This is a genomic window from Streptomyces sp. NPDC014801 (assembly GCF_043082085.1).
In the GTDB taxonomy this organism is placed as follows: domain Bacteria; phylum Actinomycetota; class Actinomycetes; order Streptomycetales; family Streptomycetaceae; genus Streptomyces.
Window position 1 is genome coordinate 338,523 of the sequence record NZ_JBIBXG010000009.1, and the last position, 97,092, is coordinate 435,614.

Annotated in this window: 86 protein-coding genes, 2 tRNA genes and 1 pseudogene (1 of these 89 cut by a window edge); 44 read left to right on the forward strand and 45 right to left on the reverse strand. The window is 72.3% G+C overall.

All coding sequences use genetic code 11. The features are described 5' to 3' along the window. Positions 1–802, forward strand: partial view of a LysR substrate-binding domain-containing protein gene (locus ACF1AL_RS23395; RefSeq protein ID WP_384201533.1) — the 3' portion only. 137 nt of this gene lie to the left of the window's left edge; 802 of the gene's 939 nt are visible here — the last part of the coding sequence; its start codon lies off the left edge, out of view; the stop codon is at positions 800–802. A 28-nt stretch (positions 803–830) separates the two neighbouring features. Here the strand turns inward: ACF1AL_RS23395 and ACF1AL_RS23400 are convergent, their stop codons facing one another. Continuing rightward, a complete protein-coding gene (locus tag ACF1AL_RS23400) occupies positions 831–2,891 on the reverse strand; it encodes a PhoX family protein (RefSeq protein ID WP_391701182.1) in 2,061 nt (686 codons plus the stop codon). Between the two features lie 232 nt (positions 2,892–3,123). Between ACF1AL_RS23400 and ACF1AL_RS23405 the strand changes: the two genes are divergently transcribed. The 4 genes from ACF1AL_RS23405 to ACF1AL_RS23420 all read left to right on the forward strand — a co-directional run bounded on the left by ACF1AL_RS23405 (position 3,124) and on the right by ACF1AL_RS23420 (position 8,237). Next, positions 3,124–4,887: a VWA domain-containing protein gene (locus ACF1AL_RS23405; RefSeq protein ID WP_391827214.1), complete on the forward strand. Its 1,764-nt coding sequence runs from the start codon at positions 3,124–3,126 to the stop codon at positions 4,885–4,887. Between the two features lie 86 nt (positions 4,888–4,973). Then, positions 4,974–6,590 carry a methionine--tRNA ligase gene (gene metG, locus ACF1AL_RS23410; protein WP_391827216.1) on the forward strand — a complete coding sequence of 539 codons (1,617 nt, stop codon included), beginning with the start codon at positions 4,974–4,976 and terminating at the stop codon, positions 6,588–6,590. A 182-nt stretch (positions 6,591–6,772) separates the two neighbouring features. Beyond that, the gene (locus tag ACF1AL_RS23415) at positions 6,773–7,489 is read left to right on the forward strand and encodes a hypothetical protein (RefSeq protein WP_391827218.1); all 717 of its coding nucleotides are present in this window, start codon (positions 6,773–6,775) and stop codon (positions 7,487–7,489) included. Positions 7,490–7,547: 58 nt separating this feature from the next. Further along, complete coding sequence (locus ACF1AL_RS23420) at positions 7,548–8,237, forward strand: hypothetical protein (protein ID WP_391827220.1); 690 nt, start codon at positions 7,548–7,550, stop codon at positions 8,235–8,237. Positions 8,238–8,243: 6 nt separating this feature from the next. On the opposite strand, the gene ACF1AL_RS23425 is transcribed toward ACF1AL_RS23420, so the two are convergent. Then, a complete protein-coding gene (locus ACF1AL_RS23425) occupies positions 8,244–8,456 on the reverse strand; it encodes a DUF397 domain-containing protein (protein WP_391827222.1) in 213 nt (70 codons plus the stop codon). Continuing rightward, on the reverse strand, positions 8,453–9,328 hold the full coding sequence (locus ACF1AL_RS23430; RefSeq protein WP_391701164.1) for a helix-turn-helix domain-containing protein: 876 nt from the start codon (positions 9,326–9,328) through the stop codon (positions 8,453–8,455). The genes ACF1AL_RS23425 and ACF1AL_RS23430 overlap by 4 nt, the downstream gene beginning before the upstream one ends. A 156-nt stretch (positions 9,329–9,484) precedes the next feature. On the opposite strand from ACF1AL_RS23430, the gene ACF1AL_RS23435 reads away from it, so the two are divergent. From ACF1AL_RS23435 to ACF1AL_RS23450, 4 genes are all read left to right on the forward strand, one after another. Beyond that, positions 9,485–10,030 carry an ATP-binding protein gene (locus ACF1AL_RS23435; RefSeq protein ID WP_391827224.1) on the forward strand — a complete coding sequence of 182 codons (546 nt, stop codon included), beginning with the start codon at positions 9,485–9,487 and terminating at the stop codon, positions 10,028–10,030. A gap of 147 nt (positions 10,031–10,177) precedes the next feature. Further along, complete coding sequence (locus tag ACF1AL_RS23440) at positions 10,178–11,041, forward strand: helix-turn-helix domain-containing protein (RefSeq protein WP_391827226.1); 864 nt, start codon at positions 10,178–10,180, stop codon at positions 11,039–11,041. A 62-nt stretch (positions 11,042–11,103) separates the two neighbouring features. Then, the gene (locus ACF1AL_RS23445; protein ID WP_384201510.1) at positions 11,104–11,451 is read left to right on the forward strand and encodes a hypothetical protein; all 348 of its coding nucleotides are present in this window, start codon (positions 11,104–11,106) and stop codon (positions 11,449–11,451) included. Beyond that, positions 11,448–11,705, forward strand: coding sequence for a hypothetical protein (locus ACF1AL_RS23450; protein ID WP_384201507.1), 258 nt, complete (start codon positions 11,448–11,450; stop codon positions 11,703–11,705). Before ACF1AL_RS23445 ends, ACF1AL_RS23450 begins: the two co-directional genes overlap by 4 nt. 94 nt (positions 11,706–11,799) lie before the next feature. Here the strand turns inward: ACF1AL_RS23450 and aspS are convergent, their stop codons facing one another. Next, on the reverse strand, positions 11,800–13,563 hold the full coding sequence (gene aspS / locus ACF1AL_RS23455) for an aspartate--tRNA ligase (protein WP_366835305.1): 1,764 nt from the start codon (positions 13,561–13,563) through the stop codon (positions 11,800–11,802). 175 nt (positions 13,564–13,738) lie between these two features. Between aspS and ACF1AL_RS23460 the strand changes: the two genes are divergently transcribed. Next, on the forward strand, positions 13,739–15,910 hold the full coding sequence (locus ACF1AL_RS23460; RefSeq protein WP_391778110.1) for a SpoIIE family protein phosphatase: 2,172 nt from the start codon (positions 13,739–13,741) through the stop codon (positions 15,908–15,910). 149 nt (positions 15,911–16,059) lie between these two features. On the opposite strand, the gene ACF1AL_RS23465 is transcribed toward ACF1AL_RS23460, so the two are convergent. The 3 genes from ACF1AL_RS23465 to ACF1AL_RS23475 all read right to left on the reverse strand — a co-directional run bounded on the left by ACF1AL_RS23465 (position 16,060) and on the right by ACF1AL_RS23475 (position 20,196). Continuing rightward, a complete protein-coding gene (locus ACF1AL_RS23465) occupies positions 16,060–17,742 on the reverse strand; it encodes an MFS transporter (RefSeq protein WP_391820813.1) in 1,683 nt (560 codons plus the stop codon). 186 nt (positions 17,743–17,928) lie between these two features. Continuing rightward, positions 17,929–18,972 carry an AI-2E family transporter gene (locus tag ACF1AL_RS23470; protein ID WP_391820685.1) on the reverse strand — a complete coding sequence of 348 codons (1,044 nt, stop codon included), beginning with the start codon at positions 18,970–18,972 and terminating at the stop codon, positions 17,929–17,931. Between the two features lie 66 nt (positions 18,973–19,038). Next, positions 19,039–20,196, reverse strand: a complete 1,158-nt coding sequence (locus ACF1AL_RS23475; protein ID WP_391827281.1) for an amidohydrolase — start codon at positions 20,194–20,196, stop codon at positions 19,039–19,041. Here ACF1AL_RS23475 and ACF1AL_RS23480 point away from each other — a divergent pair. After that, complete coding sequence (locus ACF1AL_RS23480) at positions 20,164–20,328, forward strand: hypothetical protein (RefSeq protein WP_366835442.1); 165 nt, start codon at positions 20,164–20,166, stop codon at positions 20,326–20,328. The genes ACF1AL_RS23475 and ACF1AL_RS23480 overlap by 33 nt on opposite strands. A 196-nt stretch (positions 20,329–20,524) precedes the next feature. Here ACF1AL_RS23480 and ACF1AL_RS23485 read toward each other — a convergent pair whose 3' ends face one another. The 3 genes from ACF1AL_RS23485 to ACF1AL_RS23495 form a co-directional block, all read right to left on the reverse strand. Continuing rightward, positions 20,525–21,502 carry a pirin family protein gene (locus tag ACF1AL_RS23485; protein ID WP_366835302.1) on the reverse strand — a complete coding sequence of 326 codons (978 nt, stop codon included), beginning with the start codon at positions 21,500–21,502 and terminating at the stop codon, positions 20,525–20,527. Between the two features lie 109 nt (positions 21,503–21,611). Then, a complete protein-coding gene (locus ACF1AL_RS23490; RefSeq protein ID WP_391701133.1) occupies positions 21,612–22,454 on the reverse strand; it encodes a hypothetical protein in 843 nt (280 codons plus the stop codon). A gap of 172 nt (positions 22,455–22,626) precedes the next feature. Then, the gene (locus ACF1AL_RS23495) at positions 22,627–23,088 is read right to left on the reverse strand and encodes an SseB family protein (RefSeq protein ID WP_366835300.1); all 462 of its coding nucleotides are present in this window, start codon (positions 23,086–23,088) and stop codon (positions 22,627–22,629) included. 161 nt (positions 23,089–23,249) lie between these two features. Here ACF1AL_RS23495 and ACF1AL_RS23500 point away from each other — a divergent pair, with 161 nt between their 5' ends. The 3 genes from ACF1AL_RS23500 (at position 23,250) to ACF1AL_RS23510 (ending at position 26,898) form a co-directional block, all read left to right on the forward strand. Further along, on the forward strand, positions 23,250–25,076 hold the full coding sequence (locus tag ACF1AL_RS23500) for an acyl-CoA dehydrogenase (RefSeq protein ID WP_366835433.1): 1,827 nt from the start codon (positions 23,250–23,252) through the stop codon (positions 25,074–25,076). Positions 25,077–25,186: 110 nt separating this feature from the next. Next, the gene (locus ACF1AL_RS23505; protein ID WP_391701130.1) at positions 25,187–26,509 is read left to right on the forward strand and encodes a M18 family aminopeptidase; all 1,323 of its coding nucleotides are present in this window, start codon (positions 25,187–25,189) and stop codon (positions 26,507–26,509) included. Between the two features lie 134 nt (positions 26,510–26,643). After that, positions 26,644–26,898, forward strand: coding sequence for a DUF6458 family protein (locus ACF1AL_RS23510; RefSeq protein WP_366835298.1), 255 nt, complete (start codon positions 26,644–26,646; stop codon positions 26,896–26,898). A gap of 9 nt (positions 26,899–26,907) precedes the next feature. On the opposite strand, the gene ACF1AL_RS23515 is transcribed toward ACF1AL_RS23510, so the two are convergent. Together ACF1AL_RS23515 and ACF1AL_RS23520 are read right to left on the reverse strand one after the other, a co-directional pair. Then, positions 26,908–28,734: an NHL domain-containing thioredoxin family protein gene (locus ACF1AL_RS23515; protein WP_391827228.1), complete on the reverse strand. Its 1,827-nt coding sequence runs from the start codon at positions 28,732–28,734 to the stop codon at positions 26,908–26,910. 29 nt (positions 28,735–28,763) lie between these two features. Beyond that, positions 28,764–29,156 carry a cupin domain-containing protein gene (locus ACF1AL_RS23520; protein ID WP_366835296.1) on the reverse strand — a complete coding sequence of 131 codons (393 nt, stop codon included), beginning with the start codon at positions 29,154–29,156 and terminating at the stop codon, positions 28,764–28,766. A gap of 52 nt (positions 29,157–29,208) precedes the next feature. Here ACF1AL_RS23520 and ACF1AL_RS23525 point away from each other — a divergent pair, with 52 nt between their 5' ends. Both ACF1AL_RS23525 and ACF1AL_RS23530 read left to right on the forward strand, forming a co-directional pair. Beyond that, a complete protein-coding gene (locus ACF1AL_RS23525) occupies positions 29,209–30,204 on the forward strand; it encodes a GlxA family transcriptional regulator (protein ID WP_391827230.1) in 996 nt (331 codons plus the stop codon). Next, positions 30,201–30,698: an LURP-one-related family protein gene (locus ACF1AL_RS23530; RefSeq protein ID WP_366835294.1), complete on the forward strand. Its 498-nt coding sequence runs from the start codon at positions 30,201–30,203 to the stop codon at positions 30,696–30,698. Before ACF1AL_RS23525 ends, ACF1AL_RS23530 begins: the two co-directional genes overlap by 4 nt. A gap of 477 nt (positions 30,699–31,175) precedes the next feature. On the opposite strand, the gene ACF1AL_RS23535 is transcribed toward ACF1AL_RS23530, so the two are convergent. Next, the gene (locus ACF1AL_RS23535; RefSeq protein ID WP_391658810.1) at positions 31,176–31,970 is read right to left on the reverse strand and encodes a carbon-nitrogen family hydrolase; all 795 of its coding nucleotides are present in this window, start codon (positions 31,968–31,970) and stop codon (positions 31,176–31,178) included. A gap of 194 nt (positions 31,971–32,164) precedes the next feature. Here ACF1AL_RS23535 and ACF1AL_RS23540 point away from each other — a divergent pair, with 194 nt between their 5' ends. Beyond that, the gene (locus ACF1AL_RS23540; protein ID WP_366835292.1) at positions 32,165–32,989 is read left to right on the forward strand and encodes a maleylpyruvate isomerase family mycothiol-dependent enzyme; all 825 of its coding nucleotides are present in this window, start codon (positions 32,165–32,167) and stop codon (positions 32,987–32,989) included. A 286-nt stretch (positions 32,990–33,275) separates the two neighbouring features. On the opposite strand, the gene ACF1AL_RS23545 is transcribed toward ACF1AL_RS23540, so the two are convergent. Together ACF1AL_RS23545 and ACF1AL_RS23550 are read right to left on the reverse strand one after the other, a co-directional pair. Next, positions 33,276–34,610, reverse strand: a complete 1,335-nt coding sequence (locus tag ACF1AL_RS23545) for a nitrate/nitrite transporter (RefSeq protein ID WP_391701120.1) — start codon at positions 34,608–34,610, stop codon at positions 33,276–33,278. Further along, entirely contained in the window at positions 34,607–35,269 is a 663-nt protein-coding gene (locus tag ACF1AL_RS23550) for a GntR family transcriptional regulator (RefSeq protein ID WP_366835290.1), read from the reverse strand. The genes ACF1AL_RS23545 and ACF1AL_RS23550 overlap by 4 nt, the downstream gene beginning before the upstream one ends. A gap of 308 nt (positions 35,270–35,577) precedes the next feature. On the opposite strand from ACF1AL_RS23550, the gene ACF1AL_RS23555 reads away from it, so the two are divergent. From ACF1AL_RS23555 to ACF1AL_RS23565, 3 genes are all read left to right on the forward strand, one after another. Then, a complete protein-coding gene (locus ACF1AL_RS23555; protein ID WP_384201476.1) occupies positions 35,578–36,486 on the forward strand; it encodes a D-alanyl-D-alanine carboxypeptidase family protein in 909 nt (302 codons plus the stop codon). A 140-nt stretch (positions 36,487–36,626) separates the two neighbouring features. Then, positions 36,627–36,698: transfer RNA gene (locus ACF1AL_RS23560), tRNA-Pro, on the forward strand. A gap of 2 nt (positions 36,699–36,700) precedes the next feature. After that, positions 36,701–39,031 (forward strand): hypothetical protein, encoded by a 2,331-nt coding sequence (locus ACF1AL_RS23565; protein WP_391827232.1) that lies wholly within the window; start codon positions 36,701–36,703, stop codon positions 39,029–39,031. Positions 39,032–39,192: 161 nt separating this feature from the next. Here ACF1AL_RS23565 and ACF1AL_RS23570 read toward each other — a convergent pair whose 3' ends face one another. Genes ACF1AL_RS23570 through pdhA (ACF1AL_RS23580) form a run of 3 tightly spaced genes read right to left on the reverse strand, consistent with a single transcriptional unit; the run spans position 39,193 to position 42,827 of the window. Then, the gene (locus ACF1AL_RS23570) at positions 39,193–40,620 is read right to left on the reverse strand and encodes a dihydrolipoamide acetyltransferase family protein (protein WP_391778117.1); all 1,428 of its coding nucleotides are present in this window, start codon (positions 40,618–40,620) and stop codon (positions 39,193–39,195) included. Positions 40,621–40,630: 10 nt separating this feature from the next. After that, positions 40,631–41,611 carry an alpha-ketoacid dehydrogenase subunit beta gene (locus ACF1AL_RS23575; protein WP_391827234.1) on the reverse strand — a complete coding sequence of 327 codons (981 nt, stop codon included), beginning with the start codon at positions 41,609–41,611 and terminating at the stop codon, positions 40,631–40,633. A 1-nt stretch (position 41,612) separates the two neighbouring features. Further along, entirely contained in the window at positions 41,613–42,827 is a 1,215-nt protein-coding gene (pdhA, locus tag ACF1AL_RS23580; protein ID WP_366835285.1) for a pyruvate dehydrogenase (acetyl-transferring) E1 component subunit alpha, read from the reverse strand. Positions 42,828–43,426: 599 nt separating this feature from the next. On the opposite strand from pdhA (ACF1AL_RS23580), the gene ACF1AL_RS23585 reads away from it, so the two are divergent. Beyond that, positions 43,427–44,470, forward strand: coding sequence for a phosphotransferase (locus tag ACF1AL_RS23585; protein WP_384201466.1), 1,044 nt, complete (start codon positions 43,427–43,429; stop codon positions 44,468–44,470). Positions 44,471–44,600: 130 nt separating this feature from the next. Here the strand turns inward: ACF1AL_RS23585 and ACF1AL_RS23590 are convergent, their stop codons facing one another. Beyond that, on the reverse strand, positions 44,601–46,280 hold the full coding sequence (locus ACF1AL_RS23590; RefSeq protein WP_386584567.1) for a protein kinase: 1,680 nt from the start codon (positions 46,278–46,280) through the stop codon (positions 44,601–44,603). Positions 46,281–46,619: 339 nt separating this feature from the next. On the opposite strand from ACF1AL_RS23590, the gene ACF1AL_RS23595 reads away from it, so the two are divergent. After that, a complete protein-coding gene (locus ACF1AL_RS23595; protein WP_391827236.1) occupies positions 46,620–48,299 on the forward strand; it encodes a protein kinase in 1,680 nt (559 codons plus the stop codon). Between the two features lie 93 nt (positions 48,300–48,392). Here ACF1AL_RS23595 and ACF1AL_RS23600 read toward each other — a convergent pair whose 3' ends face one another. Further along, positions 48,393–48,935 carry a bacterial proteasome activator family protein gene (locus ACF1AL_RS23600; protein WP_366835281.1) on the reverse strand — a complete coding sequence of 181 codons (543 nt, stop codon included), beginning with the start codon at positions 48,933–48,935 and terminating at the stop codon, positions 48,393–48,395. 164 nt (positions 48,936–49,099) lie between these two features. Here ACF1AL_RS23600 and ACF1AL_RS23605 point away from each other — a divergent pair, with 164 nt between their 5' ends. Together ACF1AL_RS23605 and ACF1AL_RS23610 are read left to right on the forward strand one after the other, a co-directional pair. Beyond that, positions 49,100–50,023, forward strand: a complete 924-nt coding sequence (locus ACF1AL_RS23605; RefSeq protein ID WP_391827238.1) for a hypothetical protein — start codon at positions 49,100–49,102, stop codon at positions 50,021–50,023. Positions 50,024–50,122: 99 nt separating this feature from the next. Beyond that, positions 50,123–50,680 carry a hypothetical protein gene (locus ACF1AL_RS23610; protein ID WP_386415325.1) on the forward strand — a complete coding sequence of 186 codons (558 nt, stop codon included), beginning with the start codon at positions 50,123–50,125 and terminating at the stop codon, positions 50,678–50,680. Positions 50,681–50,749: 69 nt separating this feature from the next. Here the strand turns inward: ACF1AL_RS23610 and ACF1AL_RS23615 are convergent, their stop codons facing one another. Continuing rightward, complete coding sequence (locus ACF1AL_RS23615) at positions 50,750–51,730, reverse strand: NAD(P)H-quinone oxidoreductase (RefSeq protein ID WP_391827240.1); 981 nt, start codon at positions 51,728–51,730, stop codon at positions 50,750–50,752. Positions 51,731–51,945: 215 nt separating this feature from the next. Continuing rightward, positions 51,946–52,623: pseudogene (locus ACF1AL_RS23620) on the reverse strand (potassium channel family protein); the annotation flags it as partial. 82 nt (positions 52,624–52,705) lie between these two features. Here ACF1AL_RS23620 and ACF1AL_RS23625 point away from each other — a divergent pair. Further along, positions 52,706–53,824 carry a potassium channel family protein gene (locus ACF1AL_RS23625; protein WP_391827242.1) on the forward strand — a complete coding sequence of 373 codons (1,119 nt, stop codon included), beginning with the start codon at positions 52,706–52,708 and terminating at the stop codon, positions 53,822–53,824. Positions 53,825–53,928: 104 nt separating this feature from the next. On the opposite strand, the gene ACF1AL_RS23630 is transcribed toward ACF1AL_RS23625, so the two are convergent. The 5 genes from ACF1AL_RS23630 to pdhA (ACF1AL_RS23650) form a co-directional block, all read right to left on the reverse strand. After that, positions 53,929–55,434: a molybdopterin molybdotransferase MoeA gene (locus tag ACF1AL_RS23630; RefSeq protein WP_391827244.1), complete on the reverse strand. Its 1,506-nt coding sequence runs from the start codon at positions 55,432–55,434 to the stop codon at positions 53,929–53,931. Continuing rightward, the gene (locus tag ACF1AL_RS23635; protein ID WP_391820670.1) at positions 55,431–56,357 is read right to left on the reverse strand and encodes an NTP transferase domain-containing protein; all 927 of its coding nucleotides are present in this window, start codon (positions 56,355–56,357) and stop codon (positions 55,431–55,433) included. Before ACF1AL_RS23635 ends, ACF1AL_RS23630 begins: the two co-directional genes overlap by 4 nt. Positions 56,358–56,517: 160 nt before the next feature. Next, positions 56,518–57,993 (reverse strand): dihydrolipoamide acetyltransferase family protein, encoded by a 1,476-nt coding sequence (locus tag ACF1AL_RS23640; protein ID WP_391827246.1) that lies wholly within the window; start codon positions 57,991–57,993, stop codon positions 56,518–56,520. Beyond that, the gene (locus ACF1AL_RS23645) at positions 57,993–58,997 is read right to left on the reverse strand and encodes an alpha-ketoacid dehydrogenase subunit beta (RefSeq protein WP_391827248.1); all 1,005 of its coding nucleotides are present in this window, start codon (positions 58,995–58,997) and stop codon (positions 57,993–57,995) included. Before ACF1AL_RS23645 ends, ACF1AL_RS23640 begins: the two co-directional genes overlap by 1 nt. Continuing rightward, a complete protein-coding gene (gene pdhA / locus ACF1AL_RS23650) occupies positions 58,994–60,142 on the reverse strand; it encodes a pyruvate dehydrogenase (acetyl-transferring) E1 component subunit alpha (protein ID WP_366835272.1) in 1,149 nt (382 codons plus the stop codon). Before pdhA (ACF1AL_RS23650) ends, ACF1AL_RS23645 begins: the two co-directional genes overlap by 4 nt. A gap of 172 nt (positions 60,143–60,314) precedes the next feature. Here pdhA (ACF1AL_RS23650) and ACF1AL_RS23655 point away from each other — a divergent pair, with 172 nt between their 5' ends. Then, positions 60,315–60,851: an Lrp/AsnC family transcriptional regulator gene (locus tag ACF1AL_RS23655; RefSeq protein ID WP_366835271.1), complete on the forward strand. Its 537-nt coding sequence runs from the start codon at positions 60,315–60,317 to the stop codon at positions 60,849–60,851. A gap of 24 nt (positions 60,852–60,875) precedes the next feature. On the opposite strand, the gene ACF1AL_RS23660 is transcribed toward ACF1AL_RS23655, so the two are convergent. Next, the gene (locus ACF1AL_RS23660; protein WP_366835270.1) at positions 60,876–61,463 is read right to left on the reverse strand and encodes a TetR/AcrR family transcriptional regulator; all 588 of its coding nucleotides are present in this window, start codon (positions 61,461–61,463) and stop codon (positions 60,876–60,878) included. Further along, on the reverse strand, positions 61,460–62,974 hold the full coding sequence (locus ACF1AL_RS23665; RefSeq protein ID WP_386911345.1) for a 3-hydroxyacyl-CoA dehydrogenase: 1,515 nt from the start codon (positions 62,972–62,974) through the stop codon (positions 61,460–61,462). The genes ACF1AL_RS23660 and ACF1AL_RS23665 overlap by 4 nt, the downstream gene beginning before the upstream one ends. 160 nt (positions 62,975–63,134) lie before the next feature. Between ACF1AL_RS23665 and paaN the strand changes: the two genes are divergently transcribed. Further along, positions 63,135–64,829 (forward strand): phenylacetic acid degradation protein PaaN, encoded by a 1,695-nt coding sequence (gene paaN, locus ACF1AL_RS23670; protein WP_391701073.1) that lies wholly within the window; start codon positions 63,135–63,137, stop codon positions 64,827–64,829. A 79-nt stretch (positions 64,830–64,908) separates the two neighbouring features. Here paaN and ACF1AL_RS23675 read toward each other — a convergent pair whose 3' ends face one another. The 3 genes from ACF1AL_RS23675 to ACF1AL_RS23685 are packed head-to-tail and all read right to left on the reverse strand — an operon-like array spanning position 64,909 to position 67,840. Then, positions 64,909–65,658 (reverse strand): TrmH family RNA methyltransferase, encoded by a 750-nt coding sequence (locus ACF1AL_RS23675; RefSeq protein ID WP_391701070.1) that lies wholly within the window; start codon positions 65,656–65,658, stop codon positions 64,909–64,911. Further along, positions 65,655–66,869 (reverse strand): HTTM domain-containing protein, encoded by a 1,215-nt coding sequence (locus tag ACF1AL_RS23680; RefSeq protein ID WP_391827250.1) that lies wholly within the window; start codon positions 66,867–66,869, stop codon positions 65,655–65,657. The genes ACF1AL_RS23675 and ACF1AL_RS23680 overlap by 4 nt, the downstream gene beginning before the upstream one ends. Continuing rightward, positions 66,866–67,840 carry a DUF5819 family protein gene (locus tag ACF1AL_RS23685; protein ID WP_391827252.1) on the reverse strand — a complete coding sequence of 325 codons (975 nt, stop codon included), beginning with the start codon at positions 67,838–67,840 and terminating at the stop codon, positions 66,866–66,868. Before ACF1AL_RS23685 ends, ACF1AL_RS23680 begins: the two co-directional genes overlap by 4 nt. A gap of 301 nt (positions 67,841–68,141) precedes the next feature. Here ACF1AL_RS23685 and paaA point away from each other — a divergent pair, with 301 nt between their 5' ends. The 5 genes from paaA to ACF1AL_RS23710 are packed head-to-tail and all read left to right on the forward strand — an operon-like array spanning position 68,142 to position 71,806. After that, a complete protein-coding gene (gene paaA, locus ACF1AL_RS23690; RefSeq protein ID WP_391827254.1) occupies positions 68,142–69,188 on the forward strand; it encodes a 1,2-phenylacetyl-CoA epoxidase subunit PaaA in 1,047 nt (348 codons plus the stop codon). Continuing rightward, positions 69,185–69,472: a 1,2-phenylacetyl-CoA epoxidase subunit PaaB gene (gene paaB, locus ACF1AL_RS23695; RefSeq protein ID WP_366835263.1), complete on the forward strand. Its 288-nt coding sequence runs from the start codon at positions 69,185–69,187 to the stop codon at positions 69,470–69,472. Before paaA ends, paaB begins: the two co-directional genes overlap by 4 nt. Then, positions 69,469–70,191: a 1,2-phenylacetyl-CoA epoxidase subunit PaaC gene (gene paaC / locus ACF1AL_RS23700; RefSeq protein WP_384201423.1), complete on the forward strand. Its 723-nt coding sequence runs from the start codon at positions 69,469–69,471 to the stop codon at positions 70,189–70,191. The genes paaB and paaC overlap by 4 nt, the downstream gene beginning before the upstream one ends. Then, positions 70,188–70,745, forward strand: a complete 558-nt coding sequence (gene paaD, locus ACF1AL_RS23705) for a 1,2-phenylacetyl-CoA epoxidase subunit PaaD (RefSeq protein WP_391778257.1) — start codon at positions 70,188–70,190, stop codon at positions 70,743–70,745. The genes paaC and paaD overlap by 4 nt, the downstream gene beginning before the upstream one ends. Further along, on the forward strand, positions 70,745–71,806 hold the full coding sequence (locus ACF1AL_RS23710; protein ID WP_391827256.1) for a 2Fe-2S iron-sulfur cluster-binding protein: 1,062 nt from the start codon (positions 70,745–70,747) through the stop codon (positions 71,804–71,806). The genes paaD and ACF1AL_RS23710 overlap by 1 nt, the downstream gene beginning before the upstream one ends. Positions 71,807–72,008: 202 nt before the next feature. On the opposite strand, the gene ACF1AL_RS23715 is transcribed toward ACF1AL_RS23710, so the two are convergent. From ACF1AL_RS23715 to ACF1AL_RS23725, 3 genes are all read right to left on the reverse strand, one after another. Continuing rightward, positions 72,009–72,356 (reverse strand): rhodanese-like domain-containing protein, encoded by a 348-nt coding sequence (locus tag ACF1AL_RS23715; protein WP_391827258.1) that lies wholly within the window; start codon positions 72,354–72,356, stop codon positions 72,009–72,011. A 41-nt stretch (positions 72,357–72,397) separates the two neighbouring features. Beyond that, on the reverse strand, positions 72,398–73,198 hold the full coding sequence (locus ACF1AL_RS23720; RefSeq protein ID WP_391701052.1) for a hypothetical protein: 801 nt from the start codon (positions 73,196–73,198) through the stop codon (positions 72,398–72,400). A 125-nt stretch (positions 73,199–73,323) separates the two neighbouring features. Next, entirely contained in the window at positions 73,324–74,847 is a 1,524-nt protein-coding gene (locus tag ACF1AL_RS23725) for a DUF2252 domain-containing protein (protein ID WP_391827260.1), read from the reverse strand. Between the two features lie 176 nt (positions 74,848–75,023). Between ACF1AL_RS23725 and ACF1AL_RS23730 the strand changes: the two genes are divergently transcribed. After that, on the forward strand, positions 75,024–75,575 hold the full coding sequence (locus ACF1AL_RS23730) for a YbaK/EbsC family protein (protein WP_384201409.1): 552 nt from the start codon (positions 75,024–75,026) through the stop codon (positions 75,573–75,575). A 173-nt stretch (positions 75,576–75,748) separates the two neighbouring features. Next, on the forward strand, positions 75,749–76,642 hold the full coding sequence (locus tag ACF1AL_RS23735; protein ID WP_391701045.1) for an aminoglycoside phosphotransferase family protein: 894 nt from the start codon (positions 75,749–75,751) through the stop codon (positions 76,640–76,642). A 49-nt stretch (positions 76,643–76,691) separates the two neighbouring features. On the opposite strand, the gene gltX is transcribed toward ACF1AL_RS23735, so the two are convergent. Continuing rightward, complete coding sequence (gene gltX / locus ACF1AL_RS23740) at positions 76,692–78,059, reverse strand: glutamate--tRNA ligase (RefSeq protein WP_391701488.1); 1,368 nt, start codon at positions 78,057–78,059, stop codon at positions 76,692–76,694. Between the two features lie 283 nt (positions 78,060–78,342). On the opposite strand from gltX, the gene ACF1AL_RS23745 reads away from it, so the two are divergent. Then, complete coding sequence (locus ACF1AL_RS23745) at positions 78,343–78,993, forward strand: Type 1 glutamine amidotransferase-like domain-containing protein (protein WP_391827262.1); 651 nt, start codon at positions 78,343–78,345, stop codon at positions 78,991–78,993. Positions 78,994–79,197: 204 nt separating this feature from the next. Here ACF1AL_RS23745 and ACF1AL_RS23750 read toward each other — a convergent pair. Continuing rightward, positions 79,198–79,284 (reverse strand) — tRNA-Leu (locus ACF1AL_RS23750). A 600-nt stretch (positions 79,285–79,884) separates the two neighbouring features. On the opposite strand from ACF1AL_RS23750, the gene ACF1AL_RS23755 reads away from it, so the two are divergent. From ACF1AL_RS23755 to pknB, 6 genes are all read left to right on the forward strand, one after another. Continuing rightward, complete coding sequence (locus ACF1AL_RS23755; RefSeq protein WP_366835251.1) at positions 79,885–80,745, forward strand: DUF3662 and FHA domain-containing protein; 861 nt, start codon at positions 79,885–79,887, stop codon at positions 80,743–80,745. A gap of 10 nt (positions 80,746–80,755) precedes the next feature. Next, the gene (locus ACF1AL_RS23760) at positions 80,756–81,277 is read left to right on the forward strand and encodes an FHA domain-containing protein (RefSeq protein WP_384201401.1); all 522 of its coding nucleotides are present in this window, start codon (positions 80,756–80,758) and stop codon (positions 81,275–81,277) included. A gap of 140 nt (positions 81,278–81,417) precedes the next feature. Further along, positions 81,418–82,962: a Stp1/IreP family PP2C-type Ser/Thr phosphatase gene (locus tag ACF1AL_RS23765; RefSeq protein ID WP_391827264.1), complete on the forward strand. Its 1,545-nt coding sequence runs from the start codon at positions 81,418–81,420 to the stop codon at positions 82,960–82,962. Between the two features lie 27 nt (positions 82,963–82,989). Then, positions 82,990–84,429, forward strand: a complete 1,440-nt coding sequence (locus ACF1AL_RS23770; RefSeq protein WP_366835248.1) for an FtsW/RodA/SpoVE family cell cycle protein — start codon at positions 82,990–82,992, stop codon at positions 84,427–84,429. Continuing rightward, positions 84,426–85,913 carry a penicillin-binding protein 2 gene (locus ACF1AL_RS23775; RefSeq protein ID WP_366835247.1) on the forward strand — a complete coding sequence of 496 codons (1,488 nt, stop codon included), beginning with the start codon at positions 84,426–84,428 and terminating at the stop codon, positions 85,911–85,913. The genes ACF1AL_RS23770 and ACF1AL_RS23775 overlap by 4 nt, the downstream gene beginning before the upstream one ends. A 171-nt stretch (positions 85,914–86,084) precedes the next feature. Beyond that, positions 86,085–88,079: a Stk1 family PASTA domain-containing Ser/Thr kinase gene (gene pknB / locus ACF1AL_RS23780; protein WP_391778134.1), complete on the forward strand. Its 1,995-nt coding sequence runs from the start codon at positions 86,085–86,087 to the stop codon at positions 88,077–88,079. A gap of 148 nt (positions 88,080–88,227) precedes the next feature. Here pknB and ACF1AL_RS23785 read toward each other — a convergent pair whose 3' ends face one another. The 5 genes from ACF1AL_RS23785 to ACF1AL_RS23805 form a co-directional block, all read right to left on the reverse strand. Next, positions 88,228–88,968, reverse strand: coding sequence for a class E sortase (locus ACF1AL_RS23785; RefSeq protein WP_391701036.1), 741 nt, complete (start codon positions 88,966–88,968; stop codon positions 88,228–88,230). Between the two features lie 11 nt (positions 88,969–88,979). Beyond that, positions 88,980–90,065, reverse strand: coding sequence for a class E sortase (locus tag ACF1AL_RS23790; protein ID WP_391827266.1), 1,086 nt, complete (start codon positions 90,063–90,065; stop codon positions 88,980–88,982). Then, complete coding sequence (locus ACF1AL_RS23795; protein WP_366835241.1) at positions 90,062–90,700, reverse strand: aminodeoxychorismate/anthranilate synthase component II; 639 nt, start codon at positions 90,698–90,700, stop codon at positions 90,062–90,064. The genes ACF1AL_RS23790 and ACF1AL_RS23795 overlap by 4 nt, the downstream gene beginning before the upstream one ends. After that, positions 90,697–90,858, reverse strand: a complete 162-nt coding sequence (locus ACF1AL_RS23800) for a hypothetical protein (RefSeq protein ID WP_366835240.1) — start codon at positions 90,856–90,858, stop codon at positions 90,697–90,699. The genes ACF1AL_RS23795 and ACF1AL_RS23800 overlap by 4 nt, the downstream gene beginning before the upstream one ends. Before the next feature lie 164 nt (positions 90,859–91,022). After that, positions 91,023–91,805 (reverse strand): DUF881 domain-containing protein, encoded by a 783-nt coding sequence (locus tag ACF1AL_RS23805; RefSeq protein ID WP_366835239.1) that lies wholly within the window; start codon positions 91,803–91,805, stop codon positions 91,023–91,025. 141 nt (positions 91,806–91,946) lie between these two features. Here ACF1AL_RS23805 and crgA point away from each other — a divergent pair, with 141 nt between their 5' ends. After that, positions 91,947–92,201, forward strand: a complete 255-nt coding sequence (crgA, locus tag ACF1AL_RS23810) for a cell division protein CrgA (RefSeq protein ID WP_366835238.1) — start codon at positions 91,947–91,949, stop codon at positions 92,199–92,201. A gap of 268 nt (positions 92,202–92,469) precedes the next feature. Here crgA and ACF1AL_RS23815 read toward each other — a convergent pair whose 3' ends face one another. Both ACF1AL_RS23815 and ACF1AL_RS23820 read right to left on the reverse strand, forming a co-directional pair. Further along, positions 92,470–93,369, reverse strand: a complete 900-nt coding sequence (locus tag ACF1AL_RS23815) for a rhomboid family intramembrane serine protease (RefSeq protein ID WP_386584581.1) — start codon at positions 93,367–93,369, stop codon at positions 92,470–92,472. A gap of 186 nt (positions 93,370–93,555) precedes the next feature. After that, the gene (locus tag ACF1AL_RS23820) at positions 93,556–94,089 is read right to left on the reverse strand and encodes a peptidylprolyl isomerase (RefSeq protein WP_386911339.1); all 534 of its coding nucleotides are present in this window, start codon (positions 94,087–94,089) and stop codon (positions 93,556–93,558) included. 310 nt (positions 94,090–94,399) lie between these two features. Between ACF1AL_RS23820 and ACF1AL_RS23825 the strand changes: the two genes are divergently transcribed. Continuing rightward, the gene (locus ACF1AL_RS23825; RefSeq protein WP_366835235.1) at positions 94,400–95,113 is read left to right on the forward strand and encodes a DUF5324 family protein; all 714 of its coding nucleotides are present in this window, start codon (positions 94,400–94,402) and stop codon (positions 95,111–95,113) included. A gap of 374 nt (positions 95,114–95,487) precedes the next feature. Here ACF1AL_RS23825 and ACF1AL_RS23830 read toward each other — a convergent pair whose 3' ends face one another. Then, a complete protein-coding gene (locus ACF1AL_RS23830) occupies positions 95,488–96,078 on the reverse strand; it encodes a TetR family transcriptional regulator (RefSeq protein ID WP_366835234.1) in 591 nt (196 codons plus the stop codon). A 144-nt stretch (positions 96,079–96,222) separates the two neighbouring features. On the opposite strand from ACF1AL_RS23830, the gene ACF1AL_RS23835 reads away from it, so the two are divergent. Further along, the gene (locus ACF1AL_RS23835; RefSeq protein WP_366835233.1) at positions 96,223–96,936 is read left to right on the forward strand and encodes an ATP-binding protein; all 714 of its coding nucleotides are present in this window, start codon (positions 96,223–96,225) and stop codon (positions 96,934–96,936) included. Positions 96,937–97,092 lie beyond the last annotated feature (156 nt).

A 97,092-nucleotide genomic window follows, 5' to 3' on the forward strand; every position in this document is an offset into this window, starting at 1 on the left:
CGGCGCACTGTTCCTGCGCGAGCGCACCGGCTGCCGTCCCACCCCGCTCGGCCGGCTGGTGCTCAGCCGCGCCCGCCCCCTCGTCGCCGACCTGCGCTCCCTGGTCGCCGAGGCGCGTGCCGCCGCCGCGGGCGGCCCCCATCTGCGGATCGGCTCCACCGCCAGCCGCGCCCTGCCCGGCTGGCTGCGCCGGCTCCGCCAGAGCCGGCAGGAACCCAGCCTGCACATGGACGTCTCCCCCAACGCCCTGCTGCGCATGGTCGCCGACGGCCAGCTCGACGTGGCGTTCGTGCACGAGGTCGAGGGCTGTCCCCTGCGCGTCCCCGAGGGCCTGCGCACCCGCGTCCTGGTCGAGCGGGAACCGCAGTTCGTGTCCCTGCCGGCCGACCACCCGGCCGCCGCGAAACCCGTCGTCGACCTGGCCGATCTCGCCGGGGACCGCTGGATGGTCGACCCGACCGTGGACGGCGAGTGGGACGCCGTCCACCGCATGCTGCGGCTGGCCGGGCTGAGCCCGCGCGTCCTGCACGGCGACTACCACACGGCCGCCTCCCTGGTGGCCACCGGTGAGGTCGTCACCGTCTGCCAGCCCACCTCGCTGTCCCGCCCGGAGACGGCCGTACGCCGGCTGCGGGGCGACCCGCTCGGCGTACGGCTGCTGCTCGCGGCCCGGACGGAGACGGAGCTGGACGGGGTGTGCCCCGCCCTGCGGGAGGCGTACTGGGAGGCGGCACGCCAGTCCCCGGCGTACCGGGAATGGCTGGAAGGCACCGCCTCCGCGCTCGCCCTGTCCGACGCGTGAGCCCCGCGCCGGGGGCCGACGCGAGCGGTCAGACGCCGATGTCCTCGCCGTCGGCCCGCCACACCGCGACGACCGCCGGGCGGACGATCTTCCCGGGCCCGTCGGGCCAGGTGCTGGCCGGCTTCTCCACCGACGCCCCGTCGACCTCGCCCGGGTGCTGGACGGCGACCAGCACCCGCCGGTCCTGCACCAGCGGCCCGCAGGTCTCGGCACCGGTCGGCACGGTCAGGAACTGCTTCAGCTCACCGCGCCGCTCGCCCCGGGTGGCCACGCCGAACAGGCCGTCGTGCGAGCCGAGCTGGTTGCCGTCGGTGGAGATCCACAGGTTGCCGTGCGGGTCGAAGGCCACGTTGTCCGGGCAGGAGATCGGGCTGACCCGGTCCTTGGGGAAGCCGGCGAAGTAGGTGGCCGGGTCGGCGGGGTCGCCGGCGACGAGGAAGAGCGACCAGCCGAAGGTCGTGGCATCCGCCCGGTTCCGGTGCTCGGTGAGCTCCAGGATGTGCCCGTGCTTGTTGGCGTTGCGCGGGTTGGCCTCGTCGGCGGGCGCGAGACCGGCCTTGCCGCGGTTGGTGTTGTTGGTGAGGACGACGTACACCTTGCCGGTGTGCGGGGAGGGCTGGATGTCCTCGGGCCGGTCCATCTTCGTCGCGCCCACCTTGTCGCCGGCGAGCCGCGTGAAGACGAACACCTCCTCGGCGCTCATCCCCTCCACGTGCGAGACGGCACCGTCGGCGGTGGCGGTGGCCAGCGGGATCCACTGCCCGCTCCCGTCGAACTCGCCGTCGGCGGGGAGCGCGCCGCTGCCGTCGATGTCGGCGGCCGGGGAGTCGCCGGTGAGCCGGGCGACGTAGAGGGTCCCCTCGTCGAGCAGCGACAGGTTGTGCTCGCGCACGGCCCGCGAGGTGCCGTGCCGCATCCGCTTGGCGCCGACGAACTTGTAGAAGTAGTCGAACCGCTCGTCGTCACCCGAGTACACGACGGGCCGCCCGTCCTCGGTCAGCCGCACGGTGGCCGCCTCGTGCTTGAACCGCCCGAGCGCGGTGTGCTTGCGCGGCGTGGAGGCCGGGTCGTACGGGTCGAACTCGACGACGTACCCGAAGCGGTGCACCTCGTTGGGCTCCTGCGCGAGGTCGAAGCGCCGGTCGAAGCGTTCCCACTTGCGCTCGGTGGCGCCGGTGCCGATCCCGTACCGCTTGTCGGTGGCGCGGCTGCCGTGGGCGAAGTACTGGTTGAAGTTCTCCTCGCCGTGCAGGGTCGTCCCCCACGGCGTGGTGCCGCCGGAGCAGTTGTTGAGCGTGCCGAGGACGGTACGGCCCGTGGGGTCGGCGGAGGTCTTCAGCAGGTCCGAGCCGGCGGCCGGGCCGGTGAGCCGGAAGCGGGTGGTGGCGGTGACGCGCCGGTTGAGCGGGTGCCGCGGCACGGCGGTCAGCTTCCCGCTGCGGCGGTCCTCCTCCACCACGACGGCGGACAGCCCGTGGGCCGCCCAGGCCACCTCGACCTGCTGCCGGGTCGGGTTCTCCGGGTCGTACCCGCGGAACATGAGCACCTCGTCGGTGTACTCGTGGTTGGCGACGAGGAGCTGCCGGTGCCGCTCGCCGGGCAGGGGCAGCAGGGCGAGGAAGTCGTTGTTGTACCCGAACTGACCGGCCTGGGCGGCCGCGGTCTGCCGCTCCGGGTCGAAGGCGGGCGCGCCGCGCAGGATGGGCTCGCCCCAGCGGATGACGACGTTCTGCCGGTAGCCCTCGGGGACGGTGACCTGGTCGGCGGTGTTCGGCGCGACGGGGGAGAACCGCAGGCCCCGGGCGGCGCGGCCGTGCGGTGCGGACGGGCGGGGAGCAGCGGCGGCGGGCTGGGCGGCGCCGGCGGTGACACCGCCCGCGGCAGCGGCCACGGTGACGACGGCGGCGGCCCGCAGGGCGGTACGGCGGCTGAGGGCGCCGGCGATGACGTCACCGACGTACTCGTTGGCGCTGGTGTTGGGCACCTCGTGGAAGCAGGCGTCACCGCACCGGAACCGGCAGGTCATCGCGGACCGCCCGCCCGGATGCGAAACGGACGGTGTCCCTACGAGCGGCAGCAGCTTGCGCACTTTACTCTCCCCTTGCGATCCCTTGGTACGGCCGTGACGGTAGGGGTACACACGTGCGGAAGCGCTGCGACCGGGTGAACGAGAAGTGAACCCGCGTCGTCCTTCGGGGTGTTGACACCGGGGCGTCGGCCCTGCTCACCCCTCCCCAAGATCACCCCCGGGGGCCGCTAACCTTACGTGTCCGTCCTGGCCAGGGATCGACGGGCATCAACTCACGCGAAGGGTTGCGCACATGGGCATTCTCACTCTCCTGCGGAACGCATTCGGCCGATCACGCAAGGGGCGCACGGCCGAGGCAGAGAGTGCGGAACCGGCGACGACGGAACCGACGCAGCCGGCCCCCGCGGCACCGTCGGCTTCCGGCCACCCCGAGCCGACGGACACCGCCACCGACCCCACCCCCCGCATCCCCGAACCCCGCCCGGCCCTCCGCAACACCCACGACCTGGTAGCAGCAGCCTTCGACAACGTCACGGTCCCCAAGCCGTCCACCTCGGCGGAGGACAACGCGGAGGCGGAGACGCCGGTGGCGGAGAAGCCGCAGGCGGAAACGCCGCAGGTCGAGGACCCGAAGGCCGAGACGCCGGAGCCTGAGGAGCCGCAGGTCGAGGAGCCGAAGGCCGAAGAGCCGAAGACCGAAGAGCCGAAGGCGGAGACGTCGGAGGCCGAAGAGGTGCCGGCCGAGGCGCCGGAGACCGAGAAGCCGCAGGTCGAGGAGCCGAAGGCCGAGGCACCGGAGACCGAGGAGCCGAAGGCCGAGACGCCGCAGGCCGAGACGCCGAAGGCCGAGGCCCCGGCCGAGGCGGACGAGCCGGCCACGGCACCGGAGCCTGCGGAGGCGACCGAGCCTGCGGAGGCGCCTGAGCCTGCCGGGGCTGCTGAGCCTGCCGAGGCCGCTGAGCCGACGGCTGAGGAGCAGTCCGCGCCGGCGGAGGAACCGGCGGCAGAGGCCGAGCAGCCCGCAGAGGCCACGGAGGAGCCGACGGAGCCCGCGGAAGCGGAGCAGGCCCCGGTCGAGGAGCCGGAAGAGCCCAAGGTCACGGAGGAAGAGCCGGCGGAGCCGACTGCCGCCCCGGAACCCGCAGCCGCCGACGGCGAGGACGCCCCGAAGGGGCCACCCGCACCCGACATCGAAAGCCGCACGGGTGGTGCGGGTGGGAACGAAACGGCCGAAGGCGAAGCCGAGGCCGAAACCCCCGAAGCCCCGCAGGGCCCCGCACCCGACAACGAATCCCGCACGGGTGGTGCGGGTGGGAACGAAACGGCCGAAGGCGAAGCCGAGGCCGCAACCCCCGAAGGCGAAGCCGAGCCGGAGACGCAAGAAGCCCCGCAGGGCCCCGTCACCCTCACCCGCATCAAGGCCGCCGCCCCCGCCCTCGCCACCGCGTACAAGGCCGCCACCGCCGCCCTCAAGAAGCACGACCTCACCGGCACCCGCGCCAAGGTCTACCTCGTCCTGGACCGCTCCGCGAGCATGCGCCCGTACTACAAGGACGGCTCCGCCCAGGCCCTAGCCGAGCAGACCCTCGCCCTCGCCGCGCACCTCGACCCCGAGGCCACGCTCCCGGTCGTGTTCTTCTCCACGGACGTGGACGGCACCGGCGAGCTCACCCTCACCGACCACGAGAACAAGATCGACGAGCTGCACGCCGGCCTGGGCCGCATGGGCCGCACCAGCTATCACGCCGCCGTCCAGCAGGTGATCGACCTGCACGGCACGTCGCAGGACCCCACCGCCCCCGCTCTCGTCGTCTTCCAGACGGACGGTGCCCCCGACGCGAAGACCCCCGCCACCCAGTCCCTCACGGACGCGGCGAAGAACCACCCCGCGCTGTTCTTCTCCTTCGTCGCCTTCGGTGAGCACGACAACAAGGCGTTCGACTACCTCCGCAAGCTGAAGACGGAGAACACGTCCTTCTTCCACGCCGGCCCCACCCCCCGCGAGCTCACCGACAAGGAGCTCTACGAGGGCGTACTGGCCGCCTGGCGCCCGTAACGCGACCGGGGGGTGGACGGAACCACTCCGTCCACCCCCCGAAACGCATGTGAGTCGATCTTCACGGGCCCAGTAGGATTTCGACCATGGCGGCCACTGGATCCGAGAAGCAGGCGGGGAAGGCGTACTACGTCTCCACGCCCATCTACTACGTCAACGACGCTCCTCACCTGGGCCACGCCTACACGACCGTTGCAGGGGACGTGCTCACGCGCTGGCACCGTCAGCGCGGCGAGAAGGTGTGGTACCTCACCGGCACGGACGAGCACGGTCAGAAGATCATGCGCACGGCCGAGGCGAACGGGGTGACGCCCCAGCAGTGGGCGGACAAGCTCGTCACCGAGGCCTGGAAGCCTCTCTGGGAGCACCTGGAGATCGCGAACGACGACTTCATCCGCACCACGCAGAAGCGGCACACCGACCGCGTCCAGGAGTTCGTGCAGGACCTGTACGACAAGGGCGAGATCTACAAGGGCGGCTACGAGGGCCCGTACTGCGTCGGCTGCGAGGAGTACAAGCTCCCCGGTGAGCTGCTCGACGGCGAGGGCGAGTACGCCGGTCAGAAGCTCTGCCCGATCCACAAGAAGCCGGTGGAGATCCTCAGCGAGGAGAACTACTTCTTCAAGCTGAGCGAGTACACCGACAAGCTCCTCGCCCACTACGAGGCGAACCCGGGCTTCATCCAGCCGGAGTCCGCGCGCAACGAGGTGCTGAACTTTGTCCGCCAGGGCCTGCAGGACCTGTCGATCTCCCGCTCGACGTTCGACTGGGGCATCCCGATCCCGTGGGACGCCAAGCACGTGATCTACGTGTGGGTCGACGCGCTGCTGAACTACGCCACGGCGGTCGGCTACAACGAGAACCCGGAGAAGTTCGAGGCGACCTTCCCGGCCGACGTCCACCTCGTCGGCAAGGACATCCTCCGCTTCCACGCGGTGATCTGGCCGGCGATGCTGATGGCGCAGGGCCTGCCGCTGCCGAAGAAGATCGCCGCGAACGGCTGGCTGATGGTCGGCGGCGAGAAGATGTCGAAGTCGAACCTGACCGGCATCAAGCCGCAGGACCTGACCTCGCACTTCGGCGTGGACGCCTACCGCTGGTACTTCCTGCGCGCGATCGCCTTCGGCCAGGACGGCTCGTTCTCCTGGGAGGACTTCTCCGCCCGGTACACCTCCGAGCTGGCCAACGACTACGGCAACCTCGCCTCCCGCGTGGCGGCCATGGTCGGCAAGTACTTCGGCGGCACGCTGCCCGAGGCCACCGCCGACGGCGACGCCGAGAAGGCGATCCACGACGGCCTGGCCAAGGCCGTGGCCGAGGCGGACCGCAAGATCGGCGAGGAGCTGGACTTCCAGGGCGGCATCCTGGCGGTCTTCGACTTCGTGAAGCAGGTCAACGGCTACATCACGGAGCAGGAGCCGTGGAAGGTGGCCAAGGACGACTCCGAGGAGGGCAGGGCCCGCCTCGCGACCATCCTCTACACGGCCGCCGAGGCGCTGCGCGCGGTCGCCGTCCTGCTGAACCCGGTCATGCCGGAGACCTCGCAGAAGCTGTGGGACTCCCTCGGCGCGGAGGCGTCCCTGGGCGCCCTGGCCGAGCAGCGGATCCAGGAGGCCGGCGACTGGGGCCGCCTGCCCGCCGGCACCACGGTCACCAAGGGCGCGGTCCTCTTCCCCCGCCTGGAGGAGAAGCCCGCCGTCTGACGGCTCGCACCAGCACCTGTGTCAGCCTCCGCCCCGGCAAAGGGCGGGGGCTGACGCCGTACCGGGGCCCGGACCTGCCGCGGTGAAGGCCCGCCGCTGCCGCCACGGGGCACGCATTTTGGCCGAAAGGCGCACGAGCGGGGACCTTGCTCGCGTCCCGGAGGCGCGGTCACCCTGACGGCATGGTGCGTGGGCGGGGGCAGGCCGTGCTGCGGGCGGCCGGACGGGCCGGGGGGTGGCTGGGGGCGTTCGCCGCGGGATCGCTCGTGGCGACCTTGTACACGCTGTTCCTGGCGTGGGTGCTGGTGACGCTGTGGGCGCACGGGCACCGGGACCTGATGGCGTTCCTCATGGTGTGCGGCGGTGTCGCCTTACCCGTCGCGGCCCCCTTCCTGGCGGCTGTGTATCTCCACGAACGGGACCGTGAGACGGCGTGCTTCGCCGTCGGAATCAGCACGGGGGTGCTGGTGCTGTCGGCGTTCGCAGGTGTCATGGCTTTCGGCTGCCAGGACTCCGACCAGCAGGCGCTGCACGACCGCGGGGTGGCGAGGACCGGTGTGGTGACCGGGCAGTGGAGGTCGGACGGCCCCGACGGCGCCACGTTCGGGATCGACGTACGGCTGCCGGACGGGACCACCCACAGATTGCCGGGGGAGCAGTCCCCGGTGGGCACGCCGATCGTCGTCACGGTCGACCCGCGGGGTGACGTCGACACCCGGCTGGGACCGCCGCCGGGGGCACCGGACGGGGTCGGGCTGAAGCTGTCGGCCGCCGGCGTCGCGCTCGGCTGCACGGCCGCGTCCGCGTCCTGCGCGGGGCTCGTGGCAGCGGACCTGCGGCACCGGCTGCGCCGGCGAACCGGACGGCCCGGCGGGGTCACGGCGCTGGTGAAGAACTGAGCCGCTCTGGCGCGGCTCGCCACCCCCTCGCCCCCGGGTCTGACAGCATGGGCATCCCGTGAACGTTTCCGCACCTCACCAGCGCCTTCTCGGCGATGCCGTCACCGTGGGCAGTCCGCACGGGCTGGTCCTGGCCGGCGGCTACGCCCTGGAGGCCCACGGTCTGCTGACCCGCCCGCACGCCAATGTCGACGTGGCGACGGAGAGCGCCGAGCCGATGGAACACCTCGCCGGGGACATTTGTACGGCCCTGGAGGCGCGCGGCCGCCAGGTGCGCACCGTCTCCGTCGCCCCGCTGTCGGCGCAGCTCGCCGTGACCGACCCGCCGACGGGCGAGGAGTGCACGCTGGCCCTGCACAAGGAGGCGTTCTGGCACCCTCCCGTGCTCACGGAGGCCGGTCCCACGCTGTCCCTGGAGGACGCGGTCGGCACGAAGATCCGCGCCCTGTACGACCGGGGCGCCGCCGTCGACCTGATCGACGCCCGGGCCGCCGCCGCCCGCTTCGGCTTCCCCGACCTGGAGGAGCTGGGCCGCCGCCACGCCCACGACCCCTTCGACCTGCCCACCCTCCAGTCCCGCCTGACCGGCACCGACTGGTACCCGGACACCGCGTTCACCGCGTACGGCGTCCCCCCGGAAGAGATCGCCCCACTGCGCGCCTGGGCCCAGCACTGGTCCGACGACATCGCCGAACGCCTCCTGGAGAACGGCGCCTCCCCGGACGACCCCGGTGACGCAGACGAGTAGGAGCGGTCAGCTCCCGGACGCGTACGCCACGAAGTCCGCCCACGCCTGCGGGGCGAGCGCGAGCCGGGGGCCGGCGTCGCGGTACTTGGAGTCACGGACGTGGACGGTGGCGGGGGTGGTGGCGATCTCGACGCAGGAGTCACCGTCGGGGCCACTGCTGTAGCTGCTCTTGAACCACGCGAGTTCGGGGGCGTCACCGACGGGGATCTTGCGGATCATGTCTCTCCCAGCAGTTGCTCGATGAGGGCCAGCGACTCCCCTGGCGGGAGAGCCTGCGCCCGGATGGTGCCATACCGCAGCTCAAGGACGCGGAGCTGCCTCAGATCAGTGACGGGACGACCATTGAACGCCCCGTCAGAGCGCCCCACAGCAGTGCCGTCCTCGAACTTCAACAACTCGATCCTGCCGCTCATGCCGGGGTGTGGTGCGCTGTCCATCGGCATCATCTGGAGGGAGACATTGCTCAACTGCCCCACTTCCAGCAAGCGTTCGAATTGCTGCCGCCGGACCATTGTGCCTCCAACCTTGCGCCGAAGCGTCGCCTCTTCCAGGACGAAACTCAGCGCCGGGGCAGGGCACCGCTCATAGATCACTTGCCGGGCGACACGGGCGGCTACGCGACGCTCCAAGTCCTCCGGTGTGTAGGCGGGCAGCCACGACTCAAGCAGCGCCCTCGTGTAGTCCGACGTCTGCAACAGTCCCGCGATGTTGCTGTTCTCGTAGACGCCGATCTCGACCGCCCGCGCCTCCATCTGCGCAAGATCCCGCACCTTCTTCGGGTACCGGACCTTCGCCACGTCCTCCTTCATCGCGGCGAGCAGCCCACCCGCCCCCAGCACCTCGTCCGCCCTGTCCAGATACTCGGGCCGGGGAATCCGCTTGCCGCTCTCGATCTTGTAGACGAGGTCCTCGCCGTACCCGACGGCCCTGCCGAAGTCACCGGCGCGCATCCCCACGGACTCCCGCCGGAGCTTGAGCTGCCGCCCCACGGTGGCTACGACGGCCACGCCCCACTCGTCGTCCGGATCCACCTCCCACCCCGGCTCGTCCGCCTCCGTCCTGAGGTGCCGGACCTCTCCGTCCACCGACATGCGCGCCCCTCCGCCGTACCGTCTCGTGCCAGCCACGCCCTACCCGTACGCGACGCCCCGACAAGCCCGGACACCACCGGACAACCAGCGGACAGTCACCGTACGCAACCACGGCGTCACTCCCCACGGTAGGCGCATCCGGCCACGCTGAGTGACGTGAACCCGAAACTCCTCCAACCCGGCGGCTCCATCCGCAACTTCAGCGTGCTGCTGTCGCCCACACCCCGGGGGGCGCGCCTCGCCCGCCTGCTCGCCACGGAACAACTGCGCGTCTGGGGCCTGCCGTTGGATCCGGCGCAGCTCGTCGTGGCCGAACTGGCCAACAACGCCGCCACGCACGGCCGCGTCCCCGGCCGGAACTTCCGGCTCCTGCTCTACGTGGTCGGCGAGACCCTCCGTATCGAGGTCACGGACACACGCGGTGACCGGCTGCCCCACGTCCGGTCCGCCCGCCCCGCCGAGGAATCCGGCCGCGGCCTGACCCTCGTGGCGGCCCTCGCCGACCGCTGGGGAGTGACTCCGGGTCTGCCACCCCGCAAGACGGTATGGGCCGAACTCACCGTCCCGGCCCGGGAGTCACCGCGACCTGACCGCCCGTGCTCCGGTCCGACCTGCGCTCCCTATGAACCACCCACCGGGGAGAAAGAACCCCGCCAAGCCCCACCCCTCCCTCCCGCCGGGCAAACTCACTCCGCCGAGTGAATATGCCCAACTGGGCTGGATTCGGGACGGGTTGCGTGCCCTACGCTCAGCGCCAGCAGCACACGACCACCCCCAGACATGCGACGGCCCTCGCCGGGACTGCCATCCCAGTGCGAGGGCCTGACCACCGAGGAAAGCCGCTTCCCGATGGACACCGAAAACCCTAGCGCGACCACGCCTGCCCAGTCCCGTATCCGCGGCAAAAACCACCCCGACGGGGACCGCGTCGCCGGCGTCGTCCACGACCACGTCCGCCACACCGAGAACTTCACGGTGATCGGCAACGACCTGGCCCAGCATCCCGAGCTGTCCCTGCTCGCCATCGGACTGGCCTCCTACATCCAGTCCGTGCGTCCGGGCACCGCCGTCGACATCAAGACCCTCGCCGCCCGCTTTCCCGAGGGCCCCACCCGTATCGCAGCGGCTCTGCGGGAGCTGGAGGGCCACGGCTACCTGCGCCGCACCCGCGAGCGCACCACCACCGGCCAGATCGTCACCCGCACGGTCTCCTGCAACCGGCCCGGTCACCGCGCCTCCCGGGAGCCGGCCACCCGCAGGCCCGCCCGGCGCACGGCCCCCGACGAGCCCGCGCCCCGCAAGCGCCTCCCCGCCGTCCCCCAGCCGTCGTACAGCTCGCCCGGCCTCCTCCGGACAGCTGTCGACGTCCTCGCCGGTCTGCGCCGCCACGACCCCCGCCTGCTCCTGTCCGCCACCGACGCCGAGCACCTCGCCCCGGGCGTCGCCGCCTGGCTGGAGCGCGACCTCACCCCCACCGCCGTACGCCATGCCCTGACGGCGAACCTGCCGGACGAGCCCCTGGTCCGCCCGGCCGCCCTCCTCGCGCACCGTCTGGCCGCCCAGCTCCCACCACCGCCACCGTTCAGTCCCCCGGCCGCACCGACCCCCGAGCGCCACCCGTGGCAGACCTGCGACGGCTGCGAACGCGCCTTCCGCGCCCCGACCCCGGGCCGCTGCCGCGACTGCCGAGCCGACCACCACGAGGCCCCATGAACGCGCAAAGGCCCGGCATGCATGCTGCGGCTACCCTGGCAGGGGTACTCCTGGAGGACACCATGAGCACACTGCCCGAGCAGGGCCGCGAGCTGATCCCGCGTCCCGAGCAGACGCCCGATGCGCTGCGCGCCGCACTCGCCGTGGTAGCGCCGGGCCGGTTGGCGGAGATGCAGGCCACGAAGGACGAGGCGTTCGCCAAGGCGGTCGAGTGGCAGTCCGTCAGCCCGGTGCAGGGCTGGGTTCTCCGCTGGGCCCGGGACATCGAGATCGCCCGCCGCCCCGATCTGTCCGCCCGCTTCGAGCGGGCGCAGAGCAGGCTGGAGGACGAGGACTCCGGCATCGCCGAGAAAGCTCTCCGGGAGCTGACCGCCGTACTGGACGATGCCATGAAGGCAGTGCGCGGTTGAGCTGGAAGTGGGAGTACGCGTTCGGAGCGGAGGAAGCGGCGCGCTCAGCACCCGCCGACTTCCTTGCGCAGGTGGAGAGGAAAGCGGACGAGTTGGTGAGGGCCGCCGAAGCGCTCCACGTCCACGGCCGGGCCCACCGTGGTCTCGACCCCAAGGGCGGCGACATCATCGTCCCCGGCGGCATGTTCAGGTATCAGATCGTTGTGCGAAGTGAACGCGTCTACCTTGTTCAGATCACCTACCTGGGCTTTTGAGCCGGAGCTCACCGGCGCTCGCAGGGCGGCCCGGATATGCGCGAAGGCGCCCGGGACCAGGTGGTCCCGGGCGCCTTGGCCATGCGTACGTCGCTTACTTCGGCTGCGGCTTGTTGATCGTCAGGTGGAGTTCCTTCAGGCGGGCCGCCTCCAGCTCGGTGGGGGCACCCATCATCAGGTCCTGGGCGTTGCCGTTGAGCGGGAAGGCGATGGTCTCGCGGATGTTGGGCTCGTCGGCGAGCAGCATGACGATGCGGTCGACGCCGGGGGCGATGCCGCCGTGCGGCGGGGCGCCGAAGCGGAAGGCGCGCAGCATGCCCGCGAACTCGCGCTCGGTGACCTCACGGTCGTAGCCCGCGATCTCGAAGGCCTTGAGCATGATGTCCGGCTCGTGGTTCCGGATGGCGCCGGAGGACAGCTCGACACCGTTGCAGACGATGTCGTACTGCCAGGCCAGGATGTCCAGCGGGTCCTGGTTCTCCAGCGCGTCCATGCCGCCCTGGGGCATCGAGAACGGGTTGTGCGAGAAGTCGATCTTGCCGGTCTCCTCGTCCTTCTCGAACATCGGGAAGTCGACGATCCAGCAGAAGCGGAACACGCCCTCCTCGAAGTGGCCGGCGCGCTTGGCGGCCTCGACGCGGACCGCGCCCATGATCTTGGAGACCTCGTCGAACTCGCCCGCGCCGAAGAACACGGCGTGGCCGGCCTCCAGGCCGAGGCGCTCGGTGAGGACCTTGACGTTCTCCTCGGTGAGGAACTTCGCGATCGGGCCGGACAGCTGGCCGTCCTCGCCGACGCGGACCCAGGCCAGGCCCTTGGCGCCCTGCGAGACCGCGTAGTCGCCGAGCTGGTCGAAGAACTTGCGGGGCTGGTCCTGGACGGCCGGGACGGGCAGCGCGCGCACGTGCTTGCCGGCGAAGGCCTTGAACTCCGAGCCCTCGAAGACGTCGGTGATGTCGACGAGCTCCAGCTGGGCGCGCAGGTCCGGCTTGTCGGAGCCGTACTTCAGCATCGCCTCGCGGAACGGGATCCGCGGGAACGGCGAGGTGACGTGGCGGCCGCCGCCGAACTCCTCGAAGAGCTCGGTCATCAGCTTCTCGATCGGCTGGAAGACGTCCTCCTGCTCGACGAAGCTCATCTCGACGTCGAGCTGGTAGAACTCGCCCGGCGAGCGGTCGGCGCGGGCGTCCTCGTCGCGGAAACACGGCGCGATCTGGAAGTAGCGGTCGAAGCCGGAGATCATCAGCAGCTGCTTGAACTGCTGCGGGGCCTGCGGCAGGGCGTAGAACTTGCCCGGGTGCAGCCGGGAGGGCACGACGAAGTCGCGGGCGCCCTCGGGCGAGGTGGCCGTCAGGATGGGCGTGGCCATCTCGTTGAAGCCCATCGCCGCCATCTTGTGACGGATCGCGGAGATCACCGCCGTACGCAGCATGATGTTGCGGTGCATGCGCTCGCGGCGCAGGTCGAGGAAGCGGTACTCCAGGCGCCGCTCCTCGTTGACCCCGTCCTCGGTGTTGATCGTGAAGGGGAGGGGCTGGGCCGCGCCGAGCAGCTCGACCTCGCTGACCTCCACCTCGATCTCGCCGGTGGGCAGGTCCGGGTTCACGTTCTCGGTTCCACGTGAAACAACGCGGCCGTCGACGCGGACCGTGGACTCCTTGGAGACCTTGTCCAGGGCCTCGTAGGCCTCGGTGCCGGGGCGGGCCACGAGCTGCGTGATGCCGTAGTGATCGCGCAGATCGATGAAGAGGATGCCGCCCAGGTCGCGCCGATTGTGCAGCCAGCCACTCAGCCGGACGTCGGTGCCGACGTCAGTGGCGCGGAGCTCGCCGCAGGTGTGGGACCTGTACCGATGCATCGTCGTTCATCCAGTCTTCGCGGATCGGGTATCTCCGGGGCCCGGTGCCCGGACTTTTCAAGGGTACCGGCCGCCCCGGGATCGCCTCCCCACCGTTACGGCCACGCCCGTCCCACGGCCCTGCCGCGCGGCCCTTCGGTGGCAGTATGCGAACAGATCTTCTTAAAGTGGGGCAATGCGCACTGGTGAGCCCCTGCCCGAGGTGGGGGAGGTCCTCGCCGCCCTCGCGACCGGCATGTGGCACTGGGACACCGGAACCGGGCACGTCACCCTGGACGCGGAGGCGGCCCGGCTGCTCGGGCTGCCCGCCGAGCCGACGCGGCTCACCGAGGCCCAGGTGCGCGCCCGGCTGCACCCCGTCGACTGGAACGAGATCACCGGAGTCGTCCAGCTCGCGGTCGCCGAGGGCACCCTCGCCGAGGTGCGCATCCGGATCATGGACGAGACGGGCCGCATCCTGCGCGTGGTGCGCTCCCGCTCCAAGCCGACCTTCGACCCGCAGAAGAAGGCCTACAAGCTGATCGGCACCCTGCAGGAGGTCACCGAGCCCGCGCCGGGCACCCCGGCGGGCAACAACGCGGTCACCGGCGACTGGCGGCGCTCACGCGAGGCGTTCCTGCTGGACGCGGGCCGCGCGCTGGCCGAGGCGCGCTCCACGGCCGAGGTGCTGCGGGTGGCGGCGGGGCTCTCGATGCCGGGCTTCTCGCCGGACGGGCTCGCGGTGTTCGGCGCCGAGGGCGACCGGCTCACGATCATCGGCCACCACGGGCAGCGGCCCGGCGACGAGGGCCCCTTCGCGCAGATGGCGCTCGGCACGGACTACCCGGCCGCCGAGGTGGTGCGCACCGGACGCGCGGTGTACCTGTCCTCGCCGGAGGAGTACAAGGCGCGCTACCCGCTGACCTGGCCGCTCGCCCAGCGCTTCGGCCGGCAGTCCTGGGCCTTCCTGCCGCTGACGGTCGGGGGCCGCACCATGGGCGCCTGGATGGCCGCGTTCACCTACCCGGTCGCCTTCACCCCCGACGAGCGGTCCGTGCTGACGACCGTGGCGCGCATGCTCGCCCAGGCCCTGTCCCGGGCCGGCGCCGCCGAGACCGAGCGGGAGCTGACCGACGGGCTGCAGCGCTCGATGCTGCCGGTGCTCGGCCCGGGGATCCCCGGCATGAGCCTCGCCGCCCGCTACGTGCCCACCGGCGGCGGACTCCAGGTCGGCGGCGACTGGTACGACATGATCCCGCTGCCCGCCGACCGCTTCGCGCTGGTCATCGGGGACGTCCAGGGCCACGACGTGCGCGCGGCCGGGCTCATGGGCCAGCTCCGCACGGCCCTGCGCGCCTATGCCGCCGAGGGTCACCGGCCCGACGCGGTCCTCTCCCGCGCCTCCCGCTTCTTCCACGGCATCACCCACACCGACGACCCCGGCGGGCTGCGCTTCGCGACCTGCCTCTACCTCGAGGTCGACCCCGCCACCGGGGTGGTGGAGAGCGCGCGGGCCGGGCATCTGGACCCGGCGGTCCGCATGCCCGACGGGACGGTCCTGCACCGGCCCACGGCGGGCGGCCTCCCCCTCGGCATCGACCCGGACAGCGACTACCCGACCACCCGGCTCACCCTGCTGCCCGGCGAGACCCTGCTGCTGTGCACCGACGGCCTGATCGAGACCGGCGGGCACGACCTGGACTCCGGCTGGGCGCGGGTCCGCTCCATCATGGAGTCGGCCGACGGCGACCTCGAAGCCCTCGCCGACGCCCTGGTCCGGGCCGTGCACGGGCCCTCCTCGCACCACACCACCGGCCCGCTCACCGACCGCCGCGAGGACGACATCGCCCTGGTCCTGCTCGGCCGGCACCCGGTGCGCGAGGACGGCACCGTCGCCGTGCGTGCACCCGTGCGGCGCTCGGTGCTCACCGTCGCGCAGGCCGAGCCGGAGCGCGTCGCCACGGCCCGGCAGCAGCTGCGTGAACTGCTGCACGACTGGCCCTCCCCGGACCAGGTGGACTCGGCGGTCCTGCTGGTCTCCGAGATGCTCACCAACGTCCTGGTGCACACCGACGCCGACGCCCTGCTCTTCGCCGAGGTCTCCGGCCCGCCCGGCGCGCGGCGCATCCGCGTCGAGGTCACCGACAGCAGCGACGACCTGCCCCACAAGCGCCGCCCCGGCGAGCTGGCGTCCTCCGGCCGCGGCCTGGTCCTGATGGAGCTCCTCGCCGACCACTGGGGCGTCGCGCCGCGCGGCGAGGGCAAGAGCATCTGGTTCGAGCTGAGCGAGAAGGGGCCGGAGGCCGAGGAGGGCCCGCGGACGGACCGGACCCCCGGGCGGCACCGGGAGGGGCCGGCGGCGGCCTAGCAGCGACTCGTGGCGTACGGCTGCGGGGGCGGCCCGGCAGCGGCTCATGGCGTACGGCTACGGCGGCGGCCCGCCAGCGGCTCATGACGTACGGCTGTGGGGTCGGCCCGGCGGGGGAGGTGGCCGTCCGGAATCAGGCGGGCGAGGGCTCAGCCGCGAGGCGGAGGCCGGTGGGTCGACGGCCGGTTCCCGCCGGCGTACGGCCCGCGGGCGGAGTCGGCGTCCGTGCGGCCGTCGGCGTCCGTACGCGCCTCGCCGTCCGTGCGGCCCTCGTCGTCGGCGTCGAACGAGGACGCCTCCTGGGGCGTCAGCACCGCTTCCGGGGTGGCGCCGGGGGCCGTGTCCTGGACGCGGTCGCCGGGGTGGCGCAGGGCGCAGAGGAAGGCGACGCCGAGGGCGACGGCCATGCCGTAGAAGACCCACTGGTTGGCCTCGGCGAAGTCCCTGCGGATCGCGGACATCGCCGCGCGCATGGTCGTGGCGAGGGGTCCGTCGCCGCTCGGGGTGCTCGCGTCGGGGGCGCCGACGACGGCCTCGGACACGTCGCCGGCCGCCGAGCGGGCCGTGTTCGCCGGCACCCCGCGGGCGCGCAGGGTGTCCGTGACGTTCGACGTCATCGTGTGGGTCAGCAGCGTGCCGTAGATCGCGAGGCCGACGCTCGCCGCGTAGTTGCGCACCGTCTGTGTGATGCCGGTGACCTCGCCGTACGAGGCGCCGATCGCGCGGTTGACGGCGTCCGTGGAGGCCGGCGCGAGGATGAAGCCGATGCCGGCGCCCGCGAGCGCGGCGTAGGGCCACTGGTCGTGCATCGTCAGATCGGTCAGTTTCCCGGCCCACAGAGCGAAGCCGACGGCGCCGACCACGCACCCCGTCTTCATCGCCGGGCGGGCGCCCCGCTTGTCCAGGATGCGGCCGCCCCACTGGGAGGCGAGAGCGAAGCCCGCGAAGAAGTACAGCAGGTACAGCGCGGCCTGGTTCGGGGAGGCGCTCAGCGAGATCTGGGCGTAGACGGAGGCGAAGAAGAACAGCGGGACGAACACCAGCATCGAGAAGAACAGCACCAGGACGTCGGCGGTGAAGGCCCGGTCGCGGAAGACGGTCAGGTTGACCAGCGGGTGGCGCACGCGCAGCTCGTAGCGGCCGAAGACGCCCAGCACGACCAGGCCGCCGGCGATGCAGGCCCAGGTCGCCACGGAGTCCCAGCCCCAGGTCGCCGCCTGCTGGAAGCCGAGCACGCTCAGTCCCATCCCGACGGCGATCAGCACGGCGCCGGGCACGTCCAGCGGTTCGTCCCGCCGGTGCGCCGGAATGCGGGCGAGCGCGGTGAGGGCGAGCGCCACGATCGCCACGGGCACGTTGACCCAGAAGATCGCCCGCCAGGTCCAGTCGGTCAGCCAGCCGCCGAGCAGCGGACCGACGGCGGTGAGGGCGCCGGTGAGGCCGAAGAACAGGGCGAGGGCGCGGCCCCTGCGTTCCACCGGGAACACCGCCACGACCACGGCGAGCGCCGCCGGGAACAGCAGCGCCGCGCCCAGGCCCTGGGTGGCCCGGAAGACGACGAGCCAGGTCAGCGGCGAACCGCCGGTGGGCACACAGCCGCACAGCACGGAGGAGCCGACGAAGATCAGCGTGCCCGCCACGACGACCCGTCGCGGGCCGTACAGGTCGGCGAGGCGGCCGCCGAGGGCGAAGAACGCCGCGAGGGCGAGCAGGTAGGCGTTGACCACCCACTGCATGCCGGAGCTGGTCAGATGGAGTTCCGAGACGATGTCGGGGGCGGCGATCGACACGATCGTCTGGTCGATGAACGTCATCGCCACGGCGCACATCATGGCCGCGAGCGCCAGTGGCTGGGAGGCCGCACGTCCCGTGCCGAGCGCGCTGTCCCCTCGTCTCGTGCGCGTTCCGCTCACCCGTTCAGTCTCCCCCCGCCCTGGTCGGCCCGCATCCGCGGTCACAGCGGCATCAGGACGGCGCACCCGTCCCGCCGGCACCCCCTCTCGGGTCAGTCTCTCGGGTCAGTCCGTGTCCGCCGGTTCGCCGCCCCGTTCCCTCAGTTCGTGGACGACGCCGAAGGCGGCGGCGGTCAGCGGGACGGCGAGGAGCATGCCGAGGATGCCGGCCACGGAGGCGCCCGCGGTGATCGCGAGGAGGACGACCGCCGGGTGCATCTGCACCGTCCGGCTCTGGATCACCGGCTGCAGCACATGCCCTTCCAGCACCTGCACGGCGACCACCACGCCGAGCGTCCACAGGGCGATGACGAACCCGCGGTCGGCGAGGGCGACGAGCACGGCGACGGCGCCGGAGATGAACGCGCCGAGGTAGGGGATGTATGCCCCGACGAACACCAGTGCGCCCAGTCCGACGGCGCCGGGGACGCGCAGGATCAGCAGGCCGACGCTGATGCACAGCGCGTCGATCAGGGCGATGAACGTGGTGCCGCGCATGAAGCCCTCGACGGCCCGGAAGGCCCGCCGCGCCACCGCCTCGACGGTGTCGGCGCTCCCGTCCGGCGCGAGCGACCGCAGGACGCCGGAGGCACGGTCGCCGTCGCGCAGGAAGAAGAAGACGAGGAGCAGGGCGAGGACGGCCATGGCGATGGTCTCGCCGACGACGCTGACCCCGCTGATCACGTTGTGTGCCGCCGTCCCGCCGAACTTGCCCAGCAGCTCGCGGCCGTTGGAGGCGAGGTCGTCCAGCGAGGTGCCGGCCGCGCCGAAGTGGTCGGTGATGCCCCGCGCGGCGTCCTTGAGGGAGGCGACGATCTGGTCGCCGGTGTCGATGAGCGCGGCGACGACGATGTACACCGCGCCGCCGACCACGGCGACGACGGCGACACAGGTCAGCCCGGCGGCCAGGGACCGGTTGACGTGCGCCTTGACCAGCCGCCGGTGCAGCGGCCCGAGCAGCGCCGTGCCGAGCAGCGCCAGCAGCACCGGCGTCACGGCCGTCCGCAGCTCGCCGCACAGCCGCAGGCCGACCCAGCCGACACCGGCGACGAGCAGCGCGAGCGCACACCACGCGGCGAGACGGCGGGCGGGCTCGGGAAGCAGGTGCACGCCTCCCACCCCAGCACGCACCGGACGCCCTGTCCCCCGGGAACGGGCCGCCCGGGTGACGCAGCGTCAGACGGAGCCCAGCAGCGCCGTCATCGCCAGCAGGCGGGTCGCCGTCCCGATGGCGCGTTCGTCCACGTCGAACATGCCCTGGTGCAGGTCGAGGACGCGCTCGCTGCCGGGGCTGCGCACGCCGAGGCGGGCCATCGCGCCCCGCACGCCGTCCTCCTGCAGGAACCACGCGAAGTCCTCGCCGCCCAGGCTCTGCTCGGTGGTGGTCACCGCGTCCCGGCCCAGCGCCTCCTCGGCGGCGCGCCGCAGCAGCGTCACGCTCGTCGGCTCGTTGACGACGGGCGGGATGCCGCGGGTGTACTCCAGCTCCGGCTCGACCCCGTGCAGGGCGCAGACGTTCTCGACCGCCTTGCGGAACAGGGGCTCGGCGAGGGTCCAGGCGCGTTCGTCGATGCAGCGGACGGTGCACTGCAGATAGCCCACGCCGGGTTCCTGCTTCGCGTCCGGCTCCCCGGAGTTGGCCTCCACGTGCCCCCACACGATGGACACACCGGAGCCGGCGGGCACCCGGCGGCTCACCGCGGCCGGCACCTCGGTGACGAGGGAGGAGACGGCGTCGACCACGTTGGGCGGGGTCAGCTCCCGCGCCCCCGTCGTCATGGTCCGCACGGTGAGCTTCACCAGGTCGCACGCCGAGGTCAGCGGTCCGGTCTTCAGGCCCACGCGCCCGGCGTCGATCTTCGGGTCGCAGTGCAGGGCGAGGATGCGGCCCACTCCTTGGAGCAGGCCCTGCGCGATCATGTCGCGGGCGCCGGCGATCTTCTCCTCGGCGGGCTGGAAGAGCAGCCGGACCGGGACGGGCAGGCCGTGCGCGGCGGCCAGCCGGGCCAGGACCAGTCCGGCGGCGAGCACGGTGGTGGTGTGCACGTCGTGGCCGCAGGCGTGGCAGAACCCGGGCACGGTGGAGCGGTGGGGCACGGCCTTCTCGTCCTGCACCGGCAGGGCGTCCAGGTCGGCCCGCAGGGCCAGCGCGGGCCCCGCCGGGCCGTCACCGGGGATGCCGCCGGGGATGTCACAGACCAGGCCCGTGCCCGCCGCCATCAGGACGGGCCGCAGTCCTGCCTTTTCGAGCCGCTCCGCCACTTTCCGGGTGGTGCGGAATTCCGCGTGGGACGCCTCGGGATGCTGATGCAGATCCCGACGGAAGTCGATCATTTCCTGCTCGATTTCCGTCGCGTACTGATCGAGCAGTGCTTTCGGACCGTCAAGGGGAGCGGCATTCGGGGCCTCGGCGCCGAGCGCGCCGATCATGGGCAGCTCAACGCCCTTGGCAGCAGGGTTCATTGACCCAGAGTAGAACAAGATTGCATTTCGCCGGCGCCGCCTTCGCCCTCTCGCCCTTCCCCGTGTCGCGGTGATTTTTCGCTCCCTGACACTGCATCGGCTTTTGGGCCGTCCACGTGCCCGAGGGAGTTCGAAAATCCGCGCAGTGGCCCGCCCCCATGGGGACGGGCCACTGCGGCGTTGTGCGGTGCGCGGAGTGTCAGCCCTGCGGGCCCTCCTCCGTCATGCCGTGCACGGCCGGGACGGTGCCGAGGCGGCCCTTCTGGAAGTCCTCGAAGGCCTGCATCAGCTCGTCCTTGGTGTTCATCACGAACGGGCCGTAGTGGGCCATGGGCTCACGGATCGGCTGCCCGCCGAGCAGCACGACCTCCAGGTCCGGCGTGTGCCCGTCCTGCTTGGCGTCCGCGCGGACGGTCAGCGAGGACCCGGCGCCGAACACGGCCGTCTGCCCCGACTCGATCGGCCGGCGCTCGGCGCCGACGCTGCCCCGGCCCGCCAGCACGTACGCCAGGCCGTTGAACTCCTCCCGCCAGGGCAGGGTGATCTCGGCGCCCGCCGCGAGCGTGGCGTGGACCATCGTGATCGGCGTGTGCGTGATGCCGGGGCCGGCGTGCCCGTCCAGCTCACCGGCGATGACCCGCAGCAGCGCGCCGCCGTCGGGCGAGGTGAGCAGCTGGACCGAGCCCGCGCGGATGTCCTGGTAGCGCGGCGCCATCATCTTGTCCTTGGCCGGCAGGTTCACCCACAACTGCAGGCCGTGGAAGAGACCGCCGGAGACGACCAGGTGCTCCGGCGGGGCCTCGATGTGCAGCAGGCCGGAGCCCGCCGTCATCCACTGCGTGTCGCCGTTGGTGATGGTGCCGCCGCCACCGTGGGAGTCCTGGTGGTCGAAGATGCCGTCGATGATGTAGGTGACGGTCTCGAAGCCGCGGTGCGGGTGCCAGGGGGTGCCCTTCGGCTCACCCGGCGCGTACTCCACCTCGCCCATCTGGTCCATCATGATGAACGGGTCGAGGTAGCGGTAGTTGATCCCGGCGAACGCCCGGCGCACCGGGAAGCCCTCGCCCTCGAAGCCGCTCGGGGCGGTGGTGACCGCGAGCACGGGCCGCGCCACGGCGTCGGCGGGGGCGGTCACGCGGGGCAGCGTCAGCGGGTTCTCGACGGTCACTGCAGGCATGGTCGGTACCTCCTTGGTACGCCCAGTTTAGTTGAGCGTTGAACTTCTTGCCACCCCCAACGGAAAAGGCCCGGGGCGCATTCCCCGGGCCTCTCGCCCGCCGAGCGGTTCACCCCGCCAGCGCTCTCACCGCGGGCGCGAGCACCATCGCGGCCAGGAACAGCAGCAGCCCGCCCACCCCCGCGGCGAACGCCACGCCCTGGACCATCCGGCCCACGGCACCCCGCCCGAGCCGGGCGACCTCCGGATCGTCGGGGTCGTACAGGATCTCCACCCGCTCGGCGGCGCTCCCCCGGCCGCGCCACTCGCGCGCATGGCCCCGCCCGTCGACGTAGAGATAGACGCAGCCCTCGCCGGAGTCCTCTCCGTGCAGCGCGTAGGTGCGCGCCAGCCGGGCCTGCGCCACCACGCCGCGTGCCCGCAGCGCCCGGCCCTGGCGCACCAGCTCCGCGCCGCCGAGCACGGCGACGACGGCCGGCGCGAGCAGCAGCGGGACCACGAGCCAGCCGAACAGCGCGCCTGTGCCCGCCCCGGCGGCCACCAGGGCCACGAACCCCGCCAGGTACGCCGTCGGCACCACCCACCACCAGCGGGAACGCGGTCGCCGGGTCCCTCGCTTCAGCGGCTCCTCCCGTACGGCGTCCGGGTCACCCCCGGGCGGCCGCTCGCCGCCGGCGGCACCGGCCTCCGAGACCCGCTGGGCGAACGCGGCGGCCTGCGGGGCGCGGCGCGCGGTCAGGGAGTACGCGGGCGGGGGCCGGGTGCCGTCCGTGCGCAGGACGACGGTGAGCACCCGGTCGCCGGCGCCGCCCGTCTCCACCCGCTCGATCGCCGCCAGCGGTATCCGGCGGCGCAGCCCGGCGGTGTCCAGCAGCAGCTCGGCCCCGGACAGCCGGGCGGCTCGGCCCCGCCGGCCGTGGAGGACGTGCGGCGCGGTGTCGTACGAGGTCACGCGGGCACAGTAGGGAACCCGGCGAGCGGAGGGAGCCATTCAGCCGACTTGCCGGACGTGGCGTCGGCCATACGCCGAGCCGTGCCCGTCGGCCACGGGGACCGAGCGCGTCAGCTCCCCGTCCGTGGCACGGCGAGGGAGCCGACCGCACCTCCGGCGCGCGACGGTGCCGTCAGCCGTACATCCGGCGCATCGCGAAGTCGACCATCTGTTCGACGGCCTTCGCGTCGAAGACGATCCGGTGCTCACCCTCCATGTCCAGGACGAAGCCATAGCCGGTGGGGAGCAGGTCGATCACCTCCGCACCGGTGATCACGAAGTACTTGGACTCCTTGCCGGCGTAGCGGCGCAGCTCCTTGAGCGAGGTGAACATGGGGATCACCGGCTGCTGGGTGTTGTGCAGCGCCAGGAAGCCGGGGGTGTCGCCGCGCGGGCAGTACACCTTCGACGTGGCGAAGATCTGCTGGAAGTCCTCCGGCGACATCTGCCCGGTGGTGAAGGCGCGCACGGCGTCGGCGAGGGACGGCGGCGACGGCTCGGGGTACAGCGGCGGCTGCTGGCCGTATCCGCCCGCCATCGGCTGCTGCGGCGGGGCGTACTGCTGCTGGGCGCCGTTCTGGTCGTAGCCGTACATGAGCGCAAGGGTACTGACCCCGTCACGAGGGGTGGGTCACAGATCCCCGGATCGGGGTTGCAAGATATTACCGACGGGTAGCATCATCGGAGCTACTTGCTGGTACGTGTAAAGGCGCGAGGAGTCCAGTGCCTCGCCGAATCCTCAACGGAGCCGTCGCCATGGGGCACTACAAGTCGAATCTCCGCGACATCGAGTTCAACCTCTTCGAAGTACTGGGGCGCGACAAGGTGTACGGCACCGGCCCGTTCGAGGAGATGGACGTCGACACCGCCAAGAGCGTCCTGGAGGAGCTGACCCGCCTCTCGGAGAACGAGCTGGCCGAGTCCTTCGCCGACGCCGACCGCAACCCGCCCGTCTTCGACCCGGAGACCAACACCGCGCCCGTCCCGGCGTCCTTCAAGAAGAGCTACCAGGCCTTCATGGACTCCGAGTACTGGCGCCTCGGCCTGCCCGAGGAGATCGGCGGCACCACCTCGCCGCGCTCCCTGATCTGGGCCTACGCCGAGCTGATCCTGGGCGCCAACCCGGCCGTGTGGATGTACTCCTCGGGCCCCGCGTTCGCCGGCATCCTCTTCGAGGAGGGCAACGAGGTCCAGAAGCACATCGCCAAGATCGCCGTCGAGAAGCAGTGGGGCTCCACCATGGTCCTCACCGAGCCGGACGCCGGCTCGGACGTGGGCGCCGGCCGCACCAAGGCCGTGCAGCAGGAGGACGGCTCCTGGCACATCGAGGGCGTGAAGCGCTTCATCACCTCCGGTGAGCACGACATGTCGGAGAACATCCTCCACTACGTGCTCGCCCGCCCCGAGGGCGCCGGCCCCGGCACCAAGGGCCTGTCCCTCTTCCTCGTCCCGAAGTACCTCTTCGACTTCGAGACCGGCGAGCTGGGCGAGCGCAACGGCGTCTACGCCACCAACGTCGAGCACAAGATGGGCCTGAAGGCCTCCAACACGTGCGAGATGACCTTCGGCGACAAGCACCCCGCCAAGGGCTGGCTGATCGGCGACAAGCACGACGGCATCCGCCAGATGTTCCGCATCATCGAGTTCGCCCGCATGATGGTCGGCACGAAGGCGATCTCCACGCTCTCCACCGGCTACCTCAACGCGCTGGAGTACGCCAAGGAGCGCGTCCAGGGCCCGGACCTGGCCAACTTCATGGACAAGACCGCGCCCAAGGTCACCATCACCCACCACCCCGACGTGCGCCGCTCGCTGATCACGCAGAAGGCGTACGCCGAGGGCATGCGCGCCCTGGTGATGTACACCGCCTCGATCCAGGACGCCATCCAGATCAAGGAGGCGAACGGCGAGGACGCCTCCACCGAGCACGCCCTGAACGACCTGCTGCTGCCGATCGTCAAGGGCTACGGCTCCGAGAAGGCCTACGAGCTGCTCGCTCAGTCGCTGCAGACCTTCGGCGGCTCCGGCTTCCTGCAGGAGTACCCGATCGAGCAGTACATCCGGGACTCCAAGATCGACACCCTCTACGAGGGCACCACCGCGATCCAGGGCCAGGACTTCTTCTTCCGGAAGATCGTCCGCAACCAGGGCGCCGCGCTGAACTCCCTCGCCGAGGACATCAAGAAGTTCCTGGCGCTCGGCACCGGCGGCGAGGAGCTGGCCGGCGCCCGCGAGCACCTGGCCAAGGCGGCCGTGGAGCTGGAGGCGATCGTCGGCCTGATGCTGACCGACCTCGCCGCCACCGAGCAGGACACCAAGAACATCTACAAGGTCGGCCTGAACACCACCCGGCTGCTCATGGCCTCCGGTGACGTCGTCGTCGGCTACCTGCTGCTCAAGGGCGCCGCGATCGCCGCCGAGAAGCTGCCCACGGCCTCCGCCAAGGACAAGGCCTTCTACACCGGCAAGATCGCCGCGGCCAAGTTCTTCGCCGCCAACGTCCTGCCCGGCGTCACCTGCGCCCGCAAGGTCGCCGAGGGCGTCGACCTGGACCTGATGGAGCTGGACGAGGCCGCGTTCTGAGACCGCCCCGGTCCCGGCGTCCCTGACGCCCGCCGAGTCCCGCAGTCCCCACGAGGGCCCGCTCCCGCTTGACGCGGAGCGGGCCCTCGCCCGTCGTTAAGGTGAACCCCATGAGCGAACCCTCACGCCCAGCCGCCTCCGGCGCGACCGCGCCCTTCGACCGCGGCCACACCGACGACCTGATGACCTTCCTCGCGGCGAGCCCGTCGCCGTACCACGCCGTGGCGAGCGCCGCCGAACGGCTGGAGAAGGCCGGCTTCCGCCAGGTCTCCGAGACGGACGCCTGGGACGGGACGAGCGGCGGCAAGTACGTCCTGCGCGGCGGAGCCATCGTCGCCTGGTACGTCCCCGAGGGCGCCGCACCCCACACGCCGTTCCGCATCGTCGGCGCGCACACCGACTCCCCGAACCTGCGGGTCAAGCCGCTGCCCGACGCCGGCGCCCACGGCTGGCGGCAGGTCGCCGTCGAGATCTACGGCGGCCCCCTGCTGAACTCCTGGCTCGACCGCGACCTGGGCCTGGCCGGCCGGCTCACCCTGCGCGACGGCACCACCCACCTCGTCAACATCGACCGGCCCCTGCTGCGCGTCCCCCAGCTCGCCATCCACCTCGACCGCTCGGTGACCGCCGAGGGCCTCAAGCTGGACAAGCAGCGGCACATGCAGCCCGTCTGGGGGCTGGGCGGCGACGTCCGCGAGGGCGACCTGATCGCCTTCCTGGAGGAGGAGAGCGACCTGCCGGCCGGCTCGGTCACCGGCTGGGACCTCATGGTCCACTCCGTGGAACGCCCCGCCTACCTGGGCCGCGACCGCGAACTCCTCGCGGGCCCGCGGATGGACAACCTGCTGTCGGTGCACGCGGCGACCGCGGCGCTCACCTCCGTCGCCGCCACCGGCGACCTGCCGTTCATCCCGGTGCTGGCCGCCTTCGACCACGAGGAGAACGGCTCCCAGTCCGACACCGGGGCCGACGGCCCGCTGCTCGGATCGGTGCTGGAACGCTCGGTGTTCGCACGCGGCGGCTCGTACGAGGACCGGGCCCGCGCCTTCGCCGGCACCGTCTGTCTCTCCTCCGACACCGGTCACGCGGTGCACCCCAACTACGCCGAGCGCCACGACCCCACGCACCACCCGCGTGTCAACGGCGGCCCCATCCTCAAGGTCAACGTCAACAACCGCTACGCCACCGACGGTTCGGGACGCGCGGTGTTCGCCGCGGCCTGCGAGAAGGCCGGCGTGCCCTTCCAGTCGTTCGTCTCCAACAACTCCATGCCGTGCGGCACCACCATCGGCCCCATCACCGCCGCCCGGCACGGCATCCGCACCGTCGACATCGGCGTGGCGATCCTCTCCATGCACAGCGCGCGGGAGTTGTGCGGCGCCGACGACCCGTACCTGCTGGCCAACGCGCTGGTGGCGTTCCTGGCGGGCTAGACCCCGGACTTTCCGCGCGGTGCGGGCCGTTCCGGTGTGCGGACCGGAACGGCCGTCACCCGCATGGGGGTTGACAACGGGGGTACCCGACTGTCCGGACCGGAGAGACCGGACCGGACAGGGAGGCGACACTCATGGGCCTCGGCGGATGCATCATTCTCATCGCCGTGGGAGCCATCCTCACGTTCGCGACCGACTGGCACATGCAGGGGGTCAACCTCGACCTGGTCGGCATCATCCTGATGATCGTCGGTCTGATCGGCGTGTCGACGTTCAGCAGCATCTACCGCCGCAGGCGGGTCATGGTGCCGCCCGCGACCACGACGGTCGTCGAAGAGGAACGGCACCACCACACACGGGACGGCTACAGCGACGGCTTCGGCGTCTGAGCCCTCCCACTACGGCGTCCGGTCGTCCATCCCGGCCAGGACCAGCGGCAGGCGGTGCGTGCCGTCGGGGGTGAGGTGGACCGGGACGCCCCAGTCCTGCTGATGCACATGGCAGGCCGGATAGGCGTTGGACGGGTCGTCGTCGCAGGAGGCGGCCATGGCGGACACGTGCAGCACGCCCCGCTCCACGGCGGGGTTCAGCCGCAGGGTGCGGGCGAGATCGGTGCCCGCGCCCTCCCCGTCGAGCAGCAGCTCGGGCGGGGTGGCGGAGACCAGCAGCCGGGTGGAGGGGCCGTACCGCAGGTCCAGCTTCTGCCCGGGCGGCGCCTGGAAGATCACGTCCAGCTCCAGCTCGCCCGGCGCGACCTCGGTGGCCTGCCGCTGCGTGCGGTGGGCGACCGCCTCCACCCGCACCGCCTCCTCCGGGAGCCGCAGCCGGGTCAGCCGGTGCCGCGCGGACTCCACCACCACGATGTCCTCGCCGGCGAGCACCGCGTCGCTCGGCTCCCGCAGATCCGTAGCGAGGGTCGTGACCTCGCCGGTCGCCGGGTCGAAGCGGCGCAGCGCGTGGTTGTAGGTGTCGCACACGGCGACCGAACCGTCGGGCAGGGCGGTCACCCCCAGCGGATGCTGGAAGAGCGCCTGGTCCGCGGCCCCGTCCCGGTGACCGAAGTCGAACAGCCCGGTGCCCACGGCCGTGTGCACGCTGCCGTCCGGCTCCACCCAGCGCAGCGCGCTCGTCTCCGAGTCCGCCAGCCACAGCCGCTCCGGCGTCGCGGCCAGCCCCGACGGCTGCGCGAACCACGCCTCGGCGCCCGGCCCGTCGACCAGTCCCTCGTTGGTGGTGCCGGCGGTCACCCCGACGGTCCCGTCGGCCGGGTCGTAGGCCCACAGCTGGTGCACACCGGCCATCGCGATCCACACCCGGCCCTGCCACCAGGCGACGTCCCACGGCGAGGACAGGTCGACCTCCCGGGCGGGACCCGAGGTCGCCGCGCCCTGCATCCACTGCCGTCCGGTCCCGGCGAGGGTCGTGACCTCGCCGGTCGCCGGGTCGAAGCGGCGCAGCGCGTGGTTGACGGTGTCGGCGACGACGACCGTGCCGTCCTCCAGGAGCGCGAGACCCTGCGGTTCGCTGAAGGCGGCCCCGTCCGGCCCGCCGTCGGTGAAGCCCCGCGCACCGGACCCGATCCGCCGTACGACACTCTCCCCGTCCTCCGCCAGCTCCACGAGCTGGTGCCGCGTGGTGTCGCTGACCAGGAAACCCCCCGACGGCAGCCGCAGCGCCTTGCCCGGGAAACGCAGGGTGGTCGGCTCCGGCTCCGGCGGCACGTACGGCCCGTCGCCCCGCCGCAGCGTGCCCTTCGCCTCGTGCTCGGCCTCCAGCTCCGTCACCAGCCGCTCGATGGCGTGCACATGTCCCTCACCGGCGTGCTGCGCGACGACGTACCCCTCGGGGTCGATCACCACGAGCGTCGGCCACGCCCGCACCGCGTACTGCTTCCACGTCGCGAGCTGCGGGTCGTCGAGCACCGGGTGCTCCACGCCGTACCGCTCGACCGCGTCCACGACCGCCTGGTGCTCGGCCTCGTGCACGAACTTCGGCGAGTGCACCCCGATCACCACGACGGTGTCCCGGTGCTTGGCCTCCAGCTCGCGCAGCTCGTCGAGGACGTGCAGGCAGTTGATGCAGCAAAAGGTCCAGAAGTCGAGCACGACGATGCGTCCGCGCAGGTCGGCGAGGCGGTACGGCCGGCCGCCCGTGTTCAGCCAGCCGCCCTTGCCGATCAGCTCGGGGGCGCGGACGCGGGCGCGACGGGGTGCGGAGTGGCTCATGGATCAAGGGTGCCACCCGGCACCGACCGTCAGGACAGCGCGTGGCCCGTCGTGGCGTCCACGTGGTCGGGGACCTCGTCGTGGCGGTCGCCGACCGTGAGGGTCCCCGACGGCTCGAAGAGCAGGATCTCCGTCGGCGCGGGGGCGTACGGCTTGTGTTCCGTGCCGCGCGGGACGGTGAAGACCGAGCCCCGCGGGAGGACCACCGTGCGCTCGCCCTCCGCCTCGCGCAGCGCGATGTGCAGTTCGCCGGACAGCACCAGGAAGAACTCGTCGGTGTCGTCGTGCACGTGCCACACGTGCTCGCCCTCCACCTTGGCGACGCGGACGTCGTAGTCGTTGACGGTCGTGACGATGCGCGGGCTCCACCGCTCGCCGAAGGAGTCCAGGGCGACGGCCAGGGAGATCGGTTCGCTGCTCATGGCGCCATCCTGGGCCTGGTCCGGTACCGCGCGCGAGTGCTAGGAATCGCACATGCCGCAAGGATCCTCGCACCCGCGACCGCACCGCGTCGTCCTCGTCGTCGACGAGAACTCCAACCCCTTCGAGATGGGCTGCGCCACCGAGATCTTCGGCCTGCGCCGCCCCGAACTCGGCCGTGACCTCTACGACTTCCGGCTGTGCGCGGCCGATGCCGCGACCCGGATGCGGGACGGGTTCTTCACCCTCACCGGCGTCGCGGGGCTGGAGGCCGCCGAGGACGCGGACACGCTGATCGTGCCGAACCGGCCGGACACCGACACCCCGCGCTCCCCGCGCGTCCTGGACGCCATACGCCGGGCGCACGCGTGGGGCGCGCGACTCATCGGCTTCTGCTCCGGCGCGTTCACCCTGGCGGAGGCCGGCCTGCTCGACGGGCGCCGCGCCGCCTGCCACTGGATGTGGGCGCCGTCCTTCCGCGCCCGCTTCCCCCGCGTCCGGCTGGAGCCCGACGTGCTGTTCGTGGACGACGGCGACATCCTCACCGCGTCCGGCAGCGCCTCCGCGCTCGACCTCGGCCTGCACGTCGTCCGCCGCGACCACGGCGCCGAGATCGCCAACCACGTCTCCCGGCGCCTGGTCTTCGCCGCGCACCGCGACGGCGGGCAGCGGCAGTTCGTCGAACGTCCCGTGCCCGACGTGCCCGACGCCTCCCTCGCCCCCCTGCTCGTCTGGGCGCAGGAGCGGCTGGACGAACCGCTGACCGTCGCCGACCTCGCCGCACACGCGCGTGTCAGCCCCGCCACCCTGCACCGGCGCTTCCGCGCCCAGCTCGGCACGACACCGCTCGCCTGGCTGACGGCCGAGCGCGTCACGCTCGCCCGGCGGCTCATCGAGCGCGGCGAGGAACGGCTCGACGTCGTCGCCGCCCGCAGCGGCCTGGGCACCGCCGCCAACCTGCGGGCGCGGCTGCGGCGGGAGACCGGACTCAGCCCGTCGGCCTACCGGCGGCGTTTCGCGGGGGCGCCCGGGGAAGCGCTCATGGCATGAGATTCCTCGTGTACGACCGGCTCCTCGGCATCGGCGACGACTACTGGATCGAGGACGACCGCGGCACCAAGGTCTTCCTCGTCGACGGCAAGGCCATGCGCCTGCGGGACACCTGGGAGCTGAAGGACACCCAGGGGCGCGTCCTGATCGACATCCACCAGAAGATGTTCGCGCTGCGCGACACCATGGTGATCGAGCGGGCCGGCGAACCCCTGGCGACGATCAAACGGCGGCGGCTGTCCCTGCTGCGCAACCACTACCGGGTGAGCCTGGTCGACGGCACGGAACTGGACGTCAGCGGCAAGATCCTCGACCGCGAGTTCGCCGTCGAGTACGACGGCGAGCTGCTGGCCGTGATCTCCCGCCGCTGGCTGACCGTCCGCGACACCTACGGCATCGACGTCATCCGCGACGACGCGGACCCGGCCCTCCTGATCGCGGTGGCGGTCTGCGTGATCCACCTGGCGGAAAAAGAACGCGAGGACGACGACTGAGCCCGCGCCCTGCGCGGCGCGGGGTGCCGCCTCCCGCGTGACTGCGGACAGCCGTGCCGCTGGGGCGGGGCCCACCCCACGCAGCTGCGGGCCGCCGCATCGCGGGGCCGGCTCCCGTAGCTGCGGGCAATCGTGCCGCTGGGCCGGCGCCCACCCCACGCAGCTGCGGACAGCCGCATCGCGGGGCCGGCTCTGGTAGCTGCGGGCATCCGTGCCGCTGGGGCGACGCCCACCCCCGCAGCTGCGGGCAGCCGCATCGCGGGGCTGGCTCCCGTAGCTGCGGGCAATCGTGCCGCTGGGGCGGCACGGGTGGGCGCTGGGGGTCCCCCCTGCTCGAAGAGCTTGGGGGAGGCACCCCGCAGCGCCGGGCTGCGCACCCCACGGCGGGCACCCCGGCGCCGAGCGCCTCGCACCGCCGGGTGCGCAAGCCCACGGCGTTCACCGAGACCCCGGCGCGCAGTCACCCGGGCCCGAAACTCACCGCGGCGGCTCCAGCCCGAGCACTCGATCCTTCAGCGCCGGGAACTGCTCCCGCGTAACCCCCACCTTCCCCGGCTCGAAGGACACCGTCAGGACCTCCTCACCCGCCCCCGCCTCCGCAAGCACCTCACCCCACGGATCGACCACGATCGAGTGACCGGCCTGCGGAACTCCCGCATGCGTCCCCGCCGTTCCACAGGCGAGCACGAACGCCTGGTTCTCCACCGCCCGCGCCCGAGCCAGCAGCGTCCAGTGCTCCCGGCGCCGCTCCGGCCAGCCCGCCGGGATCACCAGGGTCTCGGCGCCCGCGTCGACGAGCCCGCGGAAGAGTTCGGGGAAACGGAGGTCGTAACAGGTCGCCACGCCCACGGTGGTCCACGGCAGACGCACCGTCACCAGCTCCCGCCCCGCGCCCATGAGCACCGCCTCGCCCTTGTCGAAGCCGAAGCGGTGGATCTTGCGGTAGGCGGCGGCGAGCTCACCGGACGGGGAGAAGACGAGGGAGGTGTTGTAGAGGGGCCCCTCGGGGTCGCGCTCGGGGACGGAACCGGCGTGCAGCCACACGCCCGCGTCGCTCGCCGCCTTGGCCATGACCTCGGCGGTCGGCCCGTCCAGCGCCTCTGCCTCGGTGCCGAACTCCTCGTAGGCGAACGCGCCCGTGGTCCACAGCTCGGGCAGGACGACGAGGTCCGCGGCACCGGCCTGTTCCCGCACCAGGGCGGCGGCGCGCAGCCGCCGTTCGGCCACCGATTCGCCCTCGTTCACGGCGATCTGGATCAAAGAGGCGCGCACACTACCACCGTCCTGGCAATCGAGCCGTCCACACGGGCGCCCCCACGGGCCTACGATCGTCACACGAAAGCACTGCCGGGGTGCCTCGGAGCAGCGTAACTTAGCCATTCCAGACACCGCCGAGTGAAGCCGCCTCCCACTGGCACCGCCGCCACAACCTGCCCGTGTACCGACCGCCGAGGGGTCCCGTTTCCGTGAGTCTGCATCCCACCCTCCAGCCCTACGCCGATGCCTGGACCCACTCCATCGAGGCGATATCCGAGCTGGTGCAGCCGCTGGCGGACGCCGACTGGAACCGCCGTACGCCGTGCCCGGGGTGGTCGGTGCGCGACATCGTGTCGCACGTCATCGGGCTGGACTGCGAGATGCTCGGCGACCCGCGCCCCATCCACACGCTGCCGCGCGACCTGTTCCACGTCACCAACGACCACCAGCGCTACATGGAGATGCAGGTCGACGTCCGCCGCCACCACACGGCGCCGGAGATGACGGCCGAGCTGGAGTACACGGTCATCCGCCGCAACCGGCAGCTGCGCAACGACTCCCGCGACCCCGGCACGAAGGTGCGCGGCCCCCTCGGCGCCGAGCTCACGCTGGAGGAGTCGATGCGGCGCCACGCGTTCGACGTGTGGGTGCACGAGCAGGACCTGCGCACGGCCCTCGGCCGCCCCGGCAATCTGGACTCCCCGGGCGCGTACGTCGCCCGTGACGTGCTGCTGGACGCCCTGCCGCAGGTCGTCGCCGAACGCGCCGAGGCCCCGCGCAGCTCGGCGGTGGTCTTCGACGTGCACGGCCCGGTCGAGTTCCTGCGCACGATCCGCGTCGACATCCAGGGCCGCGGCACCCTGGAGAGCACCCCCGCCCTCGGCCCCGCCGCCACCCTCACCCTGGACTGGGAAACCTACGTCCGCCTGGCCTGCGGCCGAGTGACCCCCGAAGCGGCATCCGACCGCATCAAAACGGAGGGCGACCAGGACCTCGCCACAGCCATCCTCCGCAACTTCCCGGTCACCCCATAACCCCAACACCGCCGCGCCCCAGCAAGACACACAGCCACGAACCGCCCCGCAGCTGCGGGCAGCCGCGCCGCCTGGGCGCGGCGCCCACCCAATCATGCGTAGCTGCGGGCAATCGTGCCGCTGGGGCGGCACGGGTGGGCGCAGCGGCACCCCGCACCGCCGGGCAGCGGAAACGCCGGCGTTCACCGAAACCCCGGGGCACCCAGCAACGCCGGCCACCGCACCCCACGGCGGTCACCCCGGCGCCAGGCGCCACGCACCGCAGGGCCCCGCACCGCAGGACCCGTCACGCCGGCACGTGCACCGTCTCCACCCGGCTCGCCACCAACCGCTCCCGCTCCCGCCGAGCCGCCCGCCGCCGCAACCGCAGGATCTGCGACACCCCCACCGCCTGCAGCACGAACACCGCGGAGAACGCCACGCTGTAGTCGTCCCCGGTGGCGTCCAGCAGCACCCCCACCGCGAACAGCGTCGTCATGGAGGCCACAAAGCCACCCATGTTCGTGATCCCCGACGCCGTCCCCTGCCGCTCCGGCGGATTCGCGGGCCGCGCGAAGTCGAAGCCGATCATGGACGCCGGCCCGCACGCCCCCAGCACCACGCACAGCAGGATCAGCAGCCACATCGGCGCGTGCGCCCCCGGGTAGGCGAGCGTCACCGCCCACATCACCGCCGTCGCCCCCACGGTCCCGAGCGCCAGCGGCAGCCGCGCCTCGTGGTGCCGGGCGACGATCTGGCCGTAGACCAGCCCGACGACCATGTTGGACAGCACGACCAGCGTCAGCAGCTCCCCGGCCGTGGCGCGGCTGAGCCCCTGGTCCTCGACCAGGAACGGCAGCCCCCACAGCAGCAGGAACACCATCGCCGGGAACTGTGTCGTGAAGTGCACCCACAGCCCCAGCCGCGTCCCCGGCTCCCGCCAGGACGCGGCGATCTGCCGCCGTACATAGGCCGCACCCTGGTGCCGCAGCGGTTCCGGCTCGTGCCCCTCGGGGTGGTCCTTGAGGAACAGCAGCAGCAGGACGAACACGACGACCCCGGCGAGCGCGCTGCCGCCGAACGCGGCGGTCCACCCGATGCCGTGCAGCAGCCGGGCGAGCACGAGCGTGGAGACGAGGTTGCCGGCCATGCCCACGAGCCCCGCGAGCTGCGCGACCAGCGGCCCGCGCCGGGCCGGGAACCAGCGCCCGCCGAGCCGCAGCACGCTGATGAACGTCATCGCGTCACCGCAGCCCAGCAGCGCACGTGAGGCGAGCGCCATGCCGTACGACGGCAGGAAGGCGAATCCGAGCTGCCCGATCGTGAAGAGGACGACGCCGATCCCGAGCACCTTCTTGGTGCCGAGCCGGTCGACGAGCAGCCCGACGGGTATCTGCATGCCCGCGTAGACCAGCAGCTGGAGGATGGAGAACGTGGACAGCGCGGAGGCGCCCACGTGGAAGCGCTCGACGGCGTCGAGGCCGGCCACCCCCAGCGACGTACGGAAGATGACGGCGACGAAGTAGACGGCGACGCCGATGGACCACACGGCGATCGCGCGCCGCCCGCCCGGCGGGTCGCCCGGCAGGTGGGCGGCCGAGGAGGAGGACGGGGAGGAGGACGGGGAGGAGGAGGCGCTCATCGGACCTCACCCCGCGCCAGGTTCGAGAACCAGCCGACGTGCCGGTGGACGATCCCGACGGCCGCCTCCGCGTCCCCGGAGCGCAGCGCAGCGAGGATCTCCTCGTGCTCGGCGAGGGTCTTGGCGATGCGGTCGGGGTGGGAGTGCATGACGGCGACGCCCATCCGCAGCTGCCGGTCGCGGAGCTGGTCGTAGAGGCGCGAGAGGATCTCGTTGCCGCCGCTGCGGACGATCTCGGCGTGGAAGCAGCGGTCGGTGACCGCGGCGGCGGCGAAGTCGCCGGCGGCGGCCTGGGCCTTCTGCCGGGCGAGCAGTCCCTCGAGCCGTTCGATGAGTCCCGGCGGGGCGGGCACGGCCTTGCGGGCCGCGTGCTCCTCGACCAGCAGCCGGGTCTCGACGACGTCGGCGATCTCCTGCGCGGAGACCGGCAGGACGAGGGCGCCCTTCTTCGGGTAGAGCCTGATCAGCCCTTCCACCTCCAGCCGCAGCAGCGCCTCGCGGACGGGGGTGCGGGAGACACCGACGGCCTCGGCCAGCTCACCCTCGGTGAGGAGGGTGCCGCCTTCGTAGCGGCGGTCGAGGACGCCCTGCTTGACGTGGCTGTAGACGCGGTCGGCGGCGGGTGGTTGCTTCACGGGTGCGGACGGGGCGGATGGCATGTCCACAGGATAGATACATCAGGTACGCATAAGGACCGCGTTCCAGCATCCGGACATCAGCCCGAGAAGGCGCAGGCATCACCGCAGCACGACGCAGGCATCACCGCAGCACGGCCCAGGCATCACCGCAGCACGGCGCAAGGATCGCCGCTGCGCGACGCGGGGATGGGCAACGCCCCCGGAAATTGCCCCCAGCATCCGCACAACCATCCGCGCCTCATACGCGTCAGACACGTGCGGCCCCATCTTCTTTTCCCCTCAACTGGGCCGCACCCTAAGGGCATTCACACATAATCGGGGTAAATCAGTTGATTACCGCCATCTCCGGCACCAAGGGCAGCCGGCTGCGTCGTGCCGTCGCGGTCACCGTCACCGCCGGCGCCGTGCTCACCACCGGCGCGCTCACCGCGGCCCCCGCTCAGGCCGTCACGACGCCCTCCATCGTGGCCAAGGGCGGCTACGTGATGAACAACGGCAACGGCGCCTCCCTGTACGGCAAGTACGCCGACACCCGCCGTTCCACCGGCTCCACGACGAAGATCATGACCGCGAAGGTCGTGCTCTCGCAGCCGAACCTCAACCTGGACGCCAAGGTCACCATCCAGAAGGCGTACAGCGACTACGTCGTCTCCAAGAACGCCTCGCAGGCCCACCTGATCGTGGGCGACAAGGTCAGCGTCCGCCAGCTCCTGTACGGCCTGATGCTGCCCTCGGGCTGCGACGCCGCGTACGCGCTGGCCGACAAGTTCGGCACCGGCACCACCCGCGACGCCCGCGTGAAGTCCTTCATCGGCAAGATGAACGCCAGCGCCAAGAGCCTCGGTCTGAAGAACACCCACTTCGACTCCTTCGACGGCATCGGCAACGGCGGCAACTACTCGACGCCGCGCGACCTGACGAAGATCGCGAGCAGCGCGATGAAGAACGCCACGTTCCGCACGATCGTCAAGACCAAGTCGTACACGGCCAAGACGATCACCAAGACGGGCAGCACCCGCACGATGGGCACCTGGACCAACACCAACACGCTGCTGAGCAGCTACAGCGGCACCATCGGCGTGAAGACCGGCTCCGGCAAGGAGGCCGGCTACTGCCTGGTCTTCGCCGCGACCCGCGGCGGCAAGACGGTCATCGGCACGGTCCTGTCCTCGACGAACGCCTCCACGCGCGCGTCGGACGCGACGAAGCTCCTGAACTACGGCTTCTCGAAGGCCTGACAGCACCTCGGTCCGCGGACCGGACGGGCCCGTCGCCACACGGCGACGGGCCCGTCCCGCTGTTCCGGCGCGTCGGCTGACGTCGCCGGGGCCACAAAACCGTTTGTGTGTACGGTTTCCGCTGCCTACGGTCGTCCCATCGACGTGTAGCTCAGCAGCAGAGCACCGGGCTCGGGACCCGGAGGGCGCGGGGGCGGCACCCGCCACGTCGGCTATGAACGACGACGCTGAGCAGCAGCATCCCGTGCAGGCGAACCCCGGTTACGCCGCCGCCCAGTTGGCCGCCGCGTTCCGTACGGCCCTCACCCACCCGGATCCGCAGGCCCGCCGACGCGGTGAGGAGCGCGGCCGCAGGTGGCGTGCCGTGCTGGACGGGATGGCGAGCGGCCTGCTGACGATCGGTTCGCGTACGCCCGTCGCCGGACTGCCCGCCTGGGTCACGCCCGAGGTGGTCCGGGGCGGCTTCGCCACCGGCGCGCCGAGCGCGGGCGGACCCCTGCTCGACTTCGAGGTCGCCGCCGCGCGCCGGGCCGGGGTGCCCGAGGAACGCCGGGAGCTGTTCCGCCACTTCCTGACCGAGGACGGGCTCGCCCACCTCCACGCGCTGCTCGACAGCGGCCGGTACGAGGTCACCCTCCCGGAGGAGGCCGCGCTGCTCACCGTGGCGTGGCTGGTCCGGGCGGGGGAGCTGGACGCGGCGCTGGACCTGGTGGAGGAGCTGGCGCCGTTCGCGGACCGGCTGCGGTTCAGCCCGCGGCCGTGCGACCGGCCCGCGCCCCCGCCCGACGCGGTGCACCGCACCACGGTCGCGGACGCCGCGGAGGCGCTGGGGCGCCGGCGCCCCAGCACGGCCGTCGAGACCCAGCGCGAGGCGCTCGCCGTCTGGCAGCCCTTCGGTGACGAACTCCTGCGGCACTGGCTGGAGGTGACGGACGCGCGGGGTCACGTCCACGTCCCCGGCCCCGCCGACCTGTGGCACCGGCGCTCCGCCGCGCTGCTGCGCCGCTACCGCGACCTGGCCGACCGCCACACCCTGTGCACCAAGCACCTCAAGCCCAAGGAGAACCTGGGCATCCTGCGCGGCGCGCTGGAGGAGACCGTCGCCGGGCGGGACCTTCCGCCGCGGCGGCTCGGACTGCTCGGGCACGCCGTCGCCTCGATGGTCCGCCGGCGCGGACTCCCCGGCTCCGCGCCGCACACGGCGCTGCGCCGCGAGCAGAGCGCGCAGGCCGCCCTGCCGTCGCATCACGCGCTGGCACGCGTCGTGCTGCGGCGGATGGCGGGCCTGCCGCGGGACGGCGGGGTGAGCGAGGTGGAGCCGCTCCTCGCGCCGGTGGACGCACTGGAGGCCCGCGCGAGCGGCGTGCCCGAGGGCGCGGTCGTTCCGGCGGCCGTGCGCCGGCCGGTGGAGGCGGCGCTCAGCGCGCCCCTGGGCACGCTCGTGGAGCGCGGGGTCGTCCCCTCGGCGGAGGTCCTGGCCGAGCTGGTCCCCCAGCTCGTCGCCGCCGTGACGGCCGCGGCGCACCCCGAGCCCGTGCTGCGCTCCCTGGCCGCCGCGAACTACCGGGCGTTCCGCAACCGCCGCTCCCTGCTGCTGCTCGATCTGCAGCGGCAGGTGCGGGTGGAGGAGCTGCCGTGGGTGCGTGCCGTGGCCGGTCATCGGGTCGGCGCCGGGGCGGAGGAGGTCGCGGCCACCGCGCTGCGGCAGCTGGGCGGGCTGGCGGTGCGCTCCTTCCCGGGCACCATCCTGCCGAACCCGCTGGTCCGGGAGCTGTCCGTGCTGGCCCGCCAGGCGGAACTCGGCGCGCCGTTCGTGGAGGAACTCGCCGCGGACATCTTCATGGGGACGTTCACCCCGAAGTTCCTGACCGCGGCACGGATCGCGGCCGAACTGCTCGGCGGGGGCTCGCTGTACGAGCGGTACTACGCCATCGACTACGCAGCCGTGCGCAATCTGGCGGTCGTCGAGGCCAGCGACGCGGTCCGCCGGTCCCAGGGGGCCCGGACGTCGCCCGGGTTCGCCGCCCTGTGCCGGGAGCGTGCCGCCCGGTCGGCGCCCGGCGGGGGACGGGCCCGCTCCTCGGTCGCGGCGAACGGAACGGTGATCGAGCAGGCGCAGATCCTCACCACGCACAACCTGGCGACTCTCGTCGACCGCGTCGGCATCGACCCGGGGGACGGCTGGGCGGAGCAGGCCCTGCGCTGCTTCGCGGCGGTGTGCCGGCTGACCGGACGCGTGCACCGCAACCCGCGTCCGCTCGGCACCGTCAAGGACGCCGCCTACGCCTGGCGGCAGCTGGTGTTCTTCCTGGCGTTGTGCCCGCCCGGGGAGCAGCGCCGGGTCGTCGACCGCCTCACGGAGGAACTGGCCCGGCAGCCCTGGCACGTCCGCGGACGCCTCGCTCCCGCCGTCATCGGGCTGCGGCAGGTGGCGGAGGGCGGCGCGGCGGACGACGGCGACGGCCGCCGTCTGCTGGGCTGGACCACGGGTGGTCACTGGCTGTGCGAGGAGCCGGAGCCGGCCGGCCACGGCGCGGCCCGCTGAGACACGCGGAGCACGCGGAAGCACGCGGAAACTCGCGGAAACTCGCGGAAGCACGTCGAGACCGTGACCCGGCGGTCACGGTCTCGGCGTCTGTCCAGGTCAGGACCGGCAGCGGGGGCCGACGGGACAGTGACCGCGGGTCGCTGTCCCGTCGGGTGCCGTCACGCCCAGGTGAGCAGCCGCTTCGGCTGTTCCAGGATGGCCGCCACGTCGGCCAGGACCTTGGAGCCCAGCTCGCCGTCGACCAGGCGGTGGTCGAAGCTCAGGGCCAGGGTGGTGACCTGGCGGGGCTTGACCTTGCCCTTGTGGACCCACGGCTGGAGCTTGATCGCGCCGACCGCGAGGATCGCCGACTCGCCGGGGTTGAGGATCGGCGTGCCGGTGTCGACGCCGAAGACGCCGACGTTGGTGATCGTCACCGTGCCGCCCTGCATGGCCGCCGGGGACGTCTTGCCCTCACGGGCCGTCGCAACGAGCTCGGAGAGCGCGTCGGACAGCTCGGGCAGCGTCTTGGCGTGGGCGTCCTTGATGTTCGGGACGATCAGGCCGCGCGGGGTGGCCGCGGCGATGCCGAGGTTGACGTAGTGCTTGACCACGATCTCCTGGGCCGCCTCGTCCCAGGACGCGTTGATGTCCGGGTTGCGGCGGATGGCGACCAGGAGCGCCTTGGCGATCAGCAGGAGCGGGTTCACGCGGCGGCCGGCGAACTCCTTGTCCTGCTTCAGCTCCTCGACCAGCTTCATCGTGCGCGTCACGTCGACCGTCACGAACTCCGTGACGTGCGGTGCCGTGAACGCCGAGCCGACCATGGCCGCGGCCGTCGCCTTGCGCACACCCTTGACGGGGATGCGGGTCTCCCGGGCCAGGTCGTACGACGCCGGGGCGGCCGGGGCCGGTGCCGCGGCGGGCGCCTCGGTCACGGGCTCCGTCACCGGCTCGGTGACCTGCTGCGGGGCCGCCGCGGCATGGACGTCCTCGCGGGTGATGATGCCGTCCGGGCCGGTCGGCACCACCGCGGCCAGGTCGACGCCCAGGTCCTTGGCCAGCTTGCGCACCGGCGGCTTGGCCAGCGGACGGGGGCGGTCCTCCACGACCTCGGCGTGCCCGTGGCCGTTCAGCTCCGCCTGCACGGCCGCCGCGGCCGGTTCCGGCGTCGCCGGGGCCGTCTTGCGCGGGCGGCGCTTGGTGGAGGAGGTGGCCACGCCGTAGCCGACCAGGACCGGCTGGCGGCCGGAGCCGGCGGGCTCGGCCTGCTGCGGCTCCTCGGTCCGCTGCGGCTCCTCGGCCACCGGGGCCTGCGCCTGCGGTTCCTGCGCCGCCGGCGCGCCGCCGGCCACGTCGACCGCGATGATCGCCGTGCCCACGTCCACCGTGGTGCCCTCGGGGAAGTGCAGCGCGCGCACCACACCGTCGTAGGGGATGGGCAGTTCCACGGCCGCCTTGGCGGTCTCGACCTCGCACACCACCTGGCCGTCGGTGACCTTGTCGCCCGGCTGGACGTACCACTTGAGGATCTCGGCCTCGGTGAGTCCCTCGCCCACGTCGGGCATCTTGAACTCGCGCACGGACCCTTCAGTCATCGTCGTCACGACCCTCTCCTCAGTACGCCAGGGCACGGTCGACGGCGTCGAGCACCCGGTCCAGGTCCGGCAGATACTCCTCCTCCAGGCGGGCCGGCGGGTACGGCGCGTGGTAGCCGCCCACGCGCAGTACGGGCGCCTCCAGGTGGTAGAAGCAGCGCTCGGTGATCCGGGCGGCGATCTCCGCGCCGGAGCCGAAGAACACCGGGGCCTCGTGGACCACGACGAGACGGCGGGTCTTCTCCACCGAGGCCTGGATCGAGTCGAAGTCCAGCGGGGAGACCGAGCGCAGGTCCAGGACCTCCAGGTCGCGGCCCTCCTCGGCGGCCGCGTCGGCGACCTCCTGGCAGAGCTTGACCATGGGGCCGTACGCGGCGAGGGTCAGGTCGGTGCCGGAGCGGACCACCTGCGCCTTGTGCAGCGGGCCGGGGATCGCCTCGGGGTTGACCTCGCCCTTGTCCCAGTAGCGGCGCTTGGGCTCGAAGAAGATCACCGGGTCGTCGCTCTGGATGGCCTGCTGCATCATCCAGTACGCGTCGGACGCGTTCGACGGGGAGACCACCTTCAGGCCCGCGACGTGCGCGAAGAGCGCCTCGGGGGACTCGGAGTGGTGCTCGACGGCGCCGATGCCGCCGCCGTAGGGGATGCGGATGACGACCGGGAGCTTGACCTTGCCCAGCGAGCGGGCGTGCATCTTGGCCAGCTGGGTGACGATCTGGTCGTAGGCCGGGAAGACGAAGCCGTCGAACTGGATCTCGACGACGGGGCGGTAGCCGCGCAGGGCGAGGCCGATCGCCGTGCCGACGATGCCCGACTCGGCGAGCGGGGTGTCGATGACACGGTCCTCGCCGAAGTCCTTCTGCAGGCCGTCGGTGACGCGGAAGACGCCGCCGAGCTTGCCGACGTCCTCACCCATGATCAGGACCTTGGGGTCGGCTTCCAGGGCGCGGCGCAGCGACTCGTTGATCGCCTTGGCCAGGGCCATCTTCTCCGCTGCCATGTCAGACCCCCTCAGCGTCCGTGAACGACGCCTGGTAGGCGGCGAACTGGGCGCGCTCCTCGTCGACGAGCGCATGCCCGTCCGCGTACACGTTCTCGAAGATGGCGAAGTGGTCCGGGTCCTGCATGGCGCGGACCGCTTCGCGCACTCGTTTGCCCAACGCCTCGGACTCGGTCTCGAGTTCCGCGAAGAATCCCTCGTCCGCGTGGTTTGCGGCCTCCAGGTAGCGGCGGAGGCGCAGGATCGGGTCCTTGGCCTCCCAGGCCAGGCGCTCCTCGTCGCCGCGGTAGCGGCTGGGGTCGTCGGAGGTGGTGTGGGCGCCCATGCGGTAGGTCCACGCCTCGATCAGCGCCGGTCCCTCACCGCGCCGGGCGCGCTCCAGCGCCCACCGGGTGACGGCGAGGGAGGCCAGCACGTCGTTGCCGTCGACGCGCACGCCCGGGAAGCCGAAGCCCTGGGCGCGCTGGTAGAGGGGCACGCGGGTCTGCTTCTCGTTGGACTCGGAGATCGCCCACTGGTTGTTCTGGCAGAAGAACACCACGGGGGCGTTGTAGACCGCGGCGAAGTTGAACGCCTCGTTCACGTCGCCCTGGCTGGAGGCGCCGTCGCCGAAGTAGGCGATGACCGCGCTGTCCGCGCCGTCCTTGGCGATGCCCATGGCGTAGCCGGTGGCGTGCAGCGCCTGGGAGCCGATGACGATCGTGTACAGGTGGAAGTTGTTGCCGTTGGGGTCCCAGCCGCCGTTGTTCACGCCGCGGAACATGCCCAGCAGGTTGGTCGGGTCGACGCCGCGGCACCAGGCGACGCCGTGCTCGCGGTAGGTCGGGAAGACGTAGTCGTCCTCGCGGGTGGCGCGGCCGGAGCCGATCTGGGCGGCCTCCTGGCCGAGCAGCGAGGCCCACAGGCCCAGCTCGCCCTGGCGCTGCAGGGAGGTGGCCTCGGCGTCGAAGCGGCGGGTGAGCACCATGTCGCGGTACAGACCGCGCAGCTCTTCCGGGGTGATGCCGGCGACGTAGGCGTCGTACTCGGCGTTCTTGACGCGCTTGCCCTCGGGCGTCAGCAGCTGTACGAGCTCGGGCTCGGTGCTCTTGGCGGCGCGAGGGGTACGGGTGGTGCGCTTGGTACCGCTGGTTCCGGCCGTCTTGCTGCCGTCGGTCCCGGCCTTGCTTGCGGCGCTGCGTCGCGGCTTGCGCGGGGCAGTGCTCTCCACGGTCACGTGTGCTCCTCCGTCGGTCCGGCCCCCGGGGTTGCCGGTAGGCCTGGGGGTCCCCCCTGCTCGTTGGAGCTAGGGGGAGGCTCACCTGGTCCGACCACCGGGCACGGGGTGGGTGCCACTCGGCCGGGAACAGGCGTGACAGGTGCCCCGGCGAGCGCCCTGCAGCAATCACGTTACCCAGTGCTCCACATTTCTGTGAAACCCCTCCTGACCTGCGTTTTTACTCGGATTTCCAAGTATTTTCCGTTCGGATATCCGAGTACTTCGCCGGGCGGTGGAGGAAGTCCCAGGTCACGGCCGTGCAGGGGGCCGGAACAGGGGGCACGTTATCCCGGCCACCCCGGGCTCGGGAAGAGCCCACGGGGGCCGGCGTTCCCCGTCCGCGGCCCGGGCCTCGCCCCGCGCCCCGCGCGCCCGGTGGTTTATCGGGAACTTATTCCGGTCCCGTCGTCGCCTTATGTCCATTTCGCTGCGGTGACACCTTTCGGCCCCGCCCCCCTCACTCCACCGGACCATTTCCGGTACACCCTGCGACCGGAACTGACTGTCTGTGACAACGCCCAGCTCACGGCCTCGGTTCCTGCCCTAGCATCTGCCGCGTGCCGCGCCCGTGTGTACCACCCCCCGCGCCCCAGGCGCCCCCGTTACGCGCCCTGTTGAGCCGCTACGCCGCCGGTTCCGTGCTCGCCTGCGAGCCGGTCGCCGAGGGCCTGCTGAACCGTGGCTACCGGCTGTGCACCACCCGCGGGCGCTACTTCCTCAAGCACCACTCCGACCCGGACACCGCCGACCCGGCGGCGATCGAGCGCCGGCACCGCGCCACCCAGCGCCTGGCCGACCTCGGTGTCCCGGTCGTGCCGCCGCTGGCCGGGCGCGACGGCCGGACCGTCGCCGTGATCGGCGGCCACGCCTACGCCCTGCACCCCTGGATCGACGGACGGCACCGCCACGGCGGCCAGCTGACCCGGACGGAGTCCGCCCGTCTGGGGGCGCTCCTGGGCGCCGTCCACGCCTGCCTGGAGCGTGTGATGCCGCCCAAGGGGCGCACCCGCCCGTCCGCGAGCCCCCACCCCGTGGAGAGCGCCGACCCGACCGCCACCTTCGCGCTCATCGACGACCTCCTCGCGCGCGTGCGCCGCCACCGCCCCGCCGACTCCTTCGACGAGCTGGCCCGCCACCGCCTGCTGGAGCGCCGCGCCCTGCTGGAACGGCACGCCGGCCGGCGCCCGCCCCGCGGCGGGCCGGTGGGCTGGGTGCACGGCGACTTCCACCCGTTCAACCTGCTCTACCGGGACGAGGCGCCCGCCGCGATCGTCGACTGGGACCGGCTCGGCGTGCAGCCCCGCGCGGAGGAGGCCGTACGCGCCGCCGTGATCTTCTTCGTGCAACCGGCCGGCACCCTCGACCTGCCGAAGGTGCGCGCCTACGCACGCGCGTACCGGCGCGCCGCCGGGGCCACGCCCTCGGAGCTGGCCGCCGCGGTGCACCGGGTGTGGTGGGAGCGGCTGAACGACTTCTGGATGCTGCGCTGGCACTACGAGCGCGACGACCACCGCGCGGACCCGCAGTTCCCGGCGGCGTCGGCGCTCGTGGTCTGGTGGACGCGACGGTACGACGCGGTGTGCGACGCGTTCACGCTGTGAGCGCACGGGGCGCGGCGGGCCCGGCGGGCCGGGCGGACACGCCACGCGCACGTCGCCCCCGGCGGAAACACCACGCGCGCGTGGCCCCTTGAGGGGGCGTCACGCGCGCGTGAGCAAGCAGGGTCGCGGCTCAGCCGTTCGCGCCGGCGAGGGTTCCGGTGGTCGTGCCGCTGCCGGTCGTCGTGCCGCCGCTGTTCGTCGTGCCGCTGCTGCCGGTGGTCGTGCCGCTGCCGCTCGTCGTCCCGCCGCTGTTCGTCGTGCCGGTGCCGCCGGTGGTCGTCCCGCCGTCGGTGGTGCTGCCGTCGGTGGTGCCGCCGTTGTCGGTGCCGCCGTCCGTCGGGTTCGAGGTGTCCGTGTTCGTGTCCGTCGGCTCACCCGTCGGCCCGCTGGTGTCCGGCTGCGACGGCGTGTACGACGGCTGCTGCGACGGCGTGTACCAGCCGCCGGACCCCGACCCCGTGCTGTTGTCGGTCGAGCCGCCGGAGCTGTCGTCGGTCGACTCGTCGCTCGGCGACGGGGTGGAGCTGTCCTGCGAGGAGGACTGCGACACGCTCGGCGTCGGCGTGGTGTCCGGCTTGCCGCCCTTGCCGTCGGTGCCCTTGAGCGCCAGCGCCACGCCCGCCGCGATCGCGATCACCGCGAGCACGGCGAGGACCCACAGCTTGCCGCGGCCGCTGCCCTTGTTGCCGTGGCCCTCGAAGCCGCCGTCGTCGCCGTTGCCGTACCCGGCGGGCAGGATCGGCTGCGGGATCTGCGCGGTGCCGGGACCGTGCTCGCCGGGGTGCGGCATGACGGTGGTGTGCGCGAAGCCGCCCGCCGGGGTGTTCCGGCCGTCGTGCATGTCCACCGGGCCGGTGTTCCAGGTGCCGGTGTGGCCGCCCTGGTCGTACAGCATCTGCAGCGCGTACTGGACCAGCCCGCGCATCTCCTCGGCCGTCTGGAAGCGGTCGTCGGGCTCCTTGGCCAGCGACCGCATCACCAGGCCGTTCAGCTCCGGCGGGCAGCCGTCGGAGACCTCCGAGGGCGGCGTGGGGATGTCCTGGACGTGCTGGTAGACCACCGACAGCGGCGTCTCGCCGGTGAACGGGGGCCGCAGCGCGAGGAGTTCGTACAGCAGGCAGCCGACCGCGTACAGGTCGGAGCGGTGGTCGACGGCCTTGCCGAGCGCCTGCTCCGGGGAGAGGTACTGCGGGGTGCCCATCACCATGCCGGTCTGCGTCATCGTCGTCGACGCGCCGTGCAGCGCGCGGGCGATGCCGAAGTCCATCACCTTCACCGCGCCGTTGTGCGTGATGATGACGTTGGCGGGCTTGATGTCGCGGTGCACGATGCCGTGCTGGTGCGAGTAGGCCAGCGCCTCCAGCACCCCGGAGACGATGATCAGCGCCTGCTCGGGCCCGGGCGCCTCGGCGTTGAGCAGCAGGTCGCGGATCGTGCGGCCCTCGACCAGCTCCATGACGATGTACGGCACGCTCTGGCCGCCGACGAAGTCCTCGCCGGAGTCGTACACGGCGACGATGGCGTGGTGGTTGAGGCCGGCCACCGACTGTGCCTCACGCGTGAAGCGGGCCTTGGAGACCGGGTCCTCGGCCAGGTCGGCGCGCAGCAGCTTGACCGCGACGGTGCGCCCCAGCCGTACGTCCTCGGCGGCGAACACCTCGGCCATGCCGCCCCGCCCGAGCCGGTGGGTCAGCCGGTACCGGCCGTCGCCGACAAGCCCGCCGTTGCCCCAGTTCTCCGGCGCGTCTGACATACCGCCGCCAGTCGCCTCGGGGTCGGACGGGCCCTGAGCGCGCTGCTGCTGTGCCATCAGTCCTCGCCGTCGTTTCTGCCCGCGGTGCGCGCGGTGTTGTTACGGTCTCCGTCGGCCACGCTACAGCCTCGGCGCAAGCCGCCGGTCCCGGACGGACGCCGTGACCGGTACGCGACGGACCGGCCATGAAACCCCGCATCCGTCCGCTCGTGCAAATTCTGTGTACCGGGGGTACGGCCCCTGTAACGCTTCCGCGACGCTTCTTTCGCGTACGGTCACGGAACGGGCACCGAACTTGACGTGTCAGTGCCCTCGGGCAGACTTGGCCGGGAATAGCACAGTGGATCAACGAACATCCACGATCGTCGGCGCCGGAGAGGCTGTGGGGGACGCGAGATGAGCCAGGACGGCGCGCAGGGGCGCTATACGGGGCGGGCGCTCGCGAATGGCCGGTACCAGTTGCGCGATCTGCTCGGCGAGGGCGGCATGGCCTCGGTGCACCTGGCCTACGACGCCGTGCTGGACCGTCAGGTCGCCATCAAGACGCTGCACACCGAACTCGGCCGCGAGCAGGCCTTCCGTGAGCGCTTCCGCCGTGAGGCGCAGGCCGTGGCGAAGCTCACGCACACCAACATCGTCTCCGTCTTCGACACCGGCGAGGACACGCTGTCCGACGGCGCCACCGGCGCGGGGGACGGCGCGCCGATGCCGTACATCGTCATGGAGTACGTCGAGGGCCGCCCGCTCGGCTCGGTGCTCGCCGACGACATCCGGCAGTACGGCGCGATGCCCGCCGACAAGGCGCTGAAGATCACCGCGGACGTGCTCGCCGCGCTGGAGATCAGCCACGAGATGGGGCTGGTCCACCGCGACATCAAGCCGGGCAACGTGATGATGACCAAGCGCGGCGTGGTCAAGGTGATGGACTTCGGCATCGCGCGCGCGATGCAGTCCGGTGTCACCTCCATGACGCAGACCGGCATGGTCGTCGGCACCCCGCAGTACCTGTCGCCCGAGCAGGCCCTCGGCCGCGGCGTGGACGCCCGCTCCGACCTGTACTCGGTCGGCATCATGCTCTTCCAGCTGGTCACCGGGCGGCTGCCGTTCGACGCCGATTCGCCGCTCGCGATCGCGTACGCGCACGTGCAGGAGGAGCCGCCGGTCCCCTCCTCGATCAACCGTTCGCTGCCGCCGGCCGTGGACGCGCTGATCGCCCGCGCGCTGAAGAAGAACCCGAACGAGCGGTTCCCGACGGCCGAGTCCATGCGCGACGAGTGCCTGCGCGTGGCCGCCGCCTTCCAGCCCGCCCCGCCGAGCATCGTGCCGGGCACCCCGACGCCGAGCGGCGCGGGCGTCGGCTCCGCCGTGTTCCCGCCCGTCGGCCAGACCGCGCCGGGCCCGCAGGGCAGCGTCCAGACGCCGTACCAGCCGGCCCCCACGCCGACCCCGAACCCGTACAGCACGCCGTCCACGCCCGCGCCGGCCCCGTCCCCGGCGTACGGCTACCCGCAGCAGGGCGGCTACCAGACGCCGTACGGCGCGCAGCAGCCCGCCGCGTCGACCCCGCCGCCGTTCACCATCTCGCCGCAGACCGCGACCACGCCCTCGGGCGGCGGTGGCAGGAACAACAAGCCGGTGATCATCGGCTCGGTCGTCGTCGCCCTGCTCGCCATCGGCGGCCTCCTCGTCGCCCTGCTGGCCAACAACGGCGGCGACGACCCCCAGGGCAAGGGCGGCGAGACGACGAGTCCGACGGCGTCGGCGTCGGCGTCCAAGGCGGCCGGCTACCGCGGACCGGATCTCACGCGCACGGTCGAGAAGGACGAGTGCACGGAGCCGCAGAAGTCCTACGAGGACGAGACCAAGATCCAGCTGCCCGACTTCCGGTACAAGAACATCGACTCGGTGAAGGCCTGCGCCCAGGCCGCCGGCTGGAAGATCGACATCAAGAAGGTCGACGAGAACACCTACGGCGACGGCACGGTCATGCTGCAGTTCCCGGCGCCGGGGACCGACATGGACCCCAAGGACGTCGAGATCCAGCTGAACGTGTCGACGGGCAACCCGGCGTCGTGACGGCACGCACGCGTACGCGGTCGTGACCGCACGCACGCGTACGAAGGGGCCCGGCGGATGTCCGCCGGGCCCCTTCGTCACGGTGACGCGCGTCTACAGGTACGGTCCGCCGGAGCGGCCGCCGGTGCGGGGATCCTCGCCGTCGTGCATCGCGCCCGGCGGGAGGGCGCGGCGCATCTGCTCCAGCTGGGCCCGCGCGGCCATCTGCTGGGCGAACAGCGTCGTCTGGATGCCGTGGAAGAGACCCTCCAGCCAGCCGACCAACTGGGCCTGTGCGATGCGCAGTTCCGCGTCCGAGGGCGTCGCCTCGTCCGTGAACGGCAGGGACAGCCGTTCCAGCTCCTCCACGAGCTCCGGAGCCAGGCCGTCCTCCAGCTCCTTGACCGAGCTGGCGTGGATCTCCTTCAGCCGGACCCGGCTCGCCTCGTCCAGAGGAGCCACGCGGACCTCCTCCAGCAGCTGCTTGATCATGCTGCCGATCCGCATGACCTTCGCGGGCTGCTCGACCTGCTCCGTGACCGGGATCTCGCGCTGCTCGTCGTCTGAGTCGGCACCGCCGAGCGCCATGCCGTCCTGACCCACGACCAGGATCTTCTGGGCGTTCTCCGGCGACCTATCGTTCCTCGGCATCTCCATACCGTCATTCTCTCGCACCCCTGTACCTCACCACGGTGGTGCCCCCGTCCGGGGTTGATCCACCGTTTCCATCCGACGGGGCAATCCGGAATGCCGGGTCTGTCCGCCCGTGCCAGGCTTGTTCCATCGATCTTGCGGCCTGACTCCGGGAGGGGGTCACCGACGTGACTCCATGGCGGCGCGCGGCGCGCGCGACAGGGGTGTGCGGGGTGCTCGCCGGGGTCACGGCGGGCACGCTGGCGGGCATGGCGGTGACGCCCGCGGCGGCGGCCGGACGGACGGTCCGGTCGTCGGTGGCGTGGCCGGCCGGGGCGGCCGGTGGCCAGTCCTTGCGCGACCCGCTCTTCGCCTCGCCCTCGCTGGCCTCCTCCGCGCCCTCCGGCGCCGCGTCGTCCTCCCGTTCCGACGGCGGCGACGGCGAGACCGGGGGCTCCGACGGGTCCGAGGGGTCGGAGGCGTCAGGGTCGGAGGGCTCAGGGGGGCGCGAAGGCGCCGGTGACGCGGTCGACGCGGGCGGTTCCGACGGTGCGGGCGCCGCTCACTCCGCCCCCGGCCGTCCCTCCCCTCACGCCCACGCCCCCTCCCACTCCTCCGCGCCCTCGCACGCCGAGTCGCCGTCGCGTGGCGAGTCGCCGTCGCGCGGCGAGCGGCCCTCGCACTCCCCCTCCGCCGCCTTCTCCGCACGGCCGGGCCCGTCCGCGTCGACGGATCCGTCGGCCTCCGCCGCCGAGCCCACGCGGGCCGGCAGCCGGGCGGGCGAGGGCCGGCAGCGTCCGGGGCGCGCCCCGGACCCGGTACGTGAGGCGCAGGAGGGACTGGAGGAGGACGAGGGCCTCGACGTCGGCGACGAGCCCGCCGCACCGGAGGAGACGGCCGGGGACGACTCCGCGCTCGCGCCGTCCGAGTCCGCGGATGTGCCCGGGCAGCGGTCGGTGACGCGGGCGCAGGGCGCGGCCGGCCCGGTCCTGCGGATCCTGCCGCTCGGCAGCGGTCTGGTCCTGATCGGGCTGGGCCTGGCGCTCGGCCTGCTCGCGTTGCGGCTGCGCCGCGACGCCCGGTACTTCCGCCCCCGGCCCGGCGGTCACTAGCCCGCGAGTCGATCACTGCCGGGCCGTACGCCTCGATCCCTGACAGTTCCAGAGCGCCAACCCCTTGCCATGGCCTCGTAGGCGAGTAACGTCGATTACATGATTACAACGGATCAGCGTGAGCGGTTGCGTGGCTGGTTCGCCGGCCGGCTGCCGGACGGTCTCTTCGAGAGGCTGGTGGAGGTGACGGTCGACCGCGAGGAGATCACCGTCATCGGTGAGATCCCCGAGCCCCGGCTGCCCGAGTCCGCCTCGGCGGTCGAGCGGGAGGCGGCGGTACAGGGCCGGGTGCAGGAGTTCCGGGAGCGGACCCGCGAGGAACGGGTCGGCGTGGCCCGGGAGGCCGAGCACCGGTTCCGCAAGAAGGTGTCGTGGGGCGTCGAGTGCGGGGGCGAGCGAGTGCTGTTCACCCACGTCGCGGCCCCGGTGATGACCCGGCTGCGGCAGCCGGAACGGCAGGTACTGGACACCCTGGTCGCCGCCGGTGTGGCCCGCAGCCGCAGCGACGCGCTCGCCTGGTGCGTCCGGCTCGTACGACGGCACACCGACGACTGGCTGAGCGAGCTGCGGGACTCCCTGGAGCAGGTCCAGCGGGTGCGCGCCCAGGGCCCCGACGCCGAGCCCGCGAACGAGCCCGGCGAGGGGAACGACTCCTAGGCGCCCGCCCGGTCAGAGCGTGACCGGTCGGGGTTGACCGGTCGGGGCTGACCGGTCGGGGCTGACCGGTCAGCCCGTGACCAGCAGCACCTTCCCGATGTGCCCGCTGTCCTCCACGACCCGATGCCCGGCGGCCGCGTCGCTCATCGGCAGCTCGCGGTCGACGACGGGACGCACATGCCCGCCGGCGAACAGCGGCCACACGTGCTCGCGTACGGCGGCGACGATGGCCGCCTTCTCGCCCAGGGGCCGGGCCCTCAGCGAGGTCGCGCTGATCGCGCCGCGCTTGTTCAGCAGGGCGGCGATGTTCAGCTCGGCCTTCACGCCGCCCTGCATGCCGATGATCGCGAGCCGCCCGTTGACGGCGAGGGCGCGCACATTGCGGTCCAGGTACTTGGCGCCCATGTTGTCGAGGATGACGTCCACGCCGGCGCCGTCGGTCGCCTTGCGGACCTCCTCGACGAAGTCCTGCTCGCGGTAGTTGACCAGGATGTCGGCGCCGAGTTCGGCGCAGTAGTCCAGCTTCTCCTTCGTGCCCGCGGTGACCGCGACCTTCGCGCCGACCGCCTTGGCGAGCTGGATCGCCATCGTGCCGATGCCGCTGGAGCCGCCGTGCACCAGCAGCGTCTCGCCGGGCCGCAGGTGGGCGACCATGAACACGTTCGACCAGACCGTGCAGACCACCTCGGGCAGCGCGGCGGCCTGCGTCAGCTGAACGCCCTGCGGCAGCGGCAGCAACTGACCGGCGGGCACGGCGACCTTCTCGGCGTAGCCGCCGCCCGACAGCAACGCGCACACCTCGTCGCCGACGGACCAGCCGGACACGCCGGGGCCGAGCGCGGCGATCCGCCCGGAGCACTCCAGTCCGGGGTACGGGGACGCGCCGGGCGGCGGGTCGTAGAAGCCCTGCCGCTGCAGGATGTCGGCGCGGTTGACGGCGCTGGCCGCCACCTCGACCAGCACCTCGCCCTCGCCGGGCACCGGGTCGGGGACCTCGTCCCACACCAGTGCCTCGGGCCCACCAGGTTCGGGAATCGTGATCGCATGCATGAGGGCGACGCTACTCCTGCCCCGCACCCGCGCCACGGGACGTCCACCGTGTCCGCGCCATGGCAGGGGCGGACGGTGCCGACGACGCCCGGGCGGGGTGAGTGGTGTCGATGCCCGGGCGGAGTGGGTGGTGTCCGCCGGGGCGTGTCCTCGTGCCGCAGGCCCGGGGCTCAAGTGGACGCGGGCCCGGGGCTCAAGTGCGCGCGGGCCAGGGCTCAAGTGCACGCGGGCCCGGGGCCGGCCGGCGGCTCCGGTGCCCGGACGATCGTGATGAGCCGGTCCGTCAACTGGAGCACGCCCACGGCCGGGTCGTCGTAGCCCAGCACCCGGTGCCCGCGCACCACGCTCACCACCAGGTCCTGCGTCTCCCGCGGGCGGCGGCCCGCCTCGGCCCGGGTGACCGGCCGCTCCACCAGGTCCAGCCCGCTGCCCTGCTGGATGAGGTCCTCCATGACCACCCCCGCCGCGGGGCTGAGCACGGACAGCCCCAGCAGCCGGCCCGCCGCGCCCGCGCTGGTGATGACCTCGTCGGCGCCCGACTGCTTGAGCAGCGGCGCGTTCTCCTCCTCCCGCACCGCGGCCACGATCATCGCGTCCGCGTTAAGCTGGCGGGCCGTCAGCGCGACCAGGACGGCCGTGTCGTCGCGCTGGGTCGCGATGACGATCCGTCCGGCCCGCTGCACCTCCGCCCGGCGCAGCACGTCACTGCGGGTGCCGTCGCCGACCACGCCGGTGTAGCCCTCTGCGATCGCGGCGTCGATCACCTTCGCGGACGGGTCGATCACCACGACCCGCTCCTTCTTCAGCCCCGTCGCGCACACGGTCCGGATGGCGGACCGTCCCTTGGTGCCGAAGCCGACGACAACGGTGTGGTCGCGCACGGTGGCCTCCCAGCTCGTGTTGGATCCTGACGGGCACGGCCCCGTCCGCAACCATGGTGCCGTCCGAACGGATCACCGAAGCAGGGGGCACACGATGAAGGCCGAGCACCCATCGACGCGACGGGCGCGGAAGTCCTCGCTCCTGCGGTCGGTCTGGTACCGCACGCGCACCGAGGCCCGTGACGACGCCGAGGCCGGCCGGGCCATCACCATGCCCACCCAGACGGTCACGCCCCCGCTGCAACAGGTGCTGCGGCGCCTCGCGATGGCCCTGCTGGTCCTCGTCGTCACCACGCTCATCGTCTACGCCGACCGCGACGGCTACCGCGACGGCGCCGACGACGTGGTCGACCTGCTCGACGCGGCCTACTACGCCACGGTCACCCTCTCCACCACCGGCTACGGCGACATCACCCCGGTCAGCGACTCGGCCCGGTTCGTGAACATCCTCATCATCACGCCCCTGCGCGTGCTGTTCCTGATCATCCTGGTCGGCACCACCCTGGAAGTCCTCACCGAGCGCACCCGCCAGCAGGTCCGCATCCACCGCTGGCGCTCCCGCACCCAGAACCACGTTGTCGTCATCGGCTACGGCACGAAGGGCCGCCACGCCGTGCAGACACTCGTCGGACAGGGCATCGCCCGGGACCGGATCGTCGTCGTGGACTCCCAGCGCAAGGCGGCGAACGCGGCCGCCGACGACGGCCTGGTCTCGGTCACCGGTGACGCCACGCGGTCCGAGACGCTGCTCAAGGCCGAGGTGCAGCGGGCCGGTCGGGTCATCGTCGCCCCGCAGCGCGACGACACCGCCACGCTGGTCACGCTCACGGCCCGTCAGCTCAACCGGCGCGCCACGATCGTCGCGGCCGTACGGGAGGACGAGAACGCGCCGTTGCTCAAGCAGTCGGGCGCGGACACGGTCATCACCACGTCCAGTTCGGCCGGGCGCCTGCTCGGGGTGTCCATGGTGAGCCCGTCCGTGGCCCGGACCCTGGAGGACCTGATGACCCTCGGCAGCGGCCTCGACCTCGTGGAGCGGCCCGTGACGGCGGAGGAGGTCGGAAGGGCGCCGCGCGCCTGTGCCGACGTGGTGGTGGCGGTGGTGCGCGGCAAACACCTGCTGGCCTACACCGATCCCCGGCTGTCGGAGCTGCGCGCCGGGGACCGCGTGATCACGGTGAGCCGAGCGGTACCGGCTCCCGAGGAGGGGTGAGCGGGCTCGCCGAGGGTGTTTCACGTGAAACACCCCAGTGGCGGCGTTTCACGTGAAACATACGCAGGGTGACGTTCCTGACGAATGACCCGGGTGACGGTGTTTCACGTGAAACAGACGCCGATTCCTCCGGTCGCCCACGGCAGGTCGAGCATCTCCGTCTCCCGCCCCTGCGCGGCCCCGCCCGGCGGGACGACGGCGAGGGCGTCGGCCGCCGCGATGCCCCGCAGCATCGCCGGGCCGTTGTAGTGCAGCGGTACGGCCTGGTCGCCGCGCAGGACGACCGGGACGAGCCGGGTGTCGTGCGGATGGCCGTGCACCGCGTCCCGCAGCGGGAGGCTGTAGCGCTCGGGTACCGGGTGGGCGGCGAGCGCGCGCAGCAGCGGCTCGGCGAGCGTGAGCAGGCCGGAGACCGCGGCCAGCGGGTTGCCGGGCAGCCCGACGAGGTGCTGGTCCTCCTTGAGCCGGGCGAGCAGCATCGGGTGCCCGGGGCGCACCTTGACGCCGTCGACCAGCAGCTCGGCGCCGATCCGCCGCAGCGTGGGGTGGACGTGATCCACGGGACCCGCGGCGGTGCCGCCGGTGGTGACGATCAGATCGGCCTCGGACGTGGTGACGGCGGTGTACAGGGCCTCGGCGTCGTCCCCGAGCCGGCGCACGGAGGTGACCTCGGCGCCGAGCGCGCGCAGCCACGGCGGCAGCAGCGGGCCCAGGGCGTCCCGGATCAGTCCCTCGCGCGGCAGCCCCTCGGTGAGCAGTTCGTCGCCGAGGACGAGAAGGTCGACGCGCGGCCGGCGTACGGCGGTGAGGGTGTCGTAGCCGGCGGCCGCCGCCAGGCCGAGCACCGCCGGGGTGACGAGGGCTCCGGCGGCGAGCAGCTGGTCGCCCTTGCGGCACTCCTGGCCGCGGGGGCGGATGTCCTGACCGGGGACGATCTCCCGGGTGGCGTGCAGCCGGTCCTTGTCGTCGGTGCGGCCGTGCTCGCTGCGCAGCACCGCTGTGGTGTCCGCCGGGACGCGGGCGCCGGTGGCGATGCGGACGGCCTCGCCGTCGGAGAGTGGTTCGGGCTCGGCGTTCCCGGCGAGCACTCCGGTCTCGCGGACGTCCCAGGGTCCCGGTCCGGCGACCGCCCAGCCGTCCATCGCGGAGGTGTCGAAGGACGGCAGGTCGGTGAGGGCGGTGAGCGGGGCGGCCAGGGACAGGCCGAGCGCGTCGGTCAGGGACACGGAGACGGTGGTGTCGCGGCCGGCACGCGCTCGTCCGGCGCGGGCGGCGATCGCGCGGGCCTCGGGCCAGGGGGTTGCCTTGTGCCGGGTGTCCCGGCCGGAGCGGCCGGAGTCGCCGGGCGCGTCCCCGCCGCCGTTCCGGCCGTGGGAGCGCCGGTCCGCGCCGCCGTTCCGGCCGTCGGAGCGCCGGTCGGTGCCGCCGTGCCGATCGCCCTTGTGCCGGTCGCCCGTGTACTGGTCGTCGGGGGAGTCGGCTCCCGTGGCGGGCGCGGGGACGTGCTCGCCGGCACGGCCGGGGTGCGGCTGGTCCTTGACCAGGGCGAGCGCCTCCTCGACGTCGAGGTCGTCGGCGTCCGGCTCGTCCCGGATGCCGCGGGCGGTCATCCGGCGTCCGGGCGGGTGTCGGGCGTGGCGTCGGGGGCCACGTCGGGCTGATCCTCGCCCTCGCCGGCCCAGCGCTGGGCCAGGGCGGCGGCCTTGCGGGCGGCCTCGGCGACGGCCTCCGGGCCGCCTCCGGCGCTGGCGGCCGCGTAGCCGACGAGGAACGTGGTCAGCGGGGCCGCGGGGCGGGCCACGCCGTGGGCGGCGTCGCGGGCGAGGTCGAGCAGGACACCGGTGTCGACGTCGAGGTCGATGCCCAGCTCGTCCTTGACCGAGGAGATCCATTCATCCAACACGTGCCCATGCTCCCTGATGCGTGCTCTGGCGGTGGCGATGTCGTCCCAGGTGTCGCAGTCGAAGGACGCGACCGGGTCGGTGAGGCGGGTGAGGTCCAGACGTGCGGTGAGCCGGCGCAGGGGCAGGCCGGTGAGGTCCCCGTGCTCGGTGCCGAGGTGGGCGAGGGCGCGGCGCAGGCCGGCCGCGCGGTAGGCGGCGACGAGCGGCTGGTCGCGACCGTCGGGGTCGGTGAGCAGCACGCCGTCGGCCGGGGTGTCCCGCAGGGCGGCGAGCAGGCGGGCGACCGTGGCCGGGCCGAGGAAGGGCAGGTCGGCGGAGAGCAGCAGCACGTGGTCGGCGGCGGTGTGCCGCAGTCCGGCGGCGAGGGCGGCGAGGGGTCCCCCGCCGGGCGGGTCCTCGCGAGTCCAGAGGACCGGGCGGGAGGTGGGCCGGGGGTCGGCGACCACGACGGTGGTACGGGCGCCGGCGCAGGCCGTGAGCACGCGGTCGAGCAGGGGGCGTCCGCCCACCCGCACGCCGGGTTTGTCCGCGCCGCCGAGCCGCCGGGCGGCACCCCCGGCCAGCACGACGGCGTCGTAGGCGCCGGGGGCGCTGCCGTCACCGGTCTCGGGGGGCTCGTAGGCGGTCACCCCCCGAGTATGCGCGCCCCCACGATCACAGGGAACGCGGGATCACCAGGGCGGGCGGTCTCGGTGGACGCCCGCCCTCAGACGCACCCACCGCAGATCCACCCGATGCGCTGCCGCCGCCGCAGGCCGGCGTATCGACGGCCCGGCGGCGGCATCACGCTCACAGGGTCCGCAGCAGCACCGCCGGCTGTTCGACGCAGTCGGCGACATAGCGCAGGAAGCCTCCTGCCGTGCCGCCGTCGCACACCCGGTGGTCGAAGGTGAGCGAGAGCTGCACGACCTGGCGGACCGCCAGCTCGCCCTCGTGCACCCACGGCTTCGGCACGATGCGGCCGACGCCGAGCATGGCCGCCTCGGGGTGGTTGATGATCGGCGTGGAGCCGTCGACGCCGAACACGCCGTAGTTGTTCAGCGTGAAGGTGCCGCCGGTCAGTTCTCCGGGCGTCAGCGTGCCGGTGCGGGCGGCTTCGGTCAGCCGGGCGAACTCCGCGGTCAGCGACTCGGCGTCGCGGGCGTGGGCGTCCCGCACGACGGGCACGACCAGCCCGCGCTCGGTCTGCGCCGCGAACCCCAGGTGCACCTGGTCGAGCCGGACGATCTCCCGGGCCTCGGTGTCCACGGTGGAGTTCAGCTCGGGGAAGCGGGCCAGCGCGGCGGTGCAGATACGGGCCAGCAGGGCGAGGAGGGAGATCTTCGGCCCTCCGGCCGCGTTCATCGCGGCGCGGGCGCGCATCAGCTCCGTCGCGTCGGCGTCCACCCAGCACGTCGCGTCCGGGATCTCCCGGCGGCTGCGGGACAGCTTGTCGGCGACGGCCCCGCGAACGCCCTTGAGCGGGGTCCGGACGCCGTCGGCGGGCGCGGAGGAGAGCCGGGAGGGCGCGGGGGACGAGCGGACCGGCGTGTCGGCGGCCGGCGGTGCCTGCCGGGCCGTCGCGGCGCGCAGCGCCTGCTCGACGTCCGCGCGCAGGATGAGCCCGTCGGGTCCGGAGCCGTGCAGTTCGCGCAGGTCCAGGCCGTTGTCCCGGGCGAGCCGGCGGACGAGCGGGGAGATGACCGGGACGGGGCCCTCGGCGTGGAGCGGGGCGGTGCGGGCGGGTGCGGGCTGCACCACGCCCGGCTCGCGGAAGCCCACGGCCCCCGGTTCCGTGCGGGCCGCCCCGTGCGTCCGGCCGGAGCCCGGTGCCGGGTGCCCGGGCGCGGACGGACCGCCCGGTGTGCCCGCGCCGAGGGGGCCGGCCGCCCGCACCCGGCGGCGCCGCGCGGGGGGCGCCCCGGTGCCGTAGCCGACCAGGACGTTGCCCGAGCCCTCGGTGGTGCCGGAGCCCGCGCGCGAGGCCTCCTCCGCGCCGGGGAGTCCGCCCCCTGCTGGCGCGTCACCGCCGGAGGCGGGCGCGCCGACCGCCACGGTCAGCAGCGGCGCCCCGACGGGCAGCTCCTCGCCCTCCTCGCCGAAGCGTGCGGTGACCACGCCGCCGTAGGGGCAGGGCACCTCGACCATCGCCTTGGCGGTCTCGACCTCGACGACGGGCTGGTCGACGGCGACGACGTCACCGACCTGGACCAGCCAGCGCACGATCTCCGCCTCGGTGAGCCCCTCACCGAGGTCGGGCAGCTTGAACTCCAGCACCTGTGCCATCAGCCCTCGGCCTCCCACTGCAGACGCGCCACGGCGTCCAGGATCCGGTCGACGCCGGGAAGGTGGTGCCGCTCCAGCATCGGCGGCGGGTAGGGGATGTCGAAGCCGGCCACGCGCAGCACCGGCGCCTCCAGGTGGTGGAAGCAGCGCTCGGTGACCCGGGCGGCGATCTCCCCGCCGGGGCCGCCGAAGGTGCCGGACTCGTGGACGACGACCGCGCGCCCGGTGCGCCGCACGGACGCGCAGACCGTCTCGTCGTCGAAGGGCACCAGGGAGCGCAGGTCGACGACCTCCAGGTCCCAGCCCTCGGCGCGGGCGGCCTCGGCGGCCTCCAGGCAGACGGGGAGCGACGGGCCGTAGGTGATCAGCGTGGCGCTGCGGCCGGTGCGGCGCACCACCGCGCGCCCGATGGGCTCGACGGGGGTGGGCTCGTCGGGGTTCCAGGAGTCCTTCGACCAGTACAGGCGCTTGGGTTCGAGGAAGACGACCGGGTCGTCGGAGGCGATGGCCGCGCGCAGCAGCCCGTAGGCGTCGGCGACGGTCGCGGGCGTGACGACATGGAGCCCCGGAGTCGCCATGTAGTACGCCTCGGAGGAGTCGCTGTGGTGCTCGACGCCGCCGATGCCGCCGCCGTAGGGGACGCGGACGGTGAGGGGCAGGGGCATCTTTCCGCGGGTGCGGTTGCGCATGCGGGCGACATGGCTGACGAGCTGCTCGAACGCCGGGTAGGCGAAGGCGTCGAACTGCATCTCGACGACCGGGCGCAGGCCGTACATGGCCATGCCGACGGCGGTGCCGAGGATGCCGGCCTCGGCGAGCGGGGTGTCGGTGCAGCGGTCGTCGCCGAACTCCTTGGCCAGGCCGTCGGTGACGCGGAAGACGCCGCCGAGGGTGCCGACGTCCTCGCCCATGACGTGCACGGCGGGGTCGGCCGCCAGCGCGTCGCGCAGCGCGCGCGTGAGGGCCTGCGCCATGGTGGCGGGCTTGACGGCGACGGTGGTCATCGGTGCGTCCCTTCCTGGCCGTTCTCCCGCTCGGCCGCCAGTTCGGCCTCCAGCAGCGCCTGCTGCTCACGCAGCTGCGGCGTGGGCTCGGCGAAGACGTGCGCGAACAGGTCGGCGGGGTCGAGCTGCGGGTCGCGGTTCATGCGTTCGCGCAGGTCGGCGGCGAGGGCCTCGGCGTCCTGGCGGGCGGCCTCGATGCCGTCCTCGTCGAGCAGGCCGCGTTCGGTCAGCTCGTGCTCCAGCAGCCGGATCGGGTCATGGGCGCGCCAGGCCTCGACCTCGCCGTCGCCGCGGTAGCGGGTGGCGTCGTCGGCGTTGGTGTGGGCGTCCACGCGGTAGGTGATGGCCTCGACGAGGGTGGGGCCGCCACCGGCGCGCGCGTGGCGCACCGCGTCGGAGAGGACCTCGTGCACGGCGGCCGCGTCGTTGCCGTCGACCAGGCGGCCGGGCATGCCGTAGCCGACGGCCTTGTGGGCCAGGGAGGGCGCGGCGGTCTGCTTGGCGAGGGGGACGGAGATCGCGAAGCCGTTGTTCTGCACCAGGAAGACGACGGGGGCCTGCCAGACGGCGGCGAAGTTCAGCGCCTCGTGGAAGTCGCCCTCGCTGGTGCCGCCGTCGCCGACCAGGGCGAGGGCGACCACGTCGTCGCCCTTGAGGCGGGCGGCGTGCGCGAGGCCGACGGCGTGCGGGAGCTGGGTGGCCAGCGGGGTGCTCAGCGGGGCGACGCGGTGCTCGTAGGGGTCGTAGCCGGTGTGCCAGTCGCCGCGCAGCAGCGTGAGCGCCTCGACCGGGTCCACGCCGCGGGCGACGGCGGCGAGGGTGTCGCGGTAGCTGGGGAAGAGCCAGTCCTGCTCCTGCAGGACGAGCGCGGCGGCGATCTCGCAGGCCTCCTGCCCGGTGCTGGAGGGGTACACGGCCAGGCGGCCCTGCTTGGTCAGGGCGGTGGCCTGGGCGTTGTAGCGGCGGCCGCGCACCAGGTGCGCGTACAGGCGGCGCAGCAGCGCCGGATCGGCCTTGGCGGCGGCCTCGGTGCCGAGGACCCGGTAGGGCTCGGCGTCGGGCAGCAGCGGCCCGGGATCCGTGCGGGGCTGCCAGGCGGGCGGCGGCGAGGGCTTGTACGCGCCTCGCTGCTCCATGACCGTCATGACGGCACCTCCTCGTGGGAGCGGCTGTAGGCGCAGCCTCAGTGATGCGCCTCACCTACCGATTGTTCGGTCGCCGGCACATTTTGGCTACGGGTGGCCTCAGGCTGTGGACAAACGGTTCTCCACAGCCTGAGATGAATGCAGTACGTCCATGGCAGGAAGGTGGGGGGACATGGCATCTGAACAAATGGCCGATCCCGCGGACCCGGCCGGGGGCCCGTCGGCGCCGGCGGTCCCGGCCACCGGAGGCCTGGCGTCGGCCGCGCGGCCGCTGGACGCCATCGACCACGACATCCTGCGGATGCTGCAGGCGGACGGCCGCGCCTCGATACGGTCGGTCGCCGAGCGGGTCCACGTCTCGCGCGCCAACGCCTACGCGCGCATCAACCGTCTCGTCGAGGACGGCGTCATCCGCGGTTTCGGCGCCCGCGTCGACCATGAGCGGGCGGGCCAGGGCACGTCGGCGTACATCACGCTGAAGATCGTGCAGAACTCCTGGCGGACCGTGCGCGAGCAGCTGCGGCAGCTGCCCGGCGCCTCCCACATCGCCCTGGTCGGGGGCGACTTCGACGTGCTGCTGCTCGTGCACACCTCCGACAACCGGGCCCTGCGCGAGCTGGTGCTCACCCGGCTCCAGGCGATCCCCGAGGTGCTCAGCACCCGCACGCTGCTGGTCTTCGAGGAGGAGGACCTGGAGCCCCAGGGCTGAGCCCGGCCGCGGCGGGACGGGGCCTCAGGCCCTGCGCAGTCCCGAGAACACCAACCGCGCCACCGCGTCGGCGACTTCGCGTTCGCCCATGCCGCGCCCGTCGGGCCGATACCACTCCACGATGGAGTTGATCATCCCGAAGACCAGCCGGGTCGCGAGCCGCACCTCCACGTCGCCGCGTACGTCCCCGTCCGCGGCCGCCGCCTTGAGCAGCTCGGCGACCCGGTGGTCGAAGTCGCGGCGCCGCTCCAGCGCCCACCGCTCGGTGCCCGTGTTGCCGCGCACCCGCAGCAGCAGCGTCACGTACGGCAGTTCCGCGATGAGCACCTCGACCATGCGCCGCACGACGTACTCCAGGCGCTCCGCGGCGCGCCCCACGCGTGCGTGCTCCTCGTCGAGGATCGCGAACAGCCCGTCCAGCGCCCGGCTGACGGCCCGCCGCAGCAGGTCCTCCTTGCCGGTGACGTGGTGGTAGATCGACGACTTGGAGATGCCGGCCGCTTTGGACAGGTGCTCCATGGAGGTGCCGTCGTAGCCGCGCTCGTTGAAGACGCGCACGGCGACGGAGAGCAGGGTCTCCGGGGTGTACGTGTCGCGCTTGGCGGTGGTCATGGGGTGCCCTCCCGCGAATCGGCGGCGTGCGCGTGGCGGTACAGCGCGAGCGAGGGGGCGTAACGCCCCGACGGCTCCCGCAGGTTCAGCTCCTCCAGCAGCTCGTGCACCCACCGCGTGCCCACGCGCCGGCTCCACTCGAAGGGGCCGAGGGGGTAGTTGACGCCGAGGCGCATCGCGGTGTCGACGTCCTCCTCGGTGGCGACGCCCTTGGCGACGGCGTCGTGCGCGAGGTCGACGATCCGGGCGACCGTGCGGGCGACGATCATGCCGGGCACGTCGCCGATGACGCTGACCTTCTTGCCGAGGGCCTGGAAGAGCCCGATGGCCTCGGAGAGGGTCTGCGCGGAGGTGTCCTGGGAGGCGGCCAGGGCGATGCGGCCGGCCTTGCGGTAGTCCAGGGCGAGGTCGAAGTAGACGACGTCGCTGAACTCCACGGAGGTCTGCCCGTCGGCGAGGGCCAGCTGGCCGCCGGAGGGCAGCACCAGGCGGGTGCCGTTGTCCTCGTCCTCGTCGCGGACCTGGATGCCCGCCTCGCGGATCAGCGCGAGGAGTTCGCCCGCGGGCCCCAGGTCGCCCTCGGCGACGACGTAGGCGGGTGCCTTCTGCGGCTCCGCGGTGTGCGGTTCGGGCCGCTCGGCGCCGTCCCGGTAGTCGTACCAGCCCTGGCCGCTCTTGCGGCCGAGCCGGCCGGACTCGACCAGGCGCCGCTGGGCGAGGGAGGGGGTGAAGCGCACGTCCTGGAAGAAGGACTGCCACACCGAGTGGGTGACGGACTCGTTGACGTCCTGCCCGATCAGGTCGGTCAGTTCGAACGCGCCCATCTTGAAGCCGCCGCTCTCGCGCAGCACGGCGTCGATGGTGGCCGGGTCGGCGCCCTGGGACTCCAGGACGGCGAAGGCCTCGGCGTAGAAAGGGCGCGCGATGCGGTTGACGATGAAGCCGGGGGTGTCCGCGCAGGCGACGGGCGTCTTGCCCCAGGCGCGGGCGGTCTCGTACGCGCGCGTGGCGGAGGAGACGTCGGTGGCGAAGCCGGAGACGACCTCGACGAGCGGCAGGAGCGGCGCGGGGTTGAAGAAGTGCAGGCCGACGAAGCGGCCGGGCTGGCGCAGGGCGCCGCCGATCGCGGTGACCGACAGGGAGGAGGTGTTGGTGGCGAGCAGGCAGTCCTCGCCGACGATCTCCTCCAGCTCGCGGAACAGCTGCTGCTTGACGTCCAGCCGCTCCAGGACCGCCTCGACGACGAGGGCGCAGCCGGCGAGGCCGGCGAGGGTGTCGGCGGGCGTGAGGCGGGCGCGGGCGGCGTCCCGGGCGGCGGCGGTGAGCCGGTCCTTCTCGACGAGCCGGTCGAGGCGGGCGCCGATCGCGTCGGCCGCTTCGGCGGCACGTCCCGGCACGGCGTCGTACAGCCGCACGGGGTGGCCGGCGACCAGCGCGACCTGGGCGATGCCCTGGCCCATGGTGCCGGTGCCGACGACGGCCACGGGGCTGCTGAGGTCGAGTGCTGTCATGTGCGCGATCCTCCCGCACGGCGTTTTCCACAGATGCGGCAGGCCCCCTTGTCCCGACCGATCGTTCGGTTACTCTAACTCTGTCCTGCTGTTCCCGCCCATGGTTTCGCCCAGGTCATGAACTCGACGAAGAGTTCTTGAGACGAGGAGTTGGTCCCGCATGGCCGCCGAACTGACCGCGAACGACCTGATCGCCAGGCACCGGCCCACCCTCGACCAGGCGCTCGAAGCGATCCGCACGCGCGCGTACTGGTCCCCGCACCCCGAGCACCCCAAGGCCTACGGCGAGGAGCACGGCAGCCTGGACGCGGCGGCGGGCAAGGCCGCCTTCGACGCCCTGCTCGGCACCCGCCTGGACCTGGACCAGCCCGGCACCGACGACTGGGTGGGCGGCGAGGTCTCCCCGTACGGCATCGAGCTGGGCGTGACGTACCCGCACGCGGACATCGACGTGCTGCTGCCCGCGATGAAGGCCGGGCAGCGCGCCTGGCGGGACGCGGGCGCCGAGGTGCGGGCCGTGGTGTGCCTGGAGATCCTCAAGCGGATCAGCGACCGGACGCACGAGTTCGCCCACGCCGTCAGTCACACCTCCGGCCAGGCGTTCATGATGGCGTTCCAGGCGGGCGGCCCGCACGCGCAGGACCGCGGCCTGGAGGCGGTGGCCTACGCGTACGTGGAGCAGGCCCGCACGCCCGAGGTCGCCGAGTGGACCAAGCCGCAGGGCAAGCGCGACCCGCTCGCCCTCACCAAGCAGTTCACGCCCGTCCCGCGCGGCATCGGCCTGGTCATCGGCTGCAACACCTTCCCGACCTGGAACGGCTACCCGGGCCTGTTCGCCTCGCTGGCCACTGGCAACGCCGTCCTGGTCAAGCCGCACCCGCGCGCGGTGCTGCCGCTCGCGCTGACCGTGCAGGTCGCGCGCCAGGTGCTCGCCGAGGCCGGCTTCGACCCCAACCTGGTGGCCCTGGCCGCCGAGCGGCCCGGCGAGGGCATCGCCAAGACGCTCGCCACCCGCCCGGAGATCCGGATCATCGACTACACCGGCTCGACGTCCTTCGGCGACTGGCTGGAGACCAACGCCCGCCAGGCGCAGGTCTACACCGAGAAGGCCGGCGTCAACACGGTGATCGTGGAGTCGACGGACGACTACAAGGGCATGCTGTCGAACCTGGCGTTCTCGCTGTCGCTGTACAGCGGCCAGATGTGCACCACCCCGCAGAACCTGCTGATCCCGCGCGAGGGCATCCGCACCGACGCCGGCCCGAAGTCGTACGACGAGGTGGTCGCCGACCTCGCGCGGGCCGTGGACGGCCTGCTGGGCGACGACGCCCGGGCGAACGCGCTGCTCGGCGCCATCGTCAACCCGGACGTGAAGGCGCGCCTGGAGGCGGCGGCCGGCCTCGGCGAGGTCGCCCTCGCCTCCCGCGAGATCGCCAACCCCGAGTTCCCGGGCGCGGTCGTGCGCACTCCGGTGATCGTCAAGCTGGACGGCGCCAAGCCGGACGCCGAGGCCGCCTACATGAGCGAGTGCTTCGGGCCCGTCTCCTTCGCCGTCGCCGTCGACTCGATCACCGACGCGGTGGAGCTGCTGCGGCGCACGATCCGCGAGAAGGGCGCGATGACGGTCGGCGCCTACACGAGCGACGGCGAGGTCCAGGAGCAGATCGAGGAGGTCTGCCTGGAGGAGGCCGCCCAGCTGTCCTTCAACCTCACCGGCGGGGTGTACGTCAACCAGACGGCGGCGTTCTCCGACTTCCACGGCTCGGGCGGCAACCCGGCGGCCAACGCCGCGCTGTGCGACGGGGCGTTCGTGGCGAACCGCTTCCGCGTGGTGGAGGTGCGCCGGCAGGCCTGAGGCACGGGCCGCTCCCCCAGGGCGGGGCGCCCCCTAGCGGGGCCCTCCCTGACGGGCCGCGCCCCGAGGGCGGGCGCCCCTAGCGGGGCGCTCCCGTGCCCGCGCTCCAGTGGTACAGCGTCATGGCCACGCTGGTGGCCAGGTTGTAGCTGGAGACCTGGGGGCGCATCGGCAGTGCCAGCAGATGGTCCGCCCGCGCGCGCAGCGCCTCCGACAGGCCGCTGCGCTCGGAGCCGAAGGCGAGGACGGCGTCGTCGGGGAGCTTCACTCCCCGGATGTCCTCGCCCTCGGGGTCCAGCGCGAACAGCGGCCCCGGCGGCAGTTCCGCCGGCTCCAGCCGCTCCACGGCGGTCGCGAAGTGCAGTCCCGCACCGCCGCGCACGACCGTGGGGTGCCAGGGGTCGAGGGTGCCGGTGGTGACCACGCCGGTCGCGCCGAATCCGGCGGCCAGCCGGATCACGGCCCCGGCGTTGCCCAGGTTGCGCGGGTTGTCCAGGACCACGACCGGCGCCCGGCGGGGCAGGCGCGCCAGCGTCCGCAGATGCTCCTCCCGCCCTGGCCGTACGGCCAGGGCGGCGACGGCCGTGGGATGCGGGCGCGGCACCAGCGAGGCGTACGCCGTCTCGGGCACCTCGGTCAGCAGTCCGTCCAGCGCGTCCCGTACGTCCGGGGCCAGCTCGTCGGCGAGCGCGAGCGCGGCGCCGCGGTCGGTGGTGACCGCGACCGGCACCTCGGCGCCGAAGCGCACGGCGTGCTTGAGGGCGTGGAAGCCGTCCAGCAGCACCGCGGAACCGGCGAGGCGCCGCCAGGCGGCCAGGGGGTCGGTCATGCCGTAGAGCCTACGTGCGGCTGCTCGGCGGCCTCCGGGGAGCGCGGGGCGGGCAGCTCGGCGGTGCGGCCGGGCGGACGCAGCCGGCCACGCGCGCGTGCGGCGGCGTTCCCGAGGCGGCGCAGGAACGACGTCGGCAGGAACACCGAGTCCGCGACGATCATCGCCAGCGAGAAGAACGGCAGTCCGAGGACGACGGCGATCACCGCGTGCTCGGTCATCATCGCGGCCAGCAGGACGTTCTTCACCCGCCGGTTGAACAGGGTGAACGGGAAGGCGACCTGCACGATCACGGTGCCGTAGGTGACGACCAGCATGATCGTCCCGCTGGTGGACATCAGATCGGCGAGGCCGGGCCAGGGCGTGAAGTAGTCCAGGTGCAGCGGGTAGTAGACGGCGGTGCCGTCCTGCCAGCGCGAGCCCTGGATCTTGTACCAGCCGGCCGTGGCGTAGATCAGGCACGCCTCGGCCATGATCACCACCAGGGCGCCGTTGTGCAGCAGGTTGGCGATCACGTCCAGCAGGACGCGTGCCTGACCGCCGCGCGAGCGCCGGCCCATGATCCACCACAGGCCCTGCACCAGCCACACCGCCCACAGCAGCGCGGGAATCACCCACTCCTGACCGTCGAAGCGGCCGGCCGCGCTCGCCAGGACCAGCACCAGGCCGAGGACCGCCCACAGCGCGGGCCCCACGCGGTCCGGCGCCCGCTCGCCCCGCGCGCGTGCCCGCTCGGCCCGCCGCGCCCGGCGCGCGTCCAGCGACCAGACCTGGGCGCAGCGCGTGAAGACGAGGTAGATCGCCATCAGATGCAGGACGTTGTCGCCGCCGTCGCCCATGAAGACGCTGCGGTTCTGCAGCGACAGCACGCCGACCATGAACAGCACGGACGTGGTCCGGGTGCGCCAGCCGAGCGCGAGCAGCACGGAGGCGGCCACGGCGAGGGCGTAGACGAGCTCGAACCACACCCGGCTGTCGGACCACATCAGCACGGTGAAGGCGCCGTTGGTGCCGATCAGCTGCCGGGCCAGGTCCCAGCTCCACGGGCCGTCGGGGCCGTAGAGCTCGGCGCGGTGCGGGAACTCCCGCAGCAGGAACAGCAGCCAGGTGGTGGCGAAGCCGATGCGGATCAGCGCGGTCTGGTAAGGGCCGAGGGCGGCCTCGGTGACGCGGGCGATGGCGCCGGACACGGACAGGGCGAGACGGTTCACCGGGCACCTCCGCGCGCCTCGTCCTGCGAGACCGTCCACCAGGGCAGCTCCCGGAGCACCGGCTTCATCGAGACCTGCTCACCGCTCCACCGGGGCGGGGGCACGGGGGTGGTGCGGGAGCGGAACTGCACGCGCTCCACCGTGCCGCCGTCACCGGCCAGACCGGCCCGGTCCAGGCGGAGCACCGCGATCCGGCGCAGATACGTCTCGGCGAGCGTGCCGCGCAGGCCCAAGGGCCGGTTGTCGGCGGTGTGGGAGGCGGTGAGGAAGTCCCAGGCGCGGCGCAGCTCGTTCTGCTGGGTGTGGCTGGGCAGCGGGTTGCCCTGGATGTCACGGCCGTCCTGCGCGGACAGGCCGTACCAGTCGGTGGTGCGCACGTCGCCGCCCGCGGTGCGGATCTCGGCGCGGACCTCGACGGCGATGTTCTGCTGGAGCGGGTTGGGCGCGAACAGCTTCCAGTTCTGCTCGAACTCCGGGTAGATCCACTCGTCGACCACGGTGCCGTGTGCGCGGCTCACCGTGTTGGCGGGCGCGACGTGCAGAAAGACCATGCCGATGTGCACGCACACTGCGACGGCGACGGCGGCCAGCGCGAGCGCGGCACCGATCTGGTAGCGGGGGGAGAGAGCGGCCACGCCGGTGCGGGGGGCGGCGGGTGGAGGCGTGGCGTCGGGGGTGGCAGGTGGCGGTGTGGCCGCAGGTGTTGCAGGGGTCGCCGGCGCTGGAGGGGTCGCCGGTATCTCCGGGGTGGGCGGTGCCGGTGCTGCGGGTGCGCCGTCGGCGACAGACGGTGCCGGAGTTACTGGTGCGCCGTCGGCGCCAGGCGGGGTCGCCCGGACGGCTTGGCCGGGCTCGGGTGTGGGAGCAGCGTCCGGTGCGGGCGGGCGTTCGCGGTCCGCCGGGCGGCCGTCCGATCCCGGCGGGGCGTCCGCGCCACCGCCGTACGCGTCTTTACCGCCGTACGTGTCCATTCCGCCCCGTTTCCGATGTCCTGATGTCCAGCTCCGCCGTGGTGGTCTCCGGCCCCCGCCCGGCAGTCGCGCGGCGCGGCCGCGCGATGCCCGCACGGAACGGTACTCAGCCCCACCGGCCCGGCACAGCCCTCCCCCGGACCGCGGCCGCCGTGCACGTGCACGCGGTTGTCCACAGGGCGGGACACGGGTTGTCCACAGCGGTTGACACCTTACGACGCCCGTCCCACCATGGAATCGCACGGACCGAACGATCGGTCGGGAGCATGCCGGGTCAGAACCCAAGGTCGAGGGGGACCGCATGGCGACAGCAGCCGCGCACGACACGAGCCGCAGTGGGGTGTACGACACCCCGGACGGCACCGCCGACGCCGCTTACGAGCAGGCCTTCGACGCCGCCGTGGCCGCCGACGAGCGCATCGAGCCGCGCGACTGGATGCCGGACGCCTACCGCGCGACGCTGGTCCGGCAGATCGCGCAGCACGCGCACTCCGAGATCATCGGCATGCAGCCGGAGGCCAACTGGATCACCCGCGCGCCCTCGCTGCGGCGCAAGGCGATCCTCATGGCCAAGGTCCAGGACGAGGCCGGCCACGGGCTGTATCTGTACAGCGCGGCCGAGACCCTCGGCACGGGCCGCGACGAACTGCTCGACAAGCTGCACAACGGCCGCCAGAAGTACTCCTCGATCTTCAACTACCCCACGCTGACCTGGGCGGACGTCGGCGCGATCGGGTGGCTGGTGGACGGCGCCGCGATCACCAACCAGGTCCCGCTGTGCCGCTGCTCCTACGGGCCGTACGCGCGCGCCATGGTCCGCATCTGCAAGGAGGAGTCCTTCCACCAGCGCCAGGGCTACGAGCTGCTGCTCACGCTCAGCAAGGGCACCCCCGAGCAGCACGCGATGGCGCAGGACGCGGTGGACCGCTGGTGGTGGCCGTCGCTGATGATGTTCGGCCCGCCCGACGACGAGTCCGCGCACTCCGCGCAGTCGATGGCCTGGAAGATCAAGCGGCACTCCAACGACGAGCTGCGCCAGCGCTTCGTGGACATCTGCGTCCCGCAGGCCGAGAGCCTCGGCCTGACGCTCCCCGACCCGGACCTGCGGTGGAACGAGGAGCGCGGGCACTACGACTTCGGCCCGATCGACTGGGCCGAGTTCCGGGACGTCCTCAAGGGCAACGGCCCGTGCAACGAACAGCGCATCACCCAGCGCCGACGGGCCCACGAGGAGGGCGCGTGGGTGCGCGAGGCGGCCGCGGCCCACGCGGCGAAGCACTCCGGCGCCGCCGCCGGAACACGGACCGCCGGCACGGACACCGGCATCAGGGGAGTGGAGCAGGCATGACCAACACCGACTGGCCCCTGTGGGAGGTCTTCGTGCGCTCGCGCCGCGGACTGTCCCACACCCACGCCGGCAGCCTGCACGCGCCCGACGCGGAACTGGCCCTGCGCAACGCCCGCGACCTGTACACCCGGCGCGGCGAGGGCGTCTCCATCTGGGTCGTGCCCTCGGCGGCGATCACCGCCTCCTCGCCGGACGAGAAGGACCCGTTCTTCGAGCCGGCCGCCGACAAGCCCTACCGGCACCCGACGTTCTACGAGATCCCGGAGGGGGTGCAGCACCTGTGACCACGACGGTTCCCGCCACGGCGGCCCTCGCGCTGGGCGACGACGCGCTGGTGCTCTCCCACCGCCTCGGGGAGTGGATGGGCCACGCCCCCGTCCTGGAGGAGGAGGTCGCGCTCGCCAACATCGCCCTCGACCTGCTCGGCCAGGCCCGCGTGCTGCTCTCCCTGGCCGGCGACGAGGACGAACTGGCCTATCTGCGCGAGGAGCGCGCCTTCACCAACCTCCAGCTGGTGGAGCAGCCGAACGGCGACTTCGCGCACACCATCGCCCGGCAGCTGTACTTCTCCACCTACCAGCACCTGCTGCACGCCGAACTGGCCACGGGCGACGGCCCGTTCGCCCCGCTCGCAGGCAAGGCCGTCAAGGAGACCGCCTACCACCGCGACCACGCCGAGCAGTGGACGCTGCGGCTCGGCGACGGCACCGAGGAGAGCCACGCGCGCATGCAGCGGGCCTGCGCGGCGCTGTGGCGGTTCACCGGCGAGATGTTCCAGCCGGTCGAGGGGCTGGACGGCGTGGACTGGGACCGGCTGCGCGAGAACTGGCTCACGTCGGTCTCCGACGTGCTGCACCGCGCGACCCTGACCCTGCCCGAGGGCCCGCAGTCCGGGGCGTGGACGGCCGGAGCGGGCCGCCAGGGCCTGCACACCGAGTCGTTCGGGCGGATGCTCGCCGAGATGCAGCACCTGCACCGCAGCCACCCGGGGGCGTCATGGTGACCACCACCACCCCGCTCGAGGCGAGGCTGCTGGAGATCGCCGGCGCGGTGCCCGACCCCGAACTTCCCGTGCTCACCCTGCAGGAGCTGGGTGTGGTGCGCGCGGTCCGGGTGCGCGGCGCCGACGCGGTCGAGGTCGAGCTGACCCCGACGTACACGGGCTGCCCCGCGATCGAGGCGATGAGCACCGACATAGAACGGGCCCTGCGGGCGCACGGCATGCGTGAGGTCACCGTCCGCACGGTGCTCGCCCCGGCCTGGTCCACCGACGACATCAGCGACGAAGGCCGCCGGAAACTGCGGGAGTTCGGCATCGCGCCGCCCCGGGTGCGGCGGGAGGCGGGACCGGTCCCGGTCACCCTCGGCGCCACCCGCGTCCGCGACACCGGGTCCCCCCGGTCCCCGGAGAACGCCGAGGACGCCGAGCCGGTGCGCTGCCCCCACTGCGGTTCCGCCGACACCGAGCTGCTGAGCCGCTTCTCCTCCACCGCGTGCAAGGCGCTGCGCCGCTGCCTGGCCTGCCGTGAACCCTTCGACCACTTCAAGGAGTTGTGATGGCCCGCTTCCACCGGCTCCCCGTGGCCGAGGTCGACCGGCTCACCGACGACTCCGTCGCCCTCACCCTCAGCGTGCCCGAGGAGCTGCGCGAGGAGTACCGGCACGCGCCCGGCCAGCACCTGGCCCTGCGCCGGGTGGCCGACGGCACCGAGATACGGCGGACGTACTCCATCTGCTCCCCGGCGCCCGCGCCGGACGGGCCGGGACCGCGCACCCTGCGAGTCGGGGTGCGGCTGGTGGAGGGCGGGGCCTTCTCCACGTACGCGCTGAAGGAGATCAACGTCGGGGACGAGGTCGAGGTGATGACCCCGGCGGGACGGTTCACCCTCGACCCGGCGCCCGGGCTGTACGCGGCGGTCGTCGGCGGCAGTGGCATCACTCCGGTGCTGTCGATCGTGGCCACGCTGCTGGCGCGGGAGCCCGGGGCCCGGTTCTGCCTGATCCGCAGCGACCGGACGTCCGCCTCCACGATGTTCCTGGAGGAGGTCGCCGACCTGAAGGACCGCTACCCGCAGCGGCTGCAGCTGGTGACCGTGCTGTCCCGGGAGGAGCAGCAGGCCGGCCTGCCGTCCGGGCGGCTCGACCAGGAGCGGCTGACCTCGCTGCTGCCGGCGCTGCTGCCGGTCGGGGAGGTCGCGGGGTGGTTCCTGTGCGGGCCGTTCGGGCTGGTGCAGGAGGCGGAGCGGGCGCTGCGCGGGCTGGGCGTGGCCCGGGCCAGGATCCACGAGGAGATCTTCCACGTGGACGCGGCCTCCCCCGCGCCCGCCTCCACCGCACCGGCGCACAGCACGGTCACGGCCCGGCTCGACGGACGCGGCGGCACCTGGCCGGTGCGGGAGGGCGAGACCCTGCTGGAGGCGGTGCTGCGCAACCGCGCCGACGCGCCCTACGCCTGCAAGGGCGGCGTGTGCGGAACGTGCCGGGCCTTCCTGGTCTCCGGCGAGGTGCGTATGGACCGCAACTTCGCGCTGGAGCCGGAGGAGACGGAGGCGGGCTACGTCCTGGCCTGCCAGTCGCATCCGGTGACGGAAAGCGTGGAGCTGGACTTCGACCGCTGAGCCCCGCGGGCGACGGCACGGTCCACAACCGCCCACCCCGTCGCGGGGAGCGGGTGCGGGTCTCCGGTCGCGCCCCGCGGGCGGCGGCACGGCGGTTCACGGCCGCCCGCCCCACCGCGGGACGGCATAGGTCCCCAGCTGAGCCCTGGCGCGCGGCACGGTTCATGGCCGGGCACCCGCCGGGCTGCCGCTGGGCGGCGTTCTACAGGACGTGTCCCGGCTTGCCCTCGTCCGTGATGACGGGGCGGCCCGTGGCGGCCCAGACCTGCATGCCGCCGTCGACGTTGACCGCGTCGATGCCCTGCTGGACCAGGTACATCGTGACCTGCGCGGACCGGCCGCCCGAGCGGCAGATCACGTGCACGCGGCCGTCCTGTGGGGCGGCCTCGGTCAGCTCGCCGTAGCGGGCCACGAACTCGCTGATCGGGATGTGCAGGGCACCCGTGGCGTGACCCGCCTGCCACTCGTCGTCCTCACGGACGTCCAGCAGGAAGTCGTCGTCCTTGACGTCCTGGACCTCGACCGTGGGTACACCAGCTCCGAAACTCATGCCTCCGACGCTACCCGACGCGCGCGCCGCGCACGGTGCGCCTACGGCCGGCCGGCCAGCGTCGCCAGTTCCGCCTCGCGGGCGGTGATGTCCGCCTGCAGCTGCCCGGCGATCTCCACGAGCAGCCGGTCGGGGTCGTCCGGCGCGAGGCGCAGCATGGAGCCGATCGCGCTCTCCTCCAGCTCGCGCTGGAGCACCGTGAGCAGTTCCTTGCGCTGGGAGAGCCACTCCAGGCGGGCGTACAGCTCCTCGCTGGGGCTGGGCCGGCGCTCCGGCGGCACCGGGCCGGCCGCCCACTCCTCGGCCAGTTCCCGCAGCTCGGCCTCGTCGCCGCGGGCGTAGGCGGCGTTGACCCGGGTGATGAACTCCTCGCGCCGGACTCGCTCGCCCTCCTCCTGTGCCAGGTCGGGGTGGGCCTTGCGGGCCAGCTCGCGGTAGAGCCGGCGGGCCTCGTCGCTGGGCCGCACCCGCTGCGGGGGCCGCACGGGCTGCTCGGTGAGCATCGCCGCCGCCTCCGGGAACAGGCCGGACTCGTCCATCCAGCCGTGCATCAGCTCCTCGACCCCGGGGATCGGCTCCAGCCGGGCGCGCAGCTCCTGCGCCCGGCGCCGGTCCTCCGGGTCGCCGGTGCGGGCGGCCCTGGCCTCGGCGATCTGGGCGTCCAGTTCCTCGATGCGGGCGTACATCGGGCCGAGGCGCTGGTGGTGGAGGCGGGAGAAGTTCTCCACCTCCACGCGGAAGGTCTCCACCGCGATCTCGTACTCGATCAGGGCCTGTTCGGCGGCCCGCACGGCCTGCTCCAGGCGGTCCTCGGGGCGGGGGCCGGGTTCCGGGGTCGTCACGCGTTCAGCGTAGGCGCTGCGCCGGGCCCTTGCGGGCCCGGGGGTTCGGCGCGGCCGGTGCCCGACGGCCCCCGGGGTGCGGTGGACGTCGTCGCCCGACGGCCCCCGGGGTGCGGTGGACGACGTCACACCCCCATCTCCGCCGCCACCCGCCCGGCGCGGACCGCCGCGACGAGATCCGCGTGGTCGGCCTCCGTGCGGTCCGCGTAGGTCACGGAGAAGGCGGCGATCGCCTCGTCCAGTTCCTCGTTCTTGCCGCAGTAGCCGGCGATGAGGCGGGGGTCGGCGCTGTGGGAGTGGGCGCGGGCCAGCAGGGCGCCGGTCATCCGGCCGTAGTCGTCGATCTGGTCGGCGGCGAGGGCGGCCGGGTCGACGCTGCCCTTGCGGTTGCGGAACTGCCGCACCTGGAAGGGGCGGCCCTGCACCGTCGTCCAGCCGAGCAGGATGTCGCTGACGACCTGCATCCGCTTCTGCCCCAGAACCACTCTGCGGCCCTCGTGGTCCACCTCGGGGACGTCGAAGCCGGCGGTGGTCAGGTGCGGCACCAGGGCCGAGGGGCGCGCCTCCTTCACCTGCAGCACGAGCGGCTCGCCGCGGTGGTCCAGGAGGAGAACGACGTAGGAGCGCGTGCCGACGCTGCCCGTGCCGACGACGCGGAAGGCGACGTCGTGCACCGCGTGCCGGGCCAGCAGCGGCAGCCGGTCCTCGGAGAGGGTGTCCAGGTAGGACTCCAGCGAGAGGGCCACGGCGGCCGCCTCGTCGTCCGGGATCGGGCGCAGCACCGGCGGCGCGGGCACGAAGCGGCGCCCGCCGTCCTCGGTCGGCTCCGTCGACTTCGCCGCGAACCGTCCGCTGGTGTTGGCGCGCGCCTTCTCCGAGACCCTCTCCAGGGTGCCGAGCAGGTCGTGGGCGTCGGTGTGGGAGACCAGTTCCTCGTCGGCGATGGCGTTCCAGGCGTCCAGCGCCGGCAGTTTCGCCAGCAGCCGCATGGTGCGCCGGTAGGCGCCCACCGCGTCGAACGCGGCCTGGCGGCAGACGTCCTCGTCGGCGCCGGCCTCCCGGCCCGCGAGCACCAGGGAGGCGGCGAGCCGCTTGAGGTCCCACTCCCAGGGGCCGGGCACGGTCTCGTCGAAGTCGTTCAGGTCGATGACCAGGCCGCCGCGGGCGTCGCCGTACAGGCCGAAGTTGGCCGCGTGGGCGTCACCGCAGATCTGGGCGCTGATCCGGGTCAGGGGCGTGCGCGCGAGGTCGTAGGCCATCAGGCCGGCCGAACCGCGCAGGAACGCGAACGGCGTGGCCGCCATGCGGCCGACGCGGATCGGCGTGAGCTCGGGCAGCCGGCCCTGGTTGGACTCCTCCACCGCGCGCACCGCGTCCGGCCGCCCCGCGTCGAGGTCGAGCGCGGCGTGCGCCCGGCGCGGCACCCGGCGGCGCAGCGCCTTACCCTCCTGCTTCGGCGACCCGGACGAACCGGCCCCGTGCCCTGCCTCGGCCCCGGACCCGGGACCGTACCCGGCCGCGCTCCCGTCCCCGCCCCCGGGCCACGCGGCGAACCCCCGCACCCAGGGCAGTCGTCGCACGCCGGCCGAAGCCGCTCCCTGCCCCGACGCGCCCGACTCCCCGGGCACCGCCACACCGTTCTCGGTCACCGCGACCGCCTCCCCCGCACACGAGCTGCACGAACATCAACGCCAGCAGACCGTACAGCCGGTGGCCGGATCACGTCAGACCCTGCGGACGACGAGCCGGTTGTGGACAACCCGTCCACCCCGCGGAGTTAAGGTCGAGGCGCCCGCCGCAGCAGCCGTCCGCCCGAGGGGACCCCATGGCCTCGTACGACACCCAGGACACCCGCGAGACCCACGAACTCCGCGACAGCCAGGAGGCCGACGACGCCCCCGACACCTACGACAAGCTGATCGCTCTGCTCGACGAACACGGGGCCGACTACCGGGTGATCGAGCACGCGCCCGAGGGCGCCACCGAGGCGGTCAGCCGGCTGCGCGGTCACGAGCCGGCCCGGGCGGCCAAGTGCATCGTCGTCATGGTGAAGATCGGCAAGAAGGAGAAGCGTTTCGCGCTGGCCGTCGTCCCCGGCGACAAGCGGGTGGACCTGGCCGCGGTGAAGGCGCTGTACGGCGGCACCTACGCCTCGTTCGCCTCGCCGGAGATCGCCGAGGAGCTGGCCGGTTCGCGCAGCGGGACCATCCTGCCGTTCTCCTTCGACGAGCGGCTGGAACTGGTCGTCGACCCGGCGCTGCTCGCCCACCCGGAGTTCTTCTTCAACGCGGCCCGCCTCGACCGCTCCCTGGCCCTGTCGACCGCCGACTACCGGTCGATCGCCGACCCCCGCCTGGAACCGGTCGCACAGGACTGACGAGCGCCCGGCTCCCGTCCTCGCCCGGAAACCGGAGTGCCCGTCCCCCACCGGAACCGGCCCCCGACCCCGTCCCGGAATACGGATTCTCGGCCTCTCCCGCCATGCGGATGCCCGGCCCCACCCCGCAATTCGGATGCCCGGCCCCGCCGCGCCGGTGTACAGATGACGCGATGACCACCTCCGTGAAGATGCATGACGGCGAGGCCGAGACCGACCCCGGACTCGTGCGCCGTCTGCTGCGCGCCCAGTTCCCGCAGTGGGCCGGGCTGCCGGTCACGCGTCTGGTCTCCGGCGGCACCGTCAACGCGATCTACCGCCTGGGCACCGGGCTGACCGTGCGGCTGCCGCTGCTGGAGGGCGGCGCCGAGTCGCTGGACGACGAGGCCCGCTGGCTGCCCCGCCTGGCCCCACTGCTGCCCGTCCCGATCCCCGAGGTCGTCGCACTCGGCGAGCCCGGCGAGGGCTATCCGTACCGGTGGGCGGTCCACCGGTGGCTGGACGGCGAGGTCCTCCTCGAAGGCGACGCGTCCGAGGACCTGGCGCGTGACCTGGCGTCCTTCGTCACCGCCCTGCGCCGGGCCGGCCTCGACGGCGGCCCCCCGGCCTACCGCGGCGCCCCGCTGCGGACCGCCGACGCCGAGACCCGCGCCGCGATCGGAGAACTGCGCCGCACCGACGAGCCCTTCGACGCCGACGCGCTCCTCGCCGCGTGGGAGTCGGCCCTGCGGGCGCCGGACTGGGCGCACGCCCCCCGCTGGACCCACTCCGACCTCATGCCGAGCAACCTGCTGGGCGCGGACGGCCGGCTGACCGGCGTCCTGGACTTCGGCACGGCCGGCGTCGGCGACCCGGCCGTGGACCTGATCCCGGCGTGGAACCTGCTGACGCCCGCCGCCCGCCGCGTCTTCCGCGCCGGTGTCGACGCCGACGACGCGATGTGGGCGCGCGGCCGCGGCTGGGCCCTGTCCATGGCCGTGACCCAGCTGCCGTACTACCGGACCACCAACCCGGTCATCTCCGCCAACGCCCGCTACGTCCTGCACCAGATCCTGCGGGACGGCTGAACGTCATCCTCCGGGTCGGCCGAGCGCGATCCTCCGGAACGGGCCGTCCTCAGCCCACCAGCTTCCCCAGCGCCGCGTCGATCCGGCGCAGCGTGCGGTCGCGTCCCAGCACCTCCAGGGACTCGAACAGCGGCAGCCCGACCGTACGGCCCGTCACGGCGACCCGTACCGGCGCCTGCGCCTTGCCCAGCTTGAGGCCGTGCGCGGCGGCCACGTCCTCCAGTACGGCCTTCAGCGTGCCGGCGTCCCAGGCCTCGGTCTCGGCGTACCGCGCGCGGGCGTCCTTGAGGATCTCCTCGGCGCCCGGCTTCATCGCCTTGGCCCAGGACGCCTCGTCCTCGGGGGCGTCGTCGAGGAACGCCCAGTCCACGCACGCGGTGATCTCGCCGAGGACCGTGATGCGGGTCTGCGCCAGCGGTGCGAGCCGGGCGAAGACGTCCTCGTCGTAGGCCTCGGGCCGCCACGGCGCGTACGGCGCGCGCAGCCACCGCCCGCACAGCTCGGTGAAGCGTTCGGCGGGCAGCGCGCGGAGGTACTCGCCGTTGAACGCGGTCAGCTTCTTCACGTCGAAGAACGCCGGGGAGGTGTTGACGTCCGCCACGCGGAACATCCGCTCCAGCTCCTGATACGGGCGGATCTCGACGTCGTCGCCCGGCCCCCAGCCCAGCAGCATCAGGTAGTTCACCATCGCCTCGGGCAGGTAGCCCTCGGCGAGGTAGTCCTCGAGGGCGACCTTGTCCCGGCGCTTGGAGAGCTTCTGCCGCTTGTCGTTCACGATCACCGGCAGGTGCGCCCACACCGGCGGGCGGGCGCCGAGCGCCTCCCACAGCAGCTGCTGCTTGGGGGTGTTGGACAGGTGCTCCTCGCCGCGGATCACCTGGGTGATGCCCTCGTCGAGGTCGTCGACGACGTTGGCGATGAGGAACACCGGCGAGCCGTCGCCCCGCGCGATCACGAAGTCCTCGATGGCGGAGTTGGGGAACGCCGGCTCCCCCCTGATCAGGTCCACGACGACGGTCTCGCCCTCGTCCGGCGTGCGGAAGCGCAGCGCGCGCCCCTCGGCGTACTCCAGCCCCCGCTCCCGGCAGAAACCGTCGTAGCCGAGGTGCTGGGAGCCCGTCCGCTGCTCCAGCTGCTCCCGCGTGCAGTCGCAGTAGTAGGCCTTGCCCTCGGCGTGCAGGCGCCGGGCGGCTTCGCGGTGCCGGTCGGCGTTGTGGGACTGGAAGTACGGGCCCTCGAAGGCGGGGTCGGCCTCGCTGATGCCGATGGACCGGAGCGCGCCGATGATGCCGTCGATCCATTCCGGCTTGTTGCGGGCCGTGTCGGTGTCCTCGATCCGCAGGACGAAGGTGCCGCCGGACTGCCGGGCGACGGCCCAGTTGTAGAGGGCGGACCGGGCCCCACCGACATGGAACATTCCGGTCGGGGACGGGGCGAAACGTACGCGGACGGGATCAGTCGACATACCCGCAGCGTATCGAGCCCGGCCCCCACGCCCGACGGCGCGCTCCGGGGGGAGACGGGCGGGGGCGCGAGAAACCCTTTGCCCGGCGCGCGGGCCGGTGCTCCAATCACCAGGGATCACCGACGCACCAGGGATCACCGACGCACTCGACCGCACCCTCCTCGACCGCACCCTCCTCGACCACGCACTCCCCGACCACGCACTCCTCCACGGCACGATCGGAGCTGAGCCCCGCATGAGGCTGTACCTGTCCTCCTTCCGCATCGGCAACCGCCCGCAGGAGCTGCTGCGCCTGCTCGGCGACGGAGGCCGCCGCACCGCGCTGATCGTCAACGCGGACGACTACAAGGACGCCGAGGGCCGTGCCGCGTCCCTGAAGCGGGAGATGGACGAGCTGACCGGCATCGGGCTCGACCCCTTCGAGGTGGACCTGAGGGAGTACTTCGGCCGCGCCGAGGCCCTTCAGGAGGTGCTGTCCGGCGTCGACGCCGTCTACGTCCGCGGCGGCAGCGTGTTCGTGCTGCGGCGGGCCTTCAGCCGCAGCGGCGCCGACGAGATCATCAAGCGGCTGCTGGAGCGGGACGCCTTCGTGTACGCCGGCTACAGCGCCGGTCCCTGTCTGCTCGGCCCGACGCTGCGCGGTGTCGAGGGCGAGGTCGACAACCCGGAGCTGATCCCCGAGGGCTACGAGGACACGACGCTGGACTGGGACGGCCTGGGTGTGCTGCCCTACGCGATCGCGCCCCACTTCCGCTCCGACCACCCGGAGTCGGCCGAGATCGACAAGCTGGTCGAGTACTACATCGAGCACCACATGCCGTTCGTCGCGCTCCGCGACGGTCAGGCCCTGGTGATCGACGGCGATTCCACGACCGTCGCCGGATGAGCGTCCGCCCCCGTCCGCCCGGTCCACCCAGTCCACCCCGTCCGCGCCCGTGACATGCCTCACAGCCGCGGGCGGGGCGGCACCTGAGAGACTCCTCACACAGCCCGCGGAGTCCCCGCAAGCCCCGCGGAGCCGCCTGTGGACATACCGCCGCCTGCGGACATACGACAAGAGGCCGGTCGTTTCCGACCGGCCTCTCGCCTGTGGTGCGCGAGGGGGGAGTTGAACCCCCACGCCCTTGCGGGCACTGGAACCTGAATCCAGCGCGTCTGCCTATTCCGCCACCCGCGCATTGGGTGTGTCTTCCGGCTCCGTTCCTTTCGGCCCGGCGCCTTTCGACATGCAGAACATTAGCACGTCGTCCGGGGTGGATTCACATCCCTTCCCGCGGGCCCCCGCCGCACCGCTCCGAGCGGCGTCACCGCCTCCCCGCACCCCCTGACTTGCGACGCGTCAGCCCGGACGGTCCCCGGGCGGCCCTCGCACAGCACCCGGACAGCCCTCGGAAACCACCCGCGTGGCGCGCGCGGGAGGCCCGCCGCCCCCGCGCGGGCGTCTCGGTCCCACCCCCGGCACGTATCAACCCTGTACCGGTCACGGCCGTCCCCCCTCCGGGCGGGCAGGGCGCACAGCCGGGTGCGGGACACTGGTTTGCGGCCGCCTCTACGATCCTGGGCAGAAGTACCCCGCAAGGGGTACGAGGCTTCAGGTACGCGAAGAGGCGTCGACACCCGTCGACCGGGCCGACAGGGGGAACCAGCCGATCGACCGGCGCGTGGATACGATCAGTAAGCAGTACCAGGCAAGGCAGTACCCGCACCGCGGGAAGCAGGCAGCGCAGTACCCGCGTCGCGGGCAGCAGGACGGCAGGATCGACGGAGGAGGTGCCCCATGGGAGTCCTGAAGAAGTTCGAGCAGCGTCTCGAAGGTCTGGTCAACGGCACCTTCGCCAAGGTCTTCAAGTCCGAGGTCCAGCCCGTGGAGATCGCGGGTGCGCTCCAGCGTGAGTGCGACAACAACGCCACCATCTGGAACCGCGACCGCACCGTCGTACCCAACGACTTCATCGTCGAGCTCAGCGCGCCGGACTACGAGCGGCTGAGCCCCTACTCCGGGCAGCTCGGCGACGAGCTGGCCGGCATGGTGCGCGACTACGCCAAGCAGCAGCGCTACACCTTCATGGGCCCGATCAAGGTCCACCTGGAGAAGGCCGACGATCTCGACACCGGCCTGTACCGGGTGCGCAGCCGCACGCTCGCCTCGTCCAGCAGCCAGCAGGCGCCCGCCGCGCCCCCGGCCGGCCGGCCGCAGGGCGGCTACGGCTACCCGCAGCCGGGCGCTCCCGCGGCGCCCGCCGGCGCGCCTCCCATGCCGGCCGCCCCGCCGCCCGGGGCCCGCCCCGGCGGATACGGCTATCCGCAGCCGGCGAGCCCGCAGCGCCCGCAGGCCGCGGCACCCGTGCCCGGCGGACGCACCCGCTACTGGATCGAGATCAACGGCACCCGCCACCAGATCTCCCGCCCGACGCTGGTGCTGGGCCGCAGCACCGACGCCGACGTGCGGATCGACGACCCCGGCGTGAGCCGCCGGCACTGCGAGATCCGGACCGGAACGCCCTCGACGATCCAGGATCTCGGATCCACCAACGGCATCGTGGTGGACGGGCAGCACACCACCCGCGCTACGCTCCGCGACGGCTCGCGGATCGTCGTGGGCAGCACCACCGTTATCTATAGGCAAGCCGAAGGGTGAAGCGGGGGCAATGTCAGAGCTGACCCTCACGGTCATGCGGCTGGGTTTCCTGGCCGTCCTGTGGCTGTTCGTGATCGTGGCCGTGCAGGTCATCCGCAGCGACCTGTTCGGTACGCGCGTCACCCAGCGCGGCGCCCAGCGTGGCGCGCGACGGGAGGCCGGACGGCCGCAGCAGGCCCAGCGGCAGGCGCCGCCGCAGCAGCGCCAGCAGCAGGGCGGCGGCCGCCAGCGCCGTAACGCCCCCACCAAGCTCGTCGTGACCGAGGGCACCCTCACCGGCACCACCGTCGCGCTGCAGGGCCAGACGATCACCCTGGGCCGGGCCCACGACTCGACGATCGTGCTGGACGACGACTACGCCTCCAGCCGCCATGCCAGGATCTACCCGGACCAGAACGGTCAGTGGATCGTCGAGGACCTGGGCTCCACCAACGGCACGTACCTCGACCGGACGCGGCTGACGACCCCGACGCCGATTCCGCTGGGCGCGCCGATCCGCATCGGCAAGACCGTCATCGAGCTGCGGAAGTAGTGCTACGTCATGAATGAGCGCGAGCGGAGCGAGCACGCAGCGGCGGTTCACACCCCGGACCCCGGCGCGCTCCCGACCGGAGGGTGGGCAGTGTGGCTCGACACGACCGGCTGCATGCGGAGCCGACGGGCGAGGTGGGCATGAGTCTGTCACTGCGCTTCGCCGCCGGATCGCACAAAGGCATGATCCGCGAGGGCAACGAGGACTCCGGTTACGCGGGTCCGCGGCTGCTCGCGATCGCCGACGGCATGGGCGGCCAGGCGGCCGGCGAGGTCGCCTCCTCCGAGGTGATCTCCACCATCGTCGCCCTCGACGACGACATCCCCGGCTCCGACATCCTCACCGCGCTCGGCGCGGCCGTGCAGCGCGCCAACGACCAGCTGCGGCAGATGGTCGAGGAGGACCCGTCGCTGGAGGGCATGGGCACCACGCTCACCGCCCTGCTGTGGACGGGCCAGCGCCTGGGCCTGGTGCACGTCGGCGACTCCCGCGCCTACCTGCTGCGCGACGGCGTCCTCACGCAGATCACGCAGGACCACACCTGGGTGCAGCGCCTCGTCGACGAGGGCCGGATCACCGAGGAAGAGGCCACCACCCACCCGCAGCGCTCGCTGCTGATGCGGGCGCTGGGCAGCGGCGACCACGTCGAGCCGGACCTGTCGATCCGCGAGGTGCGGGCCGGCGACCGCTATCTGATCTGCTCCGACGGGCTGTCCGGGGTCGTCTCCCACCAGACGATGGAGGACACCCTCGCCAGCTACCAGGGCCCGCAGGAGACCGTGCAGCAGCTCATCGAGCTGGCGCTGCGCGGCGGCGGCCCCGACAACATCACGGTGATCGTCGCCGACGTGCTGGACCTGGACACCGGGGACACGCTCGCCGGGCAGCTGTCCGACACCCCGGTGGTGGTCGGCGCGGTCGCCGAGAACCAGCACCACCAGCACGACAACGGCATCATGCAGACGCCCGCCGGCCGCGCCGCCGGACTGGGCCGGCACGGCGGCGGGGGCGGGGGCGGCGAGTTCGGCCCGCCCGGCTCCGGCGACACCACCGGCTTCATCCCGGCCGGCAGCTTCGGCGACTGGGGCGAGGACGACTTCGCCAAGCCGCGCAAGGGCCGTAAGTGGATCAAGAGATCGCTGTACTCCGTGCTCGCGCTGGCCGTCATCGGCGGCGGCTTGTACGGCGGCTGGCGCTGGACCCAGACCCAGTACTACGTCGGCGCGAAGGACGAGCACGTGGCGCTGTACCGCGGCATCAACCAGGACCTGGCGTGGGTGTCGCTGTCCAAGGTGGAGAAGGACCACCCCGAGATCGAACTCAAGTACCTGCCGCCCTACCAGCAGAAGCAGGTCGAGAAGACGATCGTGGAAGGCGACCTCGCCAACGCCCAGGACAAGATCGACGAGCTTGCCGTGCAGGCCTCCGCCTGCAAGAAGCAGGCCCAGCGCACGGCCGCCGAGAGCGAGCACAACGCCAAGACGGGCCAGGGCGTGGCCGGAGGCACCACGGGGGGAACCACTCCCGCCTCCTTCACGTCCAAGGTCACACCGACCCCTTCGGCCACAGGAAAAACCGGCACGAAGGCCCCGTCCACCTCACCGACCCCCACCGCCACTCCCAGCCCCGGCCCCAGCCTCTCGGAGGAAGAGCAGAAGGTCGTCTCGCTGTGCGGTAAGCAGTAGGCAAGCCGTGAGAGGCCCTGTCACACGATGAGCAGTACTACCAACACGTCGACGCACCACACGTCCACGATCGGCGCCATCGGCGCACCCAGCCGGCGCAACACCGAGCTCGCGCTGCTGGTGTTCGCCGTCGCCATCCCGGTGTTCGCCTACGCCAACGTCGGGCTCGCGATCAACGACAAGGTGCCCGCCGGCCTGCTGAGCTACGGCCTGGGCCTCGGCCTGCTGGCCGGCGTCGCGCACCTCGTCGTCCGCAAGTTCGCGCCGTACGCGGACCCGCTGCTGCTGCCGCTGGCCACGCTGCTCAACGGACTCGGCCTGGTCGTCATCTGGCGCCTGGACCAGTCCAAGCTGCTGCAGTCGATCAAACAGGCCGGCACCGCCGCGCCCCGCCAGCTGATGTACACCGCGATGGGCATCGCGCTGTTCATCGTGGTGCTGATCTTCCTCAAGGACCACCGCGTCCTGCAGCGCTACACCTACATCTCCATGGTGGGCGCGCTGTTCCTGCTGCTGCTGCCGCTGGTGCCGGGCCTCGGCCAGAACATCTACGGCGCGAAGATCTGGATCTCCGTCGCGGGCTTCTCCATCCAGCCCGGCGAGTTCGCCAAGATCGTGCTCGCGGTGTTCTTCGCCGGCTACCTCATGGTCAAGAGGGACGCGCTGGCGCTCGCCAGCCGCCGCTTCATGGGCCTGTACCTGCCGCGCGGCCGTGACCTCGGCCCGATCCTGGTCGTCTGGTTCATCTCGATCCTCATCCTGGTCTTCGAGACCGACCTCGGTACCTCCCTGCTGTTCTTCGGCATGTTCGTGATCATGCTGTACGTCGCCACCGAGCGGACCAGCTGGATCGTCTTCGGTCTGCTGATGTCGGCGGCCGGCGCGGTCGGCGTGGCGAGCTTCGAGCCGCACGTCCAGCAGCGCGTCCAGGCCTGGCTCGACCCGATGAAGGAGTACACGCTCTCCCGGCAGGGCGTCGCCGGCCACTCCGAGCAGGCGATGCAGGCCCTGTGGGCGTTCGGCTCCGGCGGCACCCTCGGCTCGGGCCTCGGCCAGGGCCACAGCGACCTGATCCGGTTCGCCGCGAACTCCGACTTCATCCTGGCCACCTTCGGCGAGGAGCTGGGCCTGGCCGGCATCATGGCGCTGCTGCTGATCTACGGCCTGATCGTCGAGCGCGGTGTGCGCACCGCCCTCGCCGCCCGCGACCCGTTCGGCAAGCTGCTCGCCATCGGCCTGTCCGGCGCGTTCGCGCTGCAGGTGTTCGTCGTGGCCGGCGGTGTGATGGGCCTCATCCCGCTGACCGGTATGACGATGCCCTTCCTGGCGTACGGCGGTTCCTCCGTCATCGCCAACTGGGCCCTGATCGGCATCCTGATCCGCATCAGCGACACCGCCCGCCGCCCCGCCCCCGCCCCTGCCGGCAACCCCGACGCCGAGATGACCCAGGTGGTCCGTCCGTCATGAACAAGCCCCTGCGACGCATCGCGATCTTCTGCGGCCTGCTCGTCCTCACCCTGCTCATCCGCGACAACTGGCTGCAGTACGTCAAGGCCGACTCCCTGGCCACCGACGACAACAACCGCCGCGTCACCATCGCCCGCTACTCCACCCCGCGCGGCGACATCATCGTCGGCGGCGGAGAGGCGATCACCGGCTCGGCCAAGACCAGCACGACCGGCCTGAACGACCTGGAGTACAAGCGCACCTACAAGGACGGCCCCATGTGGGCGCCGGTCACCGGGTACGCCTCGCAGGCCTTCGGCGCCAACCAGCTGGAGTCCATCGAGGACGGCATCCTCACCGGCACCGACGACCGGCTGTTCTTCCGCAACACCCTCGACATGGTCACCGGCAAGGAGCGCCAGGGCGGCAACGTCGTCACCACCCTCAACGCCGCCGCGCAGAAGGCCGCGTACAACGGCCTGAAGGAGCAGGGCGGCAAGGGCGCCGTCGTCGCGCTCGACCCGGCCACCGGCAAGATTCTCGCGCTCGCCTCCTACCCGTCCTACGACCCGTCGTCCTTCGCCGGGAACTCCAACGACGACGCCAAGGCGTGGCAGAAGCTGCAGAAGAAGGTCAACCCGGCCGACCCGATGCTGAACCGGGCGCTGCGCGAGACCTACCCGCCGGGCTCCACGTTCAAGGTCGTCACCGCCGCGGCCGCACTGGAGAACGGCCTGTACCCGGACGCGGACACCAAGACCAACTCGCCGCTGCCGTGGATCATGCCGGGCACCACCACGCCGCTGAAGAACGAGGGCAACATCCCCTGCGAGAACGCCACCATGCGTGAGGCGCTGCGGGTGTCCTGCAACAGCGTCTTCGGCAAGATCGGCGCCGACCTCGGCAACGACAAGATGCTGGCGGAGGCGAAGAAGTTCGGCTTCGACGCGGAGCAGTTCACGCCGGTGCGCTCCAGCGCCTCGGTCTTCTCCGACGACATGAACAAGTCGCAGACGGCACTGTCGTCCATCGGCCAGTTCAACACCGCCGCCACCCCGCTGCAGATGGCCATGGTCGCCTCCGCCGTCGCCAACGACGGCAAGCTGATGAAGCCGTACATGGTCGACCAGCTGCAGACGTCCAACCTCGACCCGATCGAGCGCACCGACCCGCAGGAGCTGAGCCGGCCGCTGACGCCGGAGCACGCGCAGATCCTGCAGTCGATGATGGAGACCGTCGTCAAGGACGGCACCGGCAAGAACGCCCAGATCGACGGCGTCACCGTCGGCGGCAAGACCGGTACCGCCCAGCACGGTGTGGAGAACAGCGCGAACCCCTACGCGTGGTTCATCTCCTACGCCAAGCTCAAGGACGGCAGCGCGCCGGTCGCCGTCGCCGTCGTCGTCGAGGACGAGAACGCCAACCGGGACGACATCTCCGGTGGCGGTCTCGCCGCCCCCATCGCGAAGAGCGTGATGGAGGCGGTCATCAAGAGCAGGAAGTGAACCCGATCACGTCGTCTGCACATTCCCGCATGTTGCGATACCGGTCCCGTATCGGGTGACGGGCTTGGCCAGGTCACACAAACCGATCCGGGTACGGTAGGCCCGGACGACAGCCTCCGACCCGCACGGGCGTGCGGGCCGGGACCCGATGGAGAGGGCTGGTAGGTAGCTATGGAAGAGCCGCGTCGCCTCGGCGGCCGGTACGAGCTGGGCCAGGTGCTCGGCCGTGGTGGCATGGCGGAGGTCTACCTCGCGCAGGACACCCGCCTCGGCCGCACGGTGGCGGTGAAGACGCTGCGCGCGGACCTCGCGCGCGACCCGTCCTTCCAGGCCCGCTTCCGCCGGGAGGCCCAGTCGGCCGCCTCGCTCAACCATCCCGCGATCGTCGCGGTCTACGACACGGGCGAGGACTACATCGACGGGGTCTCGATCCCGTACATCGTCATGGAGTACGTCGACGGCTCCACCCTGCGTGAGCTTCTTCACTCCGGACGCAAGCTGCTGCCCGAGCGGGCCATGGAGATGACCGTAGGCATCCTCCAGGGCCTGGAGTACGCCCACCGCAACGGCATCGTCCACCGCGACATCAAGCCGGCCAACGTCATGCTGACGCGCACCGGCCAGGTCAAGGTGATGGACTTCGGCATCGCCCGCGCCATGGGCGACTCCGGCATGACGATGACGCAGACCGCGGCGGTCATCGGCACCGCGCAGTACCTGTCGCCTGAGCAGGCCAAGGGCGAGCAGGTCGACGCCCGCTCCGACCTGTACTCCACGGGCTGCCTGCTCTACGAACTCCTCACGGTGCGGCCGCCCTTCGTCGGCGACTCCCCGGTCGCGGTGGCCTACCAGCACGTACGGGAAGAGCCGCAGGCCCCGTCCGTCTTCGACCCCGAGATCACACCCGAGATGGACGCCATCGTCCTCAAGGCGCTGGTCAAGGACCCGAACTACCGCTACCAGTCGGCCGACGAGATGCGCGCCGACATCGAGGCCTGCCTGGACGGTCAGCCCGTCGCCGCCACCGCCGCCATGGGCTCGGTGGCCTACGGCGGCTACCCGGACGACCAGCCGACGACCGCCCTGCGCGCGGACGGCGGCCCGGCCGGCGCGACGACGATGCTGCCGCCGATGAACCCCGACGACGGCGGCTACGGCTACGACGACCGCCCGGACCGGCGGCGCCAGAAGAAGTCCAACACCTCCACGATCCTGCTGATCGTCGCCGCGATCCTCGTGCTCGTCGGCGCGATCCTGATCGGCAAGTACATCTTCACCGGCCAGGGCGCCGGCAACGACAAGGTGCCGGTGCCGCAGTTCGTGGGCCTGTCGCAGGCCCAGGCGCAGAAGATCGCCGAGAACTCCGACCTCAAGCTCTCCGCCACCGAGAAGCCCTGCGAGAACCAGGCCAAGGGCAACATCTGCTCGCAGGACCCTGCCTACAAGACCGAGGTGGACAAGAACACCACGGTCAACGTGGTCGTCTCGACGGGCGCGCCGAAGGTGGGCGTGCCCAGTGTGCTCGGCAAGAGCTACGACGAGGCGAAGGCACTGCTCGAAGGCGACCAGTACCAGTTCAAGGTCGAGAAGAAGACCGAGGTCTCCACCGAGCCCGAGGGCACCGTCCTCGAACAGAACCCGAAGCTCGGCGACGAGGTCGAGAAGGGCTCCACGATCACCCTCACCGTCGCCAAGGCGGAGGAGAAGGCGACCGTCCCGGACGTCTCCGGCAAGAGCTGTGACGACGCCAAGGCGCAGATGCAGGCCAACAACCTGACCGGCAGCTGCACCGAGCAGGAGACCCAGGACCCGAACCAGGTCGGCAAGGTCATCTCGACCACCCCGCAGGCCGGCTCCAAGGTCGACAAGGGCTCCTCGGTCCAGATCGTCGTCGGCAAGGCCCCGCAGAACCAGCAGGTCCAGGTGCCGCCGATCCAGGGCCAGAAGCTCAAGGACGCCAGGAAGGTGCTGCAGGACGCGGGCCTGAACGTCGGCAACATCAACGGCTCGAACGACGACAACGCCATCGTCATCAACTCCAACCCGCCCCAGGGCAGCACGGTCAACAAGGGCCAGACGGTCGACCTGTTCACCCTGGGCGGCGGAGGCAACAACGGCGGCAACAACGGCGGCGGCACGCAGTTCTTCGGCGGCACGACGGGCTAGCCCCGCCGGGCACCGACCGCCCCCGGCACAGTGAGAGCCCCGGCCCCTCGAAGGAGGGCGCCGGGGCTCTTCGCATCCGCCTCGCTGCTTTCACGCCCGAAGTCGCACGGGCGGGGTGCCGCTTCGGGCCTTCGTCAGGCCACGTGTCTCAGCCCGCCAGTTCCTTCGGTGGGGTGCGGGCGTTGTCGACCTTGTCGACGCGGACCAGTTCGCCCCACACGACGTAGCGGTAGCGGGAGGTGTAGACGGGGGTGCAGGTCGTCAGGGTGATGTAGTGGCCCGGCTTGGCCTTGCCGGACTCCTTGGGGACCTGGGCGAGGACGTCCACGTTGTACTTCGACGTCTCGGGGAGGACGGAGTACACCTTGTAGACGTACCACTTGTCCTTCGTCTCGAAGACGATCGGGTCGCCCTTCCTCAGCTTGTCGATGTTGTGGAACTTCGCGCCGTGACCGTCGCGGTGCGCGGCGAGGGTGAAGTTGCCGTCCTTGCCGGTCATCGGCAGGGTGGCCGCGATCGGCTCGGTGTAGTAGCCGGCGACGCCGTCGTTGAGGACGCCCGTGCCGGTGCCCTTCTCGACCAGCACCTCGCCGTTCCTCATCGCGGGCACGTGCAGGAAGCCGATGCCGTCCTTGGTGTCCAGCGCGCCGGGCCCGGTGTCCTGCTGCGCCCAGTGCTCGCGGACCTTGTCGGCCTGGCGCCCGGCCGCCCGGTCGGCGACGACGTTCGTCCACCACAGCGAGTAGACGACGAACAGGCCGAGCACCAGGCCCGCCGTGATGAGGAGCTCACCGAAGACGCTCACCGCCATGGCGATCCGGCCGGTGCCCCGGCGACGCCCCTGTGGTGCGGGGGAAGACGTCCCGGTGTCCTCTGCGGTCGCTGCCACTGTCCCTAGCCCTAACTGACGAGCGCATCCGGCTTGCCCTTGCTGCGCGGCCGTTCCTCGACCATCTTGCCCCAGACGATCAGCCGGTACTTGCTCGTGAACTCCGGCGTGCATGTCGTGAGCGTGATGTACCGGCCCGGGCCGGTGAAGCCCGAGCCCGGCGGGACGGGATCGAGCACGCTGGTGTTGCCGGGCGACGTCACCGGCAGCATCGACGTCATCTTGTACACGTAGTAGGTGTCCTGCGTCTCGACGACGACCTCGTCGCCGGGCTTGAGCCGGTTGATGTACCGGAAGGGCTCGCCGTGCGTGTTGCGGTGGCCCGCCAGCCCGAAGTTGCCCGTCTTGTCGCCGGGCATCGCGGTCTTCAGGGGGGCCTCGCCGTAGTGGCCGACCATGCCCTTGTCGAGCACCCGCTTGGTGCTGACGCCCTCCGCGATCGGCACCACCACGTCCAGCTCGGGGATGTGCAGGATGGCGAAGCCCTGGCCCGGCTCGAAGACGCCCGGGTTGCGTTTGCCGTCGGCCCAGTCCTGCTGGAGGCTGTTCGCCTCCCGGCCGGCCTGGGCGTGGGCGCGCACGTTCGTCCACCACAGCTGGTAGGTGACGAACAGCAGCATCAGCACGCCGGTCGTGATGAACAGCTCGCCGATCACCCGGCTCGCGACGACGGCCGGGCTGGGCTTGCGGGCCCGGGCGAGCCGGCGCGCCTCGACGCGGGAACGGGGGACGGCGGGCGGATCGTCGTCCGCGGCGCCCTGCGCGGTGTCCTGCCCGGTCGCCCCGGAGCCGTGCCGGCCCCCGCGACGCCGCTTGGCGGCCTTTCTGCGGGCCGCTCGGCCGCCCGGTGTGACTGGGGTGGTCCCCGAGGCGGAGGGGCCGTCAGAGGCGGCTATGGGCCCGGAGCCGGGGAGAGGTGGCACCCGCAGCGCCATCGTCTCGTCGTCGGCCGGCGGCCCCTGAGGAGCGGACGACTGCGCCGCATACCCTTCGTCCGCGTACGTCCCGTCCTGCGCCCCGTACGACGCCGTGCCGTAGGACTCGTACGGGCTCGCGCCGCCGTACGAGTCCTCACGCTCGGGGCGCAGCGCGGTCACGCCGTGGCCCTGCCCACCACCGGGGCGAGCCCCGCAGACCTCGCCACCGCGCCTTGGTCGCCGCACTCGGCCAGCCAGTTGGCCAGCATCCGGTGCCCGTGCTCGGTCAGCACCGACTCCGGGTGGAACTGCACACCTTCGACGGGCAGTTCGCGGTGACGCAGGCCCATGATGATGCCGTCCTGGGTACGGGCCGTGACCTCCAGCGCGTCCGGCACCGTCTGCGGCTCGGCCGCCAGCGAGTGGTAGCGGGTCGCCGTGAACGGGGAGGGCAGCCCGGCGAAGACGCCCCGGCCCTCGTGCTCGACCAGCGAGGTCTTGCCGTGCAGCAGCTCGGGCGCCCGGTCCACCACACCGCCGTAGGCCACCTGCATCGACTGCATGCCCAGGCACACCCCGAACACGGGGACACCGGTCGCGGCGCAGTGGCGGACCATCTCGATGCAGACGCCGGCCTCCTCCGGCTTGCCCGGGCCCGGCGACAGCAGCACGCCGTCGAAGCCGTCCTGGGCGTGGGAGGTCGCCACCTCGTCGTTGCGCAGCACCTCGCACTCGGCGCCCAGCTGGTAGAGGTACTGGACCAGGTTGAAGACGAAGCTGTCGTAGTTGTCGACGACGAGAATGCGCGCGCTCACTGGTTGTCCACCGTCACATCGTTGAAGGGAAGCAGCGGTTCGGCCCACGGGAAGACGTACTGGAACAGGACGTAGACCACGGCCAGGACAAGCACGATCGAGATCAGCGCCCTCACCCACGCGTTGCCCGGCAGATGCCGCCAGATCCAGCCGTACATGCCGTCCCTTCCGTTTCACACGGCACCGTCACTCACGCCGTACCGGCACCAGACTAACGGCGCGGCGCTCCCGGATCCCGTGCCTCCGCAAGGTCCCTGCGCGAGGCGTCCCGGACGTGGCCGGTTTCACGTGAAACGACGCCCGGCGCGCCCCGGAAGGTGTCCTACGGCTCGACGGGCTGGGCGTAGTGCAGGTCCACCGTGCCCGAGTAGCCGGGGAGCGTCACCGTTCCGTCCTCGGTGACCTTCCAGCCCAGCCCGTAGACGTTCACGTACACCATGTAGTTCTGGATCGCCGGGGAGGCCGCGAGCGCCTTCTGCAGCTTCTCCGGATCCCCGACCGCGGTGATCTTGTATGGCGGCGAGTAGACGCGGCCCTGGAGGATCAGGGTGTTGCCCACGCAGCGCACGGCGCTGGTGGAGATCAGCCGCTGGTCCATGACCTTGATGCCCTGGGCACCGCCCTGCCACAGGGCGTTCACCACCGCCTGCAGGTCCTGCTGGTGGATCACCAGGTAGTCCGGCTGCGGTTCGGGATAGCCAGGCAGCTTCGCGGTGGCGTTGGGCGGGGCGTCGTTCAGCGTGACCGTGATCGCCTTGCCGGTGACCTTCTGGGTGCCCGCCTTCTTCTCCAGCCCGGCGAGTTTGTCGTCGTCCGCCTTGCTGCTGCCGTCGTCCCGCTCGGCCAGCGCCTCGACGTCCCCGCGCAGGGCGGCGTTGGCGTCGTCCAGTTCCTTGTTCTTGCGGCTGCGTTCCTGGATCAGGTCGGACAGCTTCAGCAAGGACGTGTCCGTCCGGATATTGGTGCCCTTGGCCGTATTGAAGCTGGTGAGGAAAAGCAGACCGGCCAGGGCGAAGACGGCGACCGTGAGGAGGCGGACGGGCCGGAAACGGGGTCCGCGGGCAGGGCTGGATCCCGTCTGGGGAGAGTCGGCAGAATTGCTCAACGTACCCTTATCTCCTTCGGCGCCGCGGAAGCACTACGCTAACGGACGCCCGGGGGAGCGCTCAGTGTCCCCAGTTACGCTGCCCCGAGCCCGACCCAGATCCCTGCGCGGCCACGCAGCGCATCGACAGGAGAGACCCTCGTGCCGAAGTCACGTATCCGCAAGAAGGCCGACTACACGCCGCCGCCGGCGAAGCAGGCAGCCAACATCAAGCTGGGCAACCGCGGCTGGGTCGCCCCGGTCATGCTCGCGATGTTCCTGATCGGCCTGGCCTGGATCGTCGTCTTCTACGTGACCGACGGGTCGCTGCCGATCGACAGCCTGGACAACTGGAACATCGTGGTCGGCTTCGGCTTCATCGCCGCCGGATTCGGCGTCTCCACCCAGTGGAAGTAGCGGTCACGGACCGGTGAAGCGGGCTTTGCCCACGGCTATCCGCTGAGTTATCCACAGGCTTAGATTTATCCACAGCCGGCCTGGGGAAAAGAAACGACGATCTGTGGATAACCTCCGGCGGATTGACGCCGGTACGACTGACACACGATCGGCCGTACGTGTGTTCGCCCCCTGCCTGACCTGCGGAAACGCAGGCCGGTGACAGGGGGCACACCTGTGCTGGCACACTGTGCACAAGATCGGCCACTGGTTGTGGACAACCGGTCGCTCAGGTGAGCTGAGCCGTTCTCACCAGGGCCATCCCGATCACCACGGCGAGCACCACCGCGCTGGTGCCGTACTGCACCAGCGCCCGCCGCTCGCGGGGCGCGTGCAGCATGGCGTATCCGACGACGACGCCGGCGACCAGCCCGCCGATATGGGCCTGCCAGGCGATGTTGAAGCCCGAGTAGAAGGTGATCACCAGGTTGATCGCCAGCAGGGCGAGCACCGGCCGCATGTCGTAGTTGAGGCGGCGCATCAGCACCGCCGTCGCGCCGAACAGCCCGAAGATCGCGCCGGAGGCGCCGAGGGAGGGCTGGTTGGGCTCGGCGACCAGATAGGTGAGCGCGCTGCCGGCCAACCCCGAGACGAAGAACAGCGTGAGATAGCGGGCCCGGCCGAGGGCGGCCTCCAGGGGAGCGCCGATCCACCACAGGCTGAGCATGTTGAACAGCAGATGGACATAGCTGCCGTGCAGGAACATCGCCGTCAGCAGCCGGTACCACTGCCCCTCGGCGACGCCCTGCACGGAGCCGAGCCCGGGGACGTAGGCCTGTCCGAGCAGGAAGAAGCGCTCCTCGAAGGCGGCGCCGGCGGCCTTCTGGGCGAGGAAGGCGGCGAGGCAGATCCCGATCAGGATCTTGGTGACCAGACGGGGGTCCGCGGCGACCGTGCCGCCGGCGAGCGTGCGGGGGCGGGTCGCCGCCGTGGCCGCGCGGCCCTCCCGGCCGGAGGTGCCCCGCGCACAGTCCGGGCACTGGAAACCGACCGAGGCGTCGACCATGCAGTCCGGGCAGATCGGCCGCTCGCAGCGGGTGCAGCGGATGCCGGTCTCCCGGTCGGGGTGGCGGTAGCAGGAGGGCAGGCCGCTGCGCGCGTCCTGCGGGCTGCTCGGCGCCTGGTCCATGAGATCCCCTCGGTCGTCGGTACACGTCCGGTGCCACTCGGGTGCAGAAGGAACCGCCCTGCTCATCCTTACGGACGAGCAGGGCGATTGGTTCCCTTGGGGAGCTACTCGGACGTTCGGCGCGTCCCGCTCACCCGGCCGCGGGCAGGCCCCCGGCCGTGCGGCCCGGACGGGCCGGTGCGGCGCTCAGCCCTCGCGGGTCTCCACGACGACCGACTCGATGACGATGTCCTCCAGCGGACGGTCGGTGCGCGGGTTGGTCTTCGCGGCGGCGATCGCGTCGACCACCTTCTGGCTCGCCTGGTCGGTGACCTCGCCGAAGATGGTGTGCTTGCGGGTCAGCCAGGCCGTCGGGGCGACCGTGATGAAGAACTGCGAGCCGTTGGTGCGCGGGCCGGCGTTGGCCATGGCCAGCAGGTAGGGCCGGTCGAAGCGCAGGTCCGGGTGGAACTCGTCGTCGAACTGGTAGCCCGGGCCACCGGTGCCGTTGCCCAGCGGGTCGCCGCCCTGGATCATGAAGCCGCTGATCACCCGGTGGAAGATCGTCCCGTCGTAGAGCCGGTCCGTGGTCTTCTGGCCGGTCTCGGGGTGGACCCACTCCCGCTCGCCCCGGGCGAGCTCGACGAAGTTCCTGACCGTGGCCGGCGCCTGGTCCTTGAAAAGCCGGACCTGGATGTCGCCGTGGTTGGTCTTCAGGGTGGCGTAGAGCTGCTCAGCCACGATGTGCCTTCCGTTGTCTTTCTGTGACTCCCCGATCCTCGCACGCTCGCCGGGAGGCGTCGCCCCGCAGGCCGGATCCGGGGATTTCGGCCGCATCCGGACGGAGTCGCCCGGGACGGGAGCGCGCCGCGCCGATCCGTGGCATTGTCGGACACGCTCCTGTTGACCCCTGTTCGTCCGCTATTCGCCCGCGATCGCGTTCTTCGGCACCCGGATGCGCGTCCCCGCATGCCGGGAAGTCCGCGGGCAGGCATGATCCGCAAAAGGGTGGAAAGTCGAAATACCGTACGCCACCGAGGAGGAGGAACCCGTGACCCGCATCGACAGCGTGCGCGCCGCGACCGGTTCGGCGAAGGACAGCGTGCTGCACGCCGCGGAAGTGGTGGCGCCCTACGCCGACACGGCCAGGGAGAGGGCCGCGCACTACGCGCACGAGGCACGCGTACGGCTTGCGCCCAAGGTGACGCTGGCCGCCGAGCAGGCCCGCGCCCAGTACGGCGTCCATCTGGCGCCCCGAATCGAGCAGGCCCGCGTGCAGGCCATGACGCATGTGCCGCCGAAGGTGGACCAGGCGGCCCAGGAGGCCGCGCTGCGCACCCGTAAGGCTGCCCGGCAGGCCGCCGAGTACTCCCGGCCGATGATCGAGCAGGCCGTGGCCGCGGCCGGGCCGGTCCGCGACGAGGCGGCCACCCGGGCCGCCGCGGCGCTGGCCGCTCTGCGTGGCCAGGTCACCGCCAAGGAGATCCAGAAGCTGGCTCGCAAGCACCGGCGCCGGGCGAGGGCCGGCAAGGCCGCGAAGGTGCTGGCGGTGGTCGGCGTCGTGGCGGGTGGGGCGTTCGCCGCATGGAAGTGGTGGGACAAGCAGGCCAACCCGGACTGGCTGGTCGAGCCGCCCGCCGCCACCGAAGTACCCGAGTCCGGCCGGCTGACCTCGGTCGACGGCAGCGGCGACGCCGCTCTCGACCCCGAGGTCCAGGTCAAGGAGGCCGAGGAGGAAGCGGCCCGCCGCGACGACGAGAGCTGAGCCCTCGACGCCCCCGACGTGCCACGGGGCAGGCGACCCGGCGTCGCCTGCCCCGTGGCACGTTCGCGTATGCAGGGCCGTCGGGGAAGTCCGTCAGGTAGGGCGTTCGTCGCTTGCCGGAACGGTGGGGGCTCACTACGGTCGATCGTGTTCGTAGAACTTCGAAGTGACCCGGTCGGTCATCGGGGAGTTGACGGTCCGTCGGTGCGTCGGCGGGCGGCTCCCGGCGTCCTCCGGGTCGGTCCATGGGGGAAACATGGGGAGCACATCCGCAGGTCTCGGCCGGCCCGGCCGGGCGGGGGACGCCGGCTGAGTCACGGCCTCTCCTCCCGGTCCGGTCGCGAGGGCCCGGGCACGGGGGAGAGGCCCGTACGTCACGCCTCCTTCGGTGCGGGACCGCTTCCCGCGCCCCGTTCGGCGAAAGCGACGATGAAGTCCTTCAGCGCCGACAGGTCCGCGGCCTCGCCGTCGGACCCCAGACACAGCCGGCTGAGCTGAGGCATCACCATCGGCCAGGCACCGAGTCCGATCAGGGTCAGCAGCAGTCGTCCGCCGTCCTCCTCGGAACAGCCGGCGCCGGCGGCCAGCGCCTTGGCCGCGACCGAGTACCAGGAGGCCCGGCCGTCGGTGTCGGAGGTGCCGAGGTATCCGTCCTGCAGTCCTTCGAACATGAGCAGGCGCAGCAGGGTGGGGTCGCTTCGGTGGTAGTCGAAGACGCGGCCGACGTAGTCGCCGACTGATCCCTCGCCCGGGCGCACTTCCCGGACGAGTTCGCTCATCGCCTCGGCGATCACGGCCTTGAACAGCCCTTCCTTGCTGTGGAAGTGCCCGTAGATGCGTTCCTTGTTGACGCCTGCGCGCTCCGCGATGCGGTTCACGCGTGCTCCGGCGATGCCGTAGCCGCTGAACTCCACTCGCGCGGCGTCCAGCAGTCGCCGCTTGGTCGTTTCGGTGCTTCCAGCCATGTGACCACTGTATTCCTTTTCCCAGCCAACTGGTTGGTTGACAACGATCCATGCACCTGCAACGATCACCAACCAACAGGTTGGATGGCTCTGCCGACGCGGCGGGAGCCCGTCTCACCACCCACCGGAAAGGCCACCAGGCTCGTGAAGATCGCAATCTCAGGCACGTACTCGGCCGGCAAGACCTCGACGGTCATGGCGCTGTCCCGCTACACCGGCATCCCGCGCACCCTGGCCCGCACCATCCGCGAGATCCTCCCCGAGGCGGTCCCCGGCAAGGCCCTGTCGGAGGTCACCCCGGCCGAGTTCCTGCAGCTGATGCTGCGCCGGCACACCGGCCGCGCCGCCGCGGAGGCCGCCCTCGGCGATCACTTCATCTCCGACGGCTCCTCGCTGCAGGAGTGGCTGTACGGGGCCGGCCGCGTCATCCACGGCATGAACCCGAACGCCACCGCGGGCAACGCCGGCGGCCTCGCCGTCGTGGAGGAGGCGGAGATGGCCTTCTTCGCCAAGGTCGTCGACCAGTACGCCATCGCCCTGAAGGCGCACGTGAAGGCCACCTACGACGCCTACGTCCACCTGGAGCACGAGCTGCCCATCGCCGCGGACGGCCACCGGCCGATGAACGAGGGCTTCCGGGCGACGATCGACAAGATGCTGCTGCAGACGCTGGACGAGCTGGAGATCCCGTACCACATCGTCCGCGGCACGATGCCGGAGCGCCTGACGCGGATCTGCGAACTGTTCGACCTCACGCCCGTGATGAGCATGGACGAGGCCCTGGAGCTCTCCCGCCAGGACTACGCCGCCCAGGACTTCCGCCTGGAGACGGAGCGCGTCGCGCCGGCCGCCGCCTGAGCGCCCGAGCCCCCTCGTCAACTCCCCTGCCCCAGGCTCCCCTTCGTCTTTCGGAGTTCTACGTCATGCCCAAGAAGCCGTCCGTCGTCATCGCCTACTACTCCGGCTACGGCCACACCGACGTCCTCGCCCAAGCCGTCGAACGCGGCGCCACCT

What these genes read in the sequence shown, in the direction of transcription:
- ACF1AL_RS23405 (WP_391827214.1), top strand. Translation starts at nt 3,124, where the DNA reads ATGGGCATTCTCACTCTCCTGCGGAACGCATTCGGCCGATCACGCAAG.
- metG (WP_391827216.1), top strand. Translation starts at nt 4,974, where the DNA reads ATGGCGGCCACTGGATCCGAGAAGCAGGCGGGGAAGGCGTACTACGTC.
- ACF1AL_RS23415 (WP_391827218.1), top strand. Translation starts at nt 6,773, where the DNA reads ATGGTGCGTGGGCGGGGGCAGGCCGTGCTGCGGGCGGCCGGACGGGCC.
- ACF1AL_RS23425 (WP_391827222.1), bottom strand. Translation starts at nt 8,456, where the DNA reads ATGATCCGCAAGATCCCCGTCGGTGACGCCCCCGAACTCGCGTGGTTC.
- ACF1AL_RS23430 (WP_391701164.1), bottom strand. Translation starts at nt 9,328, where the DNA reads ATGTCGGTGGACGGAGAGGTCCGGCACCTCAGGACGGAGGCGGACGAG.
- ACF1AL_RS23440 (WP_391827226.1), top strand. Translation starts at nt 10,178, where the DNA reads ATGGACACCGAAAACCCTAGCGCGACCACGCCTGCCCAGTCCCGTATC.
- ACF1AL_RS23445 (WP_384201510.1), top strand. Translation starts at nt 11,104, where the DNA reads ATGAGCACACTGCCCGAGCAGGGCCGCGAGCTGATCCCGCGTCCCGAG.
- aspS (WP_366835305.1), bottom strand. Translation starts at nt 13,563, where the DNA reads ATGCATCGGTACAGGTCCCACACCTGCGGCGAGCTCCGCGCCACTGAC.
- ACF1AL_RS23460 (WP_391778110.1), top strand. Translation starts at nt 13,739, where the DNA reads ATGCGCACTGGTGAGCCCCTGCCCGAGGTGGGGGAGGTCCTCGCCGCC.
- ACF1AL_RS23465 (WP_391820813.1), bottom strand. Translation starts at nt 17,742, where the DNA reads ATGATGTGCGCCGTGGCGATGACGTTCATCGACCAGACGATCGTGTCG.
- ACF1AL_RS23480 (WP_366835442.1), top strand. Translation starts at nt 20,164, where the DNA reads ATGCTGATGCAGATCCCGACGGAAGTCGATCATTTCCTGCTCGATTTC.
- ACF1AL_RS23475 (WP_391827281.1), bottom strand. Translation starts at nt 20,196, where the DNA reads ATGATCGACTTCCGTCGGGATCTGCATCAGCATCCCGAGGCGTCCCAC.
- ACF1AL_RS23485 (WP_366835302.1), bottom strand. Translation starts at nt 21,502, where the DNA reads ATGCCTGCAGTGACCGTCGAGAACCCGCTGACGCTGCCCCGCGTGACC.
- ACF1AL_RS23495 (WP_366835300.1), bottom strand. Translation starts at nt 23,088, where the DNA reads ATGTACGGCTACGACCAGAACGGCGCCCAGCAGCAGTACGCCCCGCCG.
- ACF1AL_RS23500 (WP_366835433.1), top strand. Translation starts at nt 23,250, where the DNA reads ATGGGGCACTACAAGTCGAATCTCCGCGACATCGAGTTCAACCTCTTC.
- ACF1AL_RS23505 (WP_391701130.1), top strand. Translation starts at nt 25,187, where the DNA reads ATGAGCGAACCCTCACGCCCAGCCGCCTCCGGCGCGACCGCGCCCTTC.
- ACF1AL_RS23510 (WP_366835298.1), top strand. Translation starts at nt 26,644, where the DNA reads ATGGGCCTCGGCGGATGCATCATTCTCATCGCCGTGGGAGCCATCCTC.
- ACF1AL_RS23515 (WP_391827228.1), bottom strand. Translation starts at nt 28,734, where the DNA reads ATGAGCCACTCCGCACCCCGTCGCGCCCGCGTCCGCGCCCCCGAGCTG.
- ACF1AL_RS23520 (WP_366835296.1), bottom strand. Translation starts at nt 29,156, where the DNA reads ATGAGCAGCGAACCGATCTCCCTGGCCGTCGCCCTGGACTCCTTCGGC.
- ACF1AL_RS23525 (WP_391827230.1), top strand. Translation starts at nt 29,209, where the DNA reads ATGCCGCAAGGATCCTCGCACCCGCGACCGCACCGCGTCGTCCTCGTC.
- ACF1AL_RS23530 (WP_366835294.1), top strand. Translation starts at nt 30,201, where the DNA reads ATGAGATTCCTCGTGTACGACCGGCTCCTCGGCATCGGCGACGACTAC.
- ACF1AL_RS23545 (WP_391701120.1), bottom strand. Translation starts at nt 34,610, where the DNA reads ATGAGCGCCTCCTCCTCCCCGTCCTCCTCCCCGTCCTCCTCCTCGGCC.
- ACF1AL_RS23550 (WP_366835290.1), bottom strand. Translation starts at nt 35,269, where the DNA reads ATGCCATCCGCCCCGTCCGCACCCGTGAAGCAACCACCCGCCGCCGAC.
- ACF1AL_RS23565 (WP_391827232.1), top strand. Translation starts at nt 36,701, where the DNA reads ATGAACGACGACGCTGAGCAGCAGCATCCCGTGCAGGCGAACCCCGGT.
- ACF1AL_RS23575 (WP_391827234.1), bottom strand. Translation starts at nt 41,611, where the DNA reads ATGGCAGCGGAGAAGATGGCCCTGGCCAAGGCGATCAACGAGTCGCTG.
- ACF1AL_RS23590 (WP_386584567.1), bottom strand. Translation starts at nt 46,280, where the DNA reads ATGGCACAGCAGCAGCGCGCTCAGGGCCCGTCCGACCCCGAGGCGACT.
- ACF1AL_RS23595 (WP_391827236.1), top strand. Translation starts at nt 46,620, where the DNA reads ATGAGCCAGGACGGCGCGCAGGGGCGCTATACGGGGCGGGCGCTCGCG.
- ACF1AL_RS23600 (WP_366835281.1), bottom strand. Translation starts at nt 48,935, where the DNA reads ATGGAGATGCCGAGGAACGATAGGTCGCCGGAGAACGCCCAGAAGATC.
- ACF1AL_RS23610 (WP_386415325.1), top strand. Translation starts at nt 50,123, where the DNA reads ATGATTACAACGGATCAGCGTGAGCGGTTGCGTGGCTGGTTCGCCGGC.
- ACF1AL_RS23615 (WP_391827240.1), bottom strand. Translation starts at nt 51,730, where the DNA reads ATGCATGCGATCACGATTCCCGAACCTGGTGGGCCCGAGGCACTGGTG.
- ACF1AL_RS23625 (WP_391827242.1), top strand. Translation starts at nt 52,706, where the DNA reads ATGAAGGCCGAGCACCCATCGACGCGACGGGCGCGGAAGTCCTCGCTC.
- ACF1AL_RS23630 (WP_391827244.1), bottom strand. Translation starts at nt 55,434, where the DNA reads ATGACCGCCCGCGGCATCCGGGACGAGCCGGACGCCGACGACCTCGAC.
- ACF1AL_RS23640 (WP_391827246.1), bottom strand. Translation starts at nt 57,993, where the DNA reads ATGGCACAGGTGCTGGAGTTCAAGCTGCCCGACCTCGGTGAGGGGCTC.
- ACF1AL_RS23645 (WP_391827248.1), bottom strand. Translation starts at nt 58,997, where the DNA reads ATGACCACCGTCGCCGTCAAGCCCGCCACCATGGCGCAGGCCCTCACG.
- pdhA (WP_366835272.1), bottom strand. Translation starts at nt 60,142, where the DNA reads ATGACGGTCATGGAGCAGCGAGGCGCGTACAAGCCCTCGCCGCCGCCC.
- ACF1AL_RS23655 (WP_366835271.1), top strand. Translation starts at nt 60,315, where the DNA reads ATGGCATCTGAACAAATGGCCGATCCCGCGGACCCGGCCGGGGGCCCG.
- ACF1AL_RS23660 (WP_366835270.1), bottom strand. Translation starts at nt 61,463, where the DNA reads ATGACCACCGCCAAGCGCGACACGTACACCCCGGAGACCCTGCTCTCC.
- ACF1AL_RS23665 (WP_386911345.1), bottom strand. Translation starts at nt 62,974, where the DNA reads ATGACAGCACTCGACCTCAGCAGCCCCGTGGCCGTCGTCGGCACCGGC.
- paaN (WP_391701073.1), top strand. Translation starts at nt 63,135, where the DNA reads ATGGCCGCCGAACTGACCGCGAACGACCTGATCGCCAGGCACCGGCCC.
- ACF1AL_RS23675 (WP_391701070.1), bottom strand. Translation starts at nt 65,658, where the DNA reads ATGACCGACCCCCTGGCCGCCTGGCGGCGCCTCGCCGGTTCCGCGGTG.
- ACF1AL_RS23685 (WP_391827252.1), bottom strand. Translation starts at nt 67,840, where the DNA reads ATGGACACGTACGGCGGTAAAGACGCGTACGGCGGTGGCGCGGACGCC.
- paaA (WP_391827254.1), top strand. Translation starts at nt 68,142, where the DNA reads ATGGCGACAGCAGCCGCGCACGACACGAGCCGCAGTGGGGTGTACGAC.
- paaB (WP_366835263.1), top strand. Translation starts at nt 69,185, where the DNA reads ATGACCAACACCGACTGGCCCCTGTGGGAGGTCTTCGTGCGCTCGCGC.
- ACF1AL_RS23710 (WP_391827256.1), top strand. Translation starts at nt 70,745, where the DNA reads ATGGCCCGCTTCCACCGGCTCCCCGTGGCCGAGGTCGACCGGCTCACC.
- ACF1AL_RS23715 (WP_391827258.1), bottom strand. Translation starts at nt 72,356, where the DNA reads ATGAGTTTCGGAGCTGGTGTACCCACGGTCGAGGTCCAGGACGTCAAG.
- ACF1AL_RS23730 (WP_384201409.1), top strand. Translation starts at nt 75,024, where the DNA reads ATGGCCTCGTACGACACCCAGGACACCCGCGAGACCCACGAACTCCGC.
- ACF1AL_RS23735 (WP_391701045.1), top strand. Translation starts at nt 75,749, where the DNA reads ATGACCACCTCCGTGAAGATGCATGACGGCGAGGCCGAGACCGACCCC.
- gltX (WP_391701488.1), bottom strand. Translation starts at nt 78,059, where the DNA reads ATGTTCCATGTCGGTGGGGCCCGGTCCGCCCTCTACAACTGGGCCGTC.
- ACF1AL_RS23745 (WP_391827262.1), top strand. Translation starts at nt 78,343, where the DNA reads ATGAGGCTGTACCTGTCCTCCTTCCGCATCGGCAACCGCCCGCAGGAG.
- ACF1AL_RS23755 (WP_366835251.1), top strand. Translation starts at nt 79,885, where the DNA reads ATGGGAGTCCTGAAGAAGTTCGAGCAGCGTCTCGAAGGTCTGGTCAAC.
- ACF1AL_RS23760 (WP_384201401.1), top strand. Translation starts at nt 80,756, where the DNA reads ATGTCAGAGCTGACCCTCACGGTCATGCGGCTGGGTTTCCTGGCCGTC.
- ACF1AL_RS23765 (WP_391827264.1), top strand. Translation starts at nt 81,418, where the DNA reads ATGAGTCTGTCACTGCGCTTCGCCGCCGGATCGCACAAAGGCATGATC.
- ACF1AL_RS23770 (WP_366835248.1), top strand. Translation starts at nt 82,990, where the DNA reads ATGAGCAGTACTACCAACACGTCGACGCACCACACGTCCACGATCGGC.
- ACF1AL_RS23775 (WP_366835247.1), top strand. Translation starts at nt 84,426, where the DNA reads ATGAACAAGCCCCTGCGACGCATCGCGATCTTCTGCGGCCTGCTCGTC.
- pknB (WP_391778134.1), top strand. Translation starts at nt 86,085, where the DNA reads ATGGAAGAGCCGCGTCGCCTCGGCGGCCGGTACGAGCTGGGCCAGGTG.
- ACF1AL_RS23800 (WP_366835240.1), bottom strand. Translation starts at nt 90,858, where the DNA reads ATGTACGGCTGGATCTGGCGGCATCTGCCGGGCAACGCGTGGGTGAGG.
- ACF1AL_RS23815 (WP_386584581.1), bottom strand. Translation starts at nt 93,369, where the DNA reads ATGGACCAGGCGCCGAGCAGCCCGCAGGACGCGCGCAGCGGCCTGCCC.
- ACF1AL_RS23830 (WP_366835234.1), bottom strand. Translation starts at nt 96,078, where the DNA reads ATGGCTGGAAGCACCGAAACGACCAAGCGGCGACTGCTGGACGCCGCG.